The 84,039-nt window shown below is 45.4% G+C and carries 65 protein-coding genes and 8 tRNA genes (1 of these 73 running past the window's edge); 41 read left to right on the top strand and 32 right to left on the bottom strand.

Features of this window, described 5'->3' with window-relative positions; genetic code table 11:
• The first annotated feature begins 60 nt into the window (after positions 1–60).
• The 17 genes from CWO27_RS06500 (at position 61) to luxS (ending at position 12,103) form a co-directional block, all read left to right on the top strand.
• A tRNA-Ser gene (locus CWO27_RS06500) sits at positions 61–153 on the top strand.
• 89 nt (positions 154–242) lie between these two features.
• Positions 243–319, top strand: a tRNA-Arg gene (locus tag CWO27_RS06495).
• Positions 320–386: 67 nt separating this feature from the next.
• Positions 387–463 (top strand) — tRNA-Arg (locus CWO27_RS06490).
• A gap of 79 nt (positions 464–542) precedes the next feature.
• Positions 543–619: transfer RNA gene (locus CWO27_RS06485), tRNA-Arg, on the top strand.
• Positions 620–676: 57 nt separating this feature from the next.
• Positions 677–753, top strand: a tRNA-Arg gene (locus tag CWO27_RS06480).
• Positions 754–811: 58 nt separating this feature from the next.
• A tRNA-Arg gene (locus CWO27_RS06475) sits at positions 812–888 on the top strand.
• Positions 889–945: 57 nt separating this feature from the next.
• A tRNA-Arg gene (locus CWO27_RS06470) sits at positions 946–1,022 on the top strand.
• An 81-nt stretch (positions 1,023–1,103) separates the two neighbouring features.
• Positions 1,104–1,180: transfer RNA gene (locus CWO27_RS06465), tRNA-Arg, on the top strand.
• 375 nt (positions 1,181–1,555) lie between these two features.
• Positions 1,556–1,813 carry an oxaloacetate decarboxylase subunit gamma gene (locus tag CWO27_RS06460; protein WP_107898720.1) on the top strand — a complete coding sequence of 86 codons (258 nt, stop codon included), beginning with the start codon at positions 1,556–1,558 and terminating at the stop codon, positions 1,811–1,813.
• 31 nt (positions 1,814–1,844) lie between these two features.
• On the top strand, positions 1,845–3,629 hold the full coding sequence (gene oadA / locus CWO27_RS06455) for a sodium-extruding oxaloacetate decarboxylase subunit alpha (RefSeq protein WP_107898719.1): 1,785 nt from the start codon (positions 1,845–1,847) through the stop codon (positions 3,627–3,629).
• Between the two features lie 9 nt (positions 3,630–3,638).
• A complete protein-coding gene (locus CWO27_RS06450; protein WP_019825842.1) occupies positions 3,639–4,769 on the top strand; it encodes a sodium ion-translocating decarboxylase subunit beta in 1,131 nt (376 codons plus the stop codon).
• A gap of 172 nt (positions 4,770–4,941) precedes the next feature.
• On the top strand, positions 4,942–5,895 hold the full coding sequence (locus CWO27_RS06445; protein ID WP_107898718.1) for an NADP-dependent oxidoreductase: 954 nt from the start codon (positions 4,942–4,944) through the stop codon (positions 5,893–5,895).
• Positions 5,896–5,901: 6 nt separating this feature from the next.
• Positions 5,902–6,363, top strand: coding sequence for a YqaA family protein (locus CWO27_RS06440; RefSeq protein WP_048659376.1), 462 nt, complete (start codon positions 5,902–5,904; stop codon positions 6,361–6,363).
• Positions 6,364–6,372: 9 nt separating this feature from the next.
• Positions 6,373–9,231 (top strand): M16 family metallopeptidase, encoded by a 2,859-nt coding sequence (locus tag CWO27_RS06435; RefSeq protein WP_107898717.1) that lies wholly within the window; start codon positions 6,373–6,375, stop codon positions 9,229–9,231.
• Positions 9,232–9,330: 99 nt separating this feature from the next.
• On the top strand, positions 9,331–10,899 hold the full coding sequence (gene gshA, locus CWO27_RS06430; RefSeq protein WP_107898716.1) for a glutamate--cysteine ligase: 1,569 nt from the start codon (positions 9,331–9,333) through the stop codon (positions 10,897–10,899).
• 10 nt (positions 10,900–10,909) lie between these two features.
• Complete coding sequence (locus CWO27_RS06425) at positions 10,910–11,560, top strand: transglycosylase SLT domain-containing protein (protein ID WP_017629422.1); 651 nt, start codon at positions 10,910–10,912, stop codon at positions 11,558–11,560.
• Positions 11,561–11,584: 24 nt separating this feature from the next.
• Positions 11,585–12,103, top strand: a complete 519-nt coding sequence (luxS, locus tag CWO27_RS06420; protein WP_019825850.1) for an S-ribosylhomocysteine lyase — start codon at positions 11,585–11,587, stop codon at positions 12,101–12,103.
• Between the two features lie 131 nt (positions 12,104–12,234).
• Here the strand turns inward: luxS and CWO27_RS06415 are convergent, their stop codons facing one another.
• Both CWO27_RS06415 and CWO27_RS06410 read right to left on the bottom strand, forming a co-directional pair.
• The gene (locus CWO27_RS06415) at positions 12,235–13,506 is read right to left on the bottom strand and encodes an HlyC/CorC family transporter (protein WP_019825852.1); all 1,272 of its coding nucleotides are present in this window, start codon (positions 13,504–13,506) and stop codon (positions 12,235–12,237) included.
• 127 nt (positions 13,507–13,633) lie between these two features.
• On the bottom strand, positions 13,634–14,428 hold the full coding sequence (locus tag CWO27_RS06410) for a cytochrome C assembly family protein (RefSeq protein WP_107898715.1): 795 nt from the start codon (positions 14,426–14,428) through the stop codon (positions 13,634–13,636).
• A 200-nt stretch (positions 14,429–14,628) separates the two neighbouring features.
• Here CWO27_RS06410 and ffh point away from each other — a divergent pair, with 200 nt between their 5' ends.
• From ffh to rplS, 5 genes are all read left to right on the top strand, one after another.
• Positions 14,629–16,023 (top strand): signal recognition particle protein, encoded by a 1,395-nt coding sequence (gene ffh / locus CWO27_RS06405; RefSeq protein WP_010435884.1) that lies wholly within the window; start codon positions 14,629–14,631, stop codon positions 16,021–16,023.
• 212 nt (positions 16,024–16,235) lie between these two features.
• Positions 16,236–16,484, top strand: coding sequence for a 30S ribosomal protein S16 (gene rpsP, locus CWO27_RS06400; protein WP_004410028.1), 249 nt, complete (start codon positions 16,236–16,238; stop codon positions 16,482–16,484).
• A gap of 24 nt (positions 16,485–16,508) precedes the next feature.
• On the top strand, positions 16,509–17,063 hold the full coding sequence (gene rimM, locus CWO27_RS06395; protein WP_048615624.1) for a ribosome maturation factor RimM: 555 nt from the start codon (positions 16,509–16,511) through the stop codon (positions 17,061–17,063).
• A gap of 26 nt (positions 17,064–17,089) precedes the next feature.
• Positions 17,090–17,830, top strand: a complete 741-nt coding sequence (gene trmD / locus CWO27_RS06390) for a tRNA (guanosine(37)-N1)-methyltransferase TrmD (protein WP_107898714.1) — start codon at positions 17,090–17,092, stop codon at positions 17,828–17,830.
• Positions 17,831–17,889: 59 nt separating this feature from the next.
• Entirely contained in the window at positions 17,890–18,243 is a 354-nt protein-coding gene (gene rplS / locus CWO27_RS06385) for a 50S ribosomal protein L19 (protein WP_004735514.1), read from the top strand.
• Between the two features lie 291 nt (positions 18,244–18,534).
• Here the strand turns inward: rplS and yacG are convergent, their stop codons facing one another.
• The 8 genes from yacG to nadC form a co-directional block, all read right to left on the bottom strand.
• A complete protein-coding gene (gene yacG, locus CWO27_RS06380; protein WP_017101236.1) occupies positions 18,535–18,732 on the bottom strand; it encodes a DNA gyrase inhibitor YacG in 198 nt (65 codons plus the stop codon).
• An 81-nt stretch (positions 18,733–18,813) separates the two neighbouring features.
• Positions 18,814–19,554, bottom strand: a complete 741-nt coding sequence (gene zapD, locus CWO27_RS06375) for a cell division protein ZapD (protein ID WP_017063237.1) — start codon at positions 19,552–19,554, stop codon at positions 18,814–18,816.
• A gap of 26 nt (positions 19,555–19,580) precedes the next feature.
• Complete coding sequence (coaE, locus tag CWO27_RS06370; RefSeq protein WP_019823817.1) at positions 19,581–20,195, bottom strand: dephospho-CoA kinase; 615 nt, start codon at positions 20,193–20,195, stop codon at positions 19,581–19,583.
• A gap of 2 nt (positions 20,196–20,197) precedes the next feature.
• Positions 20,198–21,067, bottom strand: coding sequence for a prepilin peptidase (locus tag CWO27_RS06365; RefSeq protein ID WP_048659372.1), 870 nt, complete (start codon positions 21,065–21,067; stop codon positions 20,198–20,200).
• Between the two features lie 66 nt (positions 21,068–21,133).
• Positions 21,134–22,363, bottom strand: coding sequence for a type II secretion system F family protein (locus CWO27_RS06360; protein WP_102433041.1), 1,230 nt, complete (start codon positions 22,361–22,363; stop codon positions 21,134–21,136).
• Positions 22,364–22,378: 15 nt separating this feature from the next.
• Positions 22,379–24,064 (bottom strand): type IV-A pilus assembly ATPase PilB, encoded by a 1,686-nt coding sequence (pilB, locus tag CWO27_RS06355; protein WP_102433042.1) that lies wholly within the window; start codon positions 24,062–24,064, stop codon positions 22,379–22,381.
• A 4-nt stretch (positions 24,065–24,068) separates the two neighbouring features.
• Positions 24,069–24,515, bottom strand: a complete 447-nt coding sequence (locus tag CWO27_RS06350; protein WP_102433043.1) for a pilin — start codon at positions 24,513–24,515, stop codon at positions 24,069–24,071.
• Positions 24,516–24,768: 253 nt separating this feature from the next.
• Positions 24,769–25,659, bottom strand: a complete 891-nt coding sequence (gene nadC / locus CWO27_RS06345; RefSeq protein WP_004738163.1) for a carboxylating nicotinate-nucleotide diphosphorylase — start codon at positions 25,657–25,659, stop codon at positions 24,769–24,771.
• Positions 25,660–25,742: 83 nt separating this feature from the next.
• Here nadC and ampD point away from each other — a divergent pair, with 83 nt between their 5' ends.
• From ampD to lpdA, 5 genes are all read left to right on the top strand, one after another.
• Entirely contained in the window at positions 25,743–26,342 is a 600-nt protein-coding gene (gene ampD / locus CWO27_RS06340) for a 1,6-anhydro-N-acetylmuramyl-L-alanine amidase AmpD (RefSeq protein WP_048664507.1), read from the top strand.
• Between the two features lie 483 nt (positions 26,343–26,825).
• Positions 26,826–27,587 (top strand): pyruvate dehydrogenase complex transcriptional repressor PdhR, encoded by a 762-nt coding sequence (gene pdhR, locus CWO27_RS06330; RefSeq protein ID WP_009847596.1) that lies wholly within the window; start codon positions 26,826–26,828, stop codon positions 27,585–27,587.
• Positions 27,588–27,649: 62 nt separating this feature from the next.
• Entirely contained in the window at positions 27,650–30,313 is a 2,664-nt protein-coding gene (gene aceE / locus CWO27_RS06325) for a pyruvate dehydrogenase (acetyl-transferring), homodimeric type (RefSeq protein ID WP_017063244.1), read from the top strand.
• A gap of 26 nt (positions 30,314–30,339) precedes the next feature.
• Positions 30,340–32,229, top strand: coding sequence for a pyruvate dehydrogenase complex dihydrolipoyllysine-residue acetyltransferase (gene aceF, locus CWO27_RS06320; RefSeq protein WP_107898713.1), 1,890 nt, complete (start codon positions 30,340–30,342; stop codon positions 32,227–32,229).
• A 242-nt stretch (positions 32,230–32,471) separates the two neighbouring features.
• A complete protein-coding gene (gene lpdA / locus CWO27_RS06315) occupies positions 32,472–33,902 on the top strand; it encodes a dihydrolipoyl dehydrogenase (protein ID WP_048659365.1) in 1,431 nt (476 codons plus the stop codon).
• A 268-nt stretch (positions 33,903–34,170) separates the two neighbouring features.
• Here the strand turns inward: lpdA and CWO27_RS06305 are convergent, their stop codons facing one another.
• Positions 34,171–34,776: a LuxR/HapR/OpaR family quorum-sensing transcriptional regulator gene (locus CWO27_RS06305; protein WP_019824386.1), complete on the bottom strand. Its 606-nt coding sequence runs from the start codon at positions 34,774–34,776 to the stop codon at positions 34,171–34,173.
• 337 nt (positions 34,777–35,113) lie between these two features.
• Here CWO27_RS06305 and hpt point away from each other — a divergent pair, with 337 nt between their 5' ends.
• The gene (hpt, locus tag CWO27_RS06300) at positions 35,114–35,644 is read left to right on the top strand and encodes a hypoxanthine phosphoribosyltransferase (protein WP_017633235.1); all 531 of its coding nucleotides are present in this window, start codon (positions 35,114–35,116) and stop codon (positions 35,642–35,644) included.
• A gap of 75 nt (positions 35,645–35,719) precedes the next feature.
• On the opposite strand, the gene can is transcribed toward hpt, so the two are convergent.
• On the bottom strand, positions 35,720–36,388 hold the full coding sequence (can, locus tag CWO27_RS06295; RefSeq protein WP_048658190.1) for a carbonate dehydratase: 669 nt from the start codon (positions 36,386–36,388) through the stop codon (positions 35,720–35,722).
• A 286-nt stretch (positions 36,389–36,674) separates the two neighbouring features.
• Here can and CWO27_RS06290 point away from each other — a divergent pair, with 286 nt between their 5' ends.
• The 3 genes from CWO27_RS06290 (at position 36,675) to CWO27_RS06280 (ending at position 40,330) form a co-directional block, all read left to right on the top strand.
• Complete coding sequence (locus CWO27_RS06290; RefSeq protein ID WP_170960822.1) at positions 36,675–38,306, top strand: SulP family inorganic anion transporter; 1,632 nt, start codon at positions 36,675–36,677, stop codon at positions 38,304–38,306.
• Between the two features lie 334 nt (positions 38,307–38,640).
• Positions 38,641–39,558: an ABC transporter ATP-binding protein gene (locus tag CWO27_RS06285; RefSeq protein ID WP_048658189.1), complete on the top strand. Its 918-nt coding sequence runs from the start codon at positions 38,641–38,643 to the stop codon at positions 39,556–39,558.
• A 1-nt stretch (position 39,559) separates the two neighbouring features.
• On the top strand, positions 39,560–40,330 hold the full coding sequence (locus CWO27_RS06280) for an ABC transporter permease (protein ID WP_010435987.1): 771 nt from the start codon (positions 39,560–39,562) through the stop codon (positions 40,328–40,330).
• Between the two features lie 105 nt (positions 40,331–40,435).
• Here the strand turns inward: CWO27_RS06280 and panC are convergent, their stop codons facing one another.
• From panC to sfsA, 7 genes are all read right to left on the bottom strand, one after another.
• Complete coding sequence (panC, locus tag CWO27_RS06275) at positions 40,436–41,326, bottom strand: pantoate--beta-alanine ligase (protein WP_048658188.1); 891 nt, start codon at positions 41,324–41,326, stop codon at positions 40,436–40,438.
• Positions 41,327–41,334: 8 nt separating this feature from the next.
• Complete coding sequence (gene panB / locus CWO27_RS06270; RefSeq protein ID WP_017059433.1) at positions 41,335–42,129, bottom strand: 3-methyl-2-oxobutanoate hydroxymethyltransferase; 795 nt, start codon at positions 42,127–42,129, stop codon at positions 41,335–41,337.
• Positions 42,130–42,151: 22 nt separating this feature from the next.
• Positions 42,152–42,637, bottom strand: coding sequence for a 2-amino-4-hydroxy-6-hydroxymethyldihydropteridine diphosphokinase (folK, locus tag CWO27_RS06265; RefSeq protein WP_107898712.1), 486 nt, complete (start codon positions 42,635–42,637; stop codon positions 42,152–42,154).
• Positions 42,634–43,989 carry a polynucleotide adenylyltransferase PcnB gene (gene pcnB / locus CWO27_RS06260; protein ID WP_019819797.1) on the bottom strand — a complete coding sequence of 452 codons (1,356 nt, stop codon included), beginning with the start codon at positions 43,987–43,989 and terminating at the stop codon, positions 42,634–42,636. Before pcnB ends, folK begins: the two co-directional genes overlap by 4 nt.
• 183 nt (positions 43,990–44,172) lie before the next feature.
• Positions 44,173–45,048, bottom strand: coding sequence for a tRNA glutamyl-Q(34) synthetase GluQRS (gene gluQRS, locus CWO27_RS06255; RefSeq protein ID WP_107898711.1), 876 nt, complete (start codon positions 45,046–45,048; stop codon positions 44,173–44,175).
• Positions 45,049–45,194: 146 nt separating this feature from the next.
• A complete protein-coding gene (gene dksA / locus CWO27_RS06250; protein ID WP_004738189.1) occupies positions 45,195–45,641 on the bottom strand; it encodes an RNA polymerase-binding protein DksA in 447 nt (148 codons plus the stop codon).
• A gap of 135 nt (positions 45,642–45,776) precedes the next feature.
• A complete protein-coding gene (sfsA, locus tag CWO27_RS06245; RefSeq protein WP_107898710.1) occupies positions 45,777–46,502 on the bottom strand; it encodes a DNA/RNA nuclease SfsA in 726 nt (241 codons plus the stop codon).
• Between the two features lie 34 nt (positions 46,503–46,536).
• Here sfsA and hrpB point away from each other — a divergent pair, with 34 nt between their 5' ends.
• The 10 genes from hrpB (at position 46,537) to CWO27_RS06195 (ending at position 63,342) form a co-directional block, all read left to right on the top strand.
• The gene (gene hrpB, locus CWO27_RS06240; RefSeq protein WP_107898709.1) at positions 46,537–49,035 is read left to right on the top strand and encodes an ATP-dependent helicase HrpB; all 2,499 of its coding nucleotides are present in this window, start codon (positions 46,537–46,539) and stop codon (positions 49,033–49,035) included.
• Positions 49,032–51,431: a penicillin-binding protein 1B gene (gene mrcB / locus CWO27_RS06235; protein WP_055319610.1), complete on the top strand. Its 2,400-nt coding sequence runs from the start codon at positions 49,032–49,034 to the stop codon at positions 51,429–51,431. Before hrpB ends, mrcB begins: the two co-directional genes overlap by 4 nt.
• A 38-nt stretch (positions 51,432–51,469) precedes the next feature.
• On the top strand, positions 51,470–53,803 hold the full coding sequence (locus tag CWO27_RS06230; protein WP_102433048.1) for a patatin-like phospholipase family protein: 2,334 nt from the start codon (positions 51,470–51,472) through the stop codon (positions 53,801–53,803).
• A gap of 272 nt (positions 53,804–54,075) precedes the next feature.
• On the top strand, positions 54,076–56,664 hold the full coding sequence (acnB, locus tag CWO27_RS06225; protein ID WP_057622291.1) for a bifunctional aconitate hydratase 2/2-methylisocitrate dehydratase: 2,589 nt from the start codon (positions 54,076–54,078) through the stop codon (positions 56,662–56,664).
• A 267-nt stretch (positions 56,665–56,931) separates the two neighbouring features.
• A complete protein-coding gene (locus CWO27_RS06220) occupies positions 56,932–57,300 on the top strand; it encodes a YacL family protein (protein ID WP_102478387.1) in 369 nt (122 codons plus the stop codon).
• Between the two features lie 239 nt (positions 57,301–57,539).
• Entirely contained in the window at positions 57,540–57,878 is a 339-nt protein-coding gene (gene glnK, locus CWO27_RS06215; protein ID WP_004738200.1) for a P-II family nitrogen regulator, read from the top strand.
• Positions 57,879–57,905: 27 nt separating this feature from the next.
• Entirely contained in the window at positions 57,906–59,135 is a 1,230-nt protein-coding gene (locus CWO27_RS06210; RefSeq protein ID WP_048658181.1) for an ammonium transporter, read from the top strand.
• A gap of 295 nt (positions 59,136–59,430) precedes the next feature.
• Entirely contained in the window at positions 59,431–60,444 is a 1,014-nt protein-coding gene (locus CWO27_RS06205) for a Fe(3+) ABC transporter substrate-binding protein (protein ID WP_048658180.1), read from the top strand.
• Positions 60,445–60,688: 244 nt separating this feature from the next.
• Positions 60,689–62,314 (top strand): ABC transporter permease, encoded by a 1,626-nt coding sequence (locus CWO27_RS06200; RefSeq protein ID WP_048658179.1) that lies wholly within the window; start codon positions 60,689–60,691, stop codon positions 62,312–62,314.
• On the top strand, positions 62,314–63,342 hold the full coding sequence (locus CWO27_RS06195; RefSeq protein ID WP_048664518.1) for an ABC transporter ATP-binding protein: 1,029 nt from the start codon (positions 62,314–62,316) through the stop codon (positions 63,340–63,342). The genes CWO27_RS06200 and CWO27_RS06195 overlap by 1 nt, the downstream gene beginning before the upstream one ends.
• Before the next feature lie 174 nt (positions 63,343–63,516).
• Here the strand turns inward: CWO27_RS06195 and CWO27_RS06190 are convergent, their stop codons facing one another.
• The 13 genes from CWO27_RS06190 to CWO27_RS06130 all read right to left on the bottom strand — a co-directional run.
• Entirely contained in the window at positions 63,517–64,929 is a 1,413-nt protein-coding gene (locus tag CWO27_RS06190; RefSeq protein WP_102478388.1) for a phosphoglucomutase/phosphomannomutase family protein, read from the bottom strand.
• A gap of 74 nt (positions 64,930–65,003) precedes the next feature.
• Positions 65,004–67,409 (bottom strand): GH36-type glycosyl hydrolase domain-containing protein, encoded by a 2,406-nt coding sequence (locus CWO27_RS06185; RefSeq protein ID WP_107898708.1) that lies wholly within the window; start codon positions 67,407–67,409, stop codon positions 65,004–65,006.
• Between the two features lie 128 nt (positions 67,410–67,537).
• On the bottom strand, positions 67,538–69,472 hold the full coding sequence (locus CWO27_RS06180) for a beta-N-acetylhexosaminidase (RefSeq protein WP_057622292.1): 1,935 nt from the start codon (positions 69,470–69,472) through the stop codon (positions 67,538–67,540).
• Positions 69,473–69,484: 12 nt separating this feature from the next.
• Positions 69,485–70,369, bottom strand: a complete 885-nt coding sequence (locus CWO27_RS06175) for an N-acetylglucosamine kinase (RefSeq protein ID WP_055319602.1) — start codon at positions 70,367–70,369, stop codon at positions 69,485–69,487.
• Between the two features lie 2 nt (positions 70,370–70,371).
• Positions 70,372–72,093 carry a glycoside hydrolase family 9 protein gene (locus tag CWO27_RS06170; RefSeq protein WP_107898707.1) on the bottom strand — a complete coding sequence of 574 codons (1,722 nt, stop codon included), beginning with the start codon at positions 72,091–72,093 and terminating at the stop codon, positions 70,372–70,374.
• A 99-nt stretch (positions 72,094–72,192) separates the two neighbouring features.
• Entirely contained in the window at positions 72,193–73,188 is a 996-nt protein-coding gene (locus CWO27_RS06165; RefSeq protein ID WP_048605696.1) for an ABC transporter ATP-binding protein, read from the bottom strand.
• A gap of 87 nt (positions 73,189–73,275) precedes the next feature.
• Positions 73,276–74,259, bottom strand: a complete 984-nt coding sequence (locus CWO27_RS06160; protein WP_048605693.1) for an ABC transporter ATP-binding protein — start codon at positions 74,257–74,259, stop codon at positions 73,276–73,278.
• Positions 74,260–74,261: 2 nt separating this feature from the next.
• Positions 74,262–75,287, bottom strand: a complete 1,026-nt coding sequence (locus tag CWO27_RS06155; protein WP_017056648.1) for an ABC transporter permease — start codon at positions 75,285–75,287, stop codon at positions 74,262–74,264.
• 2 nt (positions 75,288–75,289) lie between these two features.
• A complete protein-coding gene (locus CWO27_RS06150; RefSeq protein ID WP_017059409.1) occupies positions 75,290–76,276 on the bottom strand; it encodes an ABC transporter permease in 987 nt (328 codons plus the stop codon).
• Positions 76,277–76,445: 169 nt separating this feature from the next.
• A complete protein-coding gene (locus CWO27_RS06145) occupies positions 76,446–78,128 on the bottom strand; it encodes an ABC transporter substrate-binding protein (protein WP_017056650.1) in 1,683 nt (560 codons plus the stop codon).
• 712 nt (positions 78,129–78,840) lie between these two features.
• Positions 78,841–82,230 carry a response regulator gene (locus tag CWO27_RS06140; protein ID WP_055319598.1) on the bottom strand — a complete coding sequence of 1,130 codons (3,390 nt, stop codon included), beginning with the start codon at positions 82,228–82,230 and terminating at the stop codon, positions 78,841–78,843.
• A gap of 216 nt (positions 82,231–82,446) precedes the next feature.
• Positions 82,447–83,469 carry a 16S rRNA (guanine(1207)-N(2))-methyltransferase RsmC gene (gene rsmC, locus CWO27_RS06135; protein WP_107898706.1) on the bottom strand — a complete coding sequence of 341 codons (1,023 nt, stop codon included), beginning with the start codon at positions 83,467–83,469 and terminating at the stop codon, positions 82,447–82,449.
• Positions 83,470–83,579: 110 nt separating this feature from the next.
• A protein-coding gene (locus CWO27_RS06130; protein WP_102433057.1) for an AI-2E family transporter crosses the window boundary here: on the bottom strand, positions 83,580–84,039 show its end. It continues 626 nt past the right edge of the window; only the last 460 of its 1,086 coding nucleotides appear in the window; the start codon falls outside the window, past its right edge — the gene reads right to left on this strand; the stop codon is at positions 83,580–83,582.

The following is an 84,039-nucleotide window of genomic DNA, read 5'->3' as shown; positions in this document are numbered from 1 at the left end:
CCTCCAGGACGCGCCATTCTCTCTTCTCTTACTTGTAAGTGATGTGAGAATAATGAATTAGGTGAGGTGGCCGAGTGGCCGAAGGCGCTCCCCTGCTAAGGGAGTATGTGGTTTGTAGCTGCATCGAGGGTTCGAATCCCTCCCTCACCGCCATTCATTACAGGCCGATGGCCTTTTTTTTTCTTCGTAGCAAGAAGAATGTGATATATTTCACAACTTCATTCTTAATGAATGAACACCGTGCGTCCTTAGCTCAGCTGGATAGAGTACCTGGCTACGAACCAGGCGGTCGGAGGTTCGAATCCTCCAGGACGCGCCACTATTTAAGGGTTTATTTCTTATATGAATGAAAACCCTTGTATTGACTAAGTTGATACTAAAACCGTGCGCTCTTAGCTCAGCTGGATAGAGTACCTGGCTACGAACCAGGCGGTCGGAGGTTCGAATCCTCCAGAGCGCGCCACTATTTAGGGTTTAGTTCTTATAAGAATGTGAATCCTGATATTGATAAATCGTTCGTCGAGAATTAATATCAAAACCGTGCGTCCTTAGCTCAGCTGGATAGAGTACCTGGCTACGAACCAGGCGGTCGGAGGTTCGAATCCTCCAGGACGCGCCACTCTTTAGGGTTTCCTTGTGAACTCCTGATATTGGGAATACTGATATCGAAAACCGTGCGCTCTTAGCTCAGCTGGATAGAGTACCTGGCTACGAACCAGGCGGTCGGAGGTTCGAATCCTCCAGAGCGCGCCACTATTTAGGGTTTCTTTTATGAACCCCTGATATCGGTAATACCGATATCGAAAACTGCGCGTCCTTAGCTCAGCTGGATAGAGTACCTGGCTACGAACCAGGCGGTCGGAGGTTCGAATCCTCCAGGACGCGCCACTATTTAGGGTTTCCTTGTGAACTCCTGATATTGGAAATACTGATATCGAAAACCGTGCGTCCTTAGCTCAGCTGGATAGAGTACCTGGCTACGAACCAGGCGGTCGGAGGTTCGAATCCTCCAGGACGCGCCACTATTTAGGGCTTCTTTCTTATAAGAATGAAATCCTTATATTGATCTGTTGTTAGTAACAATGAATTGATATTAAAACCGTGCGCTCTTAGCTCAGCTGGATAGAGTACCTGGCTACGAACCAGGCGGTCGGAGGTTCGAATCCTCCAGAGCGCGCCACATTATTAGAAAAAGCCTCGTTTATACGAGGCTTTTTTTATGTCTGCTGTAAAATTGTTGCGACAATGTTAAATTTGTTCGTTGTTTAACTTGTTGTATTTAAAGTAGTTCTTGATTGCTTCTTTGTTATTCCACCTTTCTCATATCAATTCCCAGAAAAGCCCCGTTTAAGTCACAGTTTAAATATCTAAAAATGACGTATTTGACAGATTTATGTGATCTGATAGGCGAATAATTAACCTTATGTGTGCGTTATCCGTAACAGAACCTTAAACAAAATTGACAAACTTTTACCAATCGAGATAATCCATAGGTCGGGATCACTATTCGCTGAAATCCTGTACGTATGTCAGGATGACGAAGAAAGGAAGCAACATGACTAATATTGGAAGCCTGCTAGGAGATGCGGCGACTCTAATGATAACGGGGATGTCCGTTGTCTTTATTTTCCTAACTATTCTAGTTTACCTCGTTCGGTTGATGTCAAAACTGGTACCAGAAGAAGTACCTGAGCCGATCGCAGCACCTAAAAAAATTCAAAAATCACAATCAAACCCTTCAGCTGTTAGTCCACAGGTAGTGGTAGCAATTTCGGCCGCGGTTCATCAATACCGTGCGTCTACTGCTAAGTAGCATTTAAAGGATTAAAAAGGAGTTTATGAGCATGTCTAAACCACTAGCTATCACAGATGTGGTACTTCGTGACGCGCACCAGTCACTATTTGCTACTCGTATGCGTATCGAAGATATGCTGCCAATTGCGGCAGAACTGGATAAAGTCGGTTACTGGTCACTTGAGACTTGGGGCGGCGCGACGTTTGATTCGTGTATCCGTTTTCTTGGCGAGGATCCATGGGAGCGTTTGCGTGAGCTGAAAAAAGCGATGCCAAACACACCAATGCAGATGCTACTGCGTGGTCAAAACCTATTGGGCTACCGTCATTACGCGGATGATGTAGTAGAAAAATTTGTTGAACGTGCCCATAAAAACGGCATGGATGTATTCCGTATCTTTGATGCGATGAATGACGTACGCAATTTTGAAAAAGCAGTGAAAGCAACGATCGACGTTGGTGGCCATGCTCAAGGTACGTTGTCTTACACAACCAGTCCGGTTCACAACTCAGATACTTGGGTTGATCTGGCTAAGCGTCTAGAAGACCTAGGTTGTCATTCACTATGTATCAAAGATATGTCAGGTTTATTAAAGCCTTATGAAGCGGAAGAGTTAATTACACGCATTAAAGCATCGTGTGATGTTCCTCTAGCGCTACATAGCCACGCGACAACCGGTCTATCGACAGCAACAGCGGTTAAGGCCGTTGAGGCGGGTATCGATATTCTAGACACGGCTATCTCTTCAATGAGCTGTACTTACGGCCACACGCCAACTGAAACGGTTGTGGCGATGTTAGAAGGTACAGAGCGCGATACGAACCTTAAGCTTGACCAAATTGAACCCATCGCAGCTTATTTCCGTGATGTACGTAAAAAGTACGCGAAATGGGAAGGGCAGCTAAAAGGCGTCGATTCTCGCATCTTGATCGCTCAGGTTCCTGGCGGCATGTTGACTAACATGGAAGGCCAGCTGAAAGAACAAGGCGCAGCCGATCGTATGGACGAGGTTCTTGAAGAGATTCCTCGCGTACGTAAAGAGCTTGGTTATATTCCTTTGGTAACACCAACTTCTCAAATTGTCGGTACTCAAGCGGTTATTAATGTTCTAACGGGTGAACGCTACAAGAGCATCACTAAAGAGACTGCCGGTCTTCTGAAAGGTGAATACGGTCAAGCTCCTGCGGAAGTGGATGCTGGACTGCAAGCGAAAGTTCTGGATGGTGCAGAGCCGATTACTTGTCGTCCTGCTGATTTACTTAAGTCTGAAATGGATACGTTAACGACGGATCTGTTAGAGAAAGCGAAATCAGAAGGTATCTCTCTAGCTGAAGATACGGTTGATGATGTACTGACTTACGCACTCTTCCCACAAGTGGGTCTTAAGTTCCTTAAGAACCGCCGTAACCCTGAAGCATTTGAACCTGCACCAACGCTAGAAGCTGCGGCTCCAGTTGCAGTAGCTCCTGTACAAGCTTCTGGTGGTATTGAAAGCTACAGCGTGAAGGTTGATGGTCAAGTTTACGACGTTGAAGTTGGCCCACAAGGTGAACTTACATCAGTAGCGCCATCTGCAAAACCTACTCAAGCGGCTCAAACTGCACCAGTAGCAGCTTCTGACGCTGAAGCGGTTCCAGCCCCATTGGCGGGTAACATCTTCAAAGTAAATGTTCAGGCGGGTGCTGAGGTTGCTGAAGGCGACGTTCTGCTTATCCTGGAAGCGATGAAGATGGAAACGGAAGTTCGTGCTGCTCGTGGTGGTATCGTTCAAGAACTGAATGTTAAAGAAGGCGATGCAGTTACTGTAGGCGCTCCACTACTAAGCTTAGCGTAAGGGAGTACCATGGAAGGATTGATGACCTTATGGTCTGAAACAGGGATTGCTAACTTCGAGTTCGGCCAGATCTGTATGATGCTGGTCGGTTGCTTGCTGTTGTTTTTAGCAATTCGTAAAGGATTTGAACCGTTACTTCTACTACCGATTGGTTTTGGTGCTGTATTAGCAAACATCCCAAATGCTGGGTTTACTGATCCCGGTGGTTTACTGTACTACGTTTACTACATTGGTATTGAAACGGGTATTTTCCCACTGCTGATCTTTATGGGTGTTGGTGCGATGACGGACTTCGGTGCGTTGATTGCGAACCCTAAAACATTGTGGCTAGGGGCTGCGGCTCAGTTCGGTATTTTTGCAACGCTATTTGGCGCGATCTTGCTGAACTATGTTCCAGGAATGGAGTTCTCGATGGCCGATGCTTCGTCAATTGCGATCATTGGTGGTGCCGATGGCCCAACTGCGATCTTCTTGGCGAGCAAGTTATCTCCGGATCTTTTAGGTGCCATTGCAGTAGCGGCTTATAGCTACATGGCATTGGTTCCTATTATTCAGCCACCAATCATGAAGGCGTTAACGTCTCCTGAAGAGCGTAAGATTAAGATGGCTCAACTTCGTCACGTTAGCAAAGCAGAGAAAATCCTCTTCCCGCTTGCTGTACTACTGATGACGATTTTGTTCCTACCTTCAGCAACACCTCTAGTGGGTATGTTCTGTCTGGGTAACTTGATGCGTGAAGCGGGTGTGGTTGATCGCCTATCGAAAACAGCGCAAAACGAACTGATTAACGTTGTGACTATTTTCCTTGGTCTCGGTGTTGGCTCTAAGCTTCAAGCGGATACTTTCTTGAACTTAGAGACTCTAGGTATTCTTGGCTTAGGGGCGGTCGCGTTCAGTATTGGTACCGCGGGTGGTGTATTGATGGCGAAGGTTCTAAACCGCTTCTCGAAAGAGGACATCAATCCATTGATTGGTGCAGCTGGCGTATCAGCGGTTCCAATGGCGGCACGTGTTGTGAACAAGGTAGGTCTTGAAGCAAACCCTCAGAACTTCTTGTTGATGCATGCAATGGGTCCGAACGTAGCAGGTGTACTTGGTAGTGCGGTAGCTGCGGGTATTCTATTAGCGCTAGTCGGCTAATGGATTACTTAGGTCATGTATCGTTACGTTAATTGGTCGTCAATTTACGAATGAGCGGTTAACTTAGCCTTATTAAATGGTTTATAGTCAAAGGGATGCTTTCGCATCCCTTTCTTTTTATTAATTAGGGTGCTTGCTCACTAGGGCTTTTATCAATCAAGGAAATGTGGAAATGGAAAATAAACAGATTGCGATTACTCAATTCGGCGGCGTCGAAAACCTTAGTATTCAAACCAGTGCTATTCCTGAGCCTAAGGCTGGAGAAGTGGTGGTTAAAGTTTCCTTTTCGGGCATTAATCCGATTGATGTGAAAACCCGTGCTGGCCTTGGTTGGGCAGCAGCACAAAACAAAGACAACCTTCCTTGGGTACCGGGATACGATATTTCGGGTCAAATTGTCACGCTAGGCGATCTGGCTGAACGTTTTACGGTTGGTGATAACGTGGCGGGCTTTATTGGCTTTCCACTGCAAGGTGGCGGCTACAGCCAATATGTTTGTGTTCCAGAAGCGGCGTTAAGCATGGTTCCTGATTCTGTCACCTTAGAAGCGGCAGCGGCATTACCACTTGCTAGTCAAACCGCAGCACAAGCGCTAAACAAAGCCGAAGTGAAAGAAGGCGATCGCGTGCTTATCTTAGCGGGTGCTGGCGGCGTTGGTCACCTTGCGGTTCAAATTGCAGTAGCCGCAAAAGCCGAGGTTTACACGACCTGCAGTGAAGCCAACCTTGATTACCTTGCGACGTTAGGTGCTCACGCAATTAACTATAAGTTTGCGCCAGCGTCGGAAAGAGTTTCTGATGTTGATGTGCTGATTGATTTGGTCGGTGGCGATACCGCGCTTGATGCGTTGAAGTGCCTGAAAGACGGAGCAAGAGTGGTGACCGTTCCGACCCTATCTGCTGAGTTGATCTGCGAAAAAGCGACACTATTAGGTTTTACTGCATCAGGCATGTTGGTTGAGCCAACCCCTGAGCAAATGGACGCTATGCTCTACATGGTTAGTGTCGGATTACTCAAAACAGAAATTCAAGGTATCTACCAGCTAGACGAGGCGCAGTCGGCGCATCTACAGGTTGAAACCGGACACACCAGAGGCAAGGTGCTACTTAAAATGCAAGAAAGTTGATATGCAGTGCTAGAATTCTTTAACTCCCTTTTTGAAAATATCGCGCTTTGGTTCTCGGACTCAGCGCTGTGGGTACTCTTCATCAGTGGCTTCTTGAGTGCCACATTACTCCCCGGTGGTTCAGAAGCTAGCCTTGTGGCTGCATTGAGCTTAGATCATTTTTCTACCTCATCGATTATTCTGGTGGCAACATTAGGCAACACCTTAGGCGGCCTGACTAACTATTGGATTGGTTTGTGGTTGCCTAATCGAACTCAATCTGAAAAGCATGGTCATAAGGCTATGGCTTGGCTAAGCCGTTATGGCTACTGGACACTGTTATTCAGTTGGTTACCGATCATTGGTGACCCTTTGTGTCTGGCAGCTGGTTGGCTAAGAATGAAATTCATCCCTAGCGTTATTTTGATAGCGATTGGCAAGGCCGCTCGCTATAGCTTACTTGCTGCTATCTACTTCGGTTTTTTCTAAGGAGAACCTATGAAAAAGGTTTTACTAGGTACATTTTCTCTTATCGCCATTGCTGGCTGTTCTTACAATGTACCTAGCTCAACGCCCTTCTTTTCCTCGTTACCTGAAGGTGTAACTCTGTTAGAGGAGGTTAAGCCTTCTAAAGATAAAGTGGTGATTCCTTATACCAAGTATCAGCTTGAAAACGGCCTGACAGTGATTCTTTCCCCTGATGATTCTGATCCGTTGGTGCATGTTGATGTGACTTACCACGTAGGCTCTGCTCGTGAAGAGATAGGTAAGTCGGGCTTTGCTCACTTCTTTGAGCACATGATGTTCCAAGGTTCAGAGAATGTTGGTGACCAACAGCACTTTAAGATCATTACCGAGGCTGGTGGTTCGTTAAACGGTACCACTAACCGTGACCGTACCAACTACTTTGAAACTGTTCCCTCTAACCAACTTGAAAAAATGTTGTGGTTAGAATCCGACCGAATGGGCTTCTTGTTAGACGCAGTTTCTCAGAAGAAATTTGAGGTACAAAGAGGCACGGTTAAAAACGAACGAGCGCAGAGCTACGAAAATCGTCCTTACGGCTTGATGTGGGAACGCATGGGCGAAGCGCTTTACCCAGAAGGTCACCCTTACTCTTGGCAACCAATTGGTTATGTGGAAGATCTAGACCGTGTTGATGTGAATGACCTTAAGGCGTTCTTCCTACGCTGGTACGGCCCAAATAATGCGGTAGTGACTATCGGTGGTGATATCGACGTTGATGACACGCTAGAGTGGGTTAACAAGTACTTTGGCCCAATCCCTCAAGGTCCTGAAGTGAAGGCGGCAGAGAAGCAACCTGCTGTTCTAACTGAAGATAAGTACATCACCTTAGAAGACAATATTCGTCAGCCGATGGTGCTTGTGGGTTGGCCAACAACGTATCGTGGTGAAGAGACCCAAGCTTCACTGAATGCACTGTCTAACGTGTTAGGTTCAGGTACCAACAGTTACCTATATCAAAATCTCGTAAAAACGCAGAAGGCAGTCAGTGCAGGATCTTTCCATGATTGTGCTGAGCTCGCTTGTACCATGTATGTGTATGCGATGGGCAACTCAGGTGAAAAAGGCGATTTGACGGTTCTTAATAAAGAGCTGATGGATACCTTAGATCAATTTTCGAAAGAAGGTGTTGAGCAAGAGCGTTTAGACCAGATCACTGGCATGGCAGAAGCGAATGCCGTTTTCGCATTGCAAAGTGTAAAAGGCAAGGTTTCACAACTGGCATCTAACCAAACCTTCTATGGTCAACCAGATCGCATTGAATCACAGTTGGATCAAATCCGAGCGGTGACTCCAGAAAGCGTAAGTAAAGCCTACCAAGATTTCATCGAAGGTAAGCACAAGGTGACCTTGAGTGTGGTGCCTAAGAAGCAACTTGATTTAGCGGTTCGTGAAGCGACCTTTACTACGCCTCCACGTACTTTGCCTGAATACAGCAAGGTGACAGAAGACCAGCTGGATTTCAGAAAAGCACCGAACACTTTTGATCGCAGCGTGATGCCAGAAGTGAACTTTGGTGTTGAAGCAACGATGCCTGATTTGTACCGCATGCACTTTGCCAACGGCACGGATTTGATTGGTACTGTGACTAGTGAAACACCGACCGTACAGCTACAGATTCAACTTCCAGCGGGCGAGCGTTATGTTCGTAAAGGTCAAGAAGGCCTAGCGAACCTAACCGCTTCTATGATGGAAGAAGGCTCGACCAAACGAACCGTTGAAGAGTTACAGGCGACCTTAGATAAACTTGGTAGCAGCGTGAGCATTAGCGCGGGCAGCTACACCACGGATATTTCAGTCTCGACACTAGAGAAAAACTTGTCTCAAACCTTAGCGATCGTGCAAGAGGTTCTATTCGAGCCTAAGTTCGATGAGCAAGATTTCGAGCGAGTTAAGAAACAGATGCTAGAAGGCGTTGTGTATCAGCACCAGCAGCCAAGCTGGATGGCATCTCAAGCAACCCGTGAAGTACTGTTTGGTGATAGTATTTTTGCTCGCGCGAGTGACGGCACCAAGGCGTCTTTGTCGAAACTTACCCTAGACGATGTGAAAAAATTCTATGCACAACATTACACACCAGAAGGTGCCAATATTGTTGTTGTGGGAGACATCTCGAAGAAAGAGGCAGGGAAACAGCTACAATTCTTTGAACAGTGGCAAGGCGATGCGGCACCACTAACGCGTCCACAGATCGTCAAAGAGCTTTCAGGTCAGCACCTGTATTTGGTCGACAAACCGGGTGCGCCGCAAAGCATTGTTCGCTTGGTGCGTAAAGGCCTGCCATTTGATGCGACGGGTGAATTGTATTTGAGTCAGCTAGCTAACTTTAACTTAGCGGGTAACTTCAATAGCCGTATCAACCAGAACCTACGTGAAGACAAGGCGTACACTTACGGTGCAAGCGGTTACTTCGCAAGTACTCGAGAAACTGGCGCAGTGGTATTTAGCGCGCAGGTAAGGGCGAATGCGACGGTTCCATCGATTCAAGAGTTTATTAATGAGTTGAACGAGTTTAGTCAAAGTGGATTAACTGACGAAGAGGTGAAATTTATGCGCCTCGCCGTCGGTCAACAAGATGCGCTTAAATACGAAACGCCAAGTCAAAAGGCTGGGTTGTTGAGTAATATTGTCGCATTGAGCCTTGATGAAGATTACCTACAACAGCGTAATCAGATAGTTGAAACGGTTTCAAAAGAAACCTTAAACGAGCTATCGAAGAAATGGTTCGACCCGAATGATTATCAAATAATCGTTGTTGGTGACGCGACTTCGCTTCGCCCGCAATTAGAAAAGTTAGATATTCCAATAGAAGAGCTTGAAATCATTCGTTAGAGTACACATTAAAGGGGGAGGGAAGAGACTCTACTTTTCTCCTCCAACCTAATTTATGATAGTTCTAATCAGAACAATATAAGATAAGTGAACTGAATTTTGACTGATTTTGCTGCGCGACTAAAGCAAGTTGCAACCAACCCTAAGACCTTCTCTCAATTCGGTCGTGGTGTTGAAAGGGAAACATTACGCTACACGGAAGATGGGCACCTTGCTACTGGGCCGCACCCTGAGGCTTTGGGATCTGCGTTGATGAACGAATGGGTAACGACCGATTTCTCTGAGTCGCTACTGGAATTTATCACGCCTGTTTCTAACGATGTTCCGACGCTTTTGAATCAGTTGTCTGATATCCATCACTTCACGCAAACCAAGTTAGACGGCGAAAAGCTATGGCCGCTTTCTATGCCTTGTTACGTTGGCAGTGAAGATTACATTCAACTAGCGCAATACGGCACCTCTAACAACGGTAAGATGAAGACGCTATATCGTGAAGGCTTAAAGCGCCGTTACGGTAGCTTGATGCAGATTATCTCTGGTGTTCACTTCAACTTCTCTTTCCCAGAAAGCTTTTGGGATAGCCTGTTTGGAGAGCAAACAGAAGAAGCGCGTTGTGAAGCTAAGTCAGATGCTTACTTCGGTTTGATTCGTAACTACTACCGCTTTGGTTGGTTAATCCCATACTTCTTCGGTGCTTCACCTGCGCTATGTTCTTCTTTCATCAAAGGAAGAGATACAAGTCTGCCTTTTGAAAAGATTGGCGAGACACTGTATCTACCAAAAGCAACGGCACTGCGCCTGAGCGATCTTGGTTACACTAATAGTGCGCAAAGTGTATTGAAGATTGGTTTCAACAGCCTAGACCAATACCTTGAAGGTTTGAATCAAGCGATTCGCACACCATCAGAAGAGTTCGCTGAGATTGGCACTAAGGTTGACGGTGAATACCGTCAGCTAAATAGCAATGTACTGCAAATTGAGAATGAGCTGTATGCTCCAATCCGTCCTAAGCGTGTGGCGAAGAGTGGTGAGAAACCATCTGAAGCTCTCGCTCGTGCTGGTGTTGAGTACATTGAGGTTCGTTCTTTAGACGTAAACCCATTCAGCTCAATTGGTATCAATGAGCAGCAAGTTCGCTTCTTGGACCTATTCCTTACGTGGAGTGTACTAACAGACTCTGCCGAGATGGATAACTGTGAACTTGAGTGCTGGCGCGATAACTGGAACAAGGTGATCCTAGAAGGTCGTCAGGTTGGTTTAGAGCTGCAAATCGGTTGTCATGGTGAGCGATTGTCTCTGCAAGATTGGGCGAAGCGTGTCTTTAAAGACCTACGCTCTATTGCCGAGATGATGGACGCTGAACAAGGTGGTCGTGCATACCAAGAAACCTGCGATACGCTTGAAGCTTGGATTGATAACCCAGAGCTGACCATTTCTGGCCAGTTGCTAGAAGAGACTAAGAAGTTAGGTGGCTTAGGTAAAGTGGGCTGTGCGTTAGGTAAAACGTATGCAGAGCAGCACAAAGCACACCAATACAAAGTTTACTCAGCTGAGTTGATGGAAGCAGAAGTTCAACGCTCTGTGACTGCTCAGCAACAAAGTGAAGAAGCAAGCACTCAAGATTTTGATAGCTTCTTAGCGGATTATTTTTCGTATTTAAAAGCATAGCGAGACTTTGGTGGAAAGGAAGCAAGCCTTATTAGGTCAGCCTACTCGTGTGAGTAGTAAATGGTTACCTGTGGTGACTGTTGGTGTTGTCTCTAGCCTATTGGTTGGATGTGCAACGCCACCGCCAAAGCAACAAGATAATTTGTGTAGCATCTTTCGAGAGCACCCTTCATGGTATGAAGATGCTTTGGATATGCAAGAAGAGTGGGGCACGCCGATTAACGTTGCGATGGCTTTTGTGAAACAAGAGAGTAGCTATCGTCATGATGCGCGCCCACCTAAAGATTACATTCTTGGCTTTATACCGTGGGGGCGTGTAAGCAGTGCCTACGGTTATGCACAAGCTCAAGATCCTGCTTGGGAAGACTTCCAAAAGGCGACCAATAACGGTGGCTCAAGAACCAACTTTGATGATGCATTGATGTTCATCGGTTGGTATACCAGCGAGACGCGTCGTCAATTGGGCATCTCACTGTGGGACCCGTATAACCAATACCTAGCTTATCATGAAGGCCGTGGTGGTTATAAGCGTAAGTCATACAACAGCAAGCCATCGTTGATTAAGGTGGCGCGCAAAGTCGAACAGCAAGCAAAAGATTATGGATGGCAGCTGAAACAGTGCCGCAAAGAACTAGAAGACAATCGAAGCTGGTTTTTCTAAAGCCAGACGTCATGGAGAAGAGCAATGCCTTTATTAGATAGTTTCACTGTTGATCACACACGCATGAACGCACCAGCAGTTCGTGTTGCTAAAACAATGCAAACCCCAAAAGGGGATACCATCACTGTGTTTGACCTGCGTTTTACTGCGCCAAACAAAGACATCCTATCTGAGAAAGGTATCCATACTCTAGAGCACCTATACGCTGGTTTCATGCGTAATCAATTGAACGGTTCAGATGTAGAGATCATCGATATTTCACCGATGGGCTGTCGTACTGGTTTCTACATGAGCCTGATTGGCACGCCTACAGAGCAACAAGTAGCTGACGGTTGGTTGGCAGCGATGCAAGACGTATTGAAAGTTGAGAGCCAGAATAAGATCCCTGAGCTGAACGAATACCAATGTGGTACCGCAGCAATGCACTCTTTGGATGAAGCGAAAGAGATCGCGAATGCGATCATCGCTGCAGGCATCTCTGTAAACAAGAATGATGAACTGGCACTGCCAGAGTCTATGCTGCAAGAGCTTAAAATTGACTAATCACTTTTCACCTTGAGTGTGGTGAGTTAGATGTTAAAAGGCCCGATTCAATGAATCGGGCCTTTTGTTTATGTGAGGTATTAGTGATAACTCAGTTGGCCGTTCTTACGGTAATGAACAGTACTTATCAATTATCCGTTCACGATCTGTGGGAACACACGCACCAGCTTGATGCGGTTCTCTTCGAGTTCAACGATTTCCATTGGGTGGCTGGCAACCTGAACACTCAGGTGACTCTCTGGAATATCTTCAAGGTGTTCCAGTATCAAACCATTCAGCGTTCTAGGGCCATCGGTAGGCAGTGCCCACTGTAAGCCTTTGTTGATGTCTCGGATATTGGCACTGCCTTCAATTAAGAAGCTACCATCACTTTGTGGTGTGATCTCTTCAGATAAACTTGGCGCAATTGAAGTGGTAAACTCACCAACGATCTCTTCCAGAATATCTTCCAAGGTAACCAAGCCGTTGATATCGCCATATTCATCAACAATCAAACCGATACGCTGCTTATTGCGTTGAAACTTAAGTAGTTGAATGTTGAGTGGTGTCGCTTCAGGAATAAAGTAGATCTCATCCGCTGCACGCAATAGGGTCTCTTTATTGAATTCGTTCTTTTCAAGCATCAGACGGTAAGCTTCACGCAGCCTAAGCATGCCAACCACTTCATCTATTTGGTCACGGTACAGCACCACGCGGCCATGAGGCGAGTGAGTCAGTTGGCGAACGATAGATTTCCAGTCGTCATTGATGTCAATACCAGTAATTTCATTACGTGGCACCATGATGTCGTTCACGGTGACGTGCTCTAAATCTAGAATAGACACCAACATATCTTGGTGACGCTGAGGGATTAGGCTACCTGCTTCATTTACCACGGTTCTAAGCTCTTCTGAGCTTAAGTGGTCGGTCGCATCGTGACTGGCTTTGACACCTAAGATACGAATGAAGCCGTTAGTAATGAAGTTGACCAAGATCACCAATGGTGACAGCACCTTCATCAGTATCATCAAAAGGATACTACTCGCGTAAGAGACACGTTCAGGAAATAGAGAAGCGATGGTTTTTGGTGTTACCTCGGCGAACACGAGGATCACGAGAGTCAGGGTACCAGTAGCGATAGCTACACCGATATCCCCGTAGATGCGCATACCAAGAATAGTAGCGATCGCAGATGCAAGAATGTTGACGAGATTGTTGCCGATAAGAATGAGGCCAATCAATCTGTCTGGGCGGTTCAGAAGTTTTTCTACACGTTTGGCACCTTTATGACCCGTATTGGCCAAGTGCTTTAAACGGTAGCGGTTCAGGGACATCATGCCCGTTTCGGAACCAGAGAAATAACCAGAAATTACAATGAGACACGCGAGTAGCGCAAATAAGATACCCGTTGATATGTCGTCCAAAACTATTCTTTTCCTATTTGTGTATCTTGATTAATTTATGACCGAACATGGTCGAGATGTCAATTGAATGTATTGCACTCAATATTTTAAAGGCAAGGTATGTGAGACCTTGCCTTTATTTTACAGACTAGTTCAGGATGATTTCCTGAACGAAGCGACTACCGAAGTAGGCTAATGTGAGCATGCTGGCACCCGCGAGTGCGAACCACGTGACTTTTTGTCCACGCCAACCTTTCTGATAGTGACCCCATAGAAGGATGGAGTAGATAACCCAAGCGATAAAAGACAGCACAGCCTTGTGCGCTTTTCCTTGAGCAAACATATCTTGTACGAAGATGAGGCCGGTTAACAAAGTACCCGTTAATAAGCCATTACCAATCAGAATGATCTTGAAAAGCTGTCTCTCCACCATCATTAAAGGAGGTAGGTTAGGGTTAATCACCAACGCTTTTTTCTTTTTAAGTTTGTGATCTAGCCACGCGAGTTGCAGGGCGTATAGCGCGCCGATAGTCAGTGTCGCGTATGAGAATAGAGCCAAAGAGATATGAACGAGCAGTTTAGGGTCATTCTCTAGATGCTTTATGAAGGTGCTTGGAAGAAAAGTAGCAGCCATCAAGTTCAGTGCAGCGAAGCTATAAACGACGGGCAAGATAAACCACAAACGAGTTTTGAGCATAGCGCCGCTCATAACCACAGATATGATTAAACTGATTAATGAAGCAACGTTCAAGATACTGAGGTTTTGACCACTGGCATTAAAAATTAAATCGCCAAGCAACCAAGCATGGAAAGCTAGAGCAAGTAATGCGCTGGTAAACACCGTTTTTACACGGATTCCTGTTTGGTGCACGAGACCTGGAATGATCGTGGAAATCGCCATTGTATAAAGAAAGGCTGCTGCGATCGCAATAAGACTGTCCATGGTATCCATTTAAATGATTACTAATTGGCGAATTATACCTCGCATCGCTCTTTGGGGCTATGGCGAACCTCATTCAATTCCAAGTGAATAATGTCTCACATCACAAGCACGGATGATTAACGCTCTACAACGGGTATGACTCTAATCCGCGCTAATGTATACTCACAGTAATAGTCGCAGTTTTGAGCGAAGAGAAAACTATGTTTGATAATTTAACGGATCGTCTATCCAAAACGCTGAAGAACATCAGCGGTAAAGGTCGTCTGACCGAAGACAATATTAAAGAGACGCTGCGTGAAGTGCGTATGGCGCTACTTGAAGCCGACGTTGCACTGCCCGTTGTCCGCGATTTTGTTAAGCGCGTAAAAGAAGGCGCTGTGGGTGTTGAGGTTTCTAAATCTCTAACGCCTGGTCAAGAATTCATTAAGATCGTTCAAGCTGAACTTGAAGCGGTGATGGGTGAGTCTAACGAGGCTCTTAACCTAGCAGCGCAGCCGCCAGCCGTTATCTTAATGGCGGGTCTACAAGGTGCGGGTAAAACCACATCGGTAGGTAAGCTATCTAAGCTTCTAACTGAGCGTGACAAGAAGAAAGTCTTGGTTGTATCTGCCGACGTTTACCGTCCAGCGGCGATCAAACAGCTTGAAACATTAGCAAGCGATGTTGGCGTAGACTTCTTCCCATCTTCAGCTGATCAAAAGCCTCTTGATATTGCAAACGCTGCAATCGACCACGCGAAGAAGAAATTCTACGACGTGCTACTTGTCGATACTGCTGGTCGTTTGGCTATCGATGAAGAGATGATGGGCGAGATCAAAGAGCTTCATACTGCAATTAAACCCGTAGAGACACTGTTCGTTGTTGATGCAATGACAGGTCAAGATGCTGCGAATACTGCAAAAGCCTTTGGCGATGCGCTACCACTAACCGGTGTTATCTTGACGAAAGTTGATGGTGATGCGCGTGGTGGTGCTGCTCTGTCTGTTCGTCATATCACAGGCAAACCGATTAAGTTCTTAGGTGTTGGTGAAAAGACTGACGCACTAGAACCGTTCCACCCAGATCGTGTTGCTTCTCGTATCCTAGGTATGGGCGACGTACTGTCTCTTATTGAAGACCTACAGAAAAACGTTGATACCGAGAAAGCAGAGAAACTGGCTAAGAAGTTCAAAGAGAAGAAAGGCTTTGACCTTGAAGACTTCCGTGAACAACTTGGTCAGATGCAAAACATGGGCGGCATGATGGGCATGATGGATAAGCTTCCAGGCATGTCTCAGCTACCAGATAACGTTAAAGATAAAGTTGATGACAAGATGTTCAAGCAAATGGAAGCGATCATCAACTCTATGACCATGAAAGAGCGTCAACGCCCTGACCTAATCAAAGGCTCACGTAAAAAGCGTATTGCCGCTGGTTCAGGTACACAGGTACAAGATGTAAACCGTATGCTTAAGCAGTTCACCCAAATGCAGAAGATGATGAAGAAAATGCAGAAAGGTGGCATGAAAGGCATGATGCGCAACATGCAAGGCATGATGGGCGGCGGTGGAGGTATGGGCGGAATGGGTGGTGGCTTTAACCCGTTTGGTCGATAATCTACAAATGTAAGCTTTAGCTACGTTACTTTTCATAGTGTTAGCCGTGTCACAGAAAGTGTACGGCAGCTATGTTGGTGAAAAAATAGCTAAAGCCCTTGCATTGCCCCGGAATAAGAGTAAAATTCCGGGGCTTTAATTTGGCACGAGACCCCAAGCTATTTACTTATACTTGGGGTTAATTATTTTATTAAGAAAGCAAAGAGGACGACATGGTAACCATTCGTTTGGCACGTCACGGTGCAAAGAAGCGCCCATTTTATCAAATCGTAGTTGCGGATAGCCGTAACGCTGCAACTGGCCGTTTCATCGAGAAAGTAGGTTTCTTTAACCCTACTGCTCAAGGTCAAGAAGAAGGTCTACGTCTAGACCTAGATCGTGTTAACCACTGGGTTGGTCAAGGCGCATCTCTATCTGATCGTGTAGCTAAGCTAGTTAAAGACGCTCAAAAAGCGGCTTAATTCTTTTTTAAAGAGAAATAGCTTATGTCGATGAAGGGTAAAGAAACTATGAGCGAGCAAAACAATAGAATTGTCATGGGTAAACTTGGGTCTACCTATGGTATTCGTGGCTGGCTTAAAGTGTTCTCCTACACAGACAATGCTGAAAGCATATTTGATTACAGCCCTTGGTATTTAAACCAAAAGGGTAAGTGGGTTGAGTACAAAGTTGAGAGCTGGAAACGTCATGGCCAAGGTTATGTATGTAAGCTAGCGGGATTAGATGTTCGTGAAGACGCGCAACTGATGACTAACTTTGAAATTGCTATTGACCCTGCTTCGTTACCTGAATTGTCAGAAGATGAATTCTACTGGCGCGAATTGTTCGGTATGCAAGTTTTTACTACTAAAGGTTACGACCTTGGTAAGGTCACTGACCTATTAGAGACTGGCTCGAACGATGTTCTAGTAATCAAAGCAAATCTTAAAGATGCTTTTGGCCAAAAGGAACGGTTAGTACCGTACCTTGAAGAGCAAGTGATCAAGAAAGTTGATCGCGAAGCTCGCCGGATCGAAGTTGACTGGGATCCTGGATTCTAACTCCAAATTACAGAGCGAGAGAACACATGTGGGTTGGCATTATTAGCCTTTTTCCTGAAATGTTCCGTTCTGTTACTGATTTTGGAGTAACAGGTCAAGCGGTTAAAAAAGGTCTTTTATCTATTGAGACATGGAATCCTCGTGATTTCACTCATGATAAACATCGCACTGTTGATGACAGACCTTACGGTGGTGGTCCTGGCATGTTAATGATGGTTCAGCCTTTGCGCGACGCTATCAAAACGGCCAAGCAAGCAGCACCGGGAAAGACGAAAGTTATCTATCTTTCACCTCAAGGTCGTAAACTCGACCAGAAAGGTGTTGAAGAGCTGGCAACAAACGAGAATTTACTTCTTATTTGTGGTCGCTACGAAGGGGTAGATGAGCGCATCATTCAATCTGAAGTTGACGAAGAATGGTCGATTGGAGATTTTGTGATGACGGGTGGCGAACTGCCAGCCATGACGCTGATTGATTCAGTATCTCGGTTTGTTCCGGGTGTACTTGGAGATTTCGCTTCAGCAGAAGAAGATTCTTTTGCAAATGGTTTGCTAGATTGTCCTCATTATACGCGCTCTGAGGTGCTAGACGATAAAGATGTGCCATCGGTACTCAAGTCTGGAAACCATAAGGACATTCGTCGCTGGCGATTAAAACAATCGTTGGGCCGAACTTGGCTAAGAAGACCAGAACTCCTGGAAAACCTAGCTCTGACTGACGAACAGGAACAATTACTGGCTGAATTCATTAAAGAGCAACGCTCTTAACGAAAAGCAAGCAGTAACCTATTAAATTTAGTATCAGTTTATTCTAGGAATTTATACAAATGAGCAACATCATCAAGGCTCTTGAAGAAGAGCAACTAAAATCAGACCTTCCTAAATTCGCACCAGGTGACACTGTTGTAGTTCAGGTTAAGGTAAAAGAAGGTGACCGTGAGCGTCTACAGGCTTTCGAAGGCGTTGTAATCGCTATTCGTAACCGTGGTCTACACTCTGCATTCACAGTTCGTAAGATCTCGAACGGTGAAGGCGTAGAGCGTGCGTTCCAAACTCACTCTCCAATGGTTGATAGCATCGAAGTTAAACGCCGTGGTGCAGTACGTCGTGCCAAGTTGTACTACCTACGTGAGCGTTCTGGTAAGTCAGCTCGTATTAAAGAGAAGCTTACTAAGAAGTAATTCTTTTTGCATTCTATCGATAAAAGCGGAGCCATTTGGCTCCGCTTTTTTGTGCCTGCTATTTAGAGTTTTGAAAGTAATATATCCCCAACTCGCTCTTGAGGATAAAGGATTAAAACGAAACTCACATTTAACCGTCATTCCCTAGACTGACGAAGGAAGGAGTAGGGAATCTCTACTAGCGCCATGCTATAGGCAATAAAAAAGGATTGACGTTAAACGCCAACCCTTCAATCATTTTTCCGAATCTCGAATCTCGAATCTCGAATCTCGAATCTCGAATCTCGAATTTTAGTACGGATCTTCCGACCAACCATCGCTATCCGACATATCAGGCGCGCCAGCGATGCTGTTCTCTTCATCTGCCCATTCACCGAAATCAATCATCTGACATTGCTTGCTGCAAAACGGGCGGTGCGGGCTTTGTTCACCCCATTCAACGTCAGTATTACATTGAGGGCATTTAACGATGGTGATTTTGTTCGACATAGTGATTCTTAATTAGAGGGTATTGTAAGAAAGAGTTTAGGCTCGAGTGAGGACTCAAGCCAAACTATAAAAGGAAATTAATTAGGTGCAGATCGCCAATTCAAATTCGATGTCTTGAGTACAGGCTTGCCCAGTTTCAAAGCTCATGAACTTAACAGCAAAACGGTTTTTGTGACCCGAGATCATCGGGTAGGCACCGTATTGCATTGGAATAGAAAGGCGAAGGATATTCGCTTCATCGGCATCGCTCTGGAAGAAGCCAGCACGAGCGATTTGCTCTTTAAAGTGGCCAGTCTCTCTGGTGAGCTTCAACCACAGTGTTAGCGCTTCATACAGAGGTTGTAAGCTATCCATCCAAGCTTTAGCATCTCTCATTCTCTTATCGAGAGGAAGGTGCAGCCAATAATGCAGTGCCGGTAAATCAAAGCAGCATGAGCCACCTGGAAGATTAAAGCGTTGGCGAATCGCACTCAGGAAGCGGTCTTCTTTAAGTGACTGGCCAAAACGCTCTGCCTGCATCAGATCACGATAGATATTACCAATGTCATTAAGCAGTGATGTCAGCATCTCTTGATCGACACCTTCAACATCCAACCAACTTTTGTAGGTTACACGTTGTTTCTCAATATCTTTTGCGAGTTCGCTCTTGAGTTGGATCTGTTCGAAGATTTCAATCAGATCAAAGATGGAACGGAAAAAGAGTTGATACTGTTGAGCATCGGAAAATGTAGAAGACAAGTGTAGCTGCCTCAAGAGTGATTCAACTCTTAAGTAGATGCGTGTTTTCTCATTTAGCGGATGTTCAAATTTATGGGTGATCATCGAGCAAACCTTCATTCAACATTGTTCTATTCTGACCCATCTACAGCACTGATTGCCAGATACTTTTGATGTAAATCTGTGATTTGAGGCAAAAGTTCTTGGTTTTTAGTATGGTTTTTAATCACGTCATCTGCAACTGCTAAGCGTTGTTCTCTTGAAGCCTGTGATTTTAAAATTGATGCAACTTGTTCCCTAGAAACATTATCACGACTCATCGTTCGTTCTATTTGCACTTCTGCTGGCACATCAACGATTAATACGCGATCGGTCATGCCTTGCATTTGGTTTTCAACCAATAGCGGTGCGACTAATAAACCATACGGGGATGTGATTTTAGACAGGTCACTGTCAATTTTCTCACGGATCATGGGATGAAGAAGATCATTGAGCCATTGCTTCTCTTTTGGATTCGAGAAGATCAGCTCACGCAACCTACTTCGGTTGAGTGTTCCATCTTCAAGCAAGATAGACTCACCAAAGTGTTCTGTAATCTGTTTTAAACCATCACTGCCCAGTGCGACCACTTCACGTGCCACGATATCAGCATCAACAATATCAATATTAAAATGCTCATTGAACAGGTTAGCGACGGTGGTTTTGCCACTGGCGATACCACCGCTTAATCCGATAATGATTGCCATGGTTAAATTCCTAGTACAGAAGTGAAATACCAACCCATGATGTCGTTACCCCACATCAAGCTTACCCAACCCGCAATCGCAAGGTAGGGGCCAAATGGAAAGGCTTTATCTATGCCTTGCTGTTTCAAGCGAAGTTGAATCAAACCAAACACAAGTCCAACAAGCGAAGATAAAAGGATGATCATCGGTAGGTGCTGCCAACCAAGCCATGCGCCAAGCGCAGCCAGGAGTTTGAAGTCACCGTAACCCATACCTTCTTTGCCTGTCAGTAGTTTGAACAACCAATAAACAGACCACAGCGCTAGGTAGCCAGCCATTGCCCCTACAACTGAGTCTTGAAGTGATACAGGGCTGATATTAAACAGTGCTAAAGTGATACCAGACCAAACCAAAGGCAAGGTGATTTGATCAGGCAACAACATAGTATCGAGATCGATAAAGGTCGCGGTAATCAGTGCGAAGGTGAAAAAAATCAAAGTAATGGCGTAGTAACTGAAACCAAAGTGGCTAGCAACCATTGTGCAAAGTATTGCGGTAAGCAGTTCGACCAAAGGGTAGCGAGCACTGATTGGATTCGCACAGCTGTGGCACTTCCCCTTTAAGAACAACCAGCTTAAGACTGGAATATTGTCGACGATTCTTAATTGGGTTTTGCATTTCGGGCAGGTTGAACGAGGAATGCTGAGATTAAACTTTCCTTCTGGTGCTGGAATTTTATATTGAGAGAAATATTCCGAGCACTCTTGTTGCCACTCTCGTTCCATCATTATCGGTAAACGGTGTATGACTACGTTGAGGAAGCTGCCGATAAGAAGGCTAAAAATGAAAGCTAATACGGGGAATAGCCAAGGATAGTAGTGAAATACTTCCATAGTGTCCTTTACCACTTAATCAAGGTGAGCAGAGATTACTGCTCATGGGTGTTTAGTTGCTTTTAACTATCCTAACACACTCATAAGATTAAAGATCGGTAAGTACATCGCAACCACAAGTCCACCAACAACGGTGCCTAAAAACACGATGATCAGTGGCTCTAGAATCTTGCCTAAATTGTCGACGGTGTTGTCTACTTCAAACTCGTAAATCGAGGCTACTTTATTGAGCATATCATCAAGGTTGCCAGACTCTTCGCCAATCATCACCATCTGTAACACCATTTCGGGGAAGGCATTGGTATTGCGCATTGCGATATACATCGGCATGCCTGCAGCCGTTTCTCGGTGAACTTCAATGATGGCCGACTCATAATGCAGGTTGCCTGCGGTTTTGGCTGTGGTTTTTAGGCTCATTAAAATCGGAATGCCAGAACTAAAGCTTGTTGATAAGGTTCGGCTAAATTTCGCAATAGAGGCTTTGGCTAATACGCCACCAAGAACAGGGAAACGTAATCCTAGCCGACTGACAGACAGTCTGATCGAGTGGGAACGTTGACACAGTTGGTAAATAATCAGGACAACAAGCCCGATGCCTACAGCCGTATAAAAACTGTAAGCCTGCATCCAATGGGAAAGGTAGAGTACTTTTTGAGTAAACCAAGGCAGGTCGGCACCAAAGCCTGAAAACATCGATTCAAACTCCGGAATCACCATGGTCAGCATTAGATAAGAAACAGTCAGTGCAACGGTGACCACCATGGCAGGGTAAATCAGTGCTTTGACGACTTTGGATTTTAATTGCTCACTCTTTTCTCTATAGGTCGCTAAGCGCTCGAACACTTGTGCGAGATTGCCAGAAAGTTCGCCTGTCGCGACCAAGTCAGTATAGAGGTCATCAAAGTGACGGCTTGCGGTTCGCATCGCTTTTGAGATTGGCGTTCCGGCTTCTACGCCTTTGCAGATGTGCGATAAAATCGATTTCATTTCAGCTTTACGGTGGTTGTCTGATACCAACTTGATGGCTTGCACGATAGGCACCCCCGTAGCCAGCATGGTCGCTAGCTGCCTAGTCAAAATAGTGATGTCTTTGGCTTTGACTCTATGGGTTAAACGAGTGACGGCTGAAATACTTTTCTTTTTGATTTTCTTAATCTGAATGTGCTGCTCTTTGAGCTTTTCTCGTACTTCCAATTCGGTGAGCGCTAAGGTCTGCCCAGACACTTTCTTGCCGGAACTATTAATACCTTTCCAGTGATAGCTTTTTAGTTGTGATTGTTTGGACTTGCTACTCATTGGTGATCCATTAGTTTATAGGTACAGAACACGTTGCAGTTCTTGATAGCTGGTGGTGCCTTCAAGCAATTTATCTAGCCCCGACTCTTGCAGAGTTCTCATGCCTTCTCGGCGAGCCAAGTTTTCAATGGCTAACGCGTTAGGCTTGTCTATCAGGCTATTTTTCAGCTGATCGCTAAAAGGCATGACTTCATAGATACCCACTCGCCCCGAATAACCTTGATTACACTCATTACACCCTTGGGGATTAGCTTTGTAGATGGTTTGGTTGTTAGGAATCGAGTGACGCAGAAATATGTCCGGTGAGTTGTCATCTTCTTTGCAATGGTTGCACAATCGTCTTGCCAGTCGTTGGGCGATAATCAAACTCAGTGATGAAGCGAGGTTAAAGGGTTCTATCCCCATATGAGCGAGTCGAGTGACGGTTTCTGCGGCGGAATTCGTGTGCAGCGTTGAAAGGACCAAGTGACCGGTTTGCGATGCTTTGATCGCGATCTCTGCCGTTTCCAAGTCGCGGATCTCTCCCACCATCACCACATCAGGATCTTGTCGTAAAAATGATCGCAGCGCCTCAGCAAACCCAAAGCCGATCTTAGGTGTCACTTGTACCTGATTGATACCACATAGGTTAATTTCAACAGGGTCTTCAGCTGTTGAAATATTGCGTTCTGTGGTGTTCAGTACTCGAAGCCCAGTATAAAGCGACACGGTTTTTCCGCTGCCAGTTGGCCCTGTCATTAAGATCATCCCTTGTGGGCGTTTCAGGGCATTGAGATAGAGTGCTTTTTGATCGTCGCTGTAACCGAGCTTATCGATATCGAGATTAGCTGCGCTGCTATCGAGTAGCCTCAGTACAATTTTCTCACCCCATAAGGTCGGCAATGTTGAGACGCGCATATCTATCGCGAGTTCATCATTCAAACGGAGCTTAATTCGTCCATCTTGTGGCAAGCGACGTTCAGCAATATCAAGCTTGGCGAGAATCTTTAAACGGGCTGATAAACGGCGACTTAAGTGGGAGGCTGGCTGTTGAATCTCGACAAGGATGCCATCACAACGCAGGCGTACTCGGTAGTGCTCTTCATAAGGTTCGAAGTGGATATCTGATGCACCTTTGCGTACCGCATCAACCAGTATCTGATTGATAAACCGGCTAACGGGGGAGTCGTCCTGGCTGAGGTCTTCAATCGACGCTATCTCGTCGTCAGAGACTTCAACAAGATTGGCGAGTTCATCTTGAGTGATCTCTTTGCGTTTCGAACCTTGCCCGGAAATAGAGCGGCCATACAACTTTCGTATTGCGCCTTCTAATTCAGAGTAGTTAGCGACAACTAATTCAATCTGTAATCCCGTCGCGAATCGGAAATCATCTTCGGCTTGTAAATCGGTCGGGTCGGCTGAGGCGAGTGTTAGAGTAGAATTAGAGACTGAAATCGGTATCGCACGATACTTGGTGATCAGTTCACGAAGCCCTAATTGGTCACATAAGATTTCATAATCAACATTGGCGAGTTGCACCAGTGGCAGACCGAAGATGGCCTGAATGTTATGTGCGAGACTCTCGCTAGTGAAAAAATCCAGAACGAGTAAAGCTTCAGATGTCGAAATACCCGAAGCATGTATATGTTCCGCAACGGCTTGTTCTTGAGTCAGGCTAAGTAAGCCAGCCTGACGGAGAACGGTTGGGAGGTTGGTTAGCATTTATTTAAGGTCTACAGCTTTTTGGCAACAAATCGCTTGATACTGCTTGAGCTCCGGAAGCTACACATGACCATGAACCATCGCTATCTCTGTCTAGTTGAAACTCACTAGCGATTAAAAGAGAGCTAACGTCCGAAGATGAAAAGGTAAAATCAATACTGCCGGCAGATGATTGCGCTGGCGCAAAGGCAATTGTTCCTTGTGGAATATTAGCTGGGACACCTAAAGCTGCAGATTGAGCAGCTGTAGGGAAAGCTCCATACTCGACAGCATAAGCTTCAACATTTGTTTTTACACCTGTCATGGTTGCGAGAGCTGCTGCAACTTCAGCTTTTGCTACGTACTTTTGATATTGAGGAATTGCAATCGCAGACAATACGCCGATTACAGCCACAACAATCATCAATTCAATTAAGGTAAAACCTTTCTGGTTCGTTCTTTTGTTCTTCATTGTCTAATTCCATTCTTTAGTTTGTTTCAGCGCAAGCACTGGTTGATTGAGAGAATAGAAGTCGAGATAGGGAAGTGGAATGGTGTTCAGGTGTGGTCGCGAGTGGTTTTGTATTTATTAGTGTGGTGTTTCATATAGCGCGCAAATTTATGCGATCAACTTAAATAACGGTTTGAAATACTGATAATTAAGGCAATAAAAAAGGCACTGCTATCAACAGTGCCCTTACAGAAATTATCTATTATTCAGTCAATTACGCTTTGAATCTCATTGATAGATCCATTGCTTTTAGGTGCTTAGTCAGTGCACCTACCGAGATGTAATCAACGCCTGTTTCAGCGAACTCAGCAATGGTATCTAGAGTTACGTTACCAGAGTTTTCTAGCGCAGCACGTCCAGCGTTGATTTTCACAGCTTCACGCATCATGTCAGTGGTGAAGTTGTCTAGCATGATGATGTCTGCGCCCGCATTGATAGCTTGCTCTAGCTCTTCTAGGCTCTCAGTTTCCACTTCAACAGGCTTACCCGGGTTAAGCTCTTTTGCTGTTGAGATAGCTTTTTCAATACCGCCACACGCGATGATGTGGTTTTCTTTGATTAAGTAGGCATCGAAAACACCGATACGGTGGTTGAAACCGCCACCACAAGCCACAGCGTATTTTAGTGCACTACGTAGGCCTGGGATGGTTTTACGAGTATCTAGCAGACGGCACTCTGTGTGTTTGATTTTGTCAGCATAGATAGCGGTTGCTGTCGCACAACCAGATAGCGTTTGAATGAAGTTCATTGCGTTACGCTCACCAGTCAATAGTGCGCGTGCTGGGCCAGTTAGGGTGCAAAGCGTTTGGTTTGGTTCTACCTTATCGCCATCTTCTACGTTCCACTCGATAGTCACTTCACCGCCTAGCTGCTTAAACACCTCATCAGCCCATGCTTTACCACAGAATACACCGTGTTCACGAGTGATGATGGTTGCGCTGTTGATAGCGTCAGCTGGGATTAGACTTGCTGTGATGTCAGCCGCTGGATCTAACGTGCCACCTAGATCTTCTTTGATGGTCTCAGCGACTGCACGAGTGATCTCTAGAGGCAGTTGCTCTTTTAAGTAGTCAAGGCGTTGGTGGCTGTTATGTGTGTTTTTCATCGCAAATCTAATCTTGAAAGGGAGTGGGAATGGAATGATACTCTTGCTTAACTTCAAATTAAAGAGGCTAGCGCGACTGCTCTATGGGCAAGGTCACATCTTATTGTGCTAGCAGAAAAGAAAGTGAGACCAAGATGACGATCAGCTCCAACGGATGGTACGACAACGCTCGGCATGTTCCTTCCCCGTATTTTGATGCTAGACCTAGTGTTGAGGATATCTCTCTGCTGGTGGTCCACAACATTAGTTTGCCTCCGGGGCAATTTGGTGGGCCTTACATCGAACAGTTTTTTACAGGCAAGCTAGACCCGTCGGAACACCCATTTTTTAAGGTGATTCACCAAATGGGCGTATCGGCGCACTGCTTGATTCGTCGTGATGGCGAAGTGGTGCAGTTCGTTTCGTTCTTAGACCGAGCTTGGCATGCCGGCCATTCGAGCTTTGCAGGGCGTGACAGATGTAATGATTATTCGATTGGTATTGAACTCGAGGGCAGTGACTTTGTGGCGTATAGCGAGCAGCAGTATCAAGCGCTTGCCCAATTAACAGAAACGATTGTATCCACTTTTCCTCAAATCACCACCGAACGCATCACTGGCCATCAATATATAGCGCCTCTGCGTAAAACTGACCCTGGCTTGGTGTTCGATTGGAAGAAGTTTAAAGGAAAGCTAAAAGCTTAAGTCTTAGTTTTTGGTTATGACCTTACCGCTTTTGGGCGTTGAATAGTCAACGCCTAGCATAATGACTTGTGAATTTTTGTTGTTGCGATGTAAAGAAAGTGGTGGAGAGAAGAGCATCAATAAATAGAGAGTGTGACGAGCTTATCAAACACTCATTTATTAAAACTTATTAACAGAAATTCGACCCTAAATGTGCGCTTGGTTCGATTTTTAAACAAGTGGCACTAATCTTTCTGAAACAATTCATTTTTATCCTGAAACTTTCTAGCACGAAACCTCCCCAAAAGTATTACCCCTGTAAATGGTAAGACCAATTTGGTTGCTGTTTTAAATTTCATTTGTTAAATCATGGTTAATTCACACTGCGTTCTATGATGCAGGTCAATTTTACACTGGACAGTGGCGTTTTAATTATGTTAATTTCTGCCCAACTTAAAATTGGTATTACCAATTGTCAGCGAAGAAAAAGAAGAACAACAAACTATGGCTTATCAAAGGATTCGTCAGCCAAAACTCTCCGATGTTATCGAGCAAGAGTTAGAAAGGTTGATAGTGGAAGGAACACTGGCTCCAGGGCAGCAGCTGCCGCCTGAGCGTGAACTGGCGAAACAGTTCGATGTGTCTCGTCCTTCAATCCGAGAAGCGATACAACGTTTAGAAGCAAAACGCCTGCTTACTCGCCGTCAAGGTGGAGGTACGTTTGTTAGTGAAAATATCTGGAAAAGCTTTTCAGATCCTTTGCTTAATTTGTTGTCCTCCCATTCTGAAACCCAACTAGACTTGTTGGAATCGCGTCATGCGATGGAAGGGATTTCGGCTTACTTCGCGGCATTGCGTGGCACTGATGAAGACTTTGCTCGAATTCAAGCATGCCAAGAGAAAATTCGTGGTGCGCAAGATAAGGGTGATATTGAAGCCGAATCTGCAGCGGTGATGGCTTTTCTTATTGCTTTAACAGAGGCAGCGCACAATGTGGTGTTACTGCACATTGTTCGTAGCTTGGCTCCGTTACTCGAACAAAACGTCTTAGAAAATTTAAAGCTGTTGCATCGTCGTAAAGACGTTGTGGAGAAAGTGAGTATACATCGAGCTAACATTGTAGATGCGATCGTTTCAGGACAGCCAGAACAGGCACGTGAAATGTCACACTCTCATTTAGCTTACATCGAAGAAACATTGATGGATTTGACCAAAGAAGAATCGCGTCGCGAACGTTCTTTACGTCGAATTCAACAGGGTAAATAGCCGTAATACTTCGGCTTTTTACGTGTTTAGTAGAATCCAACTAACAAAAAGGATAGATCGCCATGTCTGACATGAAGCATGACGTTGATGCTCTGGAAACTCAAGATTGGTTAGAAGCTCTTGAGTCAGTAGTACGTGAAGAAGGTGTAGAACGTGCACAGTTTTTACTAGAACAAGTTCTAGATAAAGCGCGTTTAGATGGTGTTGATATGGCTACAGGCATCAACACAAACTACATCAACACAATTCCAGCAGCACAAGAGCCAGCTTACCCTGGTGACGTAACTCTTGAGCGTCGTATTCGTTCGATTATTCGCTGGAACGCAATCATGATTGTATTGCGTGCTTCTAAGAAAGACCTAGACCTTGGTGGTCACATGGCTTCTTACCAGTCAGCAGCAGCGTTCTACGAAGTATGTTTCAACCACTTCTTCCGTGCTCCAAACGAGACGGACGGTGGCGATCTAGTTTATTACCAAGGTCACATCTCTCCAGGTATCTACTCTCGTGCATTCGTTGAAGGTCGTCTAACTGAAGAGCAGCTAGATAACTTCCGTCAAGAAGTTGATGGTAAAGGTATTCCTTCTTACCCGCACCCTAAACTGATGCCTGAGTTCTGGCAGTTCCCTACAGTATCTATGGGTCTAGGTCCGATCTCTGCGATCTACCAAGCGCGCTTCCTTAAGTACCTTGACGGCCGTGGTCTTAAAGATACTTCTGCTCAACGTGTATACGCTTTCCTAGGTGACGGTGAGATGGATGAGCCAGAATCACGTGGTGCTATCTCTTTCGCTGCGCGTGAGAAGCTAGACAACCTATGTTTCCTAATCAACTGTAACCTACAGCGTCTAGACGGCCCTGTAATGGGTAACGGTAGCATCATCCAAGAACTTGAAGGCCTATTCAAAGGTGCAGGTTGGAACGTTGTTAAAGTTATCTGGGGTAGCAACTGGGATTCTCTACTAGCTAAAGACACTACTGGTAAGCTTCTTCAACTAATGAACGAAACTATCGATGGTGACTACCAGACATTCAAATCTAAAGATGGCGCATACGTACGTGAGCACTTCTTTGGTAAGTACCCAGAAACAGCTGCACTAGTTGCAGACATGACTGACGACCAAATCTTCGAACTGAAGCGTGGTGGTCACGACTCTTCTAAACTGTTCGCTGCATTCAACAATGCAAAAGAGACAGGTGGCAAGCCAACAGTAATCCTAGCTAAGACAGTTAAAGGTTACGGCATGGGTGAAGCTGCAGAAGGTAAGAACATCGCTCACGGTGTTAAGAAGATGGATATGACTCACGTACAATACCTACGTGACCGTCTAGGCCTACAAGACATCCTTTCTGATGAGAAAGTGTCTGAGCTTCCTTACCTGACTCTTGAAGAAGGTTCTGCTGAGTACGAATACTTACATGCTCGTCGTAAAGCCCTACAAGGTTACACGCCAGCACGTCTGCCTAAATTTACTCAAGAATTCAAAGTTCCTGAGCTAGACGCATTCGCACCTCTACTAGGTGAACAGAAGCGTGATATCTCTACAACTATGGCTTATGTACGTACGCTAAACATCCTTCTTAAAGATAAGAACATTGGTAAGAACATCGTTCCTATCATCTGTGATGAAGCTCGTACATTCGGTATGGAAGGTCTATTCCGTCAGGTTGGTATCTACAACCCACACGGTCAAGAATACACACCTGAAGATAAAGGCATCGTTTCTTACTACAAAGAAGCAACGTCTGGTCAAGTACTTCAAGAAGGTATCAACGAACTAGGTTCTATGGCTTCATGGGTTGCTGCTGCAACTTCATACAGCACAAACGATCTACCGATGATCCCGTTCTACATCTACTACTCAATGTTCGGTTTCCAACGTATTGGTGACATGGCATGGCTAGCAGGCGACCAACAAGCTCGTGGCTTCCTACTAGGTGCTACTGCAGGTCGTACAACACTGAACGGTGAAGGTCTACAGCACGAAGATGGTCACTCGCACATCCAAGCGAACACTATCCCGAACTGTATCTCTTACGACCCAACGTTTGCTTACGAGCTAGCGGTAATCATGCAAGACGGTATCCGTCGCATGTACGGTCCTGAGCAAGAGAACGTTTACTACTACCTAACAGTAATGAACGAGAACTACGCAATGCCAGCAATGCCAGAAGGCGCTGAAGAAGGCATCCGTAAGGGTATCTACAAGCTTGAATCTCACGCTGGTGCTAAGGGCAAAGTTCAACTAATGAGCTCTGGTACTATCATGAACGAAGCGCGTAAAGCCGCTGAAATTCTAAGCGAAGAGTACGGCGTAGCATCTGACGTATTCTCTGTAACGTCGTTCAACGAACTAACTCGTGACGGCCAAGCGGTAGAGCGTGACAACATGCTTCACCCAGAAGCTGAAGAGAAAGTACCGTACATCACGACTGTTCTTGGTAAAGAACCTGCAATCGCAGTGACTGACTACATGAAGAACTACGCTGAGCAAGTACGTGCGTACATGCCAACTGAGTCTTACAAAGTACTTGGTACAGATGGTTTCGGCCGCTCTGACAGCCGTGCAAACCTACGTCGTCACTTCGAAGTTAACGCTGGCTACATCGTAGTTGCAGCTCTAACTGAACTGGCTAAACGTGGTGACATCGAGAAATCAGTAGTTGTTGAAGCAATTGCTAAGTTCGATATCGACACTGAAAAAACTAACCCGCAATACGCATAAGACTGGCATTAAGGTAGGTAAATACAATGACAATCGAAATTAATGTACCAGACATCGGTGCTGACGAGGTTGAAGTAACTGAGATTCTTGTAAACGTTGGTGACAAGGTTGAAGAAGAGCAGTCACTGATCACTGTTGAAGGCGACAAAGCTTCAATGGAAGTTCCAGCGTCTCAAGCGGGTATCGTTAAAGAAATCAAAGTAGCTGAAGGCGATTCAGTTTCTACTGGTTCTCTTATCATGATCTTCGAAGCGGAAGGTGCTGCTGCAGCACCGGCTGCGCCAGCAGTTGAAGCGGCACCAGTTGCTGCAGCTCCTGCAGCGGCGGCTGAGCTTAAAGAAGTTCACGTACCAGACATCGGCGGTGATGAAGTTGAAGTAACTGAAATCATGGTTGCTATCGGTGACGCAGTAGAAGAAGAGCAATCTCTTCTTACTGTTGAAGGCGATAAGGCTTCTATGGAAGTTCCTGCACCATTCGCTGGTATCGTTAAAGAAATCAAGATCGCTTCTGGTGATTCAGTTTCTACTGGTTCTCTAGTAATGGTATTCGAAGTGGCTGGTTCAGCACCTGCAGCAGCTCCGGCTCCTGCGGCGGCAGCACCAGTTGCAGCGGCTCCAGCAGCATCTGCTGAGAAAGAAGTAAACGTTCCTGATATCGGTGGTGACGAAGTAGAAGTTACTGAAATCATGGTAGCGGTTGGCGACACAGTAGAAGAAGAGCAATCTCTAATTACTGTTGAAGGCGACAAAGCTTCAATGGAAGTTCCTGCACCATTCGCTGGTACAGTAAAAGAAATCAAGATTGCAGCTGGCGACAAAGTGTCAACTGGCTCTCTAATCATGACTTTCGTAGTTGAAGGCGCAGCTCCTGCTCCTGTTGCAGCACCTGCACAAGCAGCAGCTCCAGCGGCGGCACCTGCTCCTAAAGCAGAAGCACCTGCAGCGGCTCCAGCAGCAGCTGGCGACTTCCAAGAGAACGGTGACTACGCGCACGCTTCTCCAGTAGTTCGTCGTCTAGCTCGTGAATTTGGCGTTAACCTTTCTAAGGTTAAAGGTACTGGTCGTAAGAGCCGTATCCTTAAAGAAGACGTTCAGTCTTACGTTAAAGATGCACTTAAGCGTCTTGAGTCTGGTGCAGCTGCATCTGGCAAAGGCGGCGACGGTTCTGCTCTTGGTCTACTACCATGGCCAAAAGTTGACTTCAGCAAGTTCGGCGAAACTGAAGTTCAGAAGCTTTCTAAGATTAAGAAGATCTCTGGCGCTAACCTGCACCGTAACTGGGTAATGATCCCTCACGTTACACAGTGGGACAACGCAGACATCACTGAGCTAGAAGCATTCCGTAAAGAACAGAACGCAATCGAAGCGAAGAAAGACACTGGCATGAAGATCACTCCACTTGTGTTCATCATGAAAGCTGTCGCTAAAGCGCTAGAAGCATTCCCAGCGTTTAACTCTTCTCTTTCTGAAGATGGCGAAAGCATCATTCTTAAGAAGTACGTAAACGTGGGTATCGCTGTTGATACACCAAACGGTCTAGTTGTTCCTGTCTTCAAAGACGTGAACAAGAAAGGCATTTACGAGCTATCAGAAGAGCTAATGGCTGTTTCTAAGAAAGCACGTTCTGGTAAGCTAACAGCGGCAGACATGCAAGGCGGTTGTTTCACAATCTCTAGCCTTGGTGGTATTGGCGGTACTGCATTTACTCCAATCGTAAATGCTCCAGAAGTAGGTATCCTAGGTGTATCTAAGTCTGAAATTAAGCCAGTTTGGAATGGTAAAGAGTTCCAACCACGTCTACAGCTTCCACTGTCTCTATCATACGACCACCGTGTGATCGATGGTGCTGAAGGTGCACGCTTCATTACTTTCCTAAACAGCGCACTATCTGACATTCGTCGTCTAGTACTGTAATTGAGAAAGTAATTATTAAGGTGACTTTCGGGTCACCTTAATTCTTTATATAAAGACTATTTTTAGAGAACAGTTTCCTGCATTTCTCATAATCTGATAGGGAATTGTTGTCTAGCTCACAGGCTAACTTAAAGCTACTTTCACACTGTTAACATCTCTGTAAAATGTTTCCTGTTTGAAAGCCCAATAATTTTAAGAACATCTACTCAGCCTGTTAGGGATAATGACTACAAGAGGTCACAATGAGCAAAGAAATTAAAGCCCAAGTTGTTGTACTTGGTTCAGGTCCTGCTGGTTACTCAGCGGCATTCCGTTGTGCGGATTTAGGTCTAGAAACAGTACTAGTTGAACGTTACAGCACTCTTGGTGGTGTATGTCTAAACGTTGGTTGTATTCCATCAAAAGCACTTCTTCACGTTTCTAAAGTAATCGAAGAAGCTAAAGCGATGGCAGAGCACGGCGTTGTATTCGGCGAGCCACAAACGGACATCAACAAGATCCGTATTTGGAAAGAAAAAGTAGTTGATCAACTAACTGGCGGTCTTGGCGGTATGGCTAAGATGCGTAACGTTACTGTTGTTAACGGTTTCGGTAAGTTCACTGGTCCTAACAGCATTCTTGTTGAAGGCGAAGGCGAAGCAACAACTGTTAACTTCGACAACGCAATCATTGCTGCGGGTTCTCGCCCAATCAAACTTCCTTTCATCCCACATGAAGACCCACGTATTTGGGATTCTACGGATGCACTAGAACTAAACGAAGTACCTGAAAAACTGCTTATCATGGGCGGAGGTATCATCGGTCTTGAGATGGGTACGGTTTACCACTCTCTAGGTTCTAAAGTTGAAGTTGTAGAGATGTTCGATCAAGTTATCCCTGCTGCGGATAAAGACATCGTTAAAGTTTTCACTAAGCGCATTAAGAATAAGTTCAAGCTAATGCTTGAAACTAAAGTGACTGCTGTTGAAGCGAAAGAAGACGGTATCTACGTTTCAATGGAAGGCAAAAAAGCACCAGCTGAAGCTGAGCGCTACGATGCTGTTCTTGTTGCTATCGGTCGTGTTCCAAACGGTGCACTTATCGACGCTGAAAAAGCTGGTATCGAAGTTGATGAGCGTGGTTTCATCAATGTTGATAAGCAAATGCGTACAAACGTTCCTCACATCCACGCGATCGGTGACGTTGTTGGTCAACCAATGCTTGCTCACAAAGGTGTGCATGAAGGTCACGTAGCTGCTGAAGTTATCTCTGGTAAGAAGCACTACTTCGACCCTAAAGTAATCCCATCAATTGCGTACACTGAGCCAGAAGTTGCTTGGGTAGGTAAGACTGAGAAAGAAGCGAAAGCGGAAGGCATCAACTACGAAGTTGCTACTTTCCCTTGGGCTGCTTCTGGTCGTGCAATCGCTTCTGACTGTGCAGACGGTATGACTAAGATGATCTTTGATAAAGAGACTCATCGTGTAATCGGTGGTGCTGTTGTTGGTACTAACGGTGGTGAACTTCTTGGCGAAATCGGCCTAGCAATCGAAATGGGTTGTGATGCAGAAGATATCGCTCTTACTATCCACGCTCACCCAACTCTACACGAGTCTGTTGGTCTAGCTGCGGAAGTATTCGAAGGTTCAATCACTGACCTTCCAAACAAGAAAGCAGTGAAAAAGAAGAAGTAATTCTTCTTTAGTCACTCGCTAATGTTTTTAAAAGCCGCTGATTCGTCAGCGGTTTTTTTATGTCTGAAGTAAGGCGCAGGAACGTTTCACTCCGAGATGCGAGTACGCTGCGCTTCGGGATGCGAAGAGCCATTCCATTCTACAAAAAAGGGTTGACCGCTTAGGCCAACCCTTAAATTATTTACTCGAATCTCGAATCTCGAATCTCGAATCTCGAATCTCGAATCTCGAATCTCGAATCTCGAATCTCGAATCTCGAATCTCGAATCTATTTATAAATGCACAGCATGTTTAAGTAGCTATCTGTTAAGCTTGAAAGCTCTTCAGGTGTTTCTACACGTTTCGCTTGGATGAATAGCGAGTAGCAGATGCCGTGGAATAGGTTCGCTAGATGCTTAGGATCGTGATCGTCACAAACTTCGCCGCGCTCAATCGCTTTACTAAACATGTTTTGTACCAACATTTGGTTAGTGCGGTTTGTTGTTACGAACAGTGGCCATACTTCATCACGCGTCGATGCGCTCCATTCGAACCATACGTTCAACCAGTGGCTGTCTTGAGCTACTAGTGTCACCATTTCAGTCGCAATATTATGTAGGTTTTGTTTTGCGTGAATATCTAGATCGATATTGTCTGAAAGGAAGTTTGAGAATTGACGGACAACATGATTAAGCACTTCATCAACCAGATCTTCACGAGTAGGGAAGTAGTTAAATACTGTTGCTACTGATACCTGAGCGATATCTGCAATGTCAGCGTGACCACCACGGCCAATGCCGCGACGAGAGAACACTTCAAGCGCGATTTCCATCAGCTGAAGTTTTCTTTTTAAAGGTGAAAGCCTAGTTCTAGGTCTCTTAGAGATTGAGTCCATTTTATTTTCCTTGCCAACGATTTTTTTATATTAATGATTTTATTATTATTTAAGCCAAGATGAGTGTAATGGTGCATATGCGAATGGTCAATCCTTTCAGCTTATTTAATAGACAGTTACATCAAACTTGATACATAAAGCGTGATCCACATTGATGTGAAAGGAGGCGACTATCAGACAAAGCACAAGTGCACATTTCATTGATAATCTGACAGTAAATTGGAACCATAAGGTGGTGTGGGTATTTGAGCAGTGCTAGACTTACGCACAAAATTGAGCGACACAACTGACGAAACTGTCAACATTCGTCGCAATCACCAAATAGAATGAGAGCAGTATGAAGCATACAGTTGAAGTCATGATCTCTGAGCAAGAAGTTCAGGATCGAGTGAACGAACTAGGCAAACAGATCACGGAGCACTACAAAGGTAGTGAAGATCTAGTTTTAGTTGGCTTATTGCGTGGATCTTTTGTCTTTATGGCAGATCTTGCTCGTGCTATCGATTTAACTCACCAAGTTGATTTCATGACCGCGTCTAGCTACGGCAACGGCATGGAAAGCTCACGTGATGTTCGTATTTTGAAAGACCTTGATGATGATATTCAAGGTAAAGACGTTCTACTTGTAGAAGATATTATCGATACGGGTAACACGCTGACTAAGGTGAAAGAGATTCTAAGCCTACGTGGCCCTAAGTCTATCGAAATTTGTACGCTACTAGACAAACCTTCTCGCCGTGAAGTGACTGTAGATACAAAGTGGATTGGTTTTGAAATCCCAGATGAGTTCGTTGTTGGTGTTGGTATCGACTACGCACAAAAATATCGTCACCTACCGTACATCGGTAAGGTAGTACCTCAAGAGTAATCATTGCGCTTGTGGTTTAGAAGTCATTAAAAAGCCCGCTTGATGCGGGCTTTTTGTATTTATTACAGAAGGGGGTTAGCTTTGTTGACTAAGAAGAGGCGTCGTTAAGATCTTGTTTAATGCATCTAAGTGACTGTTCTCTAGGGTATCGTTACTTGAGCAACGTACGCCAAGGTCTTGCAGCTTGCCATCGCCAATACCATAAACCACACCGTGGATTTCAACTTCTTGGCCACGCTCCCACGCATTCTGCATAATGGTTGAGTTGCCTAGGTTATAAACCTGTTCTGCGACGTTAATTTCGCACAACTTGTCACCCCATTGCTCACGAGGTAGCCCTTCGATTTGCTTACGGTATTTTAGGTAGTTATCACGGATATGAAGTAACCAGTTGTTGATAAGGCCAAGTTTAGGGTTATCAATCGCCGCATTAACACCGCCACAACCGTAGTGACCACAGACAATGATGTGTTTAACTTTGAGTACATCGACGGCGTACTGCACAACTGAGAGGCAGTTTAAGTCGGTATGAACCACTTGGTTCGCCACATTTCGGTGAACAAACAGTTCGCCAGAATATAAACCAGTGAGACGCTCGGCCGGAACACGGCTATCTGAGCAGCCAATCCATAGAAAACCAGGGCTTTGACCCTCTTCAAGCGTTGTAAAATACTCAGGTCGTTGAGAGCGAATTTCTTCTGACCATTTAGAGTTGTTTTCAAAAAGCTGTTTAATCTCTGGCATTTTGCGTCTTACATCCCTTAATTAAGAATCTCAACTATACACAATGTTACAAATTCAATCTCGTAAAAACTGTGTCAAATAGTACTCATCTGACGTGTACTCGTCGTTAAAATCATTAACTTAGCGTAGAAGCTATGATCCGGTTATAAGACATGAATAATGTGATTGAATTAACACTTTCTGAACACTTGATACATTTGTTAAAGTGATAAGGTTTGTCATTTCATCATCAGGAAGGTGTGTTTTGTTTGGAAGTCGTTTTACGGATATCAATCTCAAAGGGGATATGTTTGGTGGTGTCACTACAGCCATCATCTCATTGCCTTTAGCATTGGCATTTGGTGTTGCTTCTGGTGCGGGCGCGGAAGCTGGCCTTTGGGGAGCCATCATGGTTGGCCTATTTGCAGCTTTGTTCGGCGGTTCAAGCAGCCTGATATCTGAGCCAACCGGCCCGATGACAGTGATCATGACGGCGGTAATGACCAGCATGGTGGCTAAATATCCTGAAACCGGAATGGCAATGACCTTCACCGTGGTAATGATGGCAGGTGCATTTCAGATACTACTCGGTACGTTAAAGCTCGGAAAATACGTTACTTTGATGCCATATAGCGTGATCTCCGGATTTATGTCGGGTATCGGCGTTATTCTAATTATTCTGCAGTTGTCCCCTTTATTAGGACACGCCGCCCCTTCTGGTGGGGTGATGGGCACGCTTTCCGCACTTCCAGATACACTGGCTAATCTTAAAATCAGTGAGCTGTTTTTAGGCGCTTTGACACTCGGCATTCTTTTCGGTTTTCCCGCTAAGTATCGTAAGTATGTGCCTGCTCAACTGGTCGCTTTGGTTGCTGTGACGCTCTTGTCTGTCATTATTTTTGATACCGATTCTATTCGCCGCATTGGTGAAATCCCAGCCGGTTTGCCTTCTCTCGTTATCCCTACAATCAGCGCTGAACAGTTCACTACCATGGTTATTGATGCCTTGGTACTAGGTACGCTTGGCTGCATTGATACGCTTCTTACCGCGGTTATCGGAGACTCACTGACTCGTAAAGAGCATGACTCAGACAAAGAACTTCGCGGCCAAGGCATTGCGAATATGATCTCTGGTCTGTTTGGTGCGCTGCCTGGTGCGGGGGCAACCATGGGGACAGTGACTAATATTCAGGTAGGAGCGCGTTCTCCGCTTTCAGGTGTTATTCGAGCTTTAGTACTTGCGCTAGTGGTATTGGTTGCGGGTGGCTTAACAGAACCGATTCCTATGGCAGTGCTGGCTGGTATCGCGATGTATGTTGGTTTCAATATCCTGGATTGGAGTTTTATCCAACGCGCACACAAGGTTAGCTATGCCGGCATGGGCGTGATGTACGGCGTGATGCTCCTGACTGTGTTTGTCGACTTGATTATTGCTGTCGGATTGGGCGTGTTTATCTCGAATATTCTGATTATTGAAAGATTGAGCCGAGAACAAGCCAGACAAGTTAAGGCGATCAGTGATGGTGATGATGAAGACGATATCCCATTGACCGATAGCGAACGTCAGTTACTCGATAGTGCCAATGGTAAGGTTCTTTTCTTCTATCTTTCAGGGCCGATGATATTCAGCGTTTCAAAGGCGATTTCACGCCAGCACTCAAGTATCTCTGACTATGAAGCGATGATTCTAGACCTGACAGATGTCCCTATGATTGATGTCACTGTTGGCCTTGCGTTAGAGAATGCGATTAAAGATGCGTTGGATGCGCAGTGTGAGGTGTACCTGCTGTGTCCTAATGAGAATACTCGTCAGCAACTAGAGAAGTTCCACGTGATTGACCTAGTACCTGAATCCAACACTTATCGATTCAGATATGAAGCGCTGACGGCAGCAACAAGCTATGTCGACAGAGATGAGCATCAATTTGAGTCAGTTTAATTTTCAGTAATAAGCGAACATGAATGAGCTGATATGAATAAGCTATAGACGCTCACTTCAAGGCTGATCATTAATGCCGTTAAGTGAATCACTTAGCGGCATTTTTATATTTACTGAACATTGATTTAGTCTTCACGTAGCCAAGACGCTTATTTTTTTCGAAATAAACTCTCACACGATATTTGTATTCATCGTTAATCAACGATAAACTTGTTTGCAAAATGGCCGAGTAAACAAGTTTGGGTTAGTTTTCTGCTAGCTCGTTTTAAGCATTACTCTCTTCCTCAAGCTCGGTCGTCTACATCTTATCTATAGCAAATGGCAGTCTATCTCTATGTATGCATTAGAAATTGAGCAATTAAGAAAAACTTATGCTGGGGGCTTCGAGGCTCTTAAGGGCGTTAGTTTACAAGTAGAAAAAGGCGACTTTTACGCACTACTTGGTCCAAATGGTGCGGGTAAATCAACCACCATTGGTGTTATCTCTTCACTGGTAAACAAAACTTCAGGCAAGGTTAAAGTGTTCGGTTACGACATTGATACTGATCTGGAGTTGGCGAAGCAGAACTTAGGTCTAGTGCCCCAAGAGTTCAACTTTAACCCGTTCGAAACCGTTGAACAGATCGTGTTGCAACAGGCGGGCTATTACGGCGTGCCAAAAGCATTGGCGAAAGAGCGAGCGAAAAAGTACCTATCTCAACTCGATTTGTGGGAAAAACGTGGCGAACGTGCGCGTAACTTGTCTGGTGGTATGAAGCGTCGTTTGATGATCGCGCGTGCATTGATGCATGAACCTCATTTGTTGATCCTTGATGAACCAACGGCGGGTGTTGATATTGAACTGCGTCGTTCAATGTGGGAATTCCTAAAAGAGATCAATGAGAAGCAGGGCATTACCATTATCTTGACCACGCACTACCTAGAAGAAGCGGAAATGTTGTGTCGCAACATCGGCATCATTAATCGCGGTGAGTTGATTGAGAACACAACCATGAAAGCGCTGTTGGGCAAATTGAGTGCTGAGACCTTTATTCTGGATCTGGAAGAAGGCACGACAGAACCTAAGCTTGAAGGTGTGAATAGCCAAGTCATGCTCAATGGCTCGCTAGAAATCGAAATCGATAAAAACCTAGGTTTGAATACCATCTTCGCTCAGTTGAGCGAGCAACAGGTGAAAGTCCTCTCTATGCGTAACAAAGCAAACCGTTTAGAAGAGCTATTCGTGAGTATTGTCCGTGAGGGGAGTAAATAATATGTACAGCCTATATTGGACAGCTTTCTGCAGTTTGTTGACGAAAGAGATCAATCGATTCACGCGTATCTGGGTGCAAACTCTGGTGCCGCCAGCGATTACCATGACGCTTTATTTCATCATCTTCGGTAACCTGATTGGTGCTCGTATTGGTGAAATGAACGGCTTCAGTTATATGGAATACATTGTTCCTGGCCTGATCATGATGTCGGTGATCACCAACTCATATTCGAATGTGGCCTCGTCATTCTTTAGTGCTAAGTTCCAAAAGAATATTGAAGAGTTGCTTGTAGCTCCGGTTCCTAACTACGTGATTATCGCCGGTTTCGTAATGGGTGGTGTAGTGCGTGGTTTGTTAGTGGGCACTATCGTAACCTTCGTATCCTTGTTCTTTGTCGACTTACAAGTTGACCATTGGGGGGTGATCATTGCGACAGTATTTTTAACGTCGGTAGTGTTCGCTCTGGGTGGCTTGATTAACGCGGTATTCGCACGCACGTTTGATGATATCTCTATTATCCCAACCTTCATCTTAACGCCGCTGACGTATCTGGGTGGTGTGTTCTACTCAATTAGCCTGTTGCCTGAGTTTTGGCAGGGTGTGTCGAAGCTGAACCCGATTGTCTACATGGTAAACGCGTTTAGATATGGCTTTCTGGGTGTGTCTGATGTGGGTATCGTGACGTCGTTTGGCGTACTAGGCGTGTTTATCGTGCTGTTGTATGGCATTGCACACTACCTAGTGACAAAGGGTATTGGCTTACGTAGTTAATACCTAGTTAGCCAGAATTGCAGGCAAAGAAAAAGGTCGATATTACATCGACCTTTTTTGTCTCTTTCACTTGTGCTTTTGCTTTGTGTTTAGAGAAGAAAGCGATTACTCAGCGGTTTCTTCTTTCACTTCTTCTTTGGTTTCCGTTACCAAGTCGAGAACTTGGTTGTCGATAAGACGAGTCTTACCTAGGAAAGCTGACATAAGAATCACAGCTTGAGTGGATTCTGGAGTGATCGCTTGTAGCGTTTTCGCATCACAAATGAATATCTCATCTGGTTGAAGATCTGCAGCGCGTAGCTGGTCGGTTGCATCTTCAATTACTGATGCGTAGTCATCGCGACCACCACGAATAGCACTGCTGATCCAGCGCATAGTACGCGCTAGAACTGGTGCTCGTTGGCGTTCGTCAATCGTTAGATTGCTATTGCGAGAGCTCATTGCCAAGCCGTCCATTTCACGAACGGTCGCAACGCCCACAACTTTAATGTCTAACGCTAAGTCAGTGGTCATCTGGCGAATAACAGCAAGCTGCTGGAAGTCTTTTTTGCCGAAGCATGCAAAGTCTGGCTGAACAATGTTAAACAGCTTGGTGACAATCGTCGCTACGCCACGGAAATGACCTGGACGAGATGCACCTTCAAGCATGTGAGATATGCCAGGGACCTCAACAAACGTCTGTTTGTCTAATCCATCTGGATACATCACCTCTGGCGTTGGTGTAAATACCAGCTCAACGCCTTCGCCAGTTAGTTTGCTTAAATCTGCTTCTAACGTGCGAGGGTAGTTGTTTAGGTCGTCGGCGCGGTCAAACTGCATTGGGTTTACAAAGATGCTTACCACAACGATGTCTGCCAGTTCTCGAGCTTTCTTTACTAGAGTTAGGTGGCCTTCATGTAGGTTTCCCATTGTCGGTACAAAAGCAACCGTACGTCCATCACGCTTAAACTGTTTAATCTGCTCACGAAGAGCCGCTATTTCAGCAAAAGTTTGCATACTTACTCCTAAGCGATTGTATGAGCTTCATCAGGGAAGCGCGCGCTCTCTACTTCTTCTTTGTATAGAGCTACTGCCTTACGCATATCACCGGTTTCTGCTAGGAAATTCTTAGAGAACTTCGGCATGTAGTTCGCAGAAATACCGAACATGTCATGCATAACCAATATCTGACCATCGGTAACATTGCCGGCGCCGATACCGATAACCGGTACGTCACAAGCTTCTGTAATTCGTTTTGCCAATGAAGCTGGCACACATTCAAGTAGAACGATTTGAGCGCCTGCGTTTTGCAGGGCTAGCGCGTCAGCAACCATTTTGTCGGCTTGCTCGTCGTCACGACCTTGAATTTTGTAACCACCAAAAATGTTCACAGACTGAGGTGTTAAGCCTAAGTGTGCACATACTGGTACTGCACGTTCTGTTAGCATCTTTACAGTATCAACCAACCAGCTTCCGCCTTCGATTTTTACCATATTCGCGCCAGCACGCATCAAGGTAGCTGCGCTTTCACAAGCTTGCTCTGGAGTCGCGTAGCTCATGAAAGGCATGTCAGCCATAAGAAGGCAATTAGGGCTACCAGCACGCACTGAGCGAGTATGGTAAGCAATATCTTCAACGGTGACAGGTAATGTATCGTTATGGCCTTGTAGAACCATCCCTAGTGAATCACCGACAAGTAGTACAGGCATCTCTTGGCTTTCGAATAATTGAGCAAAGCTCGCATCATAAGCTGTCGACGTCGCGAATTTACGGCCTTCACGTTTGCATTTGATCAGGTCGTTAATGGTTACTTTTTTCATTGGTTTTCCTTAATGCGCTTGGCTATTGTTGCCAAACATTGAGCCCGTTCTTATCTACTATTTTCAGTAGTTCTGTCAGCTCAGTCCCATCAGGGAGTTGTAAACTTGGTGCGATTTCAGCAAGCGGGTAGAGTACAAACTCTCGTTCTTTCATTCCGTAATGAGGAACGATTAAGCGCTCTGAATCGATCACCTCATTGCCGTATAACACAATGTCGAGGTCCAAGGTTCTTGGCCCCCAACGCTCGTCTTTACGGACGCGCCCTTGCTCTAACTCGATTTTTTGAGTGCAATCAAGCAGTTCAATTGGCGTTAATTCGGTTTGGATAGCGACTACCGCGTTGATGTAGTCCGGTTGATTTTGCGGCCCCATTGGAGTGCTACTATATAGCTGAGAGGTCGCAATAAACGTTGATCGCGGTAGGCTTTTTAGCGTTTCGATAGCCAAATTTGCTTGGCTAACTGGGTTGGCAAGGTTGCTGCCGACCGCAATGTAAGCCGTTATCATTCTGATTGCTTACTCTTTTTGTTTCGGTAAGTCTTACGGCGACGATGGCCTGACTTTGATGGTGCTGCAACGTCGTTAGCCATCGCTTGACGCATGTTGCGACCGGCTGTTTGATAACGCTCCCACCATTTCGCAAGATCTTTAGTTTCGCCACCTTCAATCTCACCACGCATTTCTAGGAAATCGTAGCCAGCACGGAACTTGTTGAGCTCCATTAGACGAACAGCGCGTTTACCGTTGCGACGAGGCAGTCGAAGTTGCAGTTGCCAAACTTCGCGAATGGTTGCGGTGTGACGACGAGGAATAGCAATAGACTTTACTTGCTGATCAAGAATGATGTTACTCGCTTCCATGATCGCGTCGTAGTGCGCCATACCCTGTTCAGCGACAAGTTTGTCTGCCAGCTTGTTCATTGGGTACCAAAGCATCGCTGCGAACATGAATGCTGGGTTTACTCGCTTACCATCTTCGATGCGAAGATCGGTTGAATCGAGAACCAAATCAAGCATCTGCTCTGTGTGAGAGTCGTAATCTTCTGTGAAGTATTCCGCTACAGCTGGGAACATCTGTTGAAAGAGGTTGTACTCGCGCATTAGGTGGTAGGTTTCTAAACCGTGACCTGATTGCAGCAATTTCAGAGACTCTTCGTAAAGACGCGCTGCTGGGATATCTCTTAGAAGGTGCGCTAACTCTTCAATCGGGTCAGCTGTGTCTTCTTCAATATCGAAATCCAGTTTAGCGGCGAAGCGCATTGCACGTAGCATACGTACTGGGTCTTCACGATAACGCGTTTCTGGATCGCCAATCAGGCGGATCAGTTTATCTTCTAAATCTTCTACACCACCCGCGTAATCGTGGATGCTGTAGTCAGCAATGTTGTAGTACATCGCATTGATTGTGAAATCACGACGCTCTGCATCTTCATCAACACTGCCATACACGTTATCGCGCAATAGCATCCCTTCTTTCGATTGTGCAGACACGTTTTTCGATGGCTCTTGGTGGTGGCCACGGAAAGTTGCCACTTCAATGATGTCACGACCAAACATGATATGTGCCAAGCGGAAACGGCGACCGATAAGGCGACAGTTTCTGAAGAGGTGTTTGATTTGCTCTGGCGTTGCGTTGGTCGCAATATCAAAATCTTTTGGCTGAGAGCCTAATAAGATATCGCGTACACCACCACCGACTAGAAATGCGTCAAAACCCGCACCATTCAGACGATATAGCACTTTTAGTGCGTTGTCGCTGATCTGCTTGCGTGAAATATTGTGCTCTTGACGAGTATAAATATTCAGAGCTAATTCGTGGAATCCGCGTTGTTCGCTTGGGGTATTGTCGTTTGTATTCATTAGTTTAGAACAAAGTAGGTATCGCCAACTTTGTTTTTCTCTTAGTCCAAAGTGGTAGTGCAGAGTTTAATTGCGGCTAATAATAGCTTAGCGCGAGCCATTTGAGAACATCGTCTGCTTAACCACAGTGGTTGGTTATGGCATTTTTATGTGTCGTTTTTGCTATTTGCCGTGAGTTTCGAGCTAATTACAGTGCTCTTTTTGTAAACTATCAGGTAACTGACTGACGTTCCATTGTTGGCAGCCCCACAATAAAATCTCATCCATTGAAGCCTCACAAAGGGCTGTCGGGATATCAAAACCTAAGAATCGCATCGCGTTGAGTAACATTGGTTTTGGATTGTCGAGATTGATTGCGGTGGCATGGTTCTGTTTTGACAGTTTATTCCCCAAGTCATCGGTTGCCAATGGTAAGTGCAAGTAGCTCACTGTTTTTTGCTTGAGCGTCTTATATAAACTGATTTGACGGCCTGTTGGCTCTATCAGGTCTGCGCCTCTTACGACTTCCGTTACTCCTTGTTCGATGTCATCAAGGACAACGGCCAAGTTATAGGCAAACAATCCATCTCTGCGTTTAATAATAAAATCTTCTTCAGCTAATGCTTTAGGGATTTGAATCGTGCCGTGGCGCACATCATCAAAGGACTCTACAGGAAAATCCATGCGCAAGCGCACCGCTTGTTCACCTGAATCGATTAAGCCTGCATCTCGACAGTGACCATTGTAAAAGCCACCCAAAGCCTTTATCTGCTTACGAGTACATTGGCAGTAGTAGGCTTGATTGTCTGCGACCCATTGATCGATTTGAGCTTGATACAAGCCATGACGTTGGCTTTGATAGACGACTTCACCATCCCAAAATAGGTGGTAAGCCTCAAGCGTCTTAAGAATGAGGTCTGCAGCGCCGGCCATTTCTCTTGGAGGATCTAGGTCTTCCATACGAACTAACCATTTTCCTTGGTTAGATTTCGCCTGAAAGTAGCTACCTAGAGCAGCAACAAGTGAGCCAAAATGAAGAGGACCTGACGGTGATGGTGCAAAGCGCCCGATATAATTCATGAGTGAACAACCTAATCTAAATGGTACCGCGGTAGCCGATTCTTAAGACGTTTAACTGTCGTATTATTGTTTCTAACTCGCGCTTTAACGCTGAGTTCACCAACAAAAAAGGGAGCCAAGGCTCCCTTTCTTTACATCTGCAAGAATTAACCTTGCATCTGTTTCTCTTTGATCTCTGCAAGTGTTTTACAGTCAATACAAAGATCAGCAGTTGGACGAGCTTCAAGGCGACGAATGCCAATCTCGATACCGCAAGAATCACAGAAGCCGAAATCGTCTTCTTCGATCTTGTCTAATGTCTTCTCAATTTTTTTGATAAGACGACGCTCACGGTCACGGTTACGTAACTCTAGGCTGAATTCTTCTTCTTGAGAAGCACGGTCAACTGGGTCTGGGAAATTCGCTGCTTCGTCCTGCATGTGGTGCACAGTACGATCAACTTCTTCCCTGAGCTGGTTGCGCCAAGCTGCTAAAATTTTTGTAAAATGTTCCGTTTGCTCAGGTGACATGTACTCTTCACCTGGCTTTTCTTGGTACGGTTCAACACCTGCGATGGCTAGGATGCCTAGCGCTTTTTTCTTAGATTCTGGCATACAGCATCTCCTATTTACACCTAGTCAACTGCAAAGCAGCTAATTTTAAGGCGGGTATCTATAGCAGAAAGAACGAATGGTGGCAAATACTCTTATTCAAACTTGCAATCAATGTGATTAGTTCAGCATCTTTGCTTAGCTATTGATAAATTCAACAGCTTGTTTTAGTTGTATTTGAGTATTGCTGAGCTCTGCTTTATAGCAAAGCACTTCAACTCCAGCGTCTTGTGCTTGTTTTAGTAATAACGAATATTTGGCGTCTATATGGTGTGCCGCAGACACTTTTTCAATACCTGAATGTAAAACAGTGAATAAAAGTATGGCTCTATTTCCAGATTCGACCATTTCTGTGAGTTCACGCAGATGTTTTTGGCCTCTGGTGGTGACCGCATCAGGGAAAAAACCTTGCCCTTTAGTTGACGTTTCTTGCTCGTCGAGCAAAGTGACGCTTTTTACTTCGATATAACAAGGCGGCTTTTCGTTATCTTCAAGCAGAATATCAATGCGACTATTCTCACTGCCATATTTTACTTCGGTTCGTAACGCGTTATAGCCTAAGAGTTCAACTATAGTATTATTTTCAATTGCTTCCACTGCCAACTGGTTTGCTCGTGCAGTATTTACACAAATCCGGTGACCTTTGTCTGTTTCTGAGATCTCCCAGCTGTTTGGGTACTTTCTTTTTGCATTATCGGAGGTTGAGTACCACACCGTATTGCCAGGAGTCGCACATCCTGTCATCGCTCCAGTGTTAGCACAGTGGATAGTACGCTCGCTGCCGTCGGGAAGTTTGATGTCAGTGAGAAAGCGTTTATAGCGTTTAATAAGAGTCGCTGGCTCTAATGGGGGATTGAAGTGCATATTACTTATTTAGACAGGTAGGTTTTTATGTACAATGTTGCCAACATTACACCACAAGGTTCTCCCATTGCCACAACTGCCCATAGAAGCTGTGATGCCAGATCTGCTCGCTGGCGTAGAAACACATACTCAACTTATTCTAAAGGCCGCTCCCGGTGCGGGTAAGTCAACATTCTTCCCTTTACAACTGGTTAAGACCAATGCTGTTCAAGGCAAAATTATCATGCTTGAACCTAGGCGTTTGGCGGCAAGAAATATTGCGACTTACTTGGCGAGTCAATTGGGAGAGAAGGTCGGGGAGAGCATTGGCTTTAGAGTTCGTGGTGAATCTAAAACCAGCAGTTCAACTCGCTTGGAAATCGTCACTGAAGGGATCATGACAAGAATGATCCAAACCGACCCTGAATTGACTGGGGTTGATATGGTGATCTTCGATGAATTTCATGAGCGCAGCATTCACGCCGATACCGCATTGGCGTTTAGCTTAGAGATCCAAGAGGCATTGCGTGACGATCTAAAGGTGGTTGTGATGTCGGCAACCTTAGATCAACACGCGCTGCAGTCTTTATTGCCTAGTGCCAAATACGTAGAATCACAAGGTCGCACCTTTCCGGTCGATTTCCGTTATCAGCCTCTTAGCGCAAATGAATATCTAGCCCCTAAAATGGCTAGCGTGATTCGCTCTCTGATGGAGAAAGAGTCAGGCTCACTTCTAGCTTTTTTACCAGGCGTTTCTGCGATTAAGCAGGTGGAATCTCAACTTGAACAGCTTGCTGGTCATATCGATGTGTGTCCTCTTTATGGGCAACTTAGCTTTCCTCTACAACAGAAAGCGATCGCGTCATCAGAGAAAGGGCGTCGAAAGGTGGTATTGGCCACCAATATCGCGGAAACCTCTTTGACTATCGAAGGTATTCGATTAGTGGTGGACTCCGGGCTTGAAAGAGTCGCTAAGTTTGATTTGAAAACTGGTATCACCAAGCTCGAGCAAGTGAAAATCTCACAATCTTCTGCTGAACAACGAGCGGGTCGTGCAGGACGAATTGAAGAGGGCTTGTGCGTTCGTTTGTACAGTGAAACGCAACTAATGCAGCAACCTGCTGTACCAGAGCCTGAGATTCTTCATTCTGATTTGTCTTCGTTGGTGTCTGAATTGACGCAATGGGGCGCTGTGAGTGCAGACGAGTTGCAATGGTTAGACATTCCGCCCCAAGCTTCAGTGGAGCAAGCCAAGCAACTGCTGCAAAGCCTTGAGATATTAGACAGCAATGGTCAATTTACGGCGCTAGGTAAACTGGCTCAACGTTTAGGCCTTGAACCACGTATCGCCAGCATGCTGATAAAAGCGCAACAGAACGGCCAAGCATTGCTGAATGCTGCGATTGTCGCAGCCGCTTTACTTGAAGAGCCTGAACGCAACGTCACAGATATTCAGCATTCGTTGCACCGACTTAATCAAAGAAAACATTCGAAAAATAACGTGGTGATGCAGCGAGCGAAAAGTCTCGCCAGCAAACTCAATCATCACTTAGATTTGTCACAAGCTGACGAATCATTGCTACCATTAGTGCTTTGTTTTGCCTTCCCGGATCGGATTGCACAAGTGAGAAGCGCGACCAGCAGTGCTTTCCGTCTTGCTAATGGCCACGGCGCCGAGGTTCGTGACGATGACCCATTGGCGAACAATGACTATATCGTAGTGATTGATTTGATGCGCAGCACAGGGCGAGCCAGTCAGATTTTCTTGGCCACCGCGGTTGATATTGCGCAGCTAGAAGCTCAATTTCCAAAACTGTTTGTGCGTTCCGATTACGCCGATTGGGATGAAAAGCGTGGCCGTTTAGTTGCCGAGCAGCGAGTGTCTCTGGGCAAACTGATTATCAGCACCAAAGCTTTACCTGAGCCCGATTCGAATCAGGCGAGCCAAGCGCTGCTCAACTATGTCGCTCGATGCGGGCTGGATCGATTACATTGGACACCTTCGGCTAAACAGCTGGTTGAGCGTGTACGCTGCGCTCAGCTTTGGATGCCTGAACATGATTGGCCAGCGATGGATGACGCGAGTTTGGTTGAACATATTGATGAGTGGCTATCACCCTATCTGAATGGCATTAAGTCGGCAAAAGGGCTGACTAGTGTTTCGATTGAGCAGGCGTTGTCTGCTTATCTTGGCTGGCCTTTGAATCAAGAGATAGACCAATGGTTACCAACGCACTATGTGATGCCGACAGGCAGCAAGAAGATCATTCGTTATCAATGTCAGTCTGAACCCGTGATCTCAGTGCGAATGCAGGAAGTCTTTGGTGAACAAGATTCGCCATTGATTGCGCAAGGGCGTAAAAAAGTCGTGCTTGAGCTACTTTCTCCAGCACAGCGACCACTGCAAATTACTCAAGATTTAGCTGGCTTTTGGGCTGGCGCGTACAAAGAAGTACAAAAAGAGATGAAAGGCCGTTACCCAAAACATCCTTGGCCGGATAACCCTGCTAACCATGTAGCAACCACTAAAACCAAACGACAGTTGAATCGATGATGACCAAAATGTTAACGCCAAAAAAGGCACCACCTAAAAAAGCGCCAACAAAGAAGTCACCCGCGACCAAAGCCAAGCCAAGAAAACCAAGAGCGGCTGCGAAAAAGACCAAACCTAAGGCTAAGAAGTCAGGTCAAAGAGGTTGGTTGAAGATCCTGTGGGGTATTTCTTGGAAAGCGGGCATAGCGCTCGCGGCATTGCTGTTGTTTGTCGGTATTTATCTTGATTCTGTGGTCAAGCAGCGTTTTGAAGGTCAGCTGTTTGATTTGCCAACTGTGGTTTATGCGCGAGTACTAGACCTGTCTCCTGGAACTCCAGTGAGTTTGGTGCAGGTTAAGAATGAGCTCGATGTGCTTAATTATCGTAAGGTGAACGCGCCTCGTCACCCGGGCGAATACTCCTCTTCTTCAACCAAGATTGAAATGATTCGTCGTCCGTTCGAGTTTGTCGATGGACCCGAAGCGGATCGTCATGTGATGCTGCATTTCAACGGTAACGAGTTAACTCGAATTCAGTCGCTAGAGAAGAAAGGCGACATGGGGTATTTGCGTGTTGAGCCGAAAATGCTTGGCATGCTTGAGAAAAGTAACGATGAACAGCGACTGTTCTTAAAACGTAACCAATTCCCAGAAGTGATGGTTGATGCGCTACTGGCGACCGAAGACAGAAATTTCTATCAACATGATGGGGTTTCGCCATTGGCGATCGCTCGTGCGATGGTGGTGAATGTTAAAGCCGGGCGCACGGTACAAGGTGGTAGTACGCTGACTCAGCAGTTGGCGAAGAACCTGTTCTTGTCCAGTGAACGTACATTGTGGCGTAAGGTTCGTGAAGCCTACATTGCGCTTATCTTAGACCATCGTTACAGCAAAGATCGTATTCTAGAGGCTTACTTAAACGAGGTTTACCTTGGGCAAAATGGCGGGCAAGCGATTCATGGTTTCGGTTTGGCGTCTCGCTTGTACTTCGGTCAACCTATTCAAGAGCTCCGTATTGATCAGCTAGCACTGCTTGTCGGTATGGTAAAGGGACCTTCGTATTACAATCCGGTTCGTTATCCTGAGCGTGCTAAGACTCGACGCGATCTGGTGCTTCGCTTGTTGATGCAGCAAGACATATTAACTCCGCGACAATACGAAGAAGCGGCGAGTCGTGATTTGGATATTCAAGACAACCCACGTATTGCTAGCCGTCAGCCCGCTTACTTCCAGCAAGTCAATATTGAGCTTAAGAAGTATGTCGGCGATCGATTTGAAGCGAAAAAAGGCATTCGAGTTTTTACCTCTTTGGATCCGGTTTCCCAAGACAAGTTAGAGAAGTCGATTGCACGTAAGGTGCCTGATTTATCGAAAACCGCAGGTAACAAACTGGAAGCTGCAGCTATTGCCGTGGATAGAAATACCGGTGAAATCCGAGCTATGGTCGGTGGTAAACGTACTGGCTACGATGGTTTTAACCGTGCCTTGAATGCGAGTCGTCCTATTGGTTCTTTGGTTAAGCCTGCAATCTACTTAACCGCCTTAGAACAACCCCAAAAGTACACGTTGGCGACAACACTGAAGGACACGCCACTGAGCTTGAAAGGCAGTAAAGGCAGCGTATGGAGCCCAAGAAACTTCGATCGTAAGTTCCGCGGAGATGTGCCCTTGTATGTGGCGCTTTCTAAGTCTTACAACGTACCTACCGTTCGTTTGGGCATGCAGTTAGGCATTGATAGTGTCTCGGATACGATTGAAAAGCTGGGTGTCGATAAAAATGAGATTCGCCCAGTGCCGTCGATGTTTTTGGGTTCGTTCTCACTGACTCCGTTCCAAGTAGCGCAGATGTACCAAACCATTACCAACTCTGGTCGTATCGCACCTTTGTCCGCCCTTCGTTCTGTAGTTGATAATGATGGCGAGGTTCTGTATCAGTCGATTCCTCGTGTATCACAAAGCGTTGACCAACAGGCTGCTTGGTTAACAACCTATGCGATGAAACGTGGTGTGTCGGAAGGCACGGGTCGTTTCCTACAAGGCCAGTTTGCTTGGGCGGGGTTAGCTGGAAAAACGGGCACCAGTAATGACAGTCGAGACAGTTGGTTCGTGGGTGTTGATGGCCGTGAAGTCACCACCATCTGGCTAGGGCGCGATGATAATAAGCCAACTAAACTAACGGGCTCAAGTGGTGCGTTACGTGTCTATGCCGATTATCTTAAACATAGAACTCCGGAGCAATTATTACTGCCTTGGCCGAATGGGATTACGACGGCCAGTTTTACTCGAACTTCTGAAGGGGCTTTAGAGTTTGACTGTGATGGTGCGGTGAAACTGCCTGTTTGGGATGAGAATGGAAACATTAAAAAGGGCTGTGAAAGTCAGCCAAAACAGTGGCTAAAGAAGCTTTTTCAGTGGTAAAGTCATAACAGAAAAGAATGACAAGGATAGTTTAAAGAATGATTTCTCGTTGGATAGTGAGCGGCTTAGGCATTGTGGGTACTGTAATCAGTTTTCAGCTGTTTGCATCTACCGCGACACAGGTTGATCAATCTCAGCAAGCTGAACAAGCTCATAAAAGGCCAACCGTTGCTGTCGTTCTTGCTGGTGGTGGTGCCAAAGGTGCAGCTCACATTGGTGTACTTAAAGCCTTAGAAGAGATGCAAATCCCGGTGGATTATATTACCGGTACCAGTATGGGCTCATACGTTGGTGGTCTTTATGCGACAGGGATGAGCGCAGACGAGATCGAGAGCTTTATTTATACGGTTGATTGGAATCGTGGTTATCGTGATCGCGTTAACCGTAGTGATCGCCGAGTGCGTGACAAAGAGTATGAAGACCGTTACCAACTGAACACTGACCTTGGTTTAGGTTGGGGCGAAATCAAAGCAAGGAAAGGAGTGGTTCAAGGTCAGAATATGTTGCGTATTCTACGTGAGACCACAGGTAACCTCTCTCCACTCGACTCTTTTGACCATCTTGCTATTCCTTACCGTTCAGTCGCAACTGACATTATCGAACTTGAAGAAGTGGTCATCGATCATGGTCACCTTGTCGATGCCATGATGGCCAGTATGTCGGTACCCGGTGCGCTTCCCCCTTATTCGCTAGATGGTCGAATGCTGGTTGATGGTGGTGTCACCAATAATATGCCAGTCGACGTTGCCAGAGCGATGGGAGCGGACATTGTCATTGCGGTGGATATCAGTACCAATTACAAAGGCAAAGAAGACTTCACGAATTTTCTAGCGGCAGCTGACCAACTTTCTAATTATCTGGTTCAACGCAGCACTCAGGAGCAAGCTGAAACACTGACCGATGATGATGTTTTCCTACGCCCTGATGTTGGGCAAATGGAGACGACAGAATTCGATAAAATGCCGGGTGCCTACCAAGCCGGTTATGACGCAGCGATTCAGAATAGCTCTGAGCTTTCTAAGCTGTCACTCTCTAACGCAGACTATCAGCATTATATCGAGGACAAACAAAAAGCACGCAGACAGCTGAAGCACGGTGATAAGACCGTCGTTGACCGAGTTGTTATCAATAACAATACTCACTATTCCGATAAGCTGATCGAAAACCGTTTAAACCTAGATTCCGGTAAGATCTTAAAGACCAGTGAAATTGAATCTAAAGTGCAAGACCTCTATGCACTGGATAGATTTGAGTTAGTCACTTATGAGTTTGATAATGTTGACGGTGAAGAGCAACTTACGGTGAATGTGGATGAAAAGTCTTGGGGGCCAAACTACCTCAACTTTCGTTTCTTTCTTGAAGATGATTTCTCTACTACCAGCCAGTACTCGATCGGTGTTTCAGCCAACTTTACCGATATCAACTCGCACGGTGCAGAGTTAAGAACCAATATCGAGATGGGTACGGATAAACGAATTGAGGCCGAACTCTACTCGCCATTCTTTTCGAGCCAAAAATTGTTCACTTCAGCATCGATTGTTTACAGTAAGCAGAACAGAAACCTCCCGGTCGATATTGACGAAATTGAAGAGCCAACACTAGACGTAACGAACGACTACTTTCCAATGACTTATAGCGAGTATGTCGGAGAGTTAGCATTAGGCTATCAACCTACCTTGTGGCAAGAGCTGAAATTCGGCCTTCGCTATACTGATGGGGATGTTGAGGTGGCTTCTTTACCTTCATTGGGCAGTGGTGGCTATAAACGTATTGGTGGCTTTATGGGCTATCGACTGGATACTTTGGATAATTTCAGCTTGCCGACTAAGGGCTTCTTTGTCGATTTGGAGTACCTTGTCTCCCATGATGATTTTGATAATGACAGCTCTGTTGGTGAATCGGATTTAACGTCTGAGAGTGATACGGTTTATGAGTTTTCAGCCAATTTCATGGCTGCACAAAGTATTGAGAAGCATACTTTAGTCGCAAAGCTCGATTACGGCATTGTAGAAAGTAAAAATTCAGTCTTTCCAATTGATCCGAAAGAGCTAGGAGGGTTCCTCAATCTATCCGGTATTCCAAGGAATAGCTTGATCGGTCAAAACTTAGCATACACCAGTTTGATTTATCGCTATAAGTGGTTTGAAAATGACTTCGGTCTCTTTAAATCACCATTCTACGTGGGGGCATCCATTGAACATGGTGGTGTTTGGTCGAACAATGATTTGAGTATTGATGAAGCGCCAATGTACACCGCGGGTTCTGTTTTCGCAGGAGTCGATTCACCCATCGGGCCGATCATTTTAGCTTATGGCCGAACCGAAGATAACTTCGATTCGGTGTATCTGATTGTAGGTACTTCCTACAAATAATCATGCGTAGAGTCGCCATTTAAGTGCGTAATTAGGCAAAAATAGTGGGACTTTCGTCTTAACTTGCTATGTTGGTCAAAATGATAAGATTTTAATTTAACGTTAAATTTGCTATTCTACCGCCCACAGTTTGGCCTCTATGACGCCGCTCATCAATACAAATTGAATGACAAAAATGGCAATGGAGAGCCAAGTTTCCAAGGATGTTCACTTCTTTATTTTACTAACAATTATGAAGGGAAGAAGTGAACCGCAATGAGAGGAAAAAAGTCGTGCTTGAAGCCTACCGTAAACACGTCGAAGAACGTGCTGCCGAAGGAGTTGTTCCAAAACCACTAGATGCTGAGCAGGTAGCTGGCCTAGTTGAACTTCTGAAGAATCCACCTCAAGGTGAAGAAGAAATCATTCTTGACCTACTAGAAAACCGCATTCCACCGGGTGTAGATGAAGCTGCTTATGTAAAAGCTGGCTTTCTTACGGCTATCACTAAAGGTGAAGTAGCTTCTCCACTAGTAAGCAAAGCAAAAGCTGCAGAACTGCTTGGTACTATGCAAGGCGGTTACAACATCGAATCTCTAGTATCTCTACTAGACGATGCTGAGCTTGCTCCAATCGCTGTTAAAGCTCTATCTCATACTCTACTGATGTTCGATGCGTTCTATGACGTAGAAGAGAAAGCGAAAGCGGGCAATGCATCTGCACAACAAGTACTTCAATCTTGGGCTGATGCTGAATGGTTTACAGCGAAAAACAAAGTAGCGGAAAAGATCACCGTTAAAGTATTTAAAGTTACCGGTGAAACTAACACTGATGACTTATCTCCAGCGCCTGATGCATGGTCACGTCCTGATATCCCAGTGCACGCGAAAGCGATGCTGAAGATGGAACGTGATGGCATTACTCCTGATGAGCAGGGTAGCGTTGGTCCAATCAATCAAATTGAAGAAATGCAAAAAGATGGCATTCCACTGGCTTACGTTGGTGATGTTGTTGGTACAGGTTCTTCACGTAAATCGGCAACCAACTCAGTACTTTGGTTCATGGGTGAAGATATCCCATTCGTACCAAACAAGCGTACTGGCGGTGTTTGTCTTGGTGGTAAAATTGCACCAATCTTCTACAACACAATGGAAGATTCAGGCGCACTACCAATTGAACTGAACGTACAAGACATGAACATGGGCGATATCATTGATATCTACCCGTACGAAGGTGTTGTTCACAAGAACGGTTCTGTAATTTCAAACTTTGAGCTAAGCAAAGTTCTTCTCGATGAAGTGCGTGCTGGTGGCCGTATTCCACTGATCATTGGTCGTGGCCTAACAGGTCGTGCTCGTGACGCTCTAGGTCTAGCTGAAACGGATCTGTTTGCTAAACCAATCGATCCATCTGCATCTGATAAAGGCTACACGCTAGCTCAGAAGATGGTAGGTAAAGCATGTGGTGTTGAAGGTGTGCGTGCTGGTCAGTACTGTGAACCTAAAATGACGACAGTCGGTTCTCAAGATACGACCGGTCCTATGACTCGTGATGAGCTTAAAGATCTGGCGTGTCTTGGTTTCTCAGCAGACCTTGTAATGCAGTCTTTCTGTCACACATCTGCATACCCGAAACCTGTTGATGTAAACACTCACCATACGCTACCTGATTTCATCATGAACCGTGCGGGTGTTTCACTTCGTCCGGGTGATGGCGTTATCCACTCATGGCTAAACCGTATGCTTCTTCCTGATACTGTAGGTACAGGTGGTGACTCGCATACTCGTTTCCCTCTAGGTATTTCATTCCCTGCGGGTTCTGGCTTGGTAGCATTTGCTGCCGCAACAGGCGTTATGCCTCTTGATATGCCTGAATCTATCTTGGTTCGCTTTAAAGGCGAAATGCAACCGGGTATCACGCTACGTGACCTAGTACATGCCATTCCTCTTTATGGTATCAAGCAAGGCCTACTAACCGTAGAGAAAGCAGGTAAGATCAACGAATTCTCTGGTCGTGTACTAGAAATTGAAGGTGTTGAGCACCTATCTGTTGAGCAAGCATTTGAGCTTTCTGATGCATCTGCTGAGCGTTCTGCTGCAGGTTGTACGGTTAAGCTATCTCAAGAGTCGATCGATGAGTACCTGAACTCGAATATCGTTATGCTTAAGTGGATGATCGCGGAAGGTTACGGTGATGTTCGTACGATTGAGCGTCGTATCACTGCAATGGAAGAGTGGTTAGCGAACCCTGAGTTGCTATCTGCTGATTCAGATGCGGAATACGCGCACGTTATCGAGATTGATCTTGCTGACATCGATCAACCAATCCTTTGTGCACCAAACGATCCAGATGATGCTCGTCTTCTTTCTGACGTTCAAGGTACTGAGATTCAAGAAGTGTTTATCGGTTCTTGTATGACGAACATCGGTCACTTCCGTGCTGCTGGTAAGATGCTAGAAGAGTTTAACGGCTCGCTAAATACTCGCCTATGGGTGGCTCCGCCAACCAAGATGGATAAAGATCAGCTGACAGAAGAAGGCTACTACGGCATCTTCGGTCGTGCTGGGGTTCGTATTGAAACTCCGGGTTGTTCACTGTGTATGGGTAACCAAGCTCGTGTTGCTGATGCTGCGACGGTAATGTCTACCTCTACTCGTAACTTCCCGAACCGTTTGGGTACAGGCGCGAATGTTTACCTAGCGTCAGCTGAACTTTCTGCGGTTGGTGCGATTCTAGGTCGTATTCCAACGAAAGAAGAGTACCTAGAGTACGCTGATAAGATCAATGCAACGGCTGCTGATACATACCGTTACCTGAACTTCCATAAAATGGGTCAGTACACGGAAAAAGCGGACACGGTTATTTTCCAAGAACCAGCCTAGTTCCTCGTCATATTTGTAGCGGCAGCGTTGTTGACTGCGTACGTTCACCCTAATCACATAGAGCTTCTATGCTCATAGGGATGAACGTACTTGTCGCCTAGCTGCCACTCCAACTATTTAGAGGAACCCAAATGATAGAGCGTCTACTTCGGTAGGCGTTTTTTTATGTCTGAATGTTAGAAGACGAGCGACTCGATCTCTTGATGACTTCGCTATATACTCTCGCCTCATTTTTAACCCTATCTGTCATTAGTGCGCGGAGCCTTTATGGAATTTGAATTTACAAGAAACACTTTAATGGGCGAGTACTATGTAAAGTGCAGTATGGGGCACGAGATCGTTGGCCGCTGGTTACAAGAAGAGATCGGCAAAGATAAGCAGAAACTAGATCATGTGATGGCGCTTATTGAGCAATCTCGACAAGACCTGAGCAATGAAGTGACGCTGCTTGGCAAAGAGATTAGCCTTGCCATCAATGAAGATGAAGTCACGATTCAAGAAAACGTGTTAGCGCATGACCAAGAAATGGAAGAGGGCAGTGAGTTCGACTTCTATAACTGTGAAAGCCAAGCAAGCTGTGGAATCGATGACTTTGAACTACTCATCGAACGCTGGATGGATTTTTTAGGTTACTAGTTTCTAACACCTATTTGTTAGTCATTCAGAGCTTTGAAGGCTCCGTTGCCCAAATCTGGAGCAATAAGAGCTTTACGCATTAAGATAGTGAAAAGGCCGCACCATATTGGTGCGGCCTTTTTTTTTTTTATAGTCCTATTATGTATATTTAATTAAAAATCAAACACTTAACTTTTTGGCACGCTACTTGGATTGTTATAAGAGAATTAACGGATTAAGTAAGAATTTAAGGAACGAATATGAAATTAATAAATGCCATTGTTAAGCCATTCAAATTAGACGATGTACGCGAAGCGCTCTCTGATGTGGGTATTGAAGGTATGACGGTTTCTGAAGTTAAAGGCTTTGGTCGTCAGAAGGGACACACTGAATTGTATCGTGGTGCAGAGTACCAAGTGGACTTCCTACCAAAGGTGAAGCTAGAGATTGCTACCCAAGCTGAAAACGTTGACCGAGTTGTTGAAGCGATTAGCCAAGCGGCACACACCGGAAAAATCGGCGATGGCAAAATTTTTGTGTATGACCTAAGCCAAGCCGTACGAATTCGTACTGGTGAAATGGATGCTGAAGCACTTTAAAGAATTACAAGGACTGGAGACTTTAATATGGAACTTACAACAACAGTAACGGAACTACGTTACGCACTAGACACTTTTTTCTTCCTCATTTCAGGTGCGTTGGTAATGTGGATGGCAGCAGGCTTCGCGATGCTTGAAGCTGGCCTAGTTCGTTCAAAGAACACCACAGAAATTTTAACTAAGAACATCTGCTTATACGCGATTGCTTGTACAGCGTTCTTAGTGGTTGGTTACAACATTATGTATGTCGACAACGGCGAAGGCGGTTGGTTGCCATCATTCGGTACTCTGATTGGTACTCAAGGTGAAGGCGCAGACCACTCTCTAGAATCAGACTTCTTCTTTCAGGTAGTATTCGTTGCAACTGCAATGTCTGTGGTATCTGGTGCAGTTGCTGAGCGTATGAAACTTTGGTCATTCCTTATCTTCTCGGTAGTACTAACAGCATTCATTTACCCAGTTGAAGGTTACTGGACTTGGGGCGGTGGTTTCCTATCAGAAGCGGGTTTCAGTGACTTTGCAGGTTCGGGTATCGTACATATGGCCGGTGCAGCAGCTGCATTAGCAGGTGTTCTACTGCTTGGTGCTCGTAAAGGTAAATACGGTAAGAACGGTGAAATCTACCCGATTCCTGGTTCAAACATGCCGCTTGCAACACTAGGTACATTTATTCTTTGGTTTGGTTGGTTCGGTTTCAACGGCGGTTCTCAATTGATGGTTTCAGATTTCGAGAACGCGACAGCAGTTGGTCAAATCTTCCTTAACACCAACGCAGCAGCGGCAGCTGGCGCAATCGCAGCACTACTAGTATGTAAAACGACTTGGGGTAAAGCAGACCTAACAATGATTCTTAACGGCGCGTTAGCTGGCCTAGTAGCAATCACTGCGGACCCTCTATCACCATCACCTCTATTTGCTGTAGCGATTGGTTCGGTATCTGGTGCATTAGTTGTATTCAGCATCATCGCTCTAGATAAAGCTAAGATTGATGATCCAGTAGGTGCAATCTCTGTACACGGTGTGTGTGGTTTCTTCGGTCTAATGGCTGTGCCACTAAGCAATGCTGACGCAACGTTTGGTGCTCAACTAATGGGTGCAGCAGTAATCTTTGCATGGGTATTCGGTGCTAGCCTAGCTGTATGGGCAGTGCTTAAAGCAACAATCGGTATTCGTGTTAGTGAAGATGAAGAGCTAGAAGGTATGGACATGCACGATTGTGGTGTCGGCGCTTACCCAGAGTTTGTATCAGTAAAATAATCGATAGTATTTGTCTAATCTGAACGGGTTAGGCAGGACAAAGAAAACCCCATAGCCATTGGTTGTGGGGTTTTGTTATTAATGGTCGAGTAGTTTTGATTGATGTAGATAAACCGATCTAGCCGGCAACGCTTCGCACGCATAAGTGGTCGCTTTGAAATGAATTGTTACAAAAGTGCGAGGCTGATGGCGCAGAGCGAACAATTTTTTTGTCGGACATCATTGTAATTGTGTTACTGATGAATATAATAACGCAACTGATATAGATTATCATTTCGATATAAAGGATTTTACCATGAAAAAACTGCTAACACTTTCAGCTCTAGCGTGTAGTGTCATTGCCCCTGCTGCAATGGCTGCGGAAGAAGTGAACGTATACTCTTACCGTCAACCTTTCCTAGTTGAACCAATGTTCAAGGAATTCACAAAAGAGACTGGCATTAAAGTAAACGTTAAGTTTGCTAAAAAAGGTTTAGCAGAAAAGTTAGCTCAAGAAGGCGAATACAGCCCTGCAGACGTAGTGTTAACTGTAGACATCAGTCGTCTATCTGAGCTAACTAAACAAGGTTTAGTTCAGTCTGTTGAAAGCGAAGTTCTTGAAAAGAATATTCCTGCTCAATACCAAGATACAAACAATGAGTGGTTCGCTCTAACAACACGTACACGTAGCGTTTACTCTTCTCGTGACCGTGTTGGTCGTCTAGGTGAGGAGTTTACTTACGAAGATCTAACTAAGCCTGAATTTAAAGGTAAGATCTGTACGCGTAGCGGTAAGCACCCATACAATGTTTCTCTAGTATCTTCGATGATCGCTCACAAAGGTGAAGCTGAAACGAAAGAGTGGCTAGAAGGCGTAAAAGCTAACCTAGCACGCAAGCCTCAAGGTAACGATCGCGCACAAGTTAAAGCGATTAAAGAAGGCCTATGTGATGTTGCTCTTGGTAACAGCTACTACCTAGGCAAGATGGTTAACGATAAAGAGCAAAAAGCTTGGGCTGACGCTGTTTACATTAACTTCCCTAACCAAGAGACAACGGGTACTCACGTGAATATCTCTGGTATGGCAATGGCTAAATACTCTCCAAACGAAGAGAATGCCGTTAAGCTAATGGAATTCCTATCGGGTAACACAGCACAAAGCATGTATGCAGAAGTGAACTATGAATACCCAGTGAAAGCTGATGTGAAACCTTCTGAGCTTGTTGCTTCATGGGGTGAATTCAAAGCAGATACAATTTCTCTAGACCAAATTGCTGACCACCACGCAGCAGCAATTAAACTATTAGACGAAGTTAAGTTCGATCTTTAATTTATTACTGTAGGCTTCGGCCCAAGTAAAATGACAACCTCAAGTCGCCATTTTCGGTCACTTGGGGTTGTTTGTTTTGGAAAATCACTTTTTGATACAAAGCTCGCCGTTGATCCCTTGAGTTATTAGCATCTCACCTTGAAGTCATTACAGTATATGGGTATAAATAACCCCACCATTAAAAGGACATGAGATGTATTTGCAAATGCATTTGTGTTTCATTAAGCCTCTTTGTAGTTAGGCGATGAAAGAAAAGAATTATTTATGGAACACCAGTAGCGGCATTATTGCTGTATTACTGGTTTTACCGATCTTAGCGATTTTTACGACGGCTGTTGGAGAAACAGATGAGCTATTTTCTCATCTGATGTCCACAGTAATGCCCACCTATGCTTACAATACGGTGGTTTTAGTCATGGGAACCTTATTCCTGTCTTTGGTTTTTGGTATTCCGTCTGCTTGGATTATGGCAATGTGCCGTGTTCCGGGAGAGCGGGTTTTGCAATGGGCGCTAGTACTGCCATTAGCAATGCCAGGCTATATTGTTGGGTATATATTCACCGATTGGTTCGACTTTGCTGGGCCTGTTCAAGTTCTACTGCGAGATCTTACTGGGTGGGGACCCGGTGAGTATTGGTTCCCGGATATTAGAACCTTATCTGGTGCTATTATTGTTCTGTCTCTCGTTCTTTATCCTTATGTTTACTTGCTGTGCCGCGCCGCATTTATGGAGCAAAACGTCTCCTTACTGCAATCCGCTCGGTTGCTAAAATGCTCACCTTGGGAAAGCTTTCGTCGTATCTCGTTGCCACTTGTTCGCCCATCAATGGCGGTAGGTCTATCGCTTGTTGCGATGGAAACTATCGGTGATTTTGGTACCGTGAGTTACTTTGCAGTCAACACTTTAACGACAGCGGTTTACGATACCTGGCTAGGTTATTCAAGTTTAACGGCTGCTGCGAAAATATCGGCAATTATGCTAGTTATCGTGATCCTGCTGTTGAGTTCAGAGCGCTACAGTCGTCGTAAACAGAAACTGTTCCAGAATCAATTCAGCAGTCGTGAAGACTTTCGTTACGACCTATCCGGTTGGAAGAAGTGGTTGGCACTGTTTTGGTGCTGGGGGTTAGTGTGCGTTGCATTCTTGTTCCCTCTGGGTCAGTTGATGATCTATGCCTACAAATACTTTGCACAAAGTTGGACGCCTGAATTCAGAGAGTATGCTGTTAACAGTCTTTATGTGTCAGTAGTCGCGGCGATTATTGGCGTTATCATTGCGATGATTGTGAACTTTAATCAACGTGTCAGCCCGAGTAAGAAAAATCAGGCTTACATGCGTATTGCTTCGATGGGCTATGCTGTTCCAGGCACTGTGTTGGCGATTGGTGTGATGGTGCCTGTGCTGTTTATGGATCACTTAGTCAATGATATTGCCAAAGTGATGGAGTGGGGACGCCCGGGGCTGATTTTCTCTGGTTCCATGTTTGCGCTGATCTTTGCAATGGTGGTGCGTTTTTCTGCAGTGGCGATTGGCAGTATTGAAAGTAGCTTGAGTAAAGTATCTCCTTCATTGGATATGGCTTCTAAAACCATGGGTTGCAATACCAACCAGATGTTACGTCGTGTTCATTTACCTTTGATTAAACGCGGCGCGCTGATCGCCGGTTTACTGGTGTTTATCGAATCAATGAAAGAGCTAAATGCGGCATTGCTGCTGCGCCCTTTCAACTTCGAAACATTGGCGACCTATGTTTATAACTATGCCTCAGATGAGCACCTCGAATTGGCGGCGATGCCTGCTGTATTACTGGTGTTAGTAGGTTTAATTCCTCTGATCATCGTAAACCGTTCTTTGGAGCAGAAACACTAATGAGTTGTGCATTATCAATTAAAGATTTGACTTGTAAGTATGAGTCGCAAACCATCTTGGAAGCGCTCTCGTTAGAAGTTGAGCATGGTGAAATTGTTTGTCTTCTTGGTGCAAGTGGTTGCGGGAAAACCACCTTACTTAAGGCGATTGCTGGCCTGCTTCCATTGAGTAGTGGCGTAATGAGTTTAAACTGTCAAACCATCGATGATGGCGATAATTGGTTGCCACCGGAGCAACGAAATATTGGTATGATTTTCCAAGACTACGCTCTGTTCCCGCACTTGACGGTCAACCAGAACGTTGGCTTTGGACTAAAAGAACTCTCAGAGCAGCAAAAGAAAGAGAAAGTTCAAGAGATGTTAGAGTTGGTTCACTTAGATGAGTATGGTGACCGATACCCGCATCAACTTTCTGGTGGTCAACAGCAGCGTGTTGCGATTGCCCGATCTTTGGCATACAAGCCTGACTTACTGCTGTTAGATGAACCATTCTCGAACATTGACACTCAAGTTCGTCATGAGCTGATTTCTCAAATTCGTAAGATCTTTAAGAAGCAGGGTGTGACCGCTATTTTTGTGACTCACAGTCGCGAAGAGGCATTTGCTTTCGCAGATAAGATGGCTGTAATGAACCATGGTGTGATTGAACAGTATGGTTCGGCGTCTGAGTTGTATTTCCATCCTTCGAGTAAGTTCGTTGCTGATTTCTTGGGTGGCGGTAGCTACTTAAAGGCACAGCGTATTTCAGACAATGAGTTTGAAACCAGCCTAGGTCTGATTGAAGCGAAAGCACAAACCGAGATTGAAGTGGGTGCGGATTGCGCGTTGTTGTTAAGACCTCAACATATTGTGGCAAGCCATGATGTCGACAGTAATCTGTCTGTATTGGAGCAGCAATTTATGGGCGATCACTGTCGCTATGTGATTGAAGCCAATGGTCAGAAGTTATTGTCGACCTCTTCTGAAGCGCTTGAAGTCGGTATGCCAGTAACTGTGAAAGTAGACACCAAAGGCGTGCTTGCGTTCTAACTCAGTTTAGTCGCTAGCTAAACTCAGTAAATCCTACTCTGCTAAGCAATAGAAGTTCGCGATAAAAAAGCCCAGCACTTTAATCTAAAGTACTGGGCAAGAGTTCTTCATCTATAGGCTTTAACAAGGCAGTGATTTGTTAAGTCCCATCCAAAACTGCTGCACTCTATAAGCCTATAGAGAGAGGAAGTCTTTCACTTTTTGAAGAACACGTTCTGCAGTGTCTTTGTCTTCCATTTCTGCGAAGATTCGTAGTAACGGCTCTGTTCCTGAGAAGCGAGCAATCACCCAGCCGCCATTCTTGAAGTACACCTTAGCACCATCTTCATAGCTGACTTTTTCAATTTCGTACTTAAATTCAGGCAGTTGTTTCTCTACGTAGATCTTAGTGTAGAGAGCTTCCTTCTCCGAAGGCTTAAACTTACAATCGCCTTCAGCGGTGTAGGCATAGCCATATTTAGAGTAGATTTCATCAAGCAGCTCAGACAATTTCTTACCTGTTACGCTGATCATCTCAACCAGTAGGCTTGACGCGAAGACACCATCTTTACCTTTGATGTGACCACGAATGGTTAAACCGCCTGAGCTTTCGCCACCAATCAGTGAGTCATCGGCTTCCATTTGCGAGCTGATATGTTTAAAGCCTACCGGAACCTCAAAGCTTTTCTCGCCGTGATCCGCCGCCACTTTGTCGAGTAGGTGTGTGGTTGCGATGTTGCGCACGACAGAACCTTTCCAGCCTTTGTATTCCAATAAGTAGTAGTAAAGCAGTAATAGCACTTCGTTAGGGTGGATGAAGTGACCCTTCTCATCGATGATACCCAAACGGTCGGCATCACCATCAGTACCAATACCAATGTCATAACCTTCAGCGGCTACTAAGTGCTTTAAGCGATACAGCGTTGCGGCATTTGGCGATGGCATCAAGCCACCAAAATCTGGGTTTTTGCCATCGTTGATCACGTCGACATCACAACGACCATTGATAAGAACCGTTTGCAACGCGTTTTTCGCGACACCAAACATAGGGTCAATTAGTACGCGCAGATTCGCTTTCTTGATCGACTCGATATCGATAAAGTTGATGATTGAATCAACAAAGTCGTTCATCGGGTTGATGATCTCGATTTCTTTGTCATTCAACGCTTGTTCGAAATCAACTCGGATAACGTCTTCGTTGGTTAGAGTTGCGATTTGCTGTTCGATCTTCTCTGTGATGATCTCGTCAGCATCACGACCACCTTCAATGAACACCTTGATACCGTTGTAATCCGCAGGGTTGTGAGATGCGGTAATACATGCCGAGTAGGTGCAGCCCATCTCTTTTGCTTGGAACATCACGATAGGTGTCGGAACGAATTTATCAATGAAGCTTACTTTGATGTTGTTCGCTGCAAGTACTTCTGCAAACCAGCATGCCGCTTTATCTGAAAGGAAGCGACGGTCATAGCCGATCACAAATCCGTTCTTTGCAGCATCTTCGTTGTTGATGATGTTAGCGAGCGCTTGCGCTACCAAACGTACGTTTTCTCTAGTGAACTCTTCACCAATGAAAGCGCGCCAGCCACCTGTACCAAATTTAATCATTAGAAAATCCTTTTAGTCTCATTGTCTCAAGCCTGTAAAGACTTGAGACAAGAGCTGTTCGTTAAATTGAGTGGCTAGCCTAGAACAACGACAACATCGTTCACGCTGCCTTCTGCTTGTACTGGGATTGCACCTTCAACTGACTCACCATTGATAATGATAGAAGCAACGCCTTTGCTTACTGCATTCGGGTTTTGCACTGTGATGTTGTAAGTTGCGCCACGCCATTGACGAGTAACCTCGAACTCTGGCCAATCTGTTGGGATACATGGATCAACCGTTAATCCTTCAAAGCCAGTACGAACACCAAGAATGAAGTTGGTTACCGCAAAGTAAGCCCAACCAGAGGTACCGGTTAACCAAGGGTGGTTTGCGCGGCCGTGGTCTTGGTGGTCTTTACCCATGATGAACTGCACGTACGAGTATGGTTCTGCGTAACGTGTTTCAATCATGTCGTTTTGGTTATACGGGTTAAGTGCATCGTAGAATTTCATCGCACGGTCACCACGGCCAAGTTTCGCTTCTGCTACCCAAGCCCATGGATTCGGGTGAGAGAAGATTGCGCCATTCTCTTTTACGCCTTGGTAAACGCGAGTCACGAAACCGATGTCATCGTTTGGTGTTGCAAATGAAGGGGAGTTTAGGTGTAAGCCGTATTCAGAGAATAGGTTCTCATCTACTGCGTCCATCGCTTTCTCACCGCGCTCTTGAGAAACGGCACCAGACAGAACTGCGAGCGTGTTTGACTCAAGGTGTACACGGCCTTCAGCTTGTTGTGCAGTACCGATCTTGTCGCCATTTTTAGTCAGGCCACGGATGTACCAACCACCCTCGTCATCCCAAAGGTGAGTTTCACACGCTTCGCGTACGTTCGCTGCCATTTCTGTGTATTTAGCAACATCAGCATCGTTATTGCGGAACTTAGCAAGGTCTAAAAATTCTTGTAGCGCCCAGAAGTGTAGGAATGACACCATTGAAGATTCACCGCCACCTAGGTTCAAACAGTCATTCCAGTCAGCACGTAGACCTTTACAAATACCAGTTTGCCCCACGTATTCTGCAGAGAAGTTCAGTGCCGCTTTCATGTGTTCGTAGACAGTCGCTTCACCTCCGTCTGCGTATGGAATTACTTCATCAAAGAAGTCATGTTCACCGGTTTCCATCACATATTTGATGATGGTCGGAACGATCCACAAGTGATCATCAGAACAAGTATCTTCAATGCCGTGGATCTTGTCGTCATCTGACGGTGTTGGAACAACAGTTGGTGATTTTGAAGGCTCAACGTCTGCTTTCTCTGGATCGAACCAGTCTGGATCGAATAGGTGTAGACCGTAGCCCGTTTTTACTTGGCCACGAAGCAGGTCGATAATACGTTTCTTGGTCATTTGTGGGTTGGCATGAGGTACTGAAATCGCATCTTGCGCAGTATCACGGTAGCCAAGACCAGTACGCCCCCCAACTTCAATGAATGATGCAAAGCGTGACCAAACTACACAGGTTTCTGCTTGGTACAGTGTCCAAGTGTTGATCATGGTGTCTAAGCCTTCGTTTGGAGACTTAACTTGGAACTTGTTGCAACGCTCGTCCCAGTGATCTTTGATGCCTTGGAAAGCCGCATCAACGTTTGCTGTATCTTGGTACTTCTCGCGTAGGCGTTCCCCGTTGCCTTTACCTATACCTAGTACGTACGCAAAGCGAACTTCTTCACCCGGTTGAATGGTAAATTGCTTGTGCAGAGAACCACAGTGGTTGTAACAGGTTTGAGCGCTGTTAGAACACTTACCGTTTTCAACCGCAATTGGATTAGCTTCATCACGGTACATGCCAAGGAAGTTGTCACGTTGGCCATCGTAGCTGTCTGGTGAGAAGGTTGACGCTAGGTAGTAGAAGCCTTCAAAGTCGTTAGTGTTGTAGTATAGGTCGTATTCCAACACACCTTCTTGGTAAGACGTGCCCGCAGAGTACAAAGACATCTGGTGGTTCTGGTTGTCCGATTGGATGTGGCTGAACGAGAACTCAACAAATGAGAAGGTGCTGATAGTACGTGGCTTATCAGTGTTGTTCTTTAGCACAACGTCCCAAACTTCTGCATCTTCGCCTTTAGGTACGAATAGCGTTTTGGTTGCGGTAATGCCGCTGTATTCACATTTGAACTTTGAGTATGACAGGCCGTGACGAACCTCGTAGTTCGCTTCATCTAGGCTCTTGGCCACTGGTTGCCAAGAGATAGACCAGTAATCACCCGTCTCATCATCACGCAAGTAAACATAGTGTCCAGGACGGTCAAAGGTGCCGTTTGGACGGAACTTAGTAACACGGTTGTATTCCGGAGAGTTGTAGAACGAGTAACCGCCCGCATTGTGCGAAATCACGGTACAAAACTTTTCAGTACCTAGGTAGTTGGTCCAAGGTGCTGGTACATCAGGGCGAGTGATGACGTATTCGCGATTGTCGTTATCGAAATAGCCGTATTTCATTGTCATTTCCTTTTTAACAAACTGCATCTATGCAGCTAATTTTTAAATAGTGATGCTGAGTCTTATCTGACTGAGCACCTTAATTTGAGTTAGCAAGCGCTCGATGTGAGTGTTGCTTTGGTTTTGTTTTATTGAGCTTTCCAAGGGTTGCGATAGTCAACATTGAGTCTGTCGAGTAGCGGCAAGTGACCCTTTAGGCGAGACAGGTAATCTAGCCAGTTTCGGTTGTTTTTATGTGTCCAACATCCTTCAGCTAAAGCGCTAATTCTTGGAAATACCATGTAATCCATACGCTTTTGGTTGGTGACGATCTCACACCATAGAGCACACTGAATTCCGCGGATCCGCTTACGAATTGGGTCGGTGTCGGATATCTCAGCAAGCGCTTCGTAGGTATAAGCTTGTTCTAATGGGATAACGGCAGCCCAATCTACGCCCGGCTCTTCCGGTGCATAATCTTGGGTCATGTCGAGATAGGTAAATTGTGCAGGTTGCAATACCACATCAAAGCCTTGGCGAGCGCAGTTCACAGCCGCTTCTTCACTGAGCCATGAATAGATGATGGTCTCTTTGCTCACCTTGTCGCCGTGCTGAGCTTCTTCCCAGCCCACCATGCGTTTGCCGAGTTGCTTAAGCTTATTCTCGGCATAGCGGAATAGGTGACCTTGCAAATCTTTGCTGTCTTGGTATTGATGTTCTTTCATCAGCGCTTGAGCTGCAGGGCTGTTAGTCCATACGCCCGGTGGTACTTCGTCTGCGCCCATGTGAATCAATTCGCTAGGGAATAGCTCTGCGACTTCTTCAATAACCGCATCTAAGAACTGGTAAGTGCCCGGTAAACCTGGATTTAACACATTGTCGTTGTAGTGCTGAATGCTCTTGTATTGAGTAGTGTCTGCTTGCTCTACCAACATATCAGGCAGTGATTTGATTGCTGCACGGCAGTGTCCCGGGATATCGATCTCAGGGATAACCGTGATGCTGCGTTGTTCTGCGTATTCAATCACTTCGCGAATCTGTTGCTGGGTGTAGAAGCCGCCGTAGTTTTCAGCAATATGGGTATATTGTGGCTCTAATGCATGGTCAGGACCTCGCCAAGCACCGATTTCAGTGAGTTGAGGTAGGCTCTTTATCTCGATCCTCCAACCTTCATCATCGGTTAGGTGCCAATGAAAAACGTTGAATTTGTAGTGCGCCAACTGGTTGATTAAACGTTTCACTTGCTCCACCGAGTGGAAGTGACGTGCACAGTCCAACATCATGCCGCGGTATTTGAAACGAGGTTGGTCGGCGATTTTGCAACATGGCACAGAGAAGCGTTCAGCATTTTGTTGTTGAACTAATTGGATTAAGCTAGCTACTGCATGAGTGAAGCCTGATTGACTGCCTGATTCTACGACCACTTGTTGAGTTGTGATTGTTAGCTTGTACTCGGCTTCATCTAAAGTTGGGTTGCTACGAAGTAGAATGTCTCCGCTCGCTTCTGGTGAGAGTTCTGTTGAAATCGCTAGCTCGAACGTAATCAGTAACTCTTGTTGCAACCAAGCGCTGGCCTTCTCTGCAAGGTGAGATTGAACCTCAATTTTGCATTTACTATTTAACGCGAAGCTACCTTGCTTAAGTTCGAACTGATTCGGCTGAGGAATTAATGCCACCTCAGCAGCGTTCACTTCAGGTATCTGATTGCGTTCACGGTATGGTGACGCCAGAACAATAGGTGATATCGCGACTGGCAGCACCGAGGTTTCGCCTTGGTGATGCGTTTGGATAAAGGCATCGTTTAGACCGTCAGAATAAAAACGGAATGGGGCGCTTTGAATGCTGAATTCAAGGTAGTAATGGTTGTTCGCCTTTAACACTGACGAACTTGGTTTGAACGAACAAAAGCTGCCAACTTGAGTCAGTTCACCCTGCGATAAACTCTCTTGAAGGATGAATCGGTCAAACGCAAAATGCAGTGACCAATCTGTTACGTCAAGGTCACTTAAGTTATGTACCGTAAGGCCAAATCGGCAGTTGTTTTTTTGTTCAGAAAGAACAGCTAAGTCGATGCGATAATTCATATAACTTCCCTGCTAAGCCTGTTGATACAAGTTGTGTTGTGGTTTACCGGCAAACATCAATGCGCCTTCGATAGCGTCGAATTGAGGTTTAACGATCCATTGCTGTACTGGTGGTGATAGCCAGTTGAGAATTCGCTCTGCGATACTTCCCATCAGGCATACCTTGTCCGCACCTTTGTGATGCAGTGCTAGTACAAACATTTCGATATCAGCGGCGGTTTGCTTGAGCATCTCGATAGCCAGTTCGTCACCTTCATTAGCGAGTTGAAAAATAACAGGTGAGAATTGACCGTAATCCTTTGGAATCGCGCCTTTTGACCACTCTACAATGGCATCGACATCATTATTAAAGTGATTCATAACATGCTGAGTCAGTGGGGTTTTACTACGAATTCCATCTTCTGCAAGCAGGACTTGTTGAATCAAACGTAAGCCCATAACAGCGCCGCCGCCTTGATCGGATATCGGAAATTCACGACCGCCAACCACATGTTGTTCACCGTCTTTTAGGTAAATACCGCAAGAACCCGTACCGCCAATCATGATGGCACCGTTATGGCCATTGTGAGCCCCAATGCATGCACCATAAGCGTCGGTATTTAACGTCATGCTAGCGAAAGGGTGTGCTTGTGCCATGAAGTCGAACCATGCTGATTTCTGCTCGGCACCAGCCAGTGCAAGGCCGACATGCATATTGGAAAAATGATTAAAGTCGAGTTGCCCTTGCTGAGCTGCTTGAGTAATCGCATCGACAATTGAGCTCATCGCAACATCAACACCCAAAAGGATATTAGCGCTGCCGCTTTTCGCTTCACCAATGAGTGTGCCTTGGTCATCACGAATACGAGCACGACAAGAAGTGCCGCCACCATCAATACCTACGTAGTAAAGAGTCATGATTATTGCTCCTTACGTTGTGCTAGGAAATTGAACTGCGCAGCGGTTGCCAATAGGAACCAAGCGCCGTGAGGGATCCATTGTTCGCCCCAGCGCCAGTTTTGAAGCATGTCATCTTTTTGTGCTGGTGGATTAAACGCAATGTCTTGATCATCTTCAAAGCCAGCGGTGATACCGTTACAGATACCGCCTTTGGCATTGAAAAAACCAAGCTGAGGTAAGTAGTCAGGGTTGTTATGACCGTGACCATCAAGCATGCACATGTGGTATGGATTGAGACCTAAAATCCAGTCGAGGCTGTTCTGTGAAAGTTGGATTAAACGCTTTTGCAGTTCGCTGTCTTGAATGTGTGGCTGAACTAAATACGCCATGGTTGCGAGTGAGCCAAGACGTGCGTTCTCGCCTTGCCACCAGTAGCCTGTTTCGTTTTTCTGAGCGACGAAGAAAGCATCGCGCTTATCACCATCAACATTTTTAACGTACTGTCTTGGGTAGCCAAATGGGTTGGTTACTTTATCGGTGATGTTGATTTCGAATTGACATGCTTGTTCAACAACAATGCGAGCTTGTTCTTTGAGCTCCGTATCGGTTTCATTGTTGATGTACTCACACAAAGCAATTACTGGAAGGCCAGCTTCAGCTGCATGAAAGTATGGGCGAGAGCCATCAGAGTTTGCTGACCAGAAGTGCTCAAATAAATCATCTGACTGTTGGCGAGAGATTAAACGAGTCGCCCAAGTTCTTGCTTCTGAAAGGTATTGTTCGTCTTGTGTTACTCGATACAGCTCATTGGCTGCGAGTAGGGCGCAATACTCATCGATGATGTTCTCTTTACCATCGTTTAGGTATTGGAGGTTGTACTCTTTAAGATGCCAGTAACCTTTGGTCGCGGTATCAAGATAGGTTTGGCTAGAGTAGCTACCTGAAACCTCAAGTTCAGAAGCCACAGCGAGTGCCGCAATAGCAACACCTGCACCTTGCCGGTAGCCTGCTTGTAAGTCTGTTGATTTATGACCTTCTTGAGTCGCATAAGCACAGATATCGCGCTGGTTGATATCTTTACTCCACTTGTCGAATACTGTCATGTAGAAGTATCCAGCCGCGTCTTGCATGCGTACTAAGAAATCAGCACCGAATAGCGCTTCTTCTGTTAGGCGAGTCATGGAGAATTTAGGGAAGTCTGGATTGTCACTGGTTAAGCGCACGCTTTTGAGCATGTTCCAAACAACCATAGGAATCTGTTGTGGATTGAGGTAGTTGCCGTAAGACAAGTGGCTAAAGTACTTGCTTACATCACCTGATGCGTCGTACCAGCCACCGTGGACATCGACGTATCTGTCGGTGCCAAGAATTTGTGCTTGTCGATCTTTCTTGTCAAAAGTGCCGCCACAACGTTGAGACTTAAAGTAATGAAGCACATCAGAAAAGGTGTGGTTCATTAATAGGTTGCTACCAATCTCGAAAACTTCTGAGCGTAGGTTATCAAAGCGCAGGTAGTAGCGACCAGATTCAGTGGCTGAACTGAAATCAATAGTGAAGAATTGCCCTTGATGCCAATTTGCTACGCGGCCTTGTTTAACCACATCAAAACTTCCGACAGTCATATGGTTGTCAGCACAGACGAGTAGAGCCGTTGTGCTAGATAGGCGAGCTTTCTTAGTTTGTAAGATAGCTTGCTTGGGGCCTGTGGACTCATAGCCAATATGGTTGGTCAATAACAGCATCAATATTCTCCGACAGTCCTAGTTTCTATTGGCTAGGTACTTGAATTTTTTTGGATATAAATAGTTAGGGCCCGCAGACCCTAACTTGGGTTTTTATGCTTAGCTTTCGTGTAGGTAACAGCGTACAAAGTGGTTATCAGCTAGCTGTGTAACCCCTGGTAGCTGCTCTTTACACTTGTCCATCGCATGAGTACAACGGCCTGCAAATGGGCAGCCTGCTGATACTGGTGTCCAAAGAGGAATCTCCCCTTTGTTGCCAGCAAGTTGCTCGTGGATCGATTTCTTAGGATCTGGAACGGCAGAAACCAGCAGTTGAGTGTAAGGGTGTTGAGGGTTAGCAATAACGTCGTCGGTATCGCCCCATTCCACCATGTGACCGACGTACATCACTGAAAGATCCTCAGCAATATAACGAGCAGTTGCGATGTCGTGAGTGATGTAAAGCAGTGACATTTGCTTCTCAAACTTCATCTCTTCCATCAGGTTTAAAACACCCGCACGAATTGAAACGTCTAGCATTGATGTTGGTTCATCGGCCAGAACAACTTCAGCACCAACTGCGATGTTACGTGCTAGATTGACACGTTGACGTTGGCCGCCAGACAGTTGGTGAGGGTATTTCTTCGCCGTCTCTTTTGGCGGAATGAGACCAACTTGCTCTAAAAGATCGTAAACGCGTTCTTCTAGTTCTCTTTTATTGCCCGGAGATACTTTCTTGTGGATTAACAACGGTCGAGCAATGTGGTGGAAGATATTGTGCGTTGGGTTCAATGAACCAAACGGGTCTTGCCATACCATCTGCACGCCTTCACGGTAGTGCATAAGATCTTTTCTGCTTGAGATCTCTTGGATATCACGGCCTTTGTATTCTATCGTGCCGCCCGAAGGCGCGTACATTTTTGCGATCATCTTTGCCGTTGTTGATTTGCCTGAACCAGACTCACCAACCACCGCTAAGCCGCGACTTTTATACATCTTGAATGACACGTCGTTAATCGCACGCATCATTGGGGTTTGAATGGTGGTACTGCTTATTGGGAAGTCTTTTACGACATTTTTGCCTTCTACCAATAATTGACCGAAATCTTTGCTCATAATTGTCTCCAGAATCCTTATTCGCTTTGCTTGTTTTTAGGCGGACGGGCCGCCTTGTTCGTTATTCACGCCAAGTTAGCGTGCAAGCTATAGCTTCCTTTGTACTATTGGGTCACCGTACAGGTGGCAGTTAGACAAATGTCCCGGGTCGATAGAACGCAGCTTGGTTGGCACCTTGGTACACGTTTCATGTACACGGTCACAACGAGCTTGGAAACGACACCCTTCAGGGATCTCTAACAGGTTCAGAGGGTTACCTGGAATACCTGCTAACTTTGTCTTTGGCCCTGTCAGTGGAGGGAAAGAACTTCCCAGCCCTTTGGTGTAAGGGTGGTAAGGGTTTTCTAGAATATCTTGAGAGTTAGCCACCTCGATTAGCTCACCTGAGTACATGATGCCGATGCGGTCAGAGAACTCGACCATCAATGACAAGTCATGGGTGATGAACAGAATCGAGAAGCCAAACTCTTCTTTTAGTGCATAGATCTTTTGTAGGATTTCGCGTTGCACAACCACATCAAGTGCGGTTGTCGGCTCATCCATAATGATCAGCTTTGGATTTAGTGCTAACGCGATAGCGATAACTAAGCGCTGACGCATGCCGCCAGAGAATTGGTGAGGGTAATCACTCAATCGGCTTGGGTGAATATCTACGATTTCAAGTAGACCTTCAGCACGTTGTTTAGCTTGCTCGCGAGTCATGTTGGTGTGACGCATGATTACGTCACAGAACTGCTCTTCCATCGGTAGTACTGGGTTGAGTGCGTTCATCGCGCTCTGGAATACCATCGACATCTCACTCCAACGGAACGACTGCATACGGTCATCACTGTATTCAAGGATGTTCTCACCGTTGAAGATAACCTCACCGCCACTGATGTAAGCGGGCGGCTTATGAAGACGCATGAGAGAGAAAGCGACCGTTGATTTACCACAGCCAGATTCACCAGCTAGGCCGAATACTTCACCTGGAGCGATGTCGAAACTTACGTTGTTACACGCACGAACATCGCCAGACTCTGTGATGTAATCCACGCATAAGTTGCGGATAGAAATTAGTGGTTCAGACATGATTATTTATCTCCGCTCCAAAGTGCATTTTGTGGTGGTAGTTCTGGTTCACGTTCTTCTTTGTCTTGTGCTGCTAGTTTCTTCCAACGCTTCATGCCTTTGTGAGAACGCAGTTGCGGGTTAGCAATTTCATCGACAGCGAAGTTAAGTAGAGCAAGACCAGTTACAAGTAGTGTCAGTGCGATACACGGAGCCAACAGTTCCCACCAAGCGCCAATCAGCATTGATGAAGAGGTTTGAACGTTGTAAAGCATGATGCCCCAGCTGATTGTGTTCGGGTCACCAAGACCTAGGAACGAGATCGTTGCTTCCATCATGATTGCGTACATCACCGAACCGATGAAGCTTGCGCCAACGATAGAGATAAGGTTTGGCAGAATCTCTACGAAGATGATGCGGAATGAAGATTCACCCAAAACTTCAGCGGCTTTTACAAACTCTTTTTCACGCAGTGCCAAGGTCTGGGAGCGAACAACACGAGCGCCCCAAGCCCAGGACATAAAGCCGATAACCAAGGTTATGGTGAGTGGCCCTGCCTCACCGATAAAGGCTGCTACTACGAACAGTAATGGGTATTGAGGGATTACCAGCATGATGTTCATTGCGGCTGTTAGAACGTCATCGACACGGCCACCGAAGTAACCTGCAGAAACACCAATAACAGTGGCGAGTAAACATACGGTTAGACCCGCGCCAAAACCTACAGCAAGAGATACGCGTGCGCCGTATACCACTTGAGACCAAACGTCACGACCCATACGAGTTGTACCTAGTACGTGGTCTGCCTTCTTAGACATGATCAATGTACGGCGGTCGTCTGCTAGGTTTTGAGCAACCCAGCCATCAGGGTTAGTTTGTGCAGACTTCACCACGAAACCAGGGTATTCGTGTGGGTTACCTGTACGCTTGTCTGGTACATGTTTGGTGATTAATGGAGCTGCAATCGCGCCAAGAATAAAAATACTTAGGATGATGACGCCTGTTAGGGCCATCGGGTTACGCCAAATAAGTTTTAGAAAGTCTTTCATGATTATTTACCACCCTTACGAAGACGAGGGTCAAGAACAACGTAAAGCATGTCTGCAACCAGGTTAAAGAACAGCATGAATAGCGTCATGATAAGCAGCTGACCTTGCAGTACTTGGTAGTCACGAGCGTTAATTGCGTTGAAAAGTACGCTGCCAAGACCAGGGTAGTTAAAGATGATTTCGATAATTAACTGACCACCGATTGCCATACCTAGCGACATTGAAAGGGCTGTCACACTCGGTAGCATCGCGTTACGAGCTGCGTAGTTGAATACCACTCGGTTTTCGCTCAGGCCTTTGCCTTTCGCCATGGTGATGTAGTCTTCGGCTAATAGGTTGATCATGTTGTTACGCATGTTTACTAGGAAGCCACCAATTTGAACAACAGAAGCACAGAACAATGGTAAGAAGGCGTGATAAGCGACATCTTTGATGAATGCCCAGCTTGTCCAATCAGGTATAGTGCCTGCGGTGTAGGCATAACCTGTTGGGAACCACTTCAAGCCAATTGCAAAGGTAAATAGTGCAATCATTGCGATAACAACTTGAGGAACGGCTTGTAGAATAAGCATCCCAGGTGTTACGAAGGCATCGTACTTGCTGCCGCGTTTCCACGCTGCGAAAATACCTAGGATTGAACCAATCGAGAAAGAAAGAATAACTGCGGTGCCGGCTAAGAAAAGCGACCAACCGAATGCTCCACCCAACAGTGTGTTTACAGAAAGTGGGTAGAATTGAATTGATGTACCTAGTTCCCAGCTAAGTATGTTCTTCATGTACGCCACGTATTGAACTAAGTAGCCGCCATCAACGAAGCCTAATAGTTCTTTCATTGCAGCAATACGCTCTGGAGTAACTTGTACAGAAGCGTTCGCAAACATCATGGTAACTGGGTCACCAGGCATTGCTCTTGGAATAATAAAGTTTAACGTCGCAGCAACTAATAGCGCGACAAAATAAAATGACAAACGTCTTAAAAAATAACCCATAACTCACACCTTACTCACCCAGATTGTTTCCCTGTTTCTGGATTCAGGTCGCTCCTAGCGAAATTTGGAACGAAAAATCCCCTGACGACTAGCGCCATACTTTCAATTGAGAGTGTGGGGATTTTTATAAGCGGCGTAAGAGGTTACGCCGCAAGGATTGAACGATTACTTATTTAACTGGTTTTAGGTCCAGTACATGAAGTAGACGCTCTGGAATACCAGCCCAAATGTTTGGACGGCCTTTTGGATTTTCTTCGTTCCACCAACCAGTGAAGCGAGTTGTGTTGTATTGGTACATGTAAGCACCAGACATCACAGGGATTGTCACTTGGTCTGCAGCGATGATTTGCTGGATACCGTGTGCAATGTCTAGCTGTTCGTTCTTATCAGCTGTTTTGTAGAAGCTGTTTAGAAGACCATCTAGCTTGTCGTTTTTGTAGAAGTGCATAGCGAAACGAGGCATACCATCACCAGATTGTAGTGATGAGTTGTAAGCACTATTCCAGTACGTGTATGGATCCGCACCGTGGAAGTAGTTTGTGTATGCTACGTCGTATGTACCTTCAAGCATTGCTTGGTTGTAAACAGAGAAGTCAGGTGTACGAGCTTTCGCTTTAATACCGATTTCGTTCAGCTGTTCTACCGCTAGTTGAACTGTGTTGTTGAAGTCAGTCCAGCCGTTTGGCGATTGAATCATTAGTTCAAAAGACTTGCCTGATGGAGTGTCAACAAAACCATCTTTGTTTACATCTTTGAAGCCAGCGTCAGCAAGAAGCTTCTTCGCGCCTTCAGCGTTGTATGTGTTGAAGCCTTTGTACTTATCGTGAGTTTTTTCATCAGACCAAGCTTCAAACGCGTAGCCAAGACCCGATGCGAAATCGTTCACAGTACCGCCGCCGTAGAATGCGATGTCGATGATAGTTTGACGGTCAAGAGCCATAGAGAAAGCACGACGGAAATCAACGTTGCTCAATGCTTCATGCTTCGCAGCATCAGGGTGCTTGAAGTTAACGATGAATGCTTGTGTGCCTGCTGGCGGGTACCAGTAGTGGTGTTTAGGGCTAGCTGCTGCGTATGTACGGTCGATATCAGGAACGAAAGAAGACGTCCAGTCCATTTCACTGTTTACAACTTTACCTAGGAATTGGTCGTTGTTCGCAATTTGTGGAACACGTAGACAGTCAACATCTAGGTTGTCTGCATCCCAGTAGTTCGGGTTTGCACACTGGATGTATAGTTGCGCTGTAAACGTATCGATTTCTGTAAATGGACCAGAACCTACCGGATTCTCATTGGTAAACGTTGATGGATCTTTAACGTCTTTCCAGATGTGCTTAGGTACTACAGGTACTTTAGCAATCTCATAAGGTACGTTTGAGTTTGCTTCTGTTAGGGTGAACTTAACTTGGTTGTCGTTCAGTTTTTCTACAGAAGTTACCCAAGAGTTGATACCAGATTGGTCAAGCTCTGGCTTCTCTTTTACAAGGTTGAAAGAAAAAACAACATCATCAGCAGAGAAAGTTTCTCCGTCAGACCATTTAACACCCTTACGAATGTCGAAAACAACGCTCATCAGATCATCTGACATCTTGAAGTTTTCAGCTAGACGGAACACTGGAGTGTTACCGTGCATTTCGTTAAATACTACTAGCGGCTCATACATGAAGTCAGTTGTAGTATGTAGGTTAGTAGCACCAAGGTACGGGTTAAAGTTACGTACGAATGTAGTGTACTCTTTCGGGTGAACGGTCAGTTCACTGCGTTCTGCAGCTGTTGCTACTGATGCAAAACCTGTTGTAGCAGTTGCAATAATTGCTGTTGCTATTGCTGTTTTTTTTATATTGGCAAGCATAGCTGTTCCTTACTATTTGCTTTCATTTCACTAATGGATTGAATGTTATCTGTCGCTAAATTGTTTAGTAGATACACACTCTGGTTAAAGGCCTACCTCTTCTTCGTTGCTCCAGATTCATCGTTGATTCTGAGAAGTGGTAAGAGTGGCCTGTAGGCCTTTGGCAGGAGTAAGAAAACACCTTATCGATGAATTAATCAAACTCGTTTCCCGTCAAAAACGTTAAAATTAGATAATCCCACGTCATTAACGTCAAAATGGGTTGCTTTGGTGGTTTTTTGTGCGTAATTGTTAAGGTGATGTGACTCGCATTTGGTTTTGTGGTAATTGTTGATTGTAAGTGGTCACTAACTTTAAAGGCTTTTTATTATAATGCTTTACCATGCGTTGGTATAATTGTAGATCTCGGTCACTTACCAGTTTTACGTTAAATTTCCCTAGAAAATTAAATCTGCCGTTCTGTTGTGACTCGCTTCTCAAACTGCAACAAAGAGTCGGAGGAATGTGAAATTCAGCCAAGAATAGGACTCAAAATAGCGATTGGATTGGTGATTGTTTAAGCTTGAGTAACGTGTCATTTTGCTTGTTTAAAGCAGTGAAAAAAGTGTGTTTGGATTGACGATATTGTGCTTTGAGTGAGAAAAGTACGTACAAAAAAAGCCCACGCTAGGTGGGCTCCATTACTCTAAGTATCGTGATGTTGGTTCAGGGATTAACTGGTCAGTAGTTTCTGCAGCTTATCTCTTAGCATCTCAATATGCGTCCTTTCTGGCGTCTGTTCTTTACAGTGTTCCAGTATGAATTCGATTGAGCTCAGTACCGTTCGCCAGCGAGGCGTTTTCGGTAGCGTTTCTACGCGTAGATATTTGTCTAGCGTTCGCGTTTGTAGCGTACTGCGGTCTAAGTAGACCCGCCACAAACCACTTTTCTCTGCGAAAGCAAACTTGGTTTCACCAGTCACCGATTCCCAGTAGATGATGGCATTCGTCATCGCATCGACCAGCACCTCGCGCATCAACTCTTGCTTGTTTTTACCTTCACCGGTTGCCTTGTCAGCAAGACGAGTAAATTCTCCGCCAAGCTCTTTCAGTTGCTGCAACTTATCTTTGTCGCCTTCAAAGGCATAACTAGAGAGAGCCTCAACCGCTGTTTCAAGGTTATTGATTCGGTTGGAGTTAACACCACCACCTACATTGAAGATATACATGGTGTCGAGCCCTGAACCTTCAGGCAGCTTAAGGATGTCACTTGGTATGCGCTGACGTGTGTCATCTATATAGATATCAATGTCACCGCAGTAGTGGGCTTGTTCTACCTTGAGGTATTTAGGCGCAATGATCTCGTCGGCCATAGAGCGCTTAAGTTGTTCCTGTCCGCGTCTGAATAGTTTTGCCGCCGCTTCGTTGGCAAAGCGAATACGTTGGTCATCACGAATACAGATGATGGCTTCAGGTGCCGATTCTAGTTGCTCTAATAAGCGCCCTTGAGTTTCTAACAAGTTAGCTTCAACCATAGCTCTGTGTTTGAGCTCGAGTTGCAGTTGGTCATTTTCAAGGCGTCTCTGTTCGGCTTTACTTGCTGATAGATGCGCTGTAATTCGAGCCGCCAGTTCTTGTTTGTTGAACGGTTTAGACAAGTAGTCATTGGCACCTGCTTCGAAACCTCGAACACGGTCTTCTGCCTGGTTGAGTGCCGTTAGCATGATGATTGGCAATTGAGCATGGTCATATTGCTTTCTCAGAGCTTCACAAACCTGATAGCCGCTCATACCTGGCATCATGATATCGAGCAGAAGCAGCTCTGGCTTCTCTTTTTCAATCAGTTCAATGGTTTCCGGACCGTCACATGCAGTACGTACTCGATAACCTTCTAACTTCAAGAAGCTGTCTAATACTCGCAGGTTAACCGGCTCATCATCGGCGATAACCAGTAACGGGCCATCTGGGTTTTCACTGATAACACTGTTTTCTTGTTGGCTGTTATCTATTAAATCGGGCGCTTGGAAGTGCGAGTAATGACCAGATTCGTTGTAACTGTCCAGCTCATCTTGAGTAGCTAGGGGCAGGGTAAAGCTAAACGTAGTGCCAAGCATTGGTTGGCTACTTACGTACAGTGAACCGCCCATTAGCTCGATCAACTGACGACTGATCGATAATCCAAGCCCTGCACCTTGGCGGTAGTTACTCGCATCTTGGCCTGCTTGAATCAATGGTTCAAAGATGTGCTCAAGGTACTCGGCCGGTATACCTTGGCCTGTATCGACAACTTGTACACGAATGTTGTCATCGATAACGCTGGCAGAGATAACAATCTTACCTTCAGAGGTGTACTTGATGGCATTGCCAACTAAGTTATACATCACTTGCTCAAGTCGTTGAGGATCCGATGAGACTAGCCCTAAATCACTTGGGACTTGGTTAATGATGCGGATTGGTTTATTGCCCAATAGATGATGAGATAACTCTAGGACCAAGCTGGTGGCTGCAGATAAATCAACAGCTGATTTCTTAATGTCTAAGCTGCCATAGCGCATCTTGTGATAATCAAGCAGATCATCAACCAAGGTTGCTAATCGCTGACCGCTATTGATGATGATATCCAACTGATACTTCTGGTTAGCAGGGATGGGGCCATTCGCACCGGATATCAGCGCTTCAGCAATACCCACCATGCCATGCAGTGGTGTTCTCAATTCGTGTGAAGTAGTAGCTAGGAACTCATCTTTAAGTTTGTTCGCCAGTTGCAACTCTTCGTTTTGCTTTTGAATTGTCTTAAGGTTGTCTTCAAGTTCATCGTTTTGGTTTTTGATGAGCTGCATTTTTTCACGAATCGAGCGCTGCATTCTCTCGAAGCTCACCGCGAGCCGGCCTATTTCATCTTTGCGCTCGGTATTGATCATGGTTTCATCGAGATCACCCGCAGATACTTTCTCGGCAGCCCACGTCAGTTTGAGTAGTGGGGATGTGATGAAGTTAGACAGATAGTGCGATGCAACGACTACCAGAATGATCGCCGTTAGCATCACGATCACGAAGATCTTTTCTAACTGATGAATACGAGCAAACGCCTCTTTTTCTGGCAGCTCTACGACAAGAGCCCATGTTGCGTATTTCAGCTCAATTGGTGTATATGCTGCGATGATCGCTTGATCTAGGGTGTTGTCGAAGGTGCCAACCGCTGTTTCGCCAGCCAATGCTTTATCGACAACATCTAAGCTCAAGTTGATAGATTCTTGTGAATGAGCAAGGCTACGCGGCAGGTGATCATCACCTACAAGCAGTGTTTGAATATTCGAACTCTTGTTGAGATCCGCAATCAGCTTAGTAATGCCGTTGATAGGTAATCTAAACATCGCGTAACTGTGTAGGTAGCCCTGTTGAACGATAGGTGCACCTAGCCATGCGGTCTGTTTACCGTTCTCGTCTTTAAAGTCCGAGACAATAACAGGCGTGTAATCCTCATTAGACTTACGGCGATCGGTGACATCTTTAGCGAGCCGTTGAAAGGTAACGCCTAGGTTTGAATCTTTGTATTTACCTGTCAGCAAGTTAGTGCCGTAATCGTCATTTTTAAAGACGGAGTAAGCAACGTTACCGTTGATATCAACCAATAGAATATCGTCAAAATCGGAGCGTTTAAGCAACTCTAGGTAAGCGTTATGGTAGCGCTTGTGCAGTAGGCGGTAACGCTCACTGCCAATGAAGCTACTGGATTCAGGAAGAATCGATGTTTTGATTTGATCGCCCGATCCTTGAATGTAGCGTTGCTGCGCATTACTGCGTGCTTCGTCAATATCTAACCCTAGACGTTGGAATGCATTGATCAAACCATAGAATCGGCCGCCACTGGCATTGGCTAGTTCAGAGCGAACAAAGCCCATCACTTGGGATTCTTGAGCTTGTAGGTAGTCGACAATCTGTTGCTGCTTAGTATCACGGACTGAAACAAGGTGTGAGGTGCTTTGTTCCTGAAGGTCCTGACTGTGCGATTGAAGGAAAAAGATCGCGATAAGTGTCACTGGGGTAATACTGAGGACAAGAAATGCCAGCATTAGGGTATTTTGAAGGCGCTTAAACTTCTGCTTACGATAAAATCTAAACATAAATTGGGTACTACTTTCCTTTGATGTACTGCTAAAAGGGGCGAAAACAAGTACAGAGAATAGAATTAATGGTTTCCAATTTAACGAAATTAACGAGTTTTTTTACTTTGACAAGTAAGTGGTATTTAAAGCGTGTGCAAAAGCTCACTTTTATAGAGTTTTGATAAAAATATGAACAGACAGCGCAGATAATGACACTGCGCTGTGCTAGAGAGGCTACTTACTTGCGTGGTAGATCGCGAATTTGGTGGTCTTATTTAGAGTCGCGCATTTTCCAAACGCTTGCTCAATAATTGGGATGTATTTTAAGAAACTGTTTGCGACAATAATCATCTCACCAGAGCGCTTCAAATGCGTAGGGGCCTGAGCTAGTAGGGTCTCAGTCGCGCTATAGCTAGTGTCTAAACCTGAATGGAATGGTGGGTTACTGATGATGAATTGGTAGTCTTGTGCTGTATCAGAATAGACATCTGACGCGAAGACTTTACCAGTTAAACCATTCGCTTCCAGTGTGGCTTGGCTTGATGCTACGGCAAATGCACTGATGTCGCACATTTCTAGCTCAATATCTGGGTTACGAGATGCCATTACCGCGCCTAAGACGCCTGCACCACAACCAAAATCCAGTACATTGCCTTTTAGTTTTGGCAGAGTATCCAACAGAAGTTGGCTACCGACATCGAACTCACCGTGACTGAAGACGCCTGGAAGGCTTTTTACCGTGAGAGGTTGCTCATCAATGTTAACCGTGTAGGTCTTAAACCAGTCTTGTAAGTTGAACGCTTGTGGTTGCTCGAAGCATTGACCCCAGTAGAAAGAGCAGCGACGTGCTGAATCGTATTTAACGACTTTGCCGTAAGGAGCAAACATCTTCTCGATGCTTTTCACGCCTGAGCGGTTCTCACCAACCACGACGATTTCGGTATCTTTGCCTAGCTTGGCAAATAACATCGCCAACAGAAATTCCGCTTCCGCTTTGGCTTTCGGCCAGTAGAGCATCACTAAGTCAGCTTTGGTCTCTTCGGTAAACTCAGCACCGTAAAAACGTTGGATGCTGCTATAACCTTCAAGCTGACGGTAGTAGCTGTAATTAGAGGTGAACACAGAGACAGATTCACAATGCTTGGCTAATTCAACAGGGAATAAGTCTTCAGCCTCACCGGCAACTAAAACATGTTTGCCTTCAAAGTAGGCAAGTTGGCGCTCAGCAATCTGGCTTGGGGCAATATAAGCTGACATAGGACACTCTATTGAATCGTTAGCAAAAAATGAGGGCGGATTTTCGCATAATCCGCCCAAAGCTTGAAGTGTTTAATACTCGTTCGGCAAGTAAGTGATTGAAGAGCGGTTTAACTCTTGTCTTGCTGGTTTAAAAAGTCCTTAAACTCTTCATCGTAGATGTTGAATAGGACGATAGTAATCGCAAAAATCAGTGGGCCGTAGATAAGACCAATTAGGCCAAACAGTTGAATACCACCCAGTAGTGAGAAGAAAATCATTAGGGTGTTCATGCCTGCGCTGCCTTGCATTAGAAGCGGACGCAGAAGGTTGTCAATTGATCCAACAATTGCCACGCAGTAAACCGTTAGGAAAATTGCCCACGTAGTATCACCAGTTAGGAACAAGTAGGTCGCCGCTGGGATCCAGATTAGTGCTGTTCCCACTACAGGGATGAATGAGGCAAAGCCCATCATAGTGCCCCAGAATAGGCCTGGGAAACCTGCAATCCACATACCTAAACCGCCGGCAAAACCTTGCGCGATTGCTGTTAAGAATGAGCCCATTACTGCTGATTTCGATACTTGTTCT

It is taken from the genome of Vibrio sp. 10N.286.51.C3, from assembly GCF_003050065.1.
Lineage (GTDB): Bacteria > Pseudomonadota > Gammaproteobacteria > Enterobacterales > Vibrionaceae > Vibrio > Vibrio crassostreae.
This window is presented reverse-complemented; position numbering and strand designations above follow the sequence as displayed.

Coding starts and splice junctions, on each gene's coding strand:
- CWO27_RS06460 (WP_107898720.1), top strand. CDS start 1,556: ATGACTAATATTGGAAGCCTGCTAGGAGATGCGGCGACTCTAATGATA.
- oadA (WP_107898719.1), top strand. CDS start 1,845: ATGTCTAAACCACTAGCTATCACAGATGTGGTACTTCGTGACGCGCAC.
- CWO27_RS06450 (WP_019825842.1), top strand. CDS start 3,639: ATGGAAGGATTGATGACCTTATGGTCTGAAACAGGGATTGCTAACTTC.
- CWO27_RS06445 (WP_107898718.1), top strand. CDS start 4,942: ATGGAAAATAAACAGATTGCGATTACTCAATTCGGCGGCGTCGAAAAC.
- CWO27_RS06435 (WP_107898717.1), top strand. CDS start 6,373: ATGAAAAAGGTTTTACTAGGTACATTTTCTCTTATCGCCATTGCTGGC.
- luxS (WP_019825850.1), top strand. CDS start 11,585: ATGCCTTTATTAGATAGTTTCACTGTTGATCACACACGCATGAACGCA.
- CWO27_RS06410 (WP_107898715.1), bottom strand. CDS start 14,428: ATGGACAGTCTTATTGCGATCGCAGCAGCCTTTCTTTATACAATGGCG.
- ffh (WP_010435884.1), top strand. CDS start 14,629: ATGTTTGATAATTTAACGGATCGTCTATCCAAAACGCTGAAGAACATC.
- rpsP (WP_004410028.1), top strand. CDS start 16,236: ATGGTAACCATTCGTTTGGCACGTCACGGTGCAAAGAAGCGCCCATTT.
- rimM (WP_048615624.1), top strand. CDS start 16,509: ATGTCGATGAAGGGTAAAGAAACTATGAGCGAGCAAAACAATAGAATT.
- trmD (WP_107898714.1), top strand. CDS start 17,090: ATGTGGGTTGGCATTATTAGCCTTTTTCCTGAAATGTTCCGTTCTGTT.
- rplS (WP_004735514.1), top strand. CDS start 17,890: ATGAGCAACATCATCAAGGCTCTTGAAGAAGAGCAACTAAAATCAGAC.
- yacG (WP_017101236.1), bottom strand. CDS start 18,732: ATGTCGAACAAAATCACCATCGTTAAATGCCCTCAATGTAATACTGAC.
- zapD (WP_017063237.1), bottom strand. CDS start 19,554: ATGATCACCCATAAATTTGAACATCCGCTAAATGAGAAAACACGCATC.
- coaE (WP_019823817.1), bottom strand. CDS start 20,195: ATGGCAATCATTATCGGATTAAGCGGTGGTATCGCCAGTGGCAAAACC.
- CWO27_RS06365 (WP_048659372.1), bottom strand. CDS start 21,067: ATGGAAGTATTTCACTACTATCCTTGGCTATTCCCCGTATTAGCTTTC.
- CWO27_RS06360 (WP_102433041.1), bottom strand. CDS start 22,363: ATGAGTAGCAAGTCCAAACAATCACAACTAAAAAGCTATCACTGGAAA.
- pilB (WP_102433042.1), bottom strand. CDS start 24,064: ATGCTAACCAACCTCCCAACCGTTCTCCGTCAGGCTGGCTTACTTAGC.
- CWO27_RS06350 (WP_102433043.1), bottom strand. CDS start 24,515: ATGAAGAACAAAAGAACGAACCAGAAAGGTTTTACCTTAATTGAATTG.
- nadC (WP_004738163.1), bottom strand. CDS start 25,659: ATGAAAAACACACATAACAGCCACCAACGCCTTGACTACTTAAAAGAG.
- ampD (WP_048664507.1), top strand. CDS start 25,743: ATGGGCAAGGTCACATCTTATTGTGCTAGCAGAAAAGAAAGTGAGACC.
- pdhR (WP_009847596.1), top strand. CDS start 26,826: ATGGCTTATCAAAGGATTCGTCAGCCAAAACTCTCCGATGTTATCGAG.
- aceE (WP_017063244.1), top strand. CDS start 27,650: ATGTCTGACATGAAGCATGACGTTGATGCTCTGGAAACTCAAGATTGG.
- aceF (WP_107898713.1), top strand. CDS start 30,340: ATGACAATCGAAATTAATGTACCAGACATCGGTGCTGACGAGGTTGAA.
- lpdA (WP_048659365.1), top strand. CDS start 32,472: ATGAGCAAAGAAATTAAAGCCCAAGTTGTTGTACTTGGTTCAGGTCCT.
- CWO27_RS06305 (WP_019824386.1), bottom strand. CDS start 34,776: ATGGACTCAATCTCTAAGAGACCTAGAACTAGGCTTTCACCTTTAAAA.
- hpt (WP_017633235.1), top strand. CDS start 35,114: ATGAAGCATACAGTTGAAGTCATGATCTCTGAGCAAGAAGTTCAGGAT.
- can (WP_048658190.1), bottom strand. CDS start 36,388: ATGCCAGAGATTAAACAGCTTTTTGAAAACAACTCTAAATGGTCAGAA.
- CWO27_RS06290 (WP_170960822.1), top strand. CDS start 36,675: ATGTTTGGTGGTGTCACTACAGCCATCATCTCATTGCCTTTAGCATTG.
- CWO27_RS06285 (WP_048658189.1), top strand. CDS start 38,641: ATGTATGCATTAGAAATTGAGCAATTAAGAAAAACTTATGCTGGGGGC.
- CWO27_RS06280 (WP_010435987.1), top strand. CDS start 39,560: ATGTACAGCCTATATTGGACAGCTTTCTGCAGTTTGTTGACGAAAGAG.
- panC (WP_048658188.1), bottom strand. CDS start 41,326: ATGCAAACTTTTGCTGAAATAGCGGCTCTTCGTGAGCAGATTAAACAG.
- panB (WP_017059433.1), bottom strand. CDS start 42,129: ATGAAAAAAGTAACCATTAACGACCTGATCAAATGCAAACGTGAAGGC.
- folK (WP_107898712.1), bottom strand. CDS start 42,637: ATGATAACGGCTTACATTGCGGTCGGCAGCAACCTTGCCAACCCAGTT.
- pcnB (WP_019819797.1), bottom strand. CDS start 43,989: ATGAATACAAACGACAATACCCCAAGCGAACAACGCGGATTCCACGAA.
- gluQRS (WP_107898711.1), bottom strand. CDS start 45,048: ATGAATTATATCGGGCGCTTTGCACCATCACCGTCAGGTCCTCTTCAT.
- dksA (WP_004738189.1), bottom strand. CDS start 45,641: ATGCCAGAATCTAAGAAAAAAGCGCTAGGCATCCTAGCCATCGCAGGT.
- sfsA (WP_107898710.1), bottom strand. CDS start 46,502: ATGCACTTCAATCCCCCATTAGAGCCAGCGACTCTTATTAAACGCTAT.
- hrpB (WP_107898709.1), top strand. CDS start 46,537: ATGTTGCCAACATTACACCACAAGGTTCTCCCATTGCCACAACTGCCC.
- mrcB (WP_055319610.1), top strand. CDS start 49,032: ATGATGACCAAAATGTTAACGCCAAAAAAGGCACCACCTAAAAAAGCG.
- CWO27_RS06230 (WP_102433048.1), top strand. CDS start 51,470: ATGATTTCTCGTTGGATAGTGAGCGGCTTAGGCATTGTGGGTACTGTA.
- CWO27_RS06220 (WP_102478387.1), top strand. CDS start 56,932: ATGGAATTTGAATTTACAAGAAACACTTTAATGGGCGAGTACTATGTA.
- glnK (WP_004738200.1), top strand. CDS start 57,540: ATGAAATTAATAAATGCCATTGTTAAGCCATTCAAATTAGACGATGTA.
- CWO27_RS06210 (WP_048658181.1), top strand. CDS start 57,906: ATGGAACTTACAACAACAGTAACGGAACTACGTTACGCACTAGACACT.
- CWO27_RS06205 (WP_048658180.1), top strand. CDS start 59,431: ATGAAAAAACTGCTAACACTTTCAGCTCTAGCGTGTAGTGTCATTGCC.
- CWO27_RS06200 (WP_048658179.1), top strand. CDS start 60,689: ATGAAAGAAAAGAATTATTTATGGAACACCAGTAGCGGCATTATTGCT.
- CWO27_RS06195 (WP_048664518.1), top strand. CDS start 62,314: ATGAGTTGTGCATTATCAATTAAAGATTTGACTTGTAAGTATGAGTCG.
- CWO27_RS06190 (WP_102478388.1), bottom strand. CDS start 64,929: ATGATTAAATTTGGTACAGGTGGCTGGCGCGCTTTCATTGGTGAAGAG.
- CWO27_RS06185 (WP_107898708.1), bottom strand. CDS start 67,409: ATGAAATACGGCTATTTCGATAACGACAATCGCGAATACGTCATCACT.
- CWO27_RS06180 (WP_057622292.1), bottom strand. CDS start 69,472: ATGAATTATCGCATCGACTTAGCTGTTCTTTCTGAACAAAAAAACAAC.
- CWO27_RS06175 (WP_055319602.1), bottom strand. CDS start 70,369: ATGACTCTTTACTACGTAGGTATTGATGGTGGCGGCACTTCTTGTCGT.
- CWO27_RS06170 (WP_107898707.1), bottom strand. CDS start 72,093: ATGCTGTTATTGACCAACCATATTGGCTATGAGTCCACAGGCCCCAAG.
- CWO27_RS06165 (WP_048605696.1), bottom strand. CDS start 73,188: ATGAGCAAAGATTTCGGTCAATTATTGGTAGAAGGCAAAAATGTCGTA.
- CWO27_RS06160 (WP_048605693.1), bottom strand. CDS start 74,259: ATGTCTGAACCACTAATTTCTATCCGCAACTTATGCGTGGATTACATC.
- CWO27_RS06155 (WP_017056648.1), bottom strand. CDS start 75,287: ATGAAAGACTTTCTAAAACTTATTTGGCGTAACCCGATGGCCCTAACA.
- CWO27_RS06150 (WP_017059409.1), bottom strand. CDS start 76,276: ATGGGTTATTTTTTAAGACGTTTGTCATTTTATTTTGTCGCGCTATTA.
- CWO27_RS06145 (WP_017056650.1), bottom strand. CDS start 78,128: ATGCTTGCCAATATAAAAAAAACAGCAATAGCAACAGCAATTATTGCA.
- CWO27_RS06140 (WP_055319598.1), bottom strand. CDS start 82,230: ATGTTTAGATTTTATCGTAAGCAGAAGTTTAAGCGCCTTCAAAATACC.
- rsmC (WP_107898706.1), bottom strand. CDS start 83,469: ATGTCAGCTTATATTGCCCCAAGCCAGATTGCTGAGCGCCAACTTGCC.